The 111,475-nt window shown below is 65.8% G+C and carries 107 protein-coding genes, 2 tRNA genes and 2 pseudogenes (2 of these 111 cut by a window edge); 57 read left to right on the forward strand and 54 right to left on the reverse strand.

Going from position 1 to position 111,475, the window contains the following annotated elements; genetic code table 11:
• A protein-coding gene (gene ftsE, locus AB4Z10_RS21690; protein WP_441472471.1) for a cell division ATP-binding protein FtsE crosses the window boundary here: on the reverse strand, positions 1-230 show its 5' end (the start). 430 nt of this gene lie to the left of the window's left edge; the window shows 230 of its 660 coding nt (coding positions 1-230); the start codon lies at positions 228-230; the stop codon falls past the left edge of the window.
• Positions 231-495: 265 nt separating this feature from the next.
• Here ftsE and AB4Z10_RS21695 point away from each other — a divergent pair, with 265 nt between their 5' ends.
• From AB4Z10_RS21695 to AB4Z10_RS21705, 3 genes are all read left to right on the forward strand, one after another.
• Positions 496-1,296: a zinc-ribbon domain-containing protein gene (locus AB4Z10_RS21695; protein WP_441472472.1), complete on the forward strand. Its 801-nt coding sequence runs from the start codon at positions 496-498 to the stop codon at positions 1,294-1,296.
• A 130-nt stretch (positions 1,297-1,426) separates the two neighbouring features.
• Positions 1,427-1,984 (forward strand): hypoxanthine phosphoribosyltransferase, encoded by a 558-nt coding sequence (gene hpt / locus AB4Z10_RS21700; protein ID WP_441472473.1) that lies wholly within the window; start codon positions 1,427-1,429, stop codon positions 1,982-1,984.
• A 9-nt stretch (positions 1,985-1,993) separates the two neighbouring features.
• Positions 1,994-2,371, forward strand: coding sequence for a response regulator (locus AB4Z10_RS21705; RefSeq protein WP_441472474.1), 378 nt, complete (start codon positions 1,994-1,996; stop codon positions 2,369-2,371).
• A 3-nt stretch (positions 2,372-2,374) separates the two neighbouring features.
• On the opposite strand, the gene AB4Z10_RS21710 is transcribed toward AB4Z10_RS21705, so the two are convergent.
• Both AB4Z10_RS21710 and AB4Z10_RS21715 read right to left on the reverse strand, forming a co-directional pair.
• Entirely contained in the window at positions 2,375-2,884 is a 510-nt protein-coding gene (locus tag AB4Z10_RS21710) for a TspO/MBR family protein (RefSeq protein WP_441472475.1), read from the reverse strand.
• A 142-nt stretch (positions 2,885-3,026) separates the two neighbouring features.
• Positions 3,027-3,536: an Lrp/AsnC family transcriptional regulator gene (locus AB4Z10_RS21715; protein ID WP_441472476.1), complete on the reverse strand. Its 510-nt coding sequence runs from the start codon at positions 3,534-3,536 to the stop codon at positions 3,027-3,029.
• 135 nt (positions 3,537-3,671) lie between these two features.
• On the opposite strand from AB4Z10_RS21715, the gene AB4Z10_RS21720 reads away from it, so the two are divergent.
• Entirely contained in the window at positions 3,672-4,826 is a 1,155-nt protein-coding gene (locus AB4Z10_RS21720; RefSeq protein ID WP_441472477.1) for a trans-sulfuration enzyme family protein, read from the forward strand.
• A 7-nt stretch (positions 4,827-4,833) separates the two neighbouring features.
• Here the strand turns inward: AB4Z10_RS21720 and AB4Z10_RS21725 are convergent, their stop codons facing one another.
• Complete coding sequence (locus AB4Z10_RS21725; protein ID WP_441472478.1) at positions 4,834-5,418, reverse strand: glycoside hydrolase family 19 protein; 585 nt, start codon at positions 5,416-5,418, stop codon at positions 4,834-4,836.
• Positions 5,419-5,563: 145 nt separating this feature from the next.
• Here AB4Z10_RS21725 and AB4Z10_RS21730 point away from each other — a divergent pair, with 145 nt between their 5' ends.
• Positions 5,564-6,862, forward strand: coding sequence for an aminotransferase class V-fold PLP-dependent enzyme (locus tag AB4Z10_RS21730; RefSeq protein WP_441472479.1), 1,299 nt, complete (start codon positions 5,564-5,566; stop codon positions 6,860-6,862).
• A gap of 77 nt (positions 6,863-6,939) precedes the next feature.
• Here AB4Z10_RS21730 and AB4Z10_RS21735 read toward each other — a convergent pair whose 3' ends face one another.
• On the reverse strand, positions 6,940-7,461 hold the full coding sequence (locus AB4Z10_RS21735; RefSeq protein ID WP_441472480.1) for a cysteine dioxygenase: 522 nt from the start codon (positions 7,459-7,461) through the stop codon (positions 6,940-6,942).
• Positions 7,462-7,641: 180 nt separating this feature from the next.
• On the opposite strand from AB4Z10_RS21735, the gene AB4Z10_RS21740 reads away from it, so the two are divergent.
• On the forward strand, positions 7,642-8,115 hold the full coding sequence (locus tag AB4Z10_RS21740) for an Lrp/AsnC family transcriptional regulator (RefSeq protein ID WP_441472481.1): 474 nt from the start codon (positions 7,642-7,644) through the stop codon (positions 8,113-8,115).
• A gap of 70 nt (positions 8,116-8,185) precedes the next feature.
• Here the strand turns inward: AB4Z10_RS21740 and AB4Z10_RS21745 are convergent, their stop codons facing one another.
• The 6 genes from AB4Z10_RS21745 to AB4Z10_RS21770 all read right to left on the reverse strand — a co-directional run bounded on the left by AB4Z10_RS21745 (position 8,186) and on the right by AB4Z10_RS21770 (position 13,958).
• Positions 8,186-8,872, reverse strand: a complete 687-nt coding sequence (locus AB4Z10_RS21745; protein ID WP_441472671.1) for an OmpW/AlkL family protein — start codon at positions 8,870-8,872, stop codon at positions 8,186-8,188.
• Positions 8,873-9,027: 155 nt separating this feature from the next.
• Entirely contained in the window at positions 9,028-10,650 is a 1,623-nt protein-coding gene (locus AB4Z10_RS21750; RefSeq protein WP_441472482.1) for a peptide chain release factor 3, read from the reverse strand.
• Positions 10,651-10,813: 163 nt separating this feature from the next.
• Positions 10,814-11,590, reverse strand: a complete 777-nt coding sequence (locus tag AB4Z10_RS21755) for an ABC transporter permease (RefSeq protein ID WP_441472483.1) — start codon at positions 11,588-11,590, stop codon at positions 10,814-10,816.
• Complete coding sequence (locus AB4Z10_RS21760) at positions 11,587-12,525, reverse strand: ABC transporter ATP-binding protein (RefSeq protein ID WP_441472484.1); 939 nt, start codon at positions 12,523-12,525, stop codon at positions 11,587-11,589. Before AB4Z10_RS21760 ends, AB4Z10_RS21755 begins: the two co-directional genes overlap by 4 nt.
• A gap of 235 nt (positions 12,526-12,760) precedes the next feature.
• On the reverse strand, positions 12,761-13,459 hold the full coding sequence (locus AB4Z10_RS21765; protein WP_441472485.1) for a hypothetical protein: 699 nt from the start codon (positions 13,457-13,459) through the stop codon (positions 12,761-12,763).
• A 274-nt stretch (positions 13,460-13,733) separates the two neighbouring features.
• Positions 13,734-13,958 (reverse strand): YjiS-like domain-containing protein, encoded by a 225-nt coding sequence (locus tag AB4Z10_RS21770; RefSeq protein ID WP_441472486.1) that lies wholly within the window; start codon positions 13,956-13,958, stop codon positions 13,734-13,736.
• Positions 13,959-14,061: 103 nt separating this feature from the next.
• On the opposite strand from AB4Z10_RS21770, the gene gcvA reads away from it, so the two are divergent.
• Entirely contained in the window at positions 14,062-14,994 is a 933-nt protein-coding gene (gcvA, locus tag AB4Z10_RS21775; protein WP_441472487.1) for a transcriptional regulator GcvA, read from the forward strand.
• 110 nt (positions 14,995-15,104) lie between these two features.
• Here the strand turns inward: gcvA and AB4Z10_RS21780 are convergent, their stop codons facing one another.
• From AB4Z10_RS21780 to AB4Z10_RS21795, 4 genes are all read right to left on the reverse strand, one after another.
• Positions 15,105-15,398, reverse strand: a complete 294-nt coding sequence (locus tag AB4Z10_RS21780; protein WP_441472488.1) for a hypothetical protein — start codon at positions 15,396-15,398, stop codon at positions 15,105-15,107.
• A gap of 148 nt (positions 15,399-15,546) precedes the next feature.
• Positions 15,547-16,167: a TlpA family protein disulfide reductase gene (locus AB4Z10_RS21785; protein ID WP_441472489.1), complete on the reverse strand. Its 621-nt coding sequence runs from the start codon at positions 16,165-16,167 to the stop codon at positions 15,547-15,549.
• 137 nt (positions 16,168-16,304) lie between these two features.
• Entirely contained in the window at positions 16,305-17,189 is an 885-nt protein-coding gene (locus tag AB4Z10_RS21790) for a tellurite resistance TerB family protein (protein WP_441472490.1), read from the reverse strand.
• A gap of 101 nt (positions 17,190-17,290) precedes the next feature.
• A complete protein-coding gene (locus tag AB4Z10_RS21795; protein WP_441472491.1) occupies positions 17,291-17,761 on the reverse strand; it encodes an Lrp/AsnC family transcriptional regulator in 471 nt (156 codons plus the stop codon).
• A 125-nt stretch (positions 17,762-17,886) separates the two neighbouring features.
• Between AB4Z10_RS21795 and hppD the strand changes: the two genes are divergently transcribed.
• Complete coding sequence (hppD, locus tag AB4Z10_RS21800) at positions 17,887-19,023, forward strand: 4-hydroxyphenylpyruvate dioxygenase (protein ID WP_441472492.1); 1,137 nt, start codon at positions 17,887-17,889, stop codon at positions 19,021-19,023.
• A gap of 42 nt (positions 19,024-19,065) precedes the next feature.
• Here hppD and AB4Z10_RS21805 read toward each other — a convergent pair whose 3' ends face one another.
• From AB4Z10_RS21805 to AB4Z10_RS21815, 3 genes are all read right to left on the reverse strand, one after another.
• Positions 19,066-19,857, reverse strand: a complete 792-nt coding sequence (locus AB4Z10_RS21805) for an AprI/Inh family metalloprotease inhibitor (RefSeq protein ID WP_441472493.1) — start codon at positions 19,855-19,857, stop codon at positions 19,066-19,068.
• Positions 19,842-20,816, reverse strand: coding sequence for a 2-hydroxyacid dehydrogenase (locus AB4Z10_RS21810; protein ID WP_441472494.1), 975 nt, complete (start codon positions 20,814-20,816; stop codon positions 19,842-19,844). The genes AB4Z10_RS21805 and AB4Z10_RS21810 overlap by 16 nt, the downstream gene beginning before the upstream one ends.
• 144 nt (positions 20,817-20,960) lie before the next feature.
• Entirely contained in the window at positions 20,961-21,737 is a 777-nt protein-coding gene (locus AB4Z10_RS21815) for a FadR/GntR family transcriptional regulator (RefSeq protein WP_441472495.1), read from the reverse strand.
• 236 nt (positions 21,738-21,973) lie between these two features.
• Here AB4Z10_RS21815 and AB4Z10_RS21820 point away from each other — a divergent pair, with 236 nt between their 5' ends.
• From AB4Z10_RS21820 to AB4Z10_RS21840, 5 genes are all read left to right on the forward strand, one after another.
• Entirely contained in the window at positions 21,974-23,026 is a 1,053-nt protein-coding gene (locus tag AB4Z10_RS21820) for an ABC transporter ATP-binding protein (protein ID WP_441472496.1), read from the forward strand.
• A gap of 226 nt (positions 23,027-23,252) precedes the next feature.
• Positions 23,253-24,557, forward strand: a complete 1,305-nt coding sequence (locus AB4Z10_RS21825) for an ABC transporter substrate-binding protein (protein ID WP_441472497.1) — start codon at positions 23,253-23,255, stop codon at positions 24,555-24,557.
• Positions 24,558-24,622: 65 nt separating this feature from the next.
• On the forward strand, positions 24,623-25,579 hold the full coding sequence (locus AB4Z10_RS21830; RefSeq protein ID WP_441472498.1) for a carbohydrate ABC transporter permease: 957 nt from the start codon (positions 24,623-24,625) through the stop codon (positions 25,577-25,579).
• On the forward strand, positions 25,572-26,474 hold the full coding sequence (locus AB4Z10_RS21835) for a carbohydrate ABC transporter permease (RefSeq protein ID WP_441472499.1): 903 nt from the start codon (positions 25,572-25,574) through the stop codon (positions 26,472-26,474). The genes AB4Z10_RS21830 and AB4Z10_RS21835 overlap by 8 nt, the downstream gene beginning before the upstream one ends.
• Before the next feature lie 92 nt (positions 26,475-26,566).
• A complete protein-coding gene (locus AB4Z10_RS21840) occupies positions 26,567-27,472 on the forward strand; it encodes an NAD(P)-dependent oxidoreductase (protein WP_441472500.1) in 906 nt (301 codons plus the stop codon).
• Positions 27,473-27,633: 161 nt separating this feature from the next.
• Here the strand turns inward: AB4Z10_RS21840 and AB4Z10_RS21845 are convergent, their stop codons facing one another.
• Positions 27,634-28,710: a LacI family DNA-binding transcriptional regulator gene (locus AB4Z10_RS21845; RefSeq protein WP_441472501.1), complete on the reverse strand. Its 1,077-nt coding sequence runs from the start codon at positions 28,708-28,710 to the stop codon at positions 27,634-27,636.
• Positions 28,711-28,802: 92 nt separating this feature from the next.
• On the opposite strand from AB4Z10_RS21845, the pseudogene AB4Z10_RS21850 reads away from it, so the two are divergent.
• A pseudogene (locus AB4Z10_RS21850) lies at positions 28,803-29,723 on the forward strand (NAD(P)-dependent oxidoreductase); the annotation flags it as partial.
• Between the two features lie 49 nt (positions 29,724-29,772).
• Here AB4Z10_RS21850 and AB4Z10_RS21855 read toward each other — a convergent pair.
• Complete coding sequence (locus tag AB4Z10_RS21855; protein WP_441472503.1) at positions 29,773-30,516, reverse strand: aspartate/glutamate racemase family protein; 744 nt, start codon at positions 30,514-30,516, stop codon at positions 29,773-29,775.
• 831 nt (positions 30,517-31,347) lie between these two features.
• Positions 31,348-31,432 (reverse strand) — tRNA-Leu (locus tag AB4Z10_RS21860).
• Positions 31,433-31,637: 205 nt separating this feature from the next.
• Between AB4Z10_RS21860 and AB4Z10_RS21865 the strand changes: the two genes are divergently transcribed.
• The 4 genes from AB4Z10_RS21865 to AB4Z10_RS21880 all read left to right on the forward strand — a co-directional run bounded on the left by AB4Z10_RS21865 (position 31,638) and on the right by AB4Z10_RS21880 (position 35,213).
• Positions 31,638-32,249: a YqaA family protein gene (locus AB4Z10_RS21865; RefSeq protein ID WP_441472504.1), complete on the forward strand. Its 612-nt coding sequence runs from the start codon at positions 31,638-31,640 to the stop codon at positions 32,247-32,249.
• Positions 32,250-32,257: 8 nt separating this feature from the next.
• A complete protein-coding gene (locus AB4Z10_RS21870; RefSeq protein WP_441472505.1) occupies positions 32,258-32,806 on the forward strand; it encodes a disulfide bond formation protein B in 549 nt (182 codons plus the stop codon).
• A gap of 269 nt (positions 32,807-33,075) precedes the next feature.
• Entirely contained in the window at positions 33,076-34,461 is a 1,386-nt protein-coding gene (locus AB4Z10_RS21875; RefSeq protein ID WP_441472506.1) for an NfeD family protein, read from the forward strand.
• 8 nt (positions 34,462-34,469) lie between these two features.
• Positions 34,470-35,213: a slipin family protein gene (locus AB4Z10_RS21880; RefSeq protein ID WP_441472672.1), complete on the forward strand. Its 744-nt coding sequence runs from the start codon at positions 34,470-34,472 to the stop codon at positions 35,211-35,213.
• Positions 35,214-35,436: 223 nt separating this feature from the next.
• Here the strand turns inward: AB4Z10_RS21880 and AB4Z10_RS21885 are convergent, their stop codons facing one another.
• From AB4Z10_RS21885 to AB4Z10_RS21960, 16 genes are all read right to left on the reverse strand, one after another.
• A complete protein-coding gene (locus tag AB4Z10_RS21885; RefSeq protein ID WP_441472507.1) occupies positions 35,437-35,994 on the reverse strand; it encodes an HNH endonuclease in 558 nt (185 codons plus the stop codon).
• A gap of 222 nt (positions 35,995-36,216) precedes the next feature.
• Positions 36,217-37,101 carry a 3-hydroxybutyryl-CoA dehydrogenase gene (locus tag AB4Z10_RS21890; protein WP_441472508.1) on the reverse strand — a complete coding sequence of 295 codons (885 nt, stop codon included), beginning with the start codon at positions 37,099-37,101 and terminating at the stop codon, positions 36,217-36,219.
• A gap of 84 nt (positions 37,102-37,185) precedes the next feature.
• Positions 37,186-38,130: an electron transfer flavoprotein subunit alpha/FixB family protein gene (locus AB4Z10_RS21895; protein WP_441472509.1), complete on the reverse strand. Its 945-nt coding sequence runs from the start codon at positions 38,128-38,130 to the stop codon at positions 37,186-37,188.
• On the reverse strand, positions 38,130-38,876 hold the full coding sequence (locus AB4Z10_RS21900) for an electron transfer flavoprotein subunit beta/FixA family protein (RefSeq protein WP_441472510.1): 747 nt from the start codon (positions 38,874-38,876) through the stop codon (positions 38,130-38,132). Before AB4Z10_RS21900 ends, AB4Z10_RS21895 begins: the two co-directional genes overlap by 1 nt.
• Positions 38,877-39,041: 165 nt before the next feature.
• Entirely contained in the window at positions 39,042-39,740 is a 699-nt protein-coding gene (locus tag AB4Z10_RS21905) for a rhomboid family intramembrane serine protease (protein ID WP_441472511.1), read from the reverse strand.
• An 8-nt stretch (positions 39,741-39,748) separates the two neighbouring features.
• Positions 39,749-40,330, reverse strand: coding sequence for a cob(I)yrinic acid a,c-diamide adenosyltransferase (locus AB4Z10_RS21910; protein WP_441472512.1), 582 nt, complete (start codon positions 40,328-40,330; stop codon positions 39,749-39,751).
• 60 nt (positions 40,331-40,390) lie between these two features.
• Entirely contained in the window at positions 40,391-40,984 is a 594-nt protein-coding gene (locus tag AB4Z10_RS21915) for an acyloxyacyl hydrolase (protein ID WP_441472513.1), read from the reverse strand.
• Positions 40,985-41,140: 156 nt separating this feature from the next.
• Positions 41,141-41,329, reverse strand: a complete 189-nt coding sequence (locus tag AB4Z10_RS21920) for a twin transmembrane helix small protein (RefSeq protein ID WP_441472514.1) — start codon at positions 41,327-41,329, stop codon at positions 41,141-41,143.
• A 67-nt stretch (positions 41,330-41,396) separates the two neighbouring features.
• Positions 41,397-42,677 carry a glycosyltransferase family protein gene (locus AB4Z10_RS21925; protein ID WP_441472515.1) on the reverse strand — a complete coding sequence of 427 codons (1,281 nt, stop codon included), beginning with the start codon at positions 42,675-42,677 and terminating at the stop codon, positions 41,397-41,399.
• Between the two features lie 150 nt (positions 42,678-42,827).
• A complete protein-coding gene (locus tag AB4Z10_RS21930; protein ID WP_441472516.1) occupies positions 42,828-43,598 on the reverse strand; it encodes a polysaccharide deacetylase family protein in 771 nt (256 codons plus the stop codon).
• Entirely contained in the window at positions 43,595-44,731 is a 1,137-nt protein-coding gene (locus AB4Z10_RS21935; RefSeq protein ID WP_441472517.1) for a glycosyltransferase family 4 protein, read from the reverse strand. The genes AB4Z10_RS21930 and AB4Z10_RS21935 overlap by 4 nt, the downstream gene beginning before the upstream one ends.
• Before the next feature lie 32 nt (positions 44,732-44,763).
• Positions 44,764-45,942: an ABC transporter permease gene (locus tag AB4Z10_RS21940; RefSeq protein WP_441472518.1), complete on the reverse strand. Its 1,179-nt coding sequence runs from the start codon at positions 45,940-45,942 to the stop codon at positions 44,764-44,766.
• An 8-nt stretch (positions 45,943-45,950) separates the two neighbouring features.
• Positions 45,951-46,949 carry an ABC transporter permease gene (locus tag AB4Z10_RS21945; protein WP_441472673.1) on the reverse strand — a complete coding sequence of 333 codons (999 nt, stop codon included), beginning with the start codon at positions 46,947-46,949 and terminating at the stop codon, positions 45,951-45,953.
• Between the two features lie 6 nt (positions 46,950-46,955).
• The gene (locus tag AB4Z10_RS21950; RefSeq protein WP_441472519.1) at positions 46,956-48,911 is read right to left on the reverse strand and encodes an ABC transporter substrate-binding protein; all 1,956 of its coding nucleotides are present in this window, start codon (positions 48,909-48,911) and stop codon (positions 46,956-46,958) included.
• Positions 48,908-50,791, reverse strand: a complete 1,884-nt coding sequence (locus AB4Z10_RS21955) for an ABC transporter ATP-binding protein (RefSeq protein ID WP_441472520.1) — start codon at positions 50,789-50,791, stop codon at positions 48,908-48,910. Before AB4Z10_RS21955 ends, AB4Z10_RS21950 begins: the two co-directional genes overlap by 4 nt.
• Positions 50,792-50,887: 96 nt before the next feature.
• Positions 50,888-51,877, reverse strand: coding sequence for a polysaccharide lyase (locus AB4Z10_RS21960; RefSeq protein ID WP_441472521.1), 990 nt, complete (start codon positions 51,875-51,877; stop codon positions 50,888-50,890).
• 149 nt (positions 51,878-52,026) lie between these two features.
• Here AB4Z10_RS21960 and AB4Z10_RS21965 point away from each other — a divergent pair, with 149 nt between their 5' ends.
• The 11 genes from AB4Z10_RS21965 to AB4Z10_RS22015 all read left to right on the forward strand — a co-directional run bounded on the left by AB4Z10_RS21965 (position 52,027) and on the right by AB4Z10_RS22015 (position 65,016).
• Positions 52,027-54,762: an ABC transporter transmembrane domain-containing protein gene (locus AB4Z10_RS21965; RefSeq protein ID WP_441472522.1), complete on the forward strand. Its 2,736-nt coding sequence runs from the start codon at positions 52,027-52,029 to the stop codon at positions 54,760-54,762.
• Positions 54,759-55,208: a Crp/Fnr family transcriptional regulator gene (locus tag AB4Z10_RS21970; protein ID WP_441472523.1), complete on the forward strand. Its 450-nt coding sequence runs from the start codon at positions 54,759-54,761 to the stop codon at positions 55,206-55,208. The genes AB4Z10_RS21965 and AB4Z10_RS21970 overlap by 4 nt, the downstream gene beginning before the upstream one ends.
• Positions 55,209-55,224: 16 nt before the next feature.
• Positions 55,225-57,057: an adenylate/guanylate cyclase domain-containing protein gene (locus tag AB4Z10_RS21975; RefSeq protein ID WP_441472524.1), complete on the forward strand. Its 1,833-nt coding sequence runs from the start codon at positions 55,225-55,227 to the stop codon at positions 57,055-57,057.
• Positions 57,058-57,132: 75 nt separating this feature from the next.
• A complete protein-coding gene (locus tag AB4Z10_RS21980) occupies positions 57,133-57,795 on the forward strand; it encodes a class I SAM-dependent methyltransferase (protein ID WP_441472525.1) in 663 nt (220 codons plus the stop codon).
• The gene (locus tag AB4Z10_RS21985) at positions 57,792-59,042 is read left to right on the forward strand and encodes a glycosyltransferase (protein WP_441472526.1); all 1,251 of its coding nucleotides are present in this window, start codon (positions 57,792-57,794) and stop codon (positions 59,040-59,042) included. Before AB4Z10_RS21980 ends, AB4Z10_RS21985 begins: the two co-directional genes overlap by 4 nt.
• Positions 59,039-60,184 carry a glycosyltransferase family protein gene (locus tag AB4Z10_RS21990; protein WP_441472527.1) on the forward strand — a complete coding sequence of 382 codons (1,146 nt, stop codon included), beginning with the start codon at positions 59,039-59,041 and terminating at the stop codon, positions 60,182-60,184. Before AB4Z10_RS21985 ends, AB4Z10_RS21990 begins: the two co-directional genes overlap by 4 nt.
• A gap of 167 nt (positions 60,185-60,351) precedes the next feature.
• Complete coding sequence (gene cobS, locus AB4Z10_RS21995; protein ID WP_441472528.1) at positions 60,352-61,338, forward strand: cobaltochelatase subunit CobS; 987 nt, start codon at positions 60,352-60,354, stop codon at positions 61,336-61,338.
• Between the two features lie 15 nt (positions 61,339-61,353).
• Entirely contained in the window at positions 61,354-61,704 is a 351-nt protein-coding gene (locus AB4Z10_RS22000; RefSeq protein ID WP_441472529.1) for a GFA family protein, read from the forward strand.
• Between the two features lie 8 nt (positions 61,705-61,712).
• The gene (locus AB4Z10_RS22005; protein WP_441472530.1) at positions 61,713-62,129 is read left to right on the forward strand and encodes a GNAT family N-acetyltransferase; all 417 of its coding nucleotides are present in this window, start codon (positions 61,713-61,715) and stop codon (positions 62,127-62,129) included.
• Complete coding sequence (gene cobT / locus AB4Z10_RS22010; RefSeq protein ID WP_441472531.1) at positions 62,126-64,018, forward strand: cobaltochelatase subunit CobT; 1,893 nt, start codon at positions 62,126-62,128, stop codon at positions 64,016-64,018. Before AB4Z10_RS22005 ends, cobT begins: the two co-directional genes overlap by 4 nt.
• Entirely contained in the window at positions 64,018-65,016 is a 999-nt protein-coding gene (locus AB4Z10_RS22015) for an esterase-like activity of phytase family protein (protein ID WP_441472532.1), read from the forward strand. The genes cobT and AB4Z10_RS22015 overlap by 1 nt, the downstream gene beginning before the upstream one ends.
• A 176-nt stretch (positions 65,017-65,192) precedes the next feature.
• Here AB4Z10_RS22015 and rpmB read toward each other — a convergent pair whose 3' ends face one another.
• Positions 65,193-65,480: a 50S ribosomal protein L28 gene (gene rpmB / locus AB4Z10_RS22020; protein ID WP_441472533.1), complete on the reverse strand. Its 288-nt coding sequence runs from the start codon at positions 65,478-65,480 to the stop codon at positions 65,193-65,195.
• Between the two features lie 288 nt (positions 65,481-65,768).
• Here rpmB and AB4Z10_RS22025 point away from each other — a divergent pair, with 288 nt between their 5' ends.
• Positions 65,769-66,578, forward strand: coding sequence for a DUF3108 domain-containing protein (locus AB4Z10_RS22025; protein WP_441472534.1), 810 nt, complete (start codon positions 65,769-65,771; stop codon positions 66,576-66,578).
• A gap of 9 nt (positions 66,579-66,587) precedes the next feature.
• On the opposite strand, the gene AB4Z10_RS22030 is transcribed toward AB4Z10_RS22025, so the two are convergent.
• Positions 66,588-66,920 carry an NIPSNAP family protein gene (locus AB4Z10_RS22030; RefSeq protein WP_441472535.1) on the reverse strand — a complete coding sequence of 111 codons (333 nt, stop codon included), beginning with the start codon at positions 66,918-66,920 and terminating at the stop codon, positions 66,588-66,590.
• A 2-nt stretch (positions 66,921-66,922) separates the two neighbouring features.
• Positions 66,923-68,107, reverse strand: coding sequence for a pyridoxal phosphate-dependent aminotransferase (locus tag AB4Z10_RS22035; RefSeq protein WP_441472536.1), 1,185 nt, complete (start codon positions 68,105-68,107; stop codon positions 66,923-66,925).
• A 285-nt stretch (positions 68,108-68,392) separates the two neighbouring features.
• On the opposite strand from AB4Z10_RS22035, the gene AB4Z10_RS22040 reads away from it, so the two are divergent.
• From AB4Z10_RS22040 to denD (AB4Z10_RS22075), 8 genes are all read left to right on the forward strand, one after another.
• Positions 68,393-70,225 carry an IlvD/Edd family dehydratase gene (locus tag AB4Z10_RS22040; RefSeq protein ID WP_441472537.1) on the forward strand — a complete coding sequence of 611 codons (1,833 nt, stop codon included), beginning with the start codon at positions 68,393-68,395 and terminating at the stop codon, positions 70,223-70,225.
• 243 nt (positions 70,226-70,468) lie between these two features.
• Entirely contained in the window at positions 70,469-71,308 is an 840-nt protein-coding gene (locus AB4Z10_RS22045; RefSeq protein WP_441472538.1) for an isocitrate lyase/PEP mutase family protein, read from the forward strand.
• The gene (locus AB4Z10_RS22050) at positions 71,305-71,631 is read left to right on the forward strand and encodes a hypothetical protein (RefSeq protein WP_441472539.1); all 327 of its coding nucleotides are present in this window, start codon (positions 71,305-71,307) and stop codon (positions 71,629-71,631) included. The genes AB4Z10_RS22045 and AB4Z10_RS22050 overlap by 4 nt, the downstream gene beginning before the upstream one ends.
• A complete protein-coding gene (locus AB4Z10_RS22055) occupies positions 71,628-72,293 on the forward strand; it encodes a GNAT family N-acetyltransferase (RefSeq protein ID WP_441472540.1) in 666 nt (221 codons plus the stop codon). Before AB4Z10_RS22050 ends, AB4Z10_RS22055 begins: the two co-directional genes overlap by 4 nt.
• A 2-nt stretch (positions 72,294-72,295) precedes the next feature.
• Positions 72,296-72,751, forward strand: a complete 456-nt coding sequence (locus AB4Z10_RS22060; protein WP_441472541.1) for a GNAT family N-acetyltransferase — start codon at positions 72,296-72,298, stop codon at positions 72,749-72,751.
• Between the two features lie 15 nt (positions 72,752-72,766).
• The gene (locus AB4Z10_RS22065; RefSeq protein WP_441472542.1) at positions 72,767-73,513 is read left to right on the forward strand and encodes an SDR family oxidoreductase; all 747 of its coding nucleotides are present in this window, start codon (positions 72,767-72,769) and stop codon (positions 73,511-73,513) included.
• 94 nt (positions 73,514-73,607) lie between these two features.
• Positions 73,608-74,594, forward strand: a complete 987-nt coding sequence (gene denD / locus AB4Z10_RS22070) for a D-erythronate dehydrogenase (RefSeq protein WP_441472543.1) — start codon at positions 73,608-73,610, stop codon at positions 74,592-74,594.
• A 39-nt stretch (positions 74,595-74,633) separates the two neighbouring features.
• Positions 74,634-75,617: a D-erythronate dehydrogenase gene (gene denD / locus AB4Z10_RS22075; protein WP_441472544.1), complete on the forward strand. Its 984-nt coding sequence runs from the start codon at positions 74,634-74,636 to the stop codon at positions 75,615-75,617.
• Between the two features lie 126 nt (positions 75,618-75,743).
• On the opposite strand, the gene AB4Z10_RS22080 is transcribed toward denD (AB4Z10_RS22075), so the two are convergent.
• The 3 genes from AB4Z10_RS22080 to rplU form a co-directional block, all read right to left on the reverse strand.
• The gene (locus tag AB4Z10_RS22080; RefSeq protein WP_441472545.1) at positions 75,744-76,436 is read right to left on the reverse strand and encodes a GNAT family N-acetyltransferase; all 693 of its coding nucleotides are present in this window, start codon (positions 76,434-76,436) and stop codon (positions 75,744-75,746) included.
• A gap of 151 nt (positions 76,437-76,587) precedes the next feature.
• Positions 76,588-76,854 carry a 50S ribosomal protein L27 gene (rpmA, locus tag AB4Z10_RS22085; protein WP_038363769.1) on the reverse strand — a complete coding sequence of 89 codons (267 nt, stop codon included), beginning with the start codon at positions 76,852-76,854 and terminating at the stop codon, positions 76,588-76,590.
• Between the two features lie 168 nt (positions 76,855-77,022).
• Complete coding sequence (gene rplU / locus AB4Z10_RS22090; RefSeq protein WP_441472546.1) at positions 77,023-77,517, reverse strand: 50S ribosomal protein L21; 495 nt, start codon at positions 77,515-77,517, stop codon at positions 77,023-77,025.
• 296 nt (positions 77,518-77,813) lie between these two features.
• Between rplU and AB4Z10_RS22095 the strand changes: the two genes are divergently transcribed.
• A tRNA-Ser gene (locus tag AB4Z10_RS22095) sits at positions 77,814-77,903 on the forward strand.
• Positions 77,904-77,918: 15 nt separating this feature from the next.
• Positions 77,919-78,116 (forward strand): annotated as a pseudogene (locus tag AB4Z10_RS22100) (DUF6538 domain-containing protein); the annotation flags it as partial.
• A 192-nt stretch (positions 78,117-78,308) separates the two neighbouring features.
• Here AB4Z10_RS22100 and AB4Z10_RS22105 read toward each other — a convergent pair.
• The 3 genes from AB4Z10_RS22105 to AB4Z10_RS22115 form a co-directional block, all read right to left on the reverse strand.
• A complete protein-coding gene (locus AB4Z10_RS22105) occupies positions 78,309-78,653 on the reverse strand; it encodes a Dabb family protein (protein WP_441472547.1) in 345 nt (114 codons plus the stop codon).
• A 6-nt stretch (positions 78,654-78,659) separates the two neighbouring features.
• The gene (locus tag AB4Z10_RS22110) at positions 78,660-79,433 is read right to left on the reverse strand and encodes a ferredoxin--NADP reductase (RefSeq protein WP_441472548.1); all 774 of its coding nucleotides are present in this window, start codon (positions 79,431-79,433) and stop codon (positions 78,660-78,662) included.
• A 349-nt stretch (positions 79,434-79,782) separates the two neighbouring features.
• Positions 79,783-80,025: a hypothetical protein gene (locus tag AB4Z10_RS22115; protein WP_441472549.1), complete on the reverse strand. Its 243-nt coding sequence runs from the start codon at positions 80,023-80,025 to the stop codon at positions 79,783-79,785.
• 272 nt (positions 80,026-80,297) lie between these two features.
• Here AB4Z10_RS22115 and AB4Z10_RS22120 point away from each other — a divergent pair, with 272 nt between their 5' ends.
• The 7 genes from AB4Z10_RS22120 to AB4Z10_RS22150 all read left to right on the forward strand — a co-directional run bounded on the left by AB4Z10_RS22120 (position 80,298) and on the right by AB4Z10_RS22150 (position 89,184).
• Positions 80,298-82,649 carry a xanthine dehydrogenase family protein molybdopterin-binding subunit gene (locus AB4Z10_RS22120; RefSeq protein WP_441472550.1) on the forward strand — a complete coding sequence of 784 codons (2,352 nt, stop codon included), beginning with the start codon at positions 80,298-80,300 and terminating at the stop codon, positions 82,647-82,649.
• 57 nt (positions 82,650-82,706) lie between these two features.
• On the forward strand, positions 82,707-83,822 hold the full coding sequence (ald, locus tag AB4Z10_RS22125) for an alanine dehydrogenase (protein ID WP_441472551.1): 1,116 nt from the start codon (positions 82,707-82,709) through the stop codon (positions 83,820-83,822).
• 258 nt (positions 83,823-84,080) lie between these two features.
• Positions 84,081-84,374: a XapX domain-containing protein gene (locus AB4Z10_RS22130; RefSeq protein WP_441472552.1), complete on the forward strand. Its 294-nt coding sequence runs from the start codon at positions 84,081-84,083 to the stop codon at positions 84,372-84,374.
• The gene (locus tag AB4Z10_RS22135; protein WP_441472553.1) at positions 84,374-86,350 is read left to right on the forward strand and encodes an amidohydrolase; all 1,977 of its coding nucleotides are present in this window, start codon (positions 84,374-84,376) and stop codon (positions 86,348-86,350) included. The genes AB4Z10_RS22130 and AB4Z10_RS22135 overlap by 1 nt, the downstream gene beginning before the upstream one ends.
• Position 86,351: 1 nt before the next feature.
• Positions 86,352-86,774, forward strand: a complete 423-nt coding sequence (locus AB4Z10_RS22140; protein WP_441472554.1) for a DoxX family protein — start codon at positions 86,352-86,354, stop codon at positions 86,772-86,774.
• Positions 86,771-88,402, forward strand: coding sequence for an MFS transporter (locus tag AB4Z10_RS22145; RefSeq protein WP_441472555.1), 1,632 nt, complete (start codon positions 86,771-86,773; stop codon positions 88,400-88,402). Before AB4Z10_RS22140 ends, AB4Z10_RS22145 begins: the two co-directional genes overlap by 4 nt.
• 101 nt (positions 88,403-88,503) lie before the next feature.
• On the forward strand, positions 88,504-89,184 hold the full coding sequence (locus AB4Z10_RS22150) for a hydrolase (protein WP_441472556.1): 681 nt from the start codon (positions 88,504-88,506) through the stop codon (positions 89,182-89,184).
• Positions 89,185-89,277: 93 nt separating this feature from the next.
• On the opposite strand, the gene AB4Z10_RS22155 is transcribed toward AB4Z10_RS22150, so the two are convergent.
• A complete protein-coding gene (locus tag AB4Z10_RS22155) occupies positions 89,278-89,973 on the reverse strand; it encodes a GntR family transcriptional regulator (protein ID WP_441472557.1) in 696 nt (231 codons plus the stop codon).
• A gap of 259 nt (positions 89,974-90,232) precedes the next feature.
• Here AB4Z10_RS22155 and AB4Z10_RS22160 point away from each other — a divergent pair, with 259 nt between their 5' ends.
• Positions 90,233-91,099: a helix-turn-helix domain-containing protein gene (locus AB4Z10_RS22160; protein ID WP_441472558.1), complete on the forward strand. Its 867-nt coding sequence runs from the start codon at positions 90,233-90,235 to the stop codon at positions 91,097-91,099.
• Positions 91,100-91,303: 204 nt separating this feature from the next.
• On the opposite strand, the gene AB4Z10_RS22165 is transcribed toward AB4Z10_RS22160, so the two are convergent.
• Positions 91,304-93,532: a hypothetical protein gene (locus AB4Z10_RS22165; protein ID WP_441472559.1), complete on the reverse strand. Its 2,229-nt coding sequence runs from the start codon at positions 93,530-93,532 to the stop codon at positions 91,304-91,306.
• Positions 93,533-93,580: 48 nt separating this feature from the next.
• The gene (locus tag AB4Z10_RS22170) at positions 93,581-94,129 is read right to left on the reverse strand and encodes a hypothetical protein (RefSeq protein ID WP_441472560.1); all 549 of its coding nucleotides are present in this window, start codon (positions 94,127-94,129) and stop codon (positions 93,581-93,583) included.
• Between the two features lie 249 nt (positions 94,130-94,378).
• Here AB4Z10_RS22170 and AB4Z10_RS22175 point away from each other — a divergent pair, with 249 nt between their 5' ends.
• Positions 94,379-95,734, forward strand: a complete 1,356-nt coding sequence (locus AB4Z10_RS22175; RefSeq protein ID WP_441472561.1) for a porin — start codon at positions 94,379-94,381, stop codon at positions 95,732-95,734.
• Between the two features lie 166 nt (positions 95,735-95,900).
• On the opposite strand, the gene AB4Z10_RS22180 is transcribed toward AB4Z10_RS22175, so the two are convergent.
• Positions 95,901-97,319 carry a phosphomannomutase gene (locus AB4Z10_RS22180; protein ID WP_441472562.1) on the reverse strand — a complete coding sequence of 473 codons (1,419 nt, stop codon included), beginning with the start codon at positions 97,317-97,319 and terminating at the stop codon, positions 95,901-95,903.
• Positions 97,320-97,457: 138 nt separating this feature from the next.
• Positions 97,458-98,474: an NAD-dependent epimerase gene (locus AB4Z10_RS22185; protein ID WP_441472674.1), complete on the reverse strand. Its 1,017-nt coding sequence runs from the start codon at positions 98,472-98,474 to the stop codon at positions 97,458-97,460.
• Between AB4Z10_RS22185 and AB4Z10_RS22190 the strand changes: the two genes are divergently transcribed.
• The 3 genes from AB4Z10_RS22190 (at position 98,421) to pgm (ending at position 102,043) form a co-directional block, all read left to right on the forward strand.
• Entirely contained in the window at positions 98,421-98,816 is a 396-nt protein-coding gene (locus AB4Z10_RS22190; RefSeq protein WP_441472679.1) for a hypothetical protein, read from the forward strand. The genes AB4Z10_RS22185 and AB4Z10_RS22190 overlap by 54 nt on opposite strands.
• A gap of 85 nt (positions 98,817-98,901) precedes the next feature.
• Positions 98,902-100,248 carry a UDP-glucose dehydrogenase family protein gene (locus AB4Z10_RS22195; protein ID WP_441472675.1) on the forward strand — a complete coding sequence of 449 codons (1,347 nt, stop codon included), beginning with the start codon at positions 98,902-98,904 and terminating at the stop codon, positions 100,246-100,248.
• 142 nt (positions 100,249-100,390) lie between these two features.
• Positions 100,391-102,043, forward strand: a complete 1,653-nt coding sequence (pgm, locus tag AB4Z10_RS22200) for a phosphoglucomutase (alpha-D-glucose-1,6-bisphosphate-dependent) (RefSeq protein ID WP_441472563.1) — start codon at positions 100,391-100,393, stop codon at positions 102,041-102,043.
• A gap of 285 nt (positions 102,044-102,328) precedes the next feature.
• Here the strand turns inward: pgm and AB4Z10_RS22205 are convergent, their stop codons facing one another.
• Positions 102,329-103,612 (reverse strand): NAD(P)/FAD-dependent oxidoreductase, encoded by a 1,284-nt coding sequence (locus tag AB4Z10_RS22205; protein WP_441472564.1) that lies wholly within the window; start codon positions 103,610-103,612, stop codon positions 102,329-102,331.
• A 140-nt stretch (positions 103,613-103,752) separates the two neighbouring features.
• Here AB4Z10_RS22205 and AB4Z10_RS22210 point away from each other — a divergent pair, with 140 nt between their 5' ends.
• The 5 genes from AB4Z10_RS22210 to AB4Z10_RS22230 all read left to right on the forward strand — a co-directional run bounded on the left by AB4Z10_RS22210 (position 103,753) and on the right by AB4Z10_RS22230 (position 109,677).
• The gene (locus tag AB4Z10_RS22210; protein ID WP_441472565.1) at positions 103,753-104,631 is read left to right on the forward strand and encodes a MurR/RpiR family transcriptional regulator; all 879 of its coding nucleotides are present in this window, start codon (positions 103,753-103,755) and stop codon (positions 104,629-104,631) included.
• Between the two features lie 46 nt (positions 104,632-104,677).
• Positions 104,678-106,246 carry an ABC transporter substrate-binding protein gene (locus AB4Z10_RS22215; protein ID WP_441472566.1) on the forward strand — a complete coding sequence of 523 codons (1,569 nt, stop codon included), beginning with the start codon at positions 104,678-104,680 and terminating at the stop codon, positions 106,244-106,246.
• Positions 106,247-106,375: 129 nt separating this feature from the next.
• Positions 106,376-107,308, forward strand: a complete 933-nt coding sequence (locus AB4Z10_RS22220) for an ABC transporter permease (RefSeq protein ID WP_441472567.1) — start codon at positions 106,376-106,378, stop codon at positions 107,306-107,308.
• Positions 107,305-108,150, forward strand: a complete 846-nt coding sequence (locus AB4Z10_RS22225; protein WP_441472568.1) for an ABC transporter permease — start codon at positions 107,305-107,307, stop codon at positions 108,148-108,150. The genes AB4Z10_RS22220 and AB4Z10_RS22225 overlap by 4 nt, the downstream gene beginning before the upstream one ends.
• Before the next feature lie 45 nt (positions 108,151-108,195).
• A complete protein-coding gene (locus AB4Z10_RS22230; RefSeq protein WP_441472569.1) occupies positions 108,196-109,677 on the forward strand; it encodes a M81 family metallopeptidase in 1,482 nt (493 codons plus the stop codon).
• Between the two features lie 136 nt (positions 109,678-109,813).
• On the opposite strand, the gene AB4Z10_RS22235 is transcribed toward AB4Z10_RS22230, so the two are convergent.
• Complete coding sequence (locus AB4Z10_RS22235; RefSeq protein ID WP_441472570.1) at positions 109,814-111,193, reverse strand: patatin-like phospholipase family protein; 1,380 nt, start codon at positions 111,191-111,193, stop codon at positions 109,814-109,816.
• Between the two features lie 112 nt (positions 111,194-111,305).
• Positions 111,306-111,475 carry the 3' portion of a sensor histidine kinase gene (locus AB4Z10_RS22240; protein ID WP_441472571.1) on the reverse strand. Its footprint extends 1,195 nt past the window's final position, so 170 of the gene's 1,365 nt are visible here — the last part of the coding sequence; its start codon lies beyond the right edge, outside the window; the stop codon is at positions 111,306-111,308.

A 111,475-nucleotide genomic window follows, 5' to 3' on the forward strand; every position in this document is an offset into this window, starting at 1 on the left:
AAGGCGGTGAGCGTGTCGGCATCGAGGCGCGAGACATCCTGGCCGAACAGGTTCACCAGCCCGCGCGTCGGCTTCAACGCCATCAGGATGAGACGCATCAACGTCGTCTTGCCCGCACCGGACGGGCCGGTGAGATACTGGAACGAGCGCGGCGCGATGCTGAAGTTGATGTCCTTCAGCACCTCCGGCCCCATGCCATAACGCAGGCCGACATTTTCGAACCGAACCAAGCGGTCTTCCTCATTCAGCGAAACGCGTATCCGGGCCAATCCTACACCGCAAGCGAGCCTGCCCGGAACGGCGCGATGGGTGCAGTCTGCGTCACAGATTCTTCACGGGGCGTTAACCATAAATCGTGCCAATAGCAGCGGGCATTTCCGTTCGCCGCCATTCGTGCTTCAGCGCCTGTCGTCGTGCCAGATCCTGAAGGACGAATCCCGGGCCGAAGCGTACCGGAGACACCCGGCCATCGTTGCGAAGAGATTGCCCAAGCCCATGCTGATCGTCTGCCCATCCTGTGCCAGCCAGTATGAACTCGACGCGGCCAAACTGGGGCCGGAAGGTCGAAAGGTGCGCTGCGCGAGCTGCAAGACCGCATGGCATGTCGAGCCGGTCGCCGTCTTTCCCGATGCACCCAGCGAGGAGGAGACGAAAGCCCTGCTGGCGGAGGAGATGGAGCGCGCTGCCGCCATCGACGCCGAGATCACCGCGCTTGCCGCCGAAACCAGTGAGAAGGCGGTTGCGGAGGCGGAATCCGACATCGTCGCCAATAGCCGGCCTCTCGCCCGGCGCGGCAGGCCCGGTGCGGCAAGGGCAACCGCTTCCAGGGTGAAGGGTTTGCGGCGCGCGGCGGCGTTACCGGCGGCGGCCGCTGTGGCGGGTCTTGCCCTGCTCGGCCTTTTCGCATGGCAGCGCAACGCAGTCGTCCGCGCTGCCCCGCAGCTCGCGAGCGTGTTCGAGACGGCCGGGCTACCGGTGAATGTGAGGGGCCTGAGCCTGGGCGCGATCGAGAGCGGGCTCGTCGAGGATGGTGCGAACCGTTTCCTCGTCGTCGAGGGCGATGTCACCAATATCACCAAGAGCAAGGCGAAAGTGCCGCTGATCGAGGTCGCGGTGAAGGATGCTGCCGGCGCGACGCTCTACACCTGGACGACGGAGTCGCCGCGGGCGAGTCTGGAGCCTGCCGAACTCATCCGTTTCCGGGCCCGGCTTGCTTCTCCCCCGGAAAGCGGGCGGTCCGTGCGGGTGCGCTTCACTTCGGCCGCGACAACCGCCAATATCGCCAGCACGCCCTGACGCTGCTAGGACGGGTGCTTGTCGATCGGGCCTGTCGGGCTGGACGGCGTTCATCAACAATCGCTGCACGGGCCCCGGCGCATCGATCTTGCGCGGGCCGGTTGCGGCCGGAAATGAAGACGGAGATATCATGCCGGAACGGCGGATCAGGGTTCTTTACGACGAGGCTGCGATCGCGCGGCGCAACCAGGAGATGGCGGAGGCCATTGCCGCCAGCAATCCCAAGGATCTGCTCGTCGTTGCCGTTCTGAAGGGCAGCTTCATGTTCGCGGCCGACCTGATCAGGGCGATGCACCGCATCGGCCTCGCGCCGCAGGTCGAGTTCATTCACCTCTCGAGCTACCGGACGGGAACCGTCTCGTCGGGGCAGGTCGAAATCCTGCGCGACGTGCAGAGCGAGGTGCGCGGGCGCGACGTGCTTCTGGTCGACGACATCCTGGAATCCGGCCGCACGCTGGCTTTCGCCAAGGATCTGCTGGCCGCACGCGGTGCCGCGAAGGTGTCCACCGCGGTTCTGTTGGAAAAGCCGCATAAGCGCGCGGTCAACATCCAGGCTGATTATGTAGGCTTCGAATGCCCGGACTATTTCGTCGTCGGCTATGGCATGGATGTCGCGCATTCCTATCGCCAACTGCCTTTCGTCGGCGTGATCGAGACGGAAGATCAGGCCGGACTGCCGGGCATCTGAGGAACTGCGATGTCACGTATTCTGGTCGTCGACGACGAGGAGCCGCTGCGCGTGCTGGTGGCGCGCGGCCTCAGCCTGGACGGCCATAGCTGCCTCACTGCTGCCGATGGCGCCGAGGCGCTCGACATCCTTCTGGCGGAGGAGGGGCGCTTCGACCTGCTGCTGACGGATATCCGCATGCCGCTGATGGACGGGATCGCGCTGGCGCTCGCCGCCAAGCAGCGCTTCCCCGAGCTGACCATCATGCTGATGACCGGCTATGCCGAGCAGCGCGAGCGCGCGAAGAGCCTGGAGACGATCGTCGCCGAAGTGATGGCGAAACCCTTCACCATCGCCGAACTCCGCGCCACCGTGATGAAGGTGATCGAGCGCTCGATCGGCGGATAATCCTCAGCGGTTGAGCCACCAGATCGAGGCATTGAGCAGGGTCGCGAAGGAGACCCATGCGAGATAGGGCCAGAGCAGATTGGCGGCGAGCCGGTCGAGCGGTCTGAAGGCGGCGATGGTCGCGAGGATCAGGACGAGCAGCGGCAGGATGACGATCAGCCCCGCCAGCGGGCTGTTGGCACCGAAGAAAGCGAAGGACCAGCCGATATTGAGCAGAAGCTGCAGGTGATAGACCAGCAGCGCGCGGCGCCGGCCGGGCACCCCGACAGGGATGCGCAGGATGCGGAAGGCCGCCAGCGCCATCAGCGCATAGAGCGCGGTCCAGACCGGCGCGAAGATCCAGTTCGGCGGGTTGAAGGCCGGCTTGGCGAGCCCGGCATACCACCCCGCAATCTGAGGAACCGTGACTGCACCGCCGAGCACCGACGCTGCGACGACCGGCAGGATCGCGATGATCAGCGCCGCCCAGAGCGGGGAGCAGCGTTCGGAGTGAATTCCCGGAAGCGTGTTCATACCCGGAAGATGATGCCGGTGCGTTGGGGCGGCAAGGCTGCCTGGCGCCACCTGACATGCGTCCTGCTCTGGATGGCATGTCTTCCGGTCATGGAACTCTTCCTGAGAAGGCCGAGGCGGAGGCCGCTTGCGAGACCGGGCGCTAGGCCCGCCGTTCGGGGCGAGCCGCCGCGGTAGCGCGCTCCGGCCGACCAGCTTGCGCCGGACCGACCACTTCGCGCATGGCGACATAGGTGTAGAACGACGACACGTTGGGGTCGTCGTGGAAAACCTCGCGCGCAAAGGCCGCGTAGGCTTCCATGCTCTCGACCTGAAGGTGGAGGACGAAATCCGCGCCTCCCGTCACATAGGACGCGTACCGAACCTCCGGCCGCAAACGCAGCTTGCGTGCGAAGGCCTCGGCGAGCTGAGAGCCCCTGTCGATCGAGACCAGCACGTGAATTGTGAGGGGAACGCCGAGCACGGCGGGGTTCACGATGGAGATGTCGGCCGTGATGATCTTTTCGGCTCGCAATCGCCGGAGGCGGCGGAGCACGGCGCTCTGAGACAATCCGACTCGCTCCGCCAGGACGCGGGCCGGCGTCTGGTTGTCGCGCTGCATCTCTTCGAGCAGGGCATGGTCGAACTGATCGAGGTCGGCGATTTTCGGCATCATGAGTTTCCTGGCGACGAAAATAGTCGCCCTATGGTGAAAAGCACCAACTTTAATTTTGGCTGAGCCCTAGAGTGCGTCTGACCGATCATGCGAGATCGTGTCGACATAGGCAGCGTGACGGTTGGAGAGACGATGAGCACGAAAAGCTGGAGCCCGCGGAGCCTCGCAGCGCAGGCGATGGGCAAGGTCGATTCGGTGACCAAGGCCGTGGTGCCGCCGATCCATGTCTCGACGACCTATATCCGCGACGAGGACAACGGCTACTCGACTGGTTTCATCTATGGCCGGCCTGACAACGAGACGGTCCATGAGGCGCAGGCCGTGCTCGCCATGCTGGAAGAGGCCAAGGCCGGCGCGCTGCTGTTCGGCTCGGGCATGGCTGCGGCGACCGCCGTGTTCCAGGCGCTCTCACCCGGCGACCACGTCGTCGCCTCCAAGGTGATGTACTGGGCGCTGCGCGCCTGGCTGCTCAACGAGGCGACACGGTGGGGCCTGAATGTCGATTTCGTCGAGACCGACGATCTCGCTGCGCTCAAGGCAGCCGTGAAGCCCGGCGCGACCAAGCTCGTCTGGATCGAGACGCCGTCGAACCCGCTCTGGACCATCACCGACATCGCGGCCGCGGCCGAGATCGCGCACAAGGCCGGCGCGCGGCTCGCGGTGGATTCGACCTGCGCCTCGCCGGTGCATACGCGGCCGCTGACGCTCGGCGCCGACATCGTGATGCATGCGGCGACCAAGGTTCTCAACGGCCATTCCGACGTCGTCGCCGGCGCGCTTTGCGCCAATGCCGACGATGAGTTCTGGAACCGCATCAAGACCGTGCGCAAAGGGCAGGGCGGCATCCTCGGCCCGTTCGAGGCTTACCTCCTGATGCGCGGCATGCGCACGCTGCATCTGCGGCAGGAGCGCCAGTCGGCTTCGGCGATGGAATTGGCGCAGCGCCTCTCGGCCCATCCGCTGGTGGCGCGCGTGCTCTATCCCGGCCTGCCGCAGCACCCCGGCCACGACATCGCTGCGCGGCAGATGGAAGGCGGCTTCGGCTTCATGCTGTCGATCCAGGTCACCGGGGGCGAGGCGGCGGCGGTCAAGGCCGCGGCCCATGTCGAACTCTACAAGCGTGCGACCTCGCTTGGCGGCGTCGAGAGCCTGATCGAGCATCGCGCCTCGATCGAGGGCGCCGGCTCGCCCTGTCCGACCGATTTGCTGCGCCTCTCGACCGGTATCGAGGATGTCGGGGATCTCTACGCCGATCTCGACCAGGCGCTGAAGGCCGGGCACGTTTGAGGGGCGGCTAGATCCAGATCGCTTTGGCGAGCTTCAGATAGCGCGCCCGCGCGGCCAGGCCGTTGTGCCCGCCATTGACGAGCTTCGTCACTCGCTCGACATCGTCGGCATCGGCGGCTGCGCCGATGCCGCGCTCGCGCCAATAGGAAAAGGCGACGGAGAGCGCGATCGCAGGTTCCTTTGCCCGCTCGGGCTCGGCTTCAAGATCGATGCCGAGAAGCTGCCCGAAGCGGCGATAGTTCGCCCGGCCGGTGAGCTGGAAGATGCCGCGGCCATGATAGCGAATGCCGTCGCCGGCCTGCGTGTTGCCGAGATCGCGCCGGCCTTCATAGCGGCTGAAGTAGACGGGGCCGCCATATTCCTCGAGCGTGCGGAAGCCGTCGGTCTCGTGTGCGGCTTGCGCGAGGAAGTGGCATATGCGCAGCCGCGTCGTCACGCCGTGGCCGGGCGCCAGCCGATCGAAGCCGCCTGCAATGCCGGCGAGGATCGCCGCGCCTCCATCGGGCGCGAGCCGGCGAAGCTTCGGCTCGGTGACGGCTGAGGGCGCTGGTGCCACAATCGTCGGCGCTCCCGTCCGGCCAAAAATCGACATGCGCAGGCTCCCCTGAGGTTTGAGCCGGCCAGCATGCGGCCGCCGTCCGGACCGGGGATAGAAGTGCCCCTTTATCCCCGCATTCCGTCACAGGGCTGAAACACCGCTTCGCTACGCGGCACCGACCCCGCAGGAGGCGACGACCATGCAAGCCCTCGAGACCAATCGCCGTGCGTTGCTGCTCGGCCTCGGCGCCGCTGCGCTGACGACGCAGGCCATGACCGCTTCGGCCCGCTCTTTGCCGGCACTGCCGACCGCGAATATCGGCTCCGACACCGCCTATTGGACTGCCGTGCGCAATCTCTATGCGGTGACGCCGGACATGGTGAACCTCGAGAACGGCTATTGGGGCATCATGGCCGAGCCGGTGAAGGCAGAATACAAGCGCCTGACCGACTTCGTGAATTTCGAGAACACGGTCTATGCCCGCACCAAGATCGGCAAGGACCTCGACGATGTCCGCACGCCGCTCGCCGCCTTTCTCGGCGTCGCGCGCGAGGAGATCGCGCTGTCACGCGGCGCGACCGAGGCTCTGCAGGCGCTGATCTCCGGCTACAACAAGCTGAAGCCCGGCGACACGGTGCTCTATGCCGATCTCGACTACGACTCGATGCAGTATGCGATGAACTGGCTGAAGGGGCGCCGCGGCGTCGATGTCGTCAAGTTCGCCATCCCGGAGCCGGCGACCCGTCAGGCGGTGCTCGACGCCTATGACGCTGCGCTCAAGGCCAATCCGAAGTCACGGCTCCTGCTGCTGACCCATGTCAGCCACCGCACCGGCCTGATGATGCCGGTCAAGGAGATCGCCGTCATGGCGAAGGCGCGCGGTGCCGACGTCATCCTCGACGCCGCCCATAGCTGGGGCCAGGTCGACTTCCAGGCCAAGGACCTCGGCGTCGATTTCATCGGCTTCAATCTGCACAAATGGATCGGCGCGCCGCTCGGCGTCGGCATGCTCTACATCAACAAGGAGCGCCTGGCCGACATCGACACCTATCTGGCCGACGAGGACTTCAAGGCCGACGATGTGCGCTCGCGGCTGCATACCGGCACGGTGAACTTCGCCGCCCAGCTCGCGGTGCCGACGGCGCTGGCGCTGCATCAGGAGATCGGCCCGCAGGCCAAGGAGGCGCGCTATCGCCATCTGCGCAACTACTGGGTCGCCAAGGCGCGAGAGCTGAAGGGCGTGGAAATCCAGACACCGGACGATCCGAGCATGGTCGCCGGCATTACCTCCTTCGCGCTGACCGGCAAGCGCACGGTGGCGGAGACCAACGCGATCGTCGCGGAGCTGCGGGACAAGCACAGGGTAATGACGGTGCGTCGTGGCGGCGTCGCCCGGGGCGACACGATCCGCATCTCGCCGGCGCCCTACATCATGGAAGCCGATCTCGATCGCTTCATCGCCGCGCTGGCGGTGGTTTCGGGCAACCGGGCGGGCTGAGGCCGATCGGGAAGCCGCGGGGCGGGGGTCCATGCACCCGTCCCGCCGCAAGCAGTGCGCCGCGGTTACGGCACGTGTCAGCCGCTGATGGCGGTATATTCGGTCTCGATCGAGGAGGCGTGAACCTCGTGGTCGAAGCCGTAGATATGGATCGAAATCGCCTCGCCCGGCCCGAAATTACGCATGCGGTGGATGTTCGGGCCTGAGGGCAGCATGCAGGCAACATAGCCCGGCTGGCGCTCCTGCTCTTCGGTAGGCACGGCGCGGGCGCCGTCGATGGCCCGATACCACGTCTCGGTGACGGTGCCGGAGACGACGCCAAAGCAGCAAGAGCAATGGTGATCATGGGTCGAGGTGGCCGAGCCTTCGCCCCAGACGATGGCCCAGACGCTGACATCCTCATTGCCGGCGAGCAGGTTGCGGCTGTAGCCGCCCGCCTTGCGCTCCAGCGGCAGGCGCTGGATCAGATCGGGCATGGCGACAAGCTCGTGCAGGACTTCTCGCGCTGCTGAGAGATAGTCGCGCGACAGCGTGCCTGCATCGGTCCGCAGGCTCTGGAGTACGGCCCCACGCCGCTCCTCGTTCAGAAACCCCTGCATGTCGTCCCCCTCTCGAACCCTTGCGAAAAAGGATACGGGAGGGGGGCGGGCATTGGTTTGCGCAGTTGGAGAATTTTCTTCCCTGATTGGAACCTGTTGCCCTAAATGGGATAATACGTGGAAAATATTCTCCGCTTCATTCCTTGGGAAAGAAGCTGATGCCGAATTCGCCGAGGTTTCATGGCCAAGCTCGATGCTTTCGACCTGCGCATTTTGGCGCGGCTGCAGGAGGATGCGAGTCTGCCGCTCGCTGAACTCGCGGAGGCGGTGGGGCTATCGTCATCGCCCTGCTGGCGGCGGGTGCAGAAGCTCGAGGAGGGCGGCTACATCAAGCGCCGCGTAGCGCTGCTCGACCGGGAGATGCTCAAGGCCGGCGTCACGGTCTTCATCGCGATCAAGACGGCCCGCCATTCGATGGAGTGGCTCGAACGCTTTCATCAGGCCGTGCACGACCTGCCGGAGATCGTCGATTTCTACCGGATGAGCGGCGAGATCGATTATCTGCTCAAGGCCTATGTCGCCGACATCGCCGCCTATGACGCGCTCTACAAGAAGCTGATCTCGCGCATCGACCTCAGCGACGTGACCTCGATGTTTGCGATGGAGGAGCTGAAATCCACCTCGGCGATCCCGCTGGGTTTCGCCGAGGTGTGAACGCCGGCGGCGGAGGGAGGGGCGAACCGTTCCCTTTCCGCCAGCCGAACCGCCGAAGCCGGGCCGGATCTCAGAAGCGGTAGGTGACGCCGGCGCCGATGAGCCAGGGGTCGATCTTGACCTTGCCGGCGATGAGTCCGTTGTTCACCTTCACCTTGGGCTCCAGGAAGATTTTCTTGACGTCGAAGTTGAGGCCCCAGTGCTGGTCGATCATGTAGTCGAAGCCGGCCTGGAGCGCGAAGCCGAAGGTATCCTTCAGGTCGAAATCGGTGAAGCCGCCCTTGGCCTTCTCGTTGAAGAAGACGGTGTAGTTCACGCCGACGCCGAGATACGGCTTGAAGGCGCCGAGGTCGGTGAAGTGGTACTGCAGCATCAGGGTCGGCGGCAGCAGCCAGGCCGAGCCGATGCGCGCGCCGGCGAGACTGCCCGCACCCTTCACATTATGCGGGGTGACGCCGAGGATGAGCTCGGCGGCGATGTTCTTGGTGAAGAAGTAGGTGATGTCGAGCTCGGGCACGACCGAATTGGAGATATCGACCTTGCCGCCGACGATCGGCGCCCCGCCCAGCCTCAGGCTCGCCTCTTCCTGCGGCATGACGAAGAGCGCGCGTCCGCGGATCATCCACGGGCTCCAGCTGGTGAGCACCGGGGCCAGGGGAGCGGCCTTGGTCGAGGGCAAATCGGCCGCCTGGGCGCTGGTCAGCGCCGTGGCGCCCAGCAGCACGGCGGCAAGAGAAAGACGGATCGAGCGAGACATCATGGTAGCAGCTTCCGGAGTCGCGAGCCTGCGACGCGGGTTGCGCCTCAAAGCTCATGCCTCCATCAGCGCCGGTTTCGCGCGATGCGAATTGATGCGGATCAACCCGAAAGGAGCGCGCCGCGGCCTGTCGCTTTCAGGCCACAGCGGCCGGCTCAGCCCTTCACGCCCTTCTGATAGTCCTTGATGGCCGAGAAGGTCACATCGGGTGCGCGCTCGGCGTCGTATTTCAGCGTGAACTGTGATGAGGCCATGAAGACCGGGTCGCCGTCGAGGTCGTCGGCCATGGCCGAGGGCTTCAACCCGACGAATTTCGCCAGCGCCGCCTTGTCGTCCGAGGAGACCCAGCGGGCGATCGCGAACTGGCAGGGCTCGAAGTCGATCGGCAGCGAATACTCCGCCTCCATGCGCTCCTTGAGCACGTCGAGCTGGAGGGCGCCGACGACGCCGACGATGGCGGGCGCGCCGTCATGCGGCAGGAAGAGCTGGACGACGCCTTCCTCCGCCATCTGCTGCAGGGCTTCGCGCAGCTTCTTGGCCTTCATCGCGTCCTTCAGCTTGACGCGGCGCAGGATTTCCGGCGCGAAGCTCGGCACCCCCTTGAAGACGATGTCCTCACCCTCGGTCAGCGTGTCGCCGATGCGCAGCGTGCCGTGGTTGGGCAGGCCGACGATGTCGCCGGCGAAGGCTTCCTCCGCAATCGAGCGGTCGCGTGCGAAGAAGAACTGCGGCGCGTTGAGCGGCATCGGCTTGCCGGTGCGGACGAGCTTGGCCTTCATGCCGCGCGTCAGCTTGCCCGAGCAGACGCGCATGAAGGCGATGCGGTCGCGATGGTTGGGGTCCATGTTCGCCTGGATCTTGAAGACGAAGCCGGTCATCTTCGGCTCAGACGCTTCGATCGGGCGCTTGTCGGCGAGCTGGGCGCGCGGGCTCGGGGCGTAGGCGCCGAGCGCATCGATGAGGTCGCGCACGCCGTAGTCGCGCAGTGCCGCGCCGAAATAGAGCGGCGTCAGATGGCCCTCGCGGAAGGCCTGCAGATCGAAGGGCTTCAGGCCCTCGGCGGCGAGGAAGACCTCTTCGCGCCAGGTCTCGGCGGCGCCATGCGGCAGAAGCTCGTCGAAGAGCGGATCGTCCCAGCCGGAGACGCGCTGATCCTCGGCGCTCTCGTCGCCCTTCTGGTTGCGGCGGAAGGTGTTGGCCTTCAGGTCGTAGGTGCCGGCGAATTCGCGCCCGCGGCCGACCGGCCAGGTCATCGGCGCGACGTCGAGCGCCAGCGTCGTCTCGATCTCGTTGATCAGGTCGAAGGGGTCGCGGGTCTCGCGGTCGACCTTGTTGATGAAGGTTACGATCGGGATATCTCTGAGACGGCAGACCTCGAAGAGCTTCTTGGTGCGGTCCTCGATGCCCTTCGCCGCGTCGATCACCATGACGGCGGAGTCGACCGCGGTCAGCGTCCGGTAGGTGTCTTCCGAGAAGTCTTCGTGGCCGGGCGTGTCGAGCAGGTTGAAGACATGGCCGCCATATTCGAAGGTCATCACGGAGGTGACGACCGAGATGCCGCGCTGGCGCTCGATCTTCATCCAGTCCGACGAGGTCTGGCGGCGGCCCTGCTTGGCGCGGACTTCGCCGGCCAGCTGAATGGCGCCGCCGAAATAGAGCAGCTTCTCGGTCAGCGTCGTCTTGCCCGCGTCAGGGTGCGAGATGATGGCGAAGGTGCGCCGGCGCGCATGCGGCGCGGGGCGGGCCGCGGACGCCTCGATGGTCGAAAGATCGGTCATGGCGCGCATCAAGACGGAAGGGGGGCGGAAGTCAATTGGTTGTACGGAACGTCATTCTCGGGCGTAGCGAAGCGCAGACCCGAGAATCTCCTCCCGGAGGAGGCTCGGGCGCGTCATTGTCATGAGATGCTCGGGTCAAGCCCGAGCATGACGGCTCTCTTGCTCAATTCTTCAGCCGATATCCCGTCTTGAAGATCCAGCCGACCACTGCGATGCAGGCGGCGAGGAAGACGAGCGTCATGCCGAGGCTCACGCCGAGGCTGACATCGGCGAGCCCGAAGAAGCTCCAGCGGAAGCCGCTGATCAGATAGACGACCGGGTTGAACAGCGTCACCGTCTGCCAGAAGGGCGGGAGCATGCTGATCGAGTAGAAGGAGCCGCCGAGGAAGGCGAGCGGCGTCACGATCAGCAACGGGATGACCTGCAGCTTCTCGAAGCCGTCGGCCCAGATGCCGATGATGAACCCGAACAGGCTGAAGGTCGTCGCCGTCAGCACCAGGAAGAGCAGCATCATGAAGGGGTGCTCGATCCGGAGCGGGACGAAGAAGGCCGCCGTTGCGAGGATGATGAGGCCGAGCAGGATCGATTTCGACGCGGCCGCGCCGACATAGGCTATCACCGCCTCCCACCAAGCGACGGGAGCGGAGAGCAGCTCGTAGATCGTGCCGGTGAATTTCGGGAAATAGATCGCGAAGGAGGCGTTGGCGATGCTCTGCGTCAGCAGCGAGAGCATGATCAGGCCGGGCACGATGAAGGCGCCATAGGGCACGCCGTCGATCGACTGCATGCGTGAGCCGATCGCCCCGCCGAAGACGATGAAATAGAGCGAGGTCGACAGCACCGGCGAGACGATGCTCTGCAGCGGCGTGCGCCAGGTGCGCGCCATCTCGAAGCGGTAGATCGCCGCGATGGCATGCGGGTTGAAGCTTGCGGCGCTCATGCCCGCTCCCTCACCAGATTGACGAAGATCTCTTCCAGCGAACTCTGGCTGGTGCTGAGGTCGCGGAAGCGGATGCCCGCTTCCGACAGGCCCTGGAGCAGTGTGGTGATGCCGGTGCGCTCGGCCTGGGTGTCGTAGGTGTAGACGATCTCATCGCCACCCTCAGACAGCTTCAGGTCGAAGCCCGCGAGCGTCGCCGGGACGGCGCCGATCGGCTGCTGGAGCTGCAGGGTGAGCTGCTTCTTGCCGAGCTTGCGCATCAGCTCGGCTTTTTCCTCGACCAGGATGATTTCGCCCTTGGAGATCACGCCGACGCGGTCGGCCATTTCCTCGGCCTCTTCGATGTAGTGCGTGGTCAGGATGATGGTGACGCCATCATCCCTGAGCCGGCGCACCATTTGCCACATGTCCTGCCTGAGCTCGACATCGACGCCGGCCGTCGGCTCGTCAAGGAAGAGGATGCGCGGCTCGTGCGAGAGCGCCTTGGCGATCATCACGCGCCGCTTCATGCCGCCGGAGAGGCGGCGGATCTGCGTGTCTTTCTTGTCCCAGAGCGAGAGGTCCTTGAGGATTCGCTCGATCAGGGCCGGATCCTTCGGCTTGCCGAAAAGCCCGCGGCTGAAGCTGACCGTGCTCCAGACGGTCTCGAAGGCATCGGTCGTCAGCTCCTGCGGTACGAGGCCGATGGCGGAACGGGCCGCGCGATAGTCGCGCTGGATGTCGTGCCCATCCGCCAGAACCGTGCCGGTGCTTGGCCGCACGAGCCCGCAGATGATGCTGATCAGCGTCGTCTTGCCGGCGCCGTTGGGGCCGAGCAGAGCGAAGATCTCGCCGCGCCGGATGGCGAGGTCCACCGATTTCAGCGCGCTGAAGCCGGTGGCATAGGTTTTGGAGAGGCCGGAGACCGAGATGATCGGCGGGGTCGTGTCTGACATGGGCGGCATATAGGGGAGCCGGAGCTTGGTTGCGATGGCGGGGCCATGCCGGGAAAGCATGATCGCCTGTCAGTTCGTGGCGGGAAGCGCCGCCGCAAACGAGAAGGCCGGGCGCAGGGCCCGGCCTTCTTCACGCGACGCAACCGCACGCTACTTCATGAAAAACCACAGCAGGATGATGATCGGGATCGGAATACCCACAAGCCACAGGATGATGGAACGCATTGGCAGCCCCTCATTGAAAGGATGATGCTGCGGCAACGCTTCCGGGCGGGTAAAAGTTCCTACCGGTCCGTGCCTGGGACGGGGCCAGGGCTTCCGCGCTCGGGTGCCAGATAGGTTGGTAGCCATGCCTCAGCGCGGCAAGCGTGGCTGGCGGGGTGAGAACGGTCGCCAGCCCTTTCGGACGGGGATGAAGCGCAACATAGCCGGCTGGTGACCAGAGCAGGGCGGTGTCTGCGCGCAGTGCCAGAAATGCTCCTTCGCTCTCGGACAGGAGCATCGCGCCGTCCGGCAGTTCTTCTGCCGGCAGCCGGTGCATGCGCTTGGCCCGTCCTATCCGGCGATCGGCATCGAGGATGCGGTCGATCTCGGGAAAGAGCGGCGTTTCCGGGAGGCGCAGGCCCTGCACCAGCGCGTCGCGATAGGCGAGCGCGTCGCGGCGGCGGCATTCCATGCAGGGGCGATGGCCGGCTGCAAGCGCCGTCACCTCGTCGCAAAAGAAGAGCTCGGTGTAGCCGTGGCCCCAGACCTTCCGGCGGCGCCCCTTGAATGAGAGGACGCAGCAGAGCCAGTGCTGCGTCGCCTGAATGCGGGCCGGCACCTCGCGCCGGTCGGGATCGTGGAAGCGGCCGCCGCGATTGCCGAAGAACAGCCCGCGCGCCGGGTCGGCGGTGAGCGTGCCGTCAGGCCTGACTCGGTTGGGCAGGGGCATCGACGATCTCCGTTACGAGCGCGGGATCATGATTTAGCCCCCGCGCGTCAGATCACGTCAGCGATGTCGATCGTGGCAGCTTCCCGCTGAAGCGCTGCATCGCCTGGATCGTTACCGGCAATCTGTGCAAGGCAACGGCCGGCAAGGGGCGCGTCGGCGAGCGTGCGACGACAGGAAAAGGGGGCTGGCGGTCGTTGTCGACCTCCAGCCCCTTTTTTCGTTCGGTTCCGTTCTGGCCGGCCTCGGTCCGGTCGGGTTCTCCGCAGCGGGCTTCTCAGGCGGCTCCGGCAGGGCGGCCGGCGTCCGCGTTGACGCGCTCGACATCACTGCGCGACAGGGCGAGATCGGAGAGGGCCCGTTCGTCCATCGCGTAGAGCGCGCGTGCGCTGCTCCTGGCATCGAGCCAGGCCTCGAGCTGCAACAGCAGCCCCAGGGCACGGCCGCTCGACCGGCGGGGAGCGGAGAAGGAAAGTCCGGCTATGGCAGGGCTGGCGTACATGACGCGCCTCCTGAGTGATCTAATCGACCCGGAATCTGCGCCTTGCTCGAGGGGGAAGCAAATGCGAAGTTCTTCGCATTGCCCAAGCTGAACTTGGCCTGACATGAGCCGTCGCCATCTCCCGCCCCTGGCTTCCCTGCGCGCCTTCGAAGCCGCTGCCCGGCATCGCAATTTCGAGAAGGCGGGGGATGAGCTCGCCGTTACCGCAAGCGCCGTCGGCCAGCATGTGAGGTCGCTCGAAGCCTGGCTGCGGCGCCCGCTCTTCATCCGGCTGCCGAGCAAGGGCGTTGCCTTGACCGAGATCGGCGAACGTTATGCCGCGACGATCTCGCAGGTGCTCGACCAGCTCAACGAAGCCACGGCCCGGGCTTTGAGACCGGAGGCGCCGAACGCCCTGACGGTCAGCACCTTGCCGAGCTTCGCCCTGAACTGGTTGATCCCAAGGCTCGGCTCGCTGAAGGAGCGCGAGCCCAACCTGGAGGTGCGGGTCGAGATCTCGGTGAGCCTGACCGATTTCGCCCGCGAGAATGTCGACGTAGCGATCCGCTTGGGCCGCGGCGGCTATCCGGGGTTGCAGACGGATCTCCTGATGGAGGAGAATTTCTTTCCCGTTTGCAGCGCCGCGCTGCTCGGCGACCCGGAGCGGCCGCTACGCGAGCCGGCGGACCTCAGCCATCACACCTTGCTGCATGAGATTCCGGAGGGAATCCCTGATTTTATTACCTGGCCGCGCTGGCTCGGCGCGGTCGGCCTGCCCCAGATCGACGCGACGCGGGGCCCACGCTTCTCGCACACCTTCCTGGCCTTGCAGGCCGCCGCGTCAGGGCAGGGGGTGGCGCTCGCCACCAATGTCCTGATCGGGGATTATCTCGATGCCGGTCGTCTGGTCCGGCCGTTCCCGCATCAGGTCAAGGGGCCGCACCAGTACTATCTGGTCTGCCCGGTGGCTTCCGCGCAGCGGCCGGCCATCGCGGCTTTCCGGAAGTGGATCTGCGACGAGGCGGCAGCCCATGTGGCGCTGAGCGTCGGTCCGTGAGCATGGCTGCCGCGCTCACGGACGGCGCCTGATGCCGGTCACGCCGGAAGCAAAAAAGCCCCTCGGAGAGGGGCTTCAGTCTGGTCTCGAGAACTCAGGGTGCCGAAGCCTCAGTAGTAGCCGCAGACCCGGCGGTAGCCGATGACGTTGCCCCAGCGGTCGAAACGCTCGACCAGATCACAGGAGCGGACGGGAGCGGCATAATAGCCGTGGCCATAAGCCGGGCGAGTGGCCGAGGCGATGATAGCGCCCGCGGCGAGCGCGCCAACCACACCGGCTCCGACGCCCCAGCCACCGTAGCCATAGCCCCAGCGCGGGCGCGCCTCGGCGCCGGAGGCGATGAAAGTGGTGGCCAGGGTCGCGGCCGCGAGGGTGGCGGTCAGCGTCTTGCGGAACGTCGTCATGCTCGTCTCTCCCGACTGGTGCGAGAGCGAACTGCTCGCCCTCTATGCCGATTGGTCGCGGGACGGAGCGGGGAGGTTCAATGCAGGAGGCGATTATTTTTTCGGGGTCGATCCGCGGGAGCGCACGAACCCTGCTTTCATTGGCAAATCAGCCCGCCGCTCTTGCGTAGAAGCGCAGCAATTTCAGCCCCTCAGGGTTGTCCCAGTCCGCTTCGCCGACGAGATAGCCGACGCTACGCGCTTCATGATCGAGCACATAGGTCATTGGCATGCCGTAGAGGGCGAATGGCGTTGGCTGGGTCGATTTCGGCCCGGAAGCAACTGCGCCGGCAGCATCGATGAAGGTCGAGAGGTCGGCAAGCCCAAGGCGCTTGAGATAGGCGATCACGGTCGCCGCCGATTTGTCCAACGACACCGGAAGGACGACGAAGGGCTCATGCGCCGCTCTTGCCTGCAGGCGCCGCAGGATCGGCAGCTCGCGCCGGCAGGGCGGGCACCAGCTCGCCCAGAAATTCAGGAGAATGGCTTTGCCGCGATAAGCCGAGAGGGGCCTGCTCTTGCCGTCGAGGTCGGTGAGCGCGAGGGAGCCGGCATCCTCCGGCGGATCGAGCTGCACGAATTGCGAGGCGGAGCCGGCAAAGAGCGGCGGCCGCGCAAGAGCGGGCACGGCGGCAAGCGGCGAGAGCAGCGTCAGCGCGAGGGCTTGGCGGCGCGTCGGCGAGGGGGCGTTCAGCTCCGGTGCCGGTCCGCCGTTCTTCGAGTCAGGCATGGCCCCGCACCTAGCAGCAGGGAACACGGAAGTGGAGGCGGCGCGGCTTCCAACTCGCGAGCCTGTGATGTTCTCAGCCGGCTTCCGCGATGGGCGAAAGCCGGCGCTGGCGGTGCCTGTGGTCTGCCTTGCCCGGTTCAGACCTTTGCGGCGCTGGCAGCAGCGTCGATATTGGCGACGAGTTCCGCGTCCAATCCCAGCGAACCGGCGAGGCCGGCCAGGAAGTCCTTCTCCGGCGCAGTGTCCGGATTGATGGCGATGCGCGCCGCCGTATAGATCTGCGCGGCGAGTTCCGGGCTTTCTGAGGCTTCGACGAGTTCGTCGATCGAGGCTGGCTTGGCGAGTTCCTGTGCCAGCCAGGCATGGGCGTCCTGATCGAGATTGGCCTCCTTGAGGCCGCCGAGAATCGCATCGCGTTCTTCGGTGTCGATATGGCCATCAGCCGCCGCTGCCGCGATCATGGCGCGGACGAAGACGAGGGCGGTCGCTTCGCTCGCCGCCTGCGGCTCGAAGCCGGTTCCGGCGGGGGCGGGCAGCAACTCCTGCTGGCGGCTGTCGAGCACGGGCTTGCCGGCCTGATAGTTCTGGTAGGCCTTGTAGGCGAGGCCGCCGATCAGGGCGAGGCCGCCGAGCTTGGCTGCCGAGCCGGCGACGGAGCGGCCGGTCGAGGTGCCGAAGACGAGCGCGCCGAGACCGCCGAGCACGGCCGTTGCGAGGGCAGGGTTGCTGTTGAACAGGCCCTTCGCCTGCTCGATGAGCTGGTCGGGTGTCTTGCCGCCGGTGATCCGGCCGAGCGCATCGTTCGCGCCCTGCTGCACGCCGGTCTGGCGCGCGGCGTCGCCGACGCCCTGACTTGCCTGGGTCAGGATTTGCCCGGCGAGCCCGCCGAGGCCACCCGAACGCTGCACCTGTTCCGCCAGGCCGCCGAGCATGCCGCCGAGGCCACCCTGCTGACCCGCCTGCGTACCTGCCTGGCTGCCGGCGCTGATCAGGGCATCAAGCAGCGATTTGGCGTTGAACATCGACGTTCTCCTGTGGTGGCCGCAGTGGGAGGGCATGCGACCGGGATCGATCAGCCGCATCAAAGCGGCGTGACGAAGGCGCAGTTTGCACAAGCGCCGCGCTATGTCATCGGCAGCGGCAGGAGCCCCGGTTCCTTAAGCGTTTCGAGCGCGATCTCGGAGCGGACGCGCGCCACGCTCTCATGCGGCATCAGGATTTCGTTGACGAGCCGGGCGAGCGCCTTGAGATCGCCGACCGCCACCTTCAGCAGGTAGTCCGCCTCGCCCGTGAGCGCATGAGCCTCGAGAATCGCCGGCGTCAGCCGGACGAGGTCGCGGAAGCGCCGGGCGTTGTCGCGCGAATGGGTGTCGAGCGCGACATGGATGAAGACGATGACGCCGAGCCCGACGGCTGCCGGCTCCAGCGCCGCGCGGTAGCCGCGGATGACGCCGTCCTGCTCGAGGCGCTGGCGGCGGCGCGAAACCTGGCTGGCAGACAGGCCGATCTGCTCCGCGAGAGTTGCATTGGTCAAGGAAGCGTCGCGCTGCAGGGCATCGAGAAGCCGCCAATCGAGGGTGTCGAGCGTGGTCATGTCGTGCGCCATTCTGCTTGTGGGTGCATGGATGATGCATCTCTTGCGCGGCTGCGTACAGATTCGCACGCCCCTTGCCTCCATTCTGCGTGACCATGTGCCCTCAACAGAACAGGAGGAGTGCCATGGGTCCCTTTCCGCACGATGCGGCACCGCCGGAAATCTCGGCCGCGAATCCGATGGGCACGGACGGCTTCGAGTTCGTCGAGTACGCCCATCCCGAGCCGGAGAAGCTCGGCGCGCTGTTCGAGACCATGGGCTTCATGCCCGTTGCCCGTCACCGTTCGAAGCAGGTGACGCTCTACCGCCAGGGCGATGTCAATTTCGTCGTCAATGCCGAGCCGGATTCCTTCGCCCAGGCCTTCGCCGCCGAGCATGGCCCCTGCGCATGCGCGATGGCCTTCCGCGTGGTCGATGCGAAGCATGCCTTCGAGCGGGCCGTCTCGCTCGGCGCAGAGCCCTATGAGAGCGCGATCGGGCCGGGCGAGCTTGCGATCCCTGCCGTACGCGGCATCGGCGGATCGCTGCTCTATTTCGTCGATCGCTATGGCGAGAAGGGCTCGATCTGGGATGTCGATTTCGAGTGGATCGGTGAGCGCGATCCGCATCCCGAGCAGGCCGGCCTCTATTATCTCGATCACCTCACCCACAACGTCCACCGCGGGCGCATGGACCATTGGGCCGGCTGGTACGGCAAGCTGTTCAATTTCCGCGAGATCCGTTTCTTCAACATCGAAGGCAAGCTGACCGGCCTGATCTCGCGGGCATTGACCTCGCCCTGCGGCAAGATCCGCATTCCGATCAACGAGTCGCTCGACGACAAGAGCCAGATCGAGGAGTACCTGCGCCAGTACAAGGGCGAGGGCATCCAGCATGTCGCGATGGGCGCGCGCGACATCTATGCCAGCGTCGAGCAGTTGCGCCGTAACGGCCTGCCCTTCATGCCGTCGCCGCCAGACACCTATTACGAGAAGGTCAATGCGCGCGTGCCGAACCATGGCGAGCCGGTCGAGCGGCTGAAGGCGGACGGCATCCTGATCGACGGCGAGGGAGCCGTGGCGCTCGGGGACAAGCAGGGGCGGATGAGCAAGGTGCTGCTGCAGATCTTCTCGGGCACCGTGCTCGGCCCGATCTTCTTCGAATTCATTCAGCGCAAGGGTGATGACGGCTTCGGCGAGGGCAATTTCCGCGCTCTGTTCGAGTCGATCGAGGAGGACCAGATCCGGCGCGGCGTGCTCAAGCCCGCGGACGCGGCGGAGTGAGGTTTCTGCCCTGTCGCGCGGGTGCCTTTCGCGCGGCAGGGTCTACGGATTGAGCTTGCGCATCAGCAACGGCGCGCCGACCGCCGGGTCCTTGCGCCATTGGCCATTCTCGAAAATCAGGTCGATGCCGTGGCCACGGCGGGCGACGAGGGTGAGGCGTCCGCCGTCATAGCGCCAGCCCGCCGGGTCGAAGATGGTGAGCCCGGTATCCTGGCAGGAGCCTTCGAAGGCGGCTGTCGCTTGCCCGGCTGCCGTTGGCGGAGACAGGATGAGACGGCACGCTTCGCGGTTCTGCTGGCGCATTACCACATAGCGCCCGGGCAACGTCGTGGCCGCAGGCGCTGTGGCCGGGTCGACCGGAGTCTGTCGTTGTGCGGCGGTCGCCGGATTCGCGGATGAAGCCGGCGCGACGCGGGGGTGGTCCTTCGAGAGCAGCCGATAGGCCTTGCCGTCGCTGCCTTTGCCGTCCAGTCCGGTTGCAGGCGTGCCCTTCTGGAAACCGACCACTTCCTTGCCGCTGGCGTCCAGCAGCTGCGGCTGGCCGTTGGCTGCCAGTGTCCAGCCCGTCGCATCGTCGAGGATCGGCAGAGCGCGGCGGCATGTGGCGGGGAAGCGCAGCTGGCGGGCCGTGCCGGATGTCTCCGCACCGAGGGTGACGGTGCAACTGCGCGTGGCGCCTGCCAGTTCGAGCTCCCAGGCTCCAAGCCAGCGACGGATCGTCTCCGGGGCCTTGTCGGCGCCGCGCGGAAGCGGCGCCGTCTGGGCGGCGGCCGGCAGGCTGCCGGCGCCGAGCACGAGAAGCGGCAGCAGCCGGCGAATCAGGCCTTTTTCCATGGGGTCTCCGGCACGGGCGTCAGCGGGCCCTTGCCATCGAACCATGAAACGAGATTGTCGACCAGAAGCTGGCCCATCGCCTCGCGGGTATGGACCGAGGCCGAGCCGACATGAGGCAGGAGCACCGCATGCTCGATGGCGATCAGCTCGGCCGGCACGCGCGGCTCATCCTCGAAGACGTCGAGGCCGGCGGAGAGGATGGTCTTGTCCTGCAGCGCCTTGATCAGGGCCTGCTCGTCGATGACGGTGCCGCGGCCGACATTGACGACGATGCCGTTCGGCCCGAGCGCCTTCAGCACCTCGGCATTGATGATGTGATGCGTCGAGGCTCCGCCCGGCGCGACCGAGATCAGGGTGTCGACGTCAGCCGCCATGTCGACGAGCGAAGGATAGTAGCGATAGGGCACGTCGTCCTGGCGCGAGCGGCCGTGATAGGCGATCGATACGCCGAAAGCCTCGAGCCGGTGCGCCACGGCCTTGCCGATGCGGCCGAGACCGACGATGCCGACCGAACGCTTGCGCAGCGAAGTCGTGAGCGGATAGGCGCCCTTCAGCCACTTGCCCTCGCGCAGGTAGCGGTCGACCTGAGGAAGCTGGCGTACGGTCGAGAGCAAGAGGCCGATCGCGAGATCGGCGACCTCGTCGGTGAGGACGTCGGGCGTGTTCGTGACGACAAGGCCGCGCCGGCCGGCCTCGGCCGCATCGACATGATCGTAGCCGACGCCGAAGCTCGAGACGATTTCGAGCTTGGGAAGCGCATCGAACAGTGCACCGTCGACGCGATTATGGCCGCCGCCGGCTGCGACGCCGCGGACGCGTCCGGAGACCTCGCGCAGCAAGGCGGCGCGATCGGGCGCATTCCAGAGCTCGTGGACCGTGAAGCGCGCCTTAAGCTGATCGGCGGCATAGGCCATCAGCGGTCCGGTCATGATGATTTCGGGCTTGGTCGAGGCTGTCATCGTCGCGCTGTCCGTGGGGCTGGAAGGAGTGTTGATTCGCGGCTTCTGAATCGATTAAAATGAAACTAGCCTGCTTGGCGCGGCATTCTAGCCATGCCTTTGCATGAGCGGTACCCGATGACGCCCCGCACCGCGGTGGGGCGCTTATTTAGTATGCTTTATTCGCATGATTTTTCCCGTCTCGGTAGCGTAGTGCGTGCCGAGCGAGGCGAGAGTCGTGTTCAGGCTGTCGATCACGAGCCCGGCCATCCGGGCGGAGGCGAGGTCGCCGTCGCGGTCGATGATGGCGAGCAGGACGTGCTCGTGGTCCGGGAGCGATTCGATATAGGCGGCCTCGTCCCCCGTCTTGAGCAGCAGCGACCATTGCAGCGTGGCGATGACGGCGCTGGCGAGGCACTGCAGCGCGGCATTCTGTGCGGCAGCAAAGATTGCTTCGTGGAAGGCGAGATCGGCGCGGATAGTCGCCTCGGCATAGGGAGGGCCGTCGGCCATGCCGCGATAGGCCGCCTCGATCCGGGCGATGTCAGCGGAGGTCCGGCGCTGGGCGGCGAGGCGGGCGGCGCTGGGCTCGACGAAGCGGCGTAACTCGAAGAGATCGCGAATGAAACGCTCGTTCGGGTCCGCTTCGAAATGCCAGGAGAGAACATCGGGGTCGAGCAGGTTCCAGCGCTCGCGCGGCGCGGCGCGGGTGCCGCTCTTCGGGCGTGCCTCCACCAGCCCCTTGGCGGTCAGGATCTTGACCGCTTCGCGATAGGCGGTGCGTGAAACCGAGATGTCCGAGCGCAGATCGTCCTCGTTGGGCAGAACCTCGCCGGCCTTGATGCGACCGGTGATGACCGCGACCGCGAGCTTCTGCGCGACCTGGCCGAAGAGCCTGTCCGGATTAAGCGTCGTCGGACGCGAGAAGTCGCGCACGCGCATGATGGGCTCTCCCTCTGCGGCCTTGCCGGAGCCCCTCATTTGAGGCGCGGCACAGACCATGGCGGCGCTTGACACGCTCGCTTCTATCGTATGACTTTATCGCAGACTGGAGCGGACACAATCGCCCGAAGCAGGCGAGGTCCGCTTTCATCATTCGGTCATCAGAAGCCGATTGTGGTCGCGACGCCTGATCGACGGGCGCTGCGACAAGGGAACGGAAAGCAGGGAAGGACGGCATGGCTTCAGTCCAGATCGCCGACGTACGCAAGGCCTACGGGTCGACGCAGGTCATCCATGGCGTCGACATCGACATYAACGACGGCGAATTCGTCATCCTTGTCGGCCCCTCGGGCTGCGGAAAGTCGACGCTGCTGCGCATGATCGCGGGGCTCGAGAACATCTCGGGCGGCGAGATTCGGATCGGACCGCGCGTGGTGAACGACGTGCCCCCGAAGGAGCGCGACATCGCCATGGTGTTCCAGAACTATGCGCTCTATCCGCATATGACGGTCGCCGACAACATGGCCTTCTCGATGAAGCTGCGGAAGGCGCCGAAGAGCGAGATCGACGAGCGCGTCAACAAGGCCGCGCAGATCCTCGGCCTGAACAAGCTGCTCGACCGCTATCCGCGCCAGCTTTCGGGCGGTCAGCGCCAGCGCGTCGCCATGGGCCGCGCCATCGTCCGCGATCCGCAGGTCTTCCTGTTCGACGAGCCGCTCTCGAACCTCGACGCCAAGCTGCGCGTCCAGATGCGCACCGAGATCAAGGAGCTGCACCAGCGCCTCAAGACTACGACGGTCTATGTCACGCACGACCAGATCGAGGCCATGACCATGGCCGACAAGATCGTGGTGATGCATGACGGCATCGTCGAGCAGATGGGCGCGCCGCTCGATCTCTACGACAATCCGGCGAACCTGTTCGTCGCGGCTTTCATCGGCTCGCCGTCGATGAACCTGCTCAAGGGCAAGATCACGGGCAATGGCTTCGAGACCGAAGGCGGAGTCGTCTGGCCGATCGGCCAGCATCCGGCGAATTCCGACGGGCGCGCAGCCGTGCTGGGCATCCGCCCGGAGCACTTCCAGCTCGACCCGAACGGCCTGAAGGCCGAGGTCGCGGTCGTCGAGCCGATGGGGTCGGAGACACAGGTCGTCGTCCGCTGCGGCGGGCAGGATCTGACCTGCATCTTCCGAGAGCGCATCACAGCCAAACCGGGCGAGACCATCGGGATCACGCCCGATACCAGCGTGACGCACCTCTTCGACGCTGGGACCGGCAAGCGCCTCTAGAGTGCGCGCCATCCGGGCCGCGCAACGGCCCGGGCGGACCACGCGTCCTCTGGCACGAGTTCAGAGCCGGCGCCGGGCAGGCTGACGCGATCAGGCCGGTGCCGCCTCTCAGAAATTCGCCGCCCATTGCATCGGGCGGCGGATAATGGCTGTTCAGTGCCCATAATCCATGCAGGACGGAGGTCCCATGTAGGCCTCCGCCGCACCCCACGGAGGAGACGGTTTCATGAGCATTTCCAGAAGAGACGTATTGATCGGCGGCGCCGGGCTTGCCGCCGGCGCAACGCTGCCGCTCGCGCCGGCCATCGCGCAGGCCAATATCGAGAAGGGCGCGACGCTGCGCGTGCTGCGCCCGACCAAGTTCGTCGATCCCGACCAGGCCATCTTCAACGAGAACACCGAGGCCTTTACCAAGGCGACGGGCGTGCCTGTCCGCGTCGACTATGCCGGCTGGGAGGACCTGCGCCCGCAGACGGCGGTGACCGCCAATACCGGCGCCGGCCCCGACATCGTCGTCGGCTGGGCCGACGACCCGCACATCTTCTCGGACAAATTGATCGATCTCACGCAGATCGCCGAGGATCTCGGCAAGAAATATGGCGGCTGGTATCCGATCGCCGAGAAATACGGCAAAAAAGACAAGACCAATCAGTGGGTCTCGATCCCGATGGGCGCCTCCGGCGCGCCGGCTGTCTATCGCGAATCCTGGGTCAAGGAAGCGGGCTTCGATACCTTCCCGAAGGATCTCGACGGTTTCCTCAACCTCTGCCGCAAGCTCAAGGCGAACGGCCACCCCGCCGGCTTCGCGCTCGGCAACGCGGTCGGCGATGGCAACGCCTTCTGCAACTGGCTCGTGTGGACCCATGGCGGCTACATGGTCGACGAGAACAACAAGGTCGCGATCAACTCGAAGGAGACGATCGCGGCGCTGAAATACGCCAAGGCGCTCTACGAGACCTTCATCCCCGGCACGCTCTCCTGGCTCGACATCAGCAACAACAAGGCGCTGACGGCCGGCGAAATCGGCGTCACCCAGAACGGCGTCTCGCTCTACTTCTCGATCAAGAATTCGAAGGACGAGAAGACCGCGGCGATCGGCAAGGACCTGAACCACGCGACCATGCCGGTCGGCCCGCTCGGCCGCCCGTCGGAGCCGGCGCTGATCATCAACGCCATGGCGTTCAAGCACACCAAATTCCCGAATGCCGCCAAGGAATACCTCCGCTTCATGATGGAGAAGGAGCAGTACGACAAGTGGCTGACTGGCTGCTACGGCTACTGGACCCAGCCGCTGAAGGCCTATGCCGAGAGCAAGGTGTGGTCCAGCGATCCCAAGATCCTGGTCTATCGCGATACCTGGGAGCGGGCTCTCTGGAGCGGCTACAAGGGCTCGATCAACGAGGCCGCCGGCACGGTCAACGCCGAATATGTCGTCGTCCAGATGGTCGCCTCCGTCTGCGCCGGCCAGGCCACGCCTGAGGAAGCCGCGGCGGAAGCCGAGCGCCGCGCCAAGCGCTACTATCGGACCTGACCCGCTTCTCCCGGCCGCCGTCCATGGTCGGCGGCCGGGAATGCCGGTCCAACTGCGAGCGCGCCATGGCGATTGCTGCTGCCGAATCGCGAACGGTCTACAAGCTGGAACAGAACTGGCTGGTACGGCTGTTCGACAACAAGACCTTCCTGATCTGCATCTGCCTGTTTCCGGCGGCGGCGCTGCTGCTCGTCTTCCTCAGCTATCCGCTGGGCCTGGGCATCTGGCTCGCCTTCACCGACACCCGCATCGGGCGGACCGGCCATTTCATCGGCTTCGAGAACTTCCAGTCACTGCTTCAGGACCGGGTCTTCATCACGGCGGTCTGGAACACGCTGCTCTATACCAGCGTGGCGACGGTGGGTAAGTTCGCGCTGGGCCTGTGGCTCGCGCTGCTGCTCAACAACCATCTGCCGTTCAAGTCGCTGCTGCGAGCGCTGATCCTGGTGCCCTGGATCGTGCCGACGGTGCTGTCCGCGATCGCCTTCTGGTGGATCTACGATCCGCAGTTCTCGATCATCTCCTATGTGCTCGTCGACGTGCTCGGCTGGCGCGACACCTATATCGATTTCCTCGGCCAGCCCTGGCCCGCGCGCTGGTCGCTGATCGCCGCCAATATCTGGCGCGGCATCCCCTTCGTCGCGATCAGCCTGCTGGCCGGCCTGCAGACGATCTCGCCCTCACTCTACGAGGCGGCGATGCTCGACGGAGCCAATGGATGGCAGCGCTTCCGGCATGTCACGCTGCCGATGCTGATGCCGATCCTGGCGGTGGTGCTGACCTTCTCGGTGCTGTTCACCTTCACCGACTTCCAGCTCGTCTACGCCATCACCCGCGGCGGACCGGTCAATGCGACGCATCTGATGGCGACCCTCGCCTTCCAGCGCGGCATCCCGGGCGGCCAGCTCGGCGAGGGCGCGGCGATCGCGGTGGCGATGATCCCGTTCCTCGTGATGGCGACGCTGTTCAGCTATTTCGGGCTCGCCCGGCGCAAATGGCAGCAGGGGGAAGACAATGACTGATCAGACCCTGAGCACGCGCCCGCCGCTGACGGACAAGGAGAGCACCGGCGTCATCGACTGGTCCTCCGGACCGCGGCGCTTCATCACGCTCTACCTGCCGCTGTCGATCTTCGTGCTGGTGTTGCTGTTCCCGTTCTACTGGATGGCGATCACGGCGATCAAACCGAACGCGGAACTGCTCGACTACAAGAACAACAACCCGTTCTGGGTGAAGTCGCCGACACTGGAGAACATCAACAAGCTCCTGTTCCACACCGACTATCCGCAGTGGCTCTGGACCACGATGATGGTCGCGGTGGTGGCGACCGCTCTCTCGCTGTTCGCCAGCGTGCTCGCGGCCTATGCGATCCAGCGGCTGAAGTTCAAGGGCTCGCAATATGTGGGTCTGGCGATCTATCTCGCCTATCTGGTGCCGCCCTCGATCCTGTTCATTCCGCTGGCGACGCTGATCTTCCAGTTCGGGCTGTTCGACTCGCCGCTGGCGCTGATCCTGACCTACCCGACCTTCCTGATCCCGTTCTGCACCTGGCTTCTGATCGGCTATTTCAAGTCGATCCCCTATGAGCTCGAGGAATGCGCGATGATCGATGGGGCGACCCGGCTGCAGACGCTGCGGCAGATCACCCTGCCGCTCGCCATGCCCGGGCTGATCTCGGCCGGCATCTTCGCCTTCACCCTGTCCTGGAACGAGTTCATCTATGCGCTCGCCTTCATCCAGTCGGCGGAGAAGAAGACGGTGCCTGTCGCGGTGCTGACCCAGCTCGTCGAGGGCGACGTCTATCATTGGGGCTCGCTGATGGCCGGTGCGCTGCTGGGCTCGATTCCCGTCGCGATCCTCTATTCCTTCTTCGTCGACTACTACGTCGCCTCGCTGACCGGCGCGGTGAAGGAGTAGCCAGTTTTGGCGCCGGCTTCCGCGAGGCCGGCGACTTCCTTGCGGGCATGGCGCGAGCCGTGCCCGCTTTCGTTCAAAGAGTGACTACGCCCATGTCCGCTCAACCGATCTCCAGCATCGCCTTCGTCGGCCTCGGCGCCATGGGTGCGCCAATGGCCGAGAACCTCGTCAAGAAGCAGTTCCGCGTCACCGGGTTCGATATGCGCGAGGCGGCGCGTGACGCGCTCGTGGCCGCTGGCGGTCATGGCGCGGCCAGCGCCAAGGAAGCCGCCAGCGGGGCCGAAGCACTCGTGCTGATGGTCGTCAATGCTGCCCAGGCCCGGGCTGTGCTGTTCGAGGCCGGGGCGCTCGCAGCGCTGGCGCCCGGCGCGACCGTCATCCTGATGGCGACCTGCCCACCGGGAGAGGCAGAGGCGATCGCGACCGAAGTCACCAAGACGGGGCGGCACTTCATCGACGCGCCGGTTTCCGGTGGCGTGAACGGCGCGCGGAACGCGACGCTGACGATCATGGTGGGCGCGCCGGCCGACAGCTTCGCACGGGCGAAGCCCGTGCTCGACGCGCTCGGCGACAAGGTTTTCCATGTCGGCGAGAAGGCGGGGCAGGGCGCGACGGTCAAGACCGTCAATCAACTGCTCTGCGGCGTGCATATCGCGGTTGCGGCCGAGGCCCTGTCGCTGGCCGAGAAGGCCGGCATCGACGGGCGATTGCTGTTCGAGATCATGGGCGGCTCGGCCGCCTCGTCCTGGATGCTCAGGGATCGCGGGCCGCGCATGCACGAGCCGGATCCGGTGGTGGCGAGCGCGGTCGACATCTTCGTCAAGGATCTCGGCATCGTGCTCGATGCCGGGCGCGCGGCAAAGACGGCGCTGCCGCTCGCTGCGGCGGCGCACCAGATGTTCCTCGCCGCTTCCGGCCTCGGCCATGGCGGGCGCGACGATTCGCAGGTCGTGCGTGCCTATCGCGCGCTCAATGCGAAACCCGCCAACGATGCCTGAACGGTGTTGATCCGGTGGCCCGCGATCTCAGCCMTCATCCCGAGGAGCCGCGCAGCGGCGTCTCGAAGGATGTTTCGGGAAGCTCGGGAGACATCTGGACCATTCTTCGAGAGGCGTCTCTGCGAAGCGCTCCTCGGGATGGGGGCTCGAGGGATGAAGAGCTAACGCGGCGGGCAGGTCGTTCCCCGGACGATCAGCGCAGGCGTCAGCAGCAGACGCTGCGTCGGCGCAGTGGGATCTGCGATGCGGTTCAGCAGGAACTCCGCCGACTTGGCGCCCATGTCGTTCTGGAAGTTGTAGATGGTGGTGAGCGCGGGGAACCATTGCGCGGCCTCCTTCACGTCGTCGCAGCCGACGATCGAGAAGTCGTGGCCCGCTTCCAGTCCGCGATGACGCAGGCCGAGCATGGCGCCGAAGGCGGCGAGGTCGTTCATGCAGACCGCCGCGGTCGGCGGGTCGGTCGCGTCGAGTACCTTGAGGATGCCCTTGTGGCCGGTTTCACGCGTGCCGAAGTCGAAATGCACCAATGCTGGATCGAGCGGCAGGCCGGCGCGGGCCAGTGCCTCGCGATAGCCGGCATAGCGGTTGCGCCCGGTCGAGATGCTTTCGTTCGCGCAGAGGAAGGCGATGCGGCGATGGCCGAGGTCGATCAGGTGCTCCATCGCAAGGGTGGTGCCATGGCGGTCGTCGGAACCGACGAAATCGAGGTCGACCCCGGCGATCTCGCGCGAGAGCTGTACGATCGGGACGCCGGAATCGGTCAGCGGAGTCAGGCTCTCCGCCGTGCTGCCGCCGGCCGAGCAGAGGATCATGCCGTCGGGACGGTATTCGGCGAGGCTGCCGAGCACCCGCGCCTGTTTCTCGATATCTTCCGCATAGGTGCCGAGCAGGATCGAGCGGCCATGGCGGCCCGCCGTTTCCTCGATCGCGGCCAGAAGCTCGGCGAAATAGGGATTGGTGATGTCGTGAAAGACGACGCCGATGATGTTGGTCCGGTCGGTGCGCAGCGAGGCGGCGCTGCGGTTGTAGCTGTAGCCCATAGCGCGGGCGATCTCGCGGACGCGTTCGCGCGTCGCTTCGGCGACGAGCGGCGAGCCCCGGAGCGCCAGCGACACCGTCGCGGTCGAGACCGAGAGGTGATCGGCGATGCTCTGCAGGGTGACGCGGCTGCGGCCGGCCGTGCCTGCCGTGGTGGGGCTTCTGGTCCGGCTGGTCTCGGGCGGGCCGTCGGCAGTCATGAATCGTCCACTGTGAGCGCTGACCTCGCGATGACCGGCGAGTCGGGTCGTTTTCTCCACGTTCCGTTTCATCTCAACCATATCAGCGGGAGAATTTGAAGATGACTGCAACCAAAGAGTCGGTGGGCTTCATCGGCGTCGGCCTGATGGGGCAGGGCATGGCCCGCAATCTGGTCGACAAGGGCTTTCCGCTCACCGTGATGGGGCACCGCAACCGCAAGCCGGTCGAGGAGCTGGTCGCGGCCGGCGCAGTGGAGGCGAAGACGCCGAAGGAACTCGCTGCCCGTTCGACCATCATCTTTCTCTGCGTTACCGGCTCGGCCCAGGTCGAGGCGGTGGTGAGGGGCGAGAACGGGATCATCGCGGGGGCCAAGCCCGGCACCGTGATCGTCGATTGCTCGACGTCCGACCCGACGGTGACGGTGCGGCTCGCTGCGGAGCTGGAGGCGAAGGGCCTGCATCTCGCCGATGCGCCGCTCGGTGGCACCCCGGCTCAGGCGGCGCTCGGGCAGCTCTCGGCGATGATCGGCGCTTCGCCCGAGGTCTTCGCCCGGATAAAGCCGGCCTGTGAGGCCTGGGCACAGAAGATCGTGCATCTCGGGCCGGTCGGCGACGGGCACAAGATGAAGCTGATCAATAACTTCCTGTCGCTGGGCTATGCCGCGATCTATGCGGAGGCGCTGACGCTCGGCCAGAAGATCGGCATCACGCCGGAGACCTTCGACAGCGTGTTGCGCGGCAGCCGCATGGATTGCGGCTTCTACCAGACCTTCATGAAATACGTGCTGGAGCGCGACCGCGACGCGCACAAGTTCACGCTCAGCAACGCGCTGAAGGATGTGCGCTATCTCGAGAGCGTCGCCAATGATGCCGGTGTCGCCAACCCGATCGGCAACGCCGTCAAGAACAGCTATGCGGCGGCGGTCGCGAGCGGGCACGGCGAGGACTATGTGCCGATGCTCTCCGACTGGATTGCCGGGCTCAACGGCGTTTCCCTTGCCGGCAAGGGCTGAACGATGACAACGAGGCGCCCGAGGATCGTGCGGGCGCCGCGACCGGATGTCAGGGCTGCGCCAGCAGGCGGGCCAGGCCGTCCGACAGGCCGGTGCTGGCGACGGGGGCGGGCAAGGCGAAGTCGCCGCTCTCGGGCTTGCGCAAGGGCTGGCTCAGTGCATCGAGCAGCATCCGGATGCCGGCCTCGGCCGAGCAGATCACCGGAATGTCGACATGGGGCTGCACCCGTGCGGCAAGTCCGGCGAGGCCGGCGCCGCCGAGGATGACCGCGCCGGCGCCGTCGCGGTGCGCCACGAGGCGGCAGGCCTCGGCGAGCATGGCGATGGAGCCGTCCGGGTCGCGGGCGATGTCGGCCCCGGTGGGCGCGACTGTCTCGACCGCTGCGAGGCGCCCGCCGAGGCCGAGCGAGCCGAGGAACTCCCGCAGCATCGGCCCCCAGCGCTCGCCGCCGGTGACGATGGCGAAGCGCTGGGCCTTCTGTGCTGCGAGACGGCTGCTCGCCTCGGCCATGCCGATGACGGGAACGCGCGCCATCTCCTTGAGCGCGAGAAGGCCGGGATCGCCGAAGCAGGCGAGATAGACACCGTCACAGCCATGGCCGTGCTCGGCGAAGGCCTCCAGCGCGGCATGTGCAGCCACGACGCTGGCGCTGCGGCTGGCGATGTAATGCGCGCCGAAGCGCCCGGTCACTGGCACAATGGTCGTGTTCGGCGGCAGATAGGGCTCGATCACCCGCGCGACCAGGGCCGTCATTTCCGGCATGGTGTTGGGATTGATGACGAGAATGCGCAAAGCGATCGGTTCCCGATTTGCGAAGCGATAGAGCGCTCCGGCGAGAGGGCAAGTCTCTCCGGCGGCACATCATCCATGCCATGAAGGAGCGCGGTTTCCGGCGCAAGAGTCTTGTGCCGTGACGCGACGCGGGAGGCCGCGCAAGAGGGCTCCCGCCGGCGATGTCGATGGCGCCTTTGATCGGACGGACAGAAGGCAGGAGTTCGGACGGGATCTGAGCATGCCAAGCAGAAGGGCAAGATTTGGCGGGCGCCGCGCCGGATTTGCCACCTGCTTGCCCCGGGCGAAATCTTCTCGCTTCTGCCGGCGTCGGCCATTGCTTCGGCCGAATAAGTGTCCGGGTCACTCTAATCTCGATTGGAAGCAAGCGGAGGACCGTCTATTGTCGATAGTTGCCCGGACCGAGTGTATTGGCCCGATAGGCACGACCCCATCCGGTCGACGCTTGACAGGACATGCGAAATGAAAACACCTCAATATGTGTGTCTGCTGCTTATCGCTGGGTCTGCTCTTGCAGGGTGCCAGACATCGCAGTCAAGACAATCGCAGCTCGCGGCCATCTGTGCCGATCCGGCCAATCGGCGGCCTCAGACCGCTTATTTTTCCGAATGCCAGACGCTCTATCCTTCGACGGATCGGGCCTTGCAGAGGAACTATCAGCTCGGCGCCCCCACCGGTAATTGACCAACAGCGGCACTGCCGTAAAGAGACAGCGTGCGTGGCGATGTCTCGCGCGAGATCGCTGCCGCCGCGTCGTTGTGACGAGGCGACGGTGACTCGTAGAATGCTCAGGCTTGCTCAGCATGCCGCCAAGATCGGCGGATCGTGTTTTGGTGCCCCTGGCCGGGATCGAACCAGCACTCCTTGCGGAACTCGATTTTGAGTCGAGCGCGTCTACCAATTCCGCCACAGGGGCCCATACAGGCGGGCGGACTATAGCGATCGGTCGATGCCGGTCAATCGGTGGAACGGCCGCCGCGGCTGGTTTCGGTGCGTTGTGCTCTGACGGCCGTGGGTTTTTCACGCATGGGCTCTTGCAAGGATGGCACACCGGGGTGGCGACAGCGCTCCGAAGGCTCGCGCACCGTTGCGTCAGCCGTCGCCCCATGGTCTAGAGCGCCATGCTCAAGCGCCTCTACGAATGGACAATGTCGCTCGCGGCCCGGCCGCGCGCCGAGCTCTGGCTGGCAGTCGTCGCCTTCGTCGAAAGCTCGTTCTTCCTGATCCCGGCCGATGTGCTGTTCGTGCCGATGGCTTTGGCGCGGCCGCAGCGGGCGTATCGGTTGGCCTTCATCGCCACGCTGTTCTCCGTGCTCGGCGGTATCGCCGGCTATGCGCTCGGCTACTACGCCTTCGAGGCGCTGGCGAAGCCGGTGCTCGCCTTCTACGGCAAGCTCGGCGCCTTCGAGACGCTGCGCGCCTGCGCAGGCCCGGACACGACGCTCATCCTGCTGACCACCTCCGGCCTGGCTCACCTGCCGCCGATCAAGGTGGTGACGATCCTGGCCGGTGCGGTCCATATCGGCCTCGCGTTTTTCGTCATTTCCTGCGTGCTGGCGCGCGGGGCGCGCTTCTTCGCCTTGGCCTTCCTGCTGCGCCGCTATGGCAACGCGATCCGGCATTTCATCGAACGTCGCCTGAAAGTGATCGCGGTAGTCGGCGCCGCCGTGCTGATCCTGCTTTATTTCGGCCTCAAGCTCGTCGCAGGGTCAGGCCAGCTTCTTTCCTGCTGAGCCTTGCCATGACCGCCTCTTCAGCCATTGCGTCCCACGGTCCCAACCGGTTGCTCACGCCGCTGCGGTTGATCGCGCTGATCGGACTTGCGAGCCTGGCTCTGATCGGAGGCGCCTGGTTCTTCGAACTGGTCATTCATCTGCGGCCCTGCAAGCTCTGTCTCGAACAACGCGTGCCGCACTATGCCGCCATCGGCCTGGCTCTCGCGGCGCTGGTGCTGGCACGTTCGCCGCGGCTGCAATGGCTCGTCCTGCTCGGGTTGGCCGGCCTGATGGCCTGGAGCACAGGGCTCGGCTTCTACCACGCGGGTGTCGAATGGGGCTGGTTCGTCGGGCCGAATGATTGCGGGGGCGCGGCCTCGGCAGCAGCCGGCATGCAGGATTTCATGAAGCAGCTGCAGACGACCCGGATCGTCGCCTGCTCGGAAGCGGCGTGGCGTTTCCTCGGTCTGTCGCTTGCAGGCTGGAACGCGCTGGTATCGGCCGGGCTGTTCCTGCTCGCCATCTTCGGGCTGCTGCGCGGGGTTGTCGGGCGCCGGCTAAACCAGCCTGTTTGATCAGCGAGATTCCTGAAGGTCGGGCGTCGTCTTCGCCCTGGCTGTCGGCACGAGAGGCACGCTTCGGCGGCGCCTGGGGCGGTCGCCGCAGGCCTATGCTTCACCTTCGCGGTGGCACCTGAGGCTGCGATTGCGGCTCCCGGAAGCAGGCGAAAGCGCCCGAGCGCGTACTCTTCCCCAAACGTGAGATATCAGCCGCTCCGCCGCCATCGCCGACCTCATGGACTTTGCCGGAATCGAACCCATATTGATTCCACGGAGTTTTGAGCGTGAGACTCGCGCGGGTGGCCCTTTTCGCAGCGGCCGTCATAGCCGCAGCGGTCCTTTCTTCCTTCTCACCGGCCCGAACGGCGGGGGGGCGGGTCGCCTTGAGCATCGCGATCGACGGCGCGATCGGTCCGGCGAGCACGCGCCAGCTCAAGGAGGCGCTGAGCGTCGCCGCCAAGCGCGATGCCGAGGTTCTCATCCTGCAACTGGATACGCCCGGCGGCCTGGTCACGTCGATGCGCGAGATGATCGCCGACATCCTGGCCTCTCCCGTGCCCGTCATCGGCTATGTCGCGCCGCCGGGCGGCCACGCGGCGAGTGCCGGAACCTACATCCTCTACGCCACCCATGTCGCGGCGATGGCGCCCGGCACCAATCTCGGAGCTGCGACCCCGGTGGCGATCGGCGGGCTGCCCTCGCTCCCCGGCGGCGAGAAGGATAGCGGCCCGGGCGGCAACGGGAAGGACGCCGGCGGCCGGCCACCCGGCGACGCGATGATGGCCAAGGTGACCAATGACGCGGTCGCGTTGATCCGCTCGCTTGCCGAATTGCGCGGGCGCAACGGCGACTGGGGCGAGAAGGCCGTGCGCGAGGCGGCGAGCCTGTCGGCCAGCGCGGCGCTTGATCAGCATGTCATAGACTTCGTCGCCCGCGACACGACCGAGCTCCTGCAACTGGCCGATGGCCGCACCGTCGACGTGGCCGGCAAGAAGGAAGTGCTGGCCACGAAGGGCCTGGCCGTCGAGACTCTGGAGCCCGGCTGGTTCATCCAGCTTCTCGCCGTCATCACCAACCCCAACATCGCCGTCGTGCTGATGCTGGTTGGCGTCTATGGCCTCGTCTTCGAGTTCATCAGCCCCGGCGCGGTGGCGCCGGGCGTGCTCGGCGCCACCTGCCTGCTGCTCGGCCTCTACGCGCTCGATCTGCTGCCGATCAACTATGCCGGGCTCGCGCTGATGCTGCTCGGCGTCGCCTTCCTCATCATGGAGGCCTTCAATCCGACGGCCGTGCTCGGGCTCGGCGGTGTGGCGGCCTTCTTGCTCGGCGCCACCATGTTGCTCCAGGTCGAGGGGCCGGGCTTCGCCATATCCTGGGCGGTCATCGGCCCCGCGGCCGCGCTGACGCTCGGGCTCGCGCTGCTCGCCGGCACCTATGTCTGGGCGGCGCGGCGCAATCCTCCGCGCGTCGGTGGCGAGGCGATGCGGGGCCTTGCCGTCGACATCCTCGACTGGGACGGCCGGGAAGGCCACGTGCTGGCGCTCGGTGAACGCTGGCGGGCGAAGGCCGACGAGCCGATCATGCCGGGGGACAGCGCCGAGGTGACCGCCATCAGCGATCTCGTCCTGACGGTACGGCGGCGGGCCGCGGCGAACGATGGAGCAAGATGATGACGACGATGGTCGGTTATGTGGCCTATCTGATCATTGCGCTGCTGGTGGCCTTGTTCCTGTCAGCGGCGATCCGCATCCTGAGGGAATATGAGCGCGGCGTGGTCTTCACGCTCGGTCGCTTCACCGGTGTCATGGGGCCGGGCCTCATCATCCTCGTGCCGTTCGTCCAGCAGATGGTGCGCGTGGATCTGCGCGTCGTGGTGCAGGATGTGCCTCCGCAGGATGTCATTTCGCGCGACAACGTCTCGGTGAAGGTCAACGCAGTGCTCTATTTCCGCATCGTCGATGCCGAGCGCGCGATCCTCCAGGTCGAGGATTTCATGACCGCCACCAACCAGCTCGCGCAGACCACGCTGCGCTCGGTGCTCGGCAAGCACGAACTCGACGAGATGCTGGCCGAGCGTGACAAGCTCAACAGCGACATCCAGGAGATCCTCGACCAGCGCACCGATGCCTGGGGCATCAAGGTCTCCAATGTCGAGATCAAGGATATCGACCTCAACGACAGCATGGTCCGCGCTATCGCCAAGCAGGCTGAGGCGGAGCGGCTGCGGCGCGCCAAGGTCATCAACGCCGACGGCGAGCAGCAGGCAGCGGCCAAGCTGGTCGAGGCCGGCCGCATGCTGGCGGCCGAGCCCCAAGCCATGCAGTTGCGCTATTTCGAGGCCCTGCACGACATCGCCGGCGAGCGCTCCTCGACGGTGGTGTTCCCTCTGCCGGTGGATCTGTTGAGTCAGTTCCTGAAGTAGCCGGGCGGCGATGGCGGGGGCACGCGACAAACGCGCCTGGGAAAATTAGAGCCTTGATCCTGAGGAGCGCCGTAAGACGCGTCTCGAAGGATGATCCAGATATCTCCTGAGCTTCCGGGAACACCCTTCGAGGAGCCATTCCTGACGAAATGGCTCCTCAGGACGAGGCTCGGGGAATTCCCAAACGGCTCTTATTGGGTGCAATGCAGCTGCTGCCTGAGCCTTACGGCTCCAGCTCGGAGTCCCAGTAGAGATAGTCGAGCCAGCTCTCGTGGAGATAGTTCGGCGGGAACAGCTTGCCGTTGCGGTGGAGGTCGTTGACCGTCGGCGCATAGGGCTTCTGGGCCGGGAACATCTCGACCGCGGCCGGCATCTTGTCGCCCTTGCGCAGGTTGCAGGGCGAGCAGGCGGCGACGACGTTGTCCCAGGTGGTCAGGCCGCCCTTGGAGCGGGGGATGACGTGGTCGAAGGTCAGTTCCTCGCGCGTGTTGCAATATTGGCAGGCGAAGCGGTCGCGCAGGAAAACGTTGAAGCGGGTGAAGGCCGGCGTCCGGGATGGCTTGATGTAACTCTTCAGCGAGACGACCGAGGGCAGCCGCATGTCGAAGCTGGGGCTGCGGACGACGGTGTCGTATTCGGAGACGATGTTGACGCGGTCCATGAAGACCGCCTTGATCGCGTCCTGCCAGCTCCAAAGGGACAAGGGATAGTAGCTGAGCGGCCGGAAATCGGCGTTCAGGACCAAGGCCGGACAGCCGTCCGGCGACGCCATCGGATGCATCACATGCGCCGTCAAACCCGTCGCACCTCCGCTTCGCCAAGCGGGACGAATCCCGCCCTCAGATCAATGTAAGCGCGAGACGACAGGAATGTGAAGGAACTTATTGCGGGTGCGACAAAGCCCCTCGCACGGGCGAGGTGCTTCCTCGCTCGTGGCAGCCGCTCAGCAGATCATGGTGCTTTTCGTTCAATTCGCGGGTTCTGGCCCGCCGGCCGTGATTCGTCAGCGGGTTGGGACGGGCTTCTCGCCGCGGTAATCGTAGAAACCGCGCTTGGTCTTGCGGCCCAGCCAGCCGGCCTCGACGTATTTCACCAGCAGCGGGCAGGGCCGATATTTCGAATCGGCGAGGCCGTCATGGAGCACCTGCATCACGGACAAGCAGGTGTCGAGGCCGATGAAATCGGCGAGCTGGAGCGGGCCCATCGGGTGGTTGGCGCCGAGCCGCATGGCGGTGTCGATCGCGTCGACCGAGCCGACGCCCTCATAGAGCGTGTAGACGGCCTCGTTGATCATCGGCAGCAGGATGCGGTTGACGATGAAGGCCGGGAAGTCCTCGGAGACCGAAACGGTCTTGTGCAACTGGCCGACGAGCGCCTTGGCGCGCTCGAAGGTGCCGTCGTCGGTGGCGATGCCGCGAATCAGCTCGACGAGCTGCATCAGCGGCACCGGGTTCATGAAGTGGATGCCGATGAAGTGCTCGGGGCGGTCGGTCGCGGCCGCAAGCCGGGTGATCGAGATTGAGGAGGTGTTGGAAGCGAGGATCGCCTGGGGCTTCAGATGCGGACAGACGGCCGTGAAGATCTTGCGCTTGACCTCCTCGTTCTCGGTCGCAGCCTCGATGACGAGGTCACAATCGCCGAGATCGGCGAGGCCGACCGCGGGCTCGATCCGTTGCACGGCGGCGCGGCGATCCTCGTCGGCGAGGGCGCCCTTCTGGACCTGGCGGGCCATGTTGCCGTCGATGGTGGCGAGCGCCGCCTTGATCCGGTCCTCGGCGACGTCGTGCAGCCTGACATCGAACCCGGCCACCGCCGCGACATGGGCGATGCCGTTGCCCATCTGGCCTGCCCCGATGATGCCGATCGTCTTGATCGCGTGGTCCGACATGGTCTGATCCCGGATAGTCTTCTTATGCTCCCGCAGGAGCGGAACGGGCCGCCCTAAGGCGGCCCGGGAACGATGGTCTATGCCTTACTTGCCGGCTTTGGCGAGTTCGGCGTCGAGCTCCGGCAGGACGGTGAAGAGGTCGCCGACGAGGCCGTAATCGGCGATCTGGAAGATCGGCGCCTCTTCGTCCTTGTTGATGGCGACGATGACCTTCGAGTCCTTCATGCCGGCGAGATGCTGGATCGCGCCGGAAATGCCGACCGCGATATAAAGTTCAGGCGCGACCACCTTGCCGGTCTGCCCGACCTGCCAGTCGTTCGGGGCGTAGCCGGCATCGACCGCAGCGCGCGAAGCGCCCATGGCGGCGCCGAGCTTGTCGGCGACGGGCTCGATCACCTTGGTGAAGTTCTCGGAGGAGCCGAGCGCGCGGCCGCCCGAGATGATGATCTTGGCCGAGGCGAGTTCCGGACGGTCGGACTTGGCGACCTCCTCGCCCTTGAAGGACGAGTTGCCGGGGTTCTCAGCCGCCGAGACGGTCTCGACCGCGGCCGAACCGCCTTCGCCCGCCGCCTGGAACGAGGCGGTGCGGATGGTCAGCAGCTTCTTGGCGTCGGTCGACTGCACCGTCTGGATGGCGTTGCCGGCATAGACCGGGCGCTCGAAAGTGTCGGGCGAGACGATCTTGCTGACGTCCGAGACCTGCATCACGTCGAGCAGGGCGGCGACGCGCGGCAGCACGTTCTTGCCGGTGGTGGTCGAGGGCGCGACGACGGCGTCATAGCCGTCCGCGAGCTTCACGATCAGCGCCGCCAGCGGCTCGGCCAGCGCGTGGCTGTAGGCCGCGTCATCGGCGAGCAGCACCTTCTCGACGCCGGCGAGCCTGGCGGCGGCATCGGCTGCGGCCTTGGCGCCCTGGCCGGCAACGAGGATGTGAACCGGAGTGCCCAGTTCCTTGGCAGCGGTCAGCGCCTTGGCGGTGGCGTCCTTGACGGAGACGTTGTCGTGTTCGGCGATCAGCAGCGTGGTCATCAGATCACCCCGGCGGTCTTGAGCTTGGAGACGAGTTCGGCGGCGTTGGCCACCTTGACGCCGGCGGAGCGGCCGGCGGGCTCGACCGTCTTCAGAACTTTCAGGCGCGGCGCGACATCGACGCCGAGCGTCTCGGCCGAGGTCTCGTCGAGCGGCTTCTTCTTCGCCTTCATGATGTTGGGCAGCGAAGCGTAGCGCGGCTCGTTGAGGCGCAGATCGGTGGTGACGATCGCCGGCAGCTTCAGCTGGACCGTCTGCAGGCCGCCATCGACCTCGCGGGTGACGTCGACGCTATCCGCGCCGAGCTCGACCTTGGAGGCGAACGTGCCCTGCGCCCAGCCCAGCAGCGCGGCGAGCATCTGGCCGGTCTGGTTGCAATCGTCGTCGATCGCCTGCTTGCCGAGGATGACGAGACCGGGATTCTCCTGCTCGACCACCTTCTTCAGAAGCTTGGCGACCGCAAGCGGCTCGACCACGCCGTCGACCTTCACGAGGATGCCGCGGTCGGCGCCCATGGCCAGCCCGGTGCGGATCGTCTCGGCGGCCTGCGCCGGGCCGATCGAGACCACGATCACTTCGCTCGCCTTGCCGGCTTCCTTGAGGCGGAGCGCCTCTTCGACGGCGATCTCATCGAAGGGGTTCATCGACATCTTCACATTGGCCAGCTCGACGCCGGACCCGTCCGCTTTCACGCGGATCTTCACGTTGTAATCAACCACCCGCTTGACGGGCACCAAGATCTTCATCGTCAGATCACCGTTCAGAAGAGATGCGCCTCGCGCCGCGCCGTCCAAGACGGCAGAGTGGCGGCATCGCGGCCCTCGGCTGGAATGCGCAGGGACCGTAGCGACGCCGGTTTGGGCTTGTCAACGTCGTCCAAGGTCTGGTCGGAGGGGCAAAAGCGCACGGGCTCACCCGCCGACCGGCCGGCGGCCGAACAAGGGCACGCTGCGATGGATGAAGAGCGGCGTGAGCGCAGCCCCGGTCGCAAGCCCGCCAAGATGGGCCCACCAGCCGACATTGCCGTCGGTCTGGAACAAGGCCGAGCCGGCCTGCAGAAGAATCCAGCCGCCGAGCGCGTACATCGCCGGGATATGGATCGGAATCCAGTTGAAGGCGACGCCCCAGATGCGCACCTGCGGATAGAGCATCAGATAGGAGGCGATGACACCGGAGATCGCGCCGGAGGCGCCGATCAAGGGCTGCTCGGAATCGGGATACATTCCGGCGTGGATGAGCGAACCGCCCAGACCGCAGAGGAAGAAGAACATGAGGAAGCGGGCATGGCCCATCGCGTCCTCGACATTGTCGCCGAAGACCCAGAGGAACAGCATGTTGCCGGCCAGATGCGCCAGATTGGCATGGAGCAGCACATTGCTGAACAGCGTCAGCCAGGGCGGCAGATGGGCGAGCCCTTCCGGCAGCTGCGCCGTGCCGAACAGCACCGAGGGGATCATGCCGAAACCGGCCATGATCGCGATCTCGGCGTTCTCTCCCGGCCAGAACCAGAGCGCGACCTGGGCGGCAAGACAGGCGCAGATCAGCGCGTAGGTGACATAGGGAGTTCGCATGAAGCGCAGCGGCACGCCGTCATGCAGGGGAACGAACATGGCTGATCTCAGCGATTCTGGCCGGGCACCCAGAGGACGTCCCCGCCGGCCTTCGCATTGAGGAAGCGGGAGGCGACGAACAGGAAGTCCGACAGGCGATTGATGTATTTGAGCGCGGCCGGTCCGACGGTCTCGCCCTCCGTGGCGGCGAGTTCCGTCATCAGCCGTTCGGCGCGGCGGCTGACGGTGCGGGCGAGATGGAGGTGCGTCGCGGCGGGCGTCCCGCCGGGCAGGACGAAGGAGCGCAGGGGCGCAAGGCTCTCGTTCATCCGGTCGATCTCGGCCTCCAGGCGATCGACCTGCGCCTGGACGATGCGCAGCGGCTCGAAGGCAAGGGGCTTGTCCGTCTCCGGCGTGGAGAGATCGGCGCCGAGATCGAAGAGGTCGTTGCTGATGCGGCCGAGCATGGCATCGACCTCGGCGTCTTCGCCCTCGGCATGGAGGCGCGCCAGGCCGACACAGGCATTGGTCTCATCGACCGTGCCGTAGGCCGCGACCCGCAGGTCGAATTTCGGGCGGCGCGGCCCGGCCGTCAGCCCGGTGGTGCCGTCATCGCCGGTGCGGGTGTAGATGCGATTCAGCTTGACCATGCGACGCTTATAGCGCGGCACGGTCGGGACGGAAGCGAGGTTTTCTGCTGAGGCTGGTTGCTAGAACGTATAGCCGAGCCGCGCGCCGATATTGGCCGGGCCTCGTGGCGAAGACCCTGCACGATCGCCGCAGCTGGCCGTGCTGAAATGCTCGAGCGTGGTGACCAGGCTCCAGCGATCGGAGAGCCGCACACCGAGCGCCGCGGCCTCGCGGGTACCTGTGTTGCAGCCGACGTTGAGGCGATTCTCGGGGACGAAGCCGGTCTTGCCGTCGTTCAACGCTGCGCCGAAGCTCGCTTCGACGAAGACGTCCCGCGTGACGTCGAAACTCCAGGTCGCTCCGGCATAGGCGTAACGGGTGCCGTTGAGGTTCAGGCTGGTGCCGAGATTGAAGCGCGGGATGAAGGCGGCTGCGATTCGGTCCTGCAGGGGGATCAGGCGAGGCGAGAGCACCTCCGCTCCCACGTTGAGAAGGCTGCCTTCGCCCCCGCCGGGGTTGGCGAGCCCGGCGCCGATGCGGGTTTCCCAGGCCGGGGCCGGCGGCTCGGTCGCGGGAGCGTAGCTGGAGACATTGCCGGAGAGAGAGCGGGTCTGTGCCTGAGCCGAAGAGGCGGCCAGACAACCGGCGAGGAGCAGCAACGCGACGCGAACCATGGGCCTTCGGCAGGGTGTGAGAGAGCAGGCGTTAGTGAAGCACACACACTCGTGTTCGGAATGTGGCAGAGCCCGCGAAGCCAGGGCTCTGTTCACAGCTAATCGTTCCAAAAAACGTCAATGACGTCAATCAATTGGGCAGGATGTCGCGGCGGGTCAGCCGTTGCGCCACCAGAGCACGGTGACGATCAGGATGATGGCGACGAACTGCAGCACGACGCGCAGACGCATGAGCTTCTGCGAGGTGTCGGCACTGCCACCGCGCAGCATGTTCACAAGACCGAGCAGCAGCACGACAGCGACGGCGCCGACCGCGACGGAGACAAGAGTGTTCGAAAGCGTCATCGTGAAAGCCTGTAGAACGGAGCCCGGTCCGTGACCAGCGGCGGGATGCCGCGCCGGAAGATCGGGGTCAGCTTGTCGCGGCGTTCTGCGCGAGGGCCCGGCCGCGCACGGTCTGCGACAGATCGTCCGCAAGGGCCCGGCTGATCGCCGGCAGCCCTTCGAGCAGGTCGGGCATGAAGGCCTGCGACGGCGGCGGCCGCTTCGCCAGGGCATGGATCGCCCTGGCCATGACGAGCGGATCGCGCTCGCCCTCGCCGGACTGCGAGGGGTCGCAGAGCATTTCGACCAGGCTCAGTTCGTCCGCCCGCTGCGCACGGATTGCCTGCTCCAGGCGAGGCTTCACGCGCGGCACGATCAGCGCCGGCTTGTCGAAGGAGAGGATCTCGCAAAAGGTGTTGTAGCCGCCCATCGCCACGACGCAGTGCGCGCGATTCATCAGCAGTTCGAGGCGAGGCTCGAAGCCGAGACCCTCCAGCTTCGGATTGCGCGCGATCCGCTCGGCGAAGTCCTTGCGCTTCTCGCGCGACATGAAGGGCCCGAACACGATCAGCGCCGGCAGCGCGATGGTCGGGTCGGCTTCATAAGCCGAGATCACCCAGTCGATCACGCCGGCACCATCGCCGCCGCCGCCGGGGGTGACGAGGACGAAGGGCTGTTTGGTGATCCGCGGATAGCGATTCGGCGGCATCGGGCTCGGGACCGCACGCTTGAGATAGCCGACATAGCGAATCTTGTCGGCGAAACGCTGCTGGTCGGGCAGGCCGCTCAGGGGTTGGTAGATGCCCTCCAGCCCATAGACGAAGATGTCGTCGTAGATGGTGTCGAGCGCGTCGAGCGCGCCGCTATGGCGCCACTCCTCCAGCAGCGTGGCCGGATCGTCGAGCACGTCGCGCACGCCCAGCACGATGCGGGCGCCGCGGCGGCGCAGGATGTCGAGCGACGGCTTCAGCTCTCCGCGCAGGCCGACGGGCTCCTTGTCGACGATGACGACATCGGGATCGAAGGAGAGGACGGTCTGCTTGATCAGGTCGGTGCGCAGCCGCAGCGTGTCGCCGAGATCGAGGTTGAGGTGGTGCGGCTCATAGCGGCCGTCGCTCTGCTTCTCGATGCCGGGGATGCGGACATAGTCGATCCCGTCGCCGAACTGGAAGCTCGAGATCACCGAAGAACCGGAGACGATGATGACCGAGATGTGCGGAAAGCTGGCGATCAGCGCATTGGCGATGGCGCGGCAGCGGCGGATATGGCCGAGACCGAAAGTGTCATGGCTGTAGATCAGCACACGCGGCGCATGAGGGCTGCGCGGCGCCCTTTCGGCTCCGATCAAATCGATGACGTTGGAAGACATCGGATGCCGCCCTCCGCAAAGGCCAGACGACCTCTTGGCGAGGACGAACGCAGCTCGGAACCAGTTTAGAGCGCTTATAGCGCGGCGAGGTCCGTCAACCAAGCCCGTGCGGGTGGTGACATGCAGGATTCATCTTAGCCGGTGCGACGCCTATACTCTGGCAGGAAGAAGCTCGGCCGGATCAGCGAGATGCACGGCCGGATGGGCGGCTGCAAGGCTCAAGATGTCGTGGAGAACGGACCAAGCGCCTTCGTCATGGTCGCGGTGATGCAGGAGCAGACCGAGCGCGGCCGCCTGATCGGGGCCCTCGCCGCGCATCGCGATGATTTGTGCCACGATCTCGGGCAGAAGGTCATCCGCGCGCCGGCCCATGCGGCCGCCATGCCAGTCCATGACATCGATTCGGGTGTTGAGTAGGCGGGGGCCGCCGGCGGGACCGTGGCGATAGTTGCGGAAGCATGACAGACCGGAGAAGCCGAGGCTGCCGAGCCGGGCGGCGTGGCCGGGGTCGATGCGATTCCATGGCGGCACGAAGACCGGCATGATGTCGCCGCCGATCAGGTCGCGAAGGCGATCGCGGCCCTCGGCGATCTCGCCATCGACGGCTGTCCTGTCGCGATCGGGGCCGAATTCCGACTTCTTTCCGCCTGCCGGAGCATGGTTGCGATGCCAGACGCCGTGCTGGCAGGGACGCAAGCACGGCATGCCCTTCAGGGCCGATGCCAGGGCGGGTTCCGCCAGCATCGGGATTACCGCCAGCAGGACAGTTGCACCATGGCGTTCCGCCAGAACCGAAAGCCGCGCCAACGCCGGGCTCGGCGCGACCGCGTCGTCGTCGCGGAGCCATAGCCGCAGCTGCCGGCCGGCGGCCTGCCAGTTGTCGAGTTCCCGCGACAGAGCCTGCCAGTGCGTCTCGTTCATGACGCGACGCTGCCTGCGGCCCTGAGCTTGTCGCGGCGGTGGCGGCAGGCGAGGTCGAGCCCTTCGGCCAGCCTTGCGGCGGCGCGGGCGTTCGTACGCTCGTCCAATACGAAGCGGCGAGCATCGTCTCCCATCCGTTCACGGCGCGCCCTGTCCCGCAGCATGGCGACGAGATGACCGGCGAAAGCCGCTTCGTCGCCTTCCGGCGCCAAGAGCGCTGTCTCTCCTGACATCACCGTCGCGGAGACGCCGCCGCTGTCGAAGGCGACCACGGGCAGCCCGACCGCCTGGGCTTCGAGATAGACCAAGCCATAGGCCTCGCGTACGCCCGGCCAGACGAAGATGTCGTGCCGCGCCAGCTCGTCGAGCGCCCGCTCGCGCGGGATCAGGCCAAGCCAATCGATTCGTTCTTGCGGCAGGCAGGCGAAGGCCTGCTCGATCTCGCCGCGCTGGCGGCCGTCGCCGACGATGCTCAGGCGCCAGTCCGCATCGGGAATGCGCGCCAGGATGCGGGCGAGCGTCAGATAGCTGTTCTGCTTCGTGCCCTGGCGCATCATCGCGATGGTGATCAGGTGGGGAGGTCCGGGATGGTTCCGGCGCTGCGGCGGCTCCTTCTCGAAGGTGATGAAGGGCGGGAGCTCCAGAAGGGCGGTGCCGGGCTGGCGCCAGGGTTCGAGCCCCTGGCGGTCGCGATCGGTGAAATAGAAGTGGACGTCGCCCGCCGTGAGGCTGTGCCGGACGATTTCGGTCTGGGCGCTCCATTGATCGAAGGCGCGGCGCTCGGAGTCGCTGGCTTCGGCCGTGACATAGGGGATGCTGAGGGCATCGGCGATCGCAGGGCCGAGCAGGTCCGGGGCGCGGTAGTAGTTGTGATAGGTGAACCAGAGGTCGGGGCGAGGGCTATCGGAGCGATAGCCCGCCAGCAGCCGGTCACTGAGCCGTGCAGCGTCGGCGCGATGCTGGTCGAGGCAAGCCGGATCGGCGCTGGGCAAATAGCCGCGGGTGGCCCGGACAGGCTCGACGACATGGCCCAATGTCTCCAGTGCCGCGACGAGCTGGCGCGCCATGCGGCGGTCGCCGGAGACGCCGCCGTCGTCGAACAGGTTCAGCGGAGTGTGGAATGCGATGCGCAAGGGGATACTGGAAAGGGGCGGAGCGTAGCTGGTCAGCGATAAGGATCGGCTGCATCGCGCAGGCCGTCGCCGAGGAAGTTGAAGGCGAGGATGATCACGATCACGGGCACCACCGGATAGAGCAGCCAGGGATAGAGCGCCACCACATTGATGTTCTGTGCCTCGTTCAGCATCACGCCCCAGCTGGTGATCGGGGGCCTCAAGCCCAGGCCAAGGAAAGAGAGCGCGGTCTCGCCGAGGATGGTCTTGGGTATGGTGATGGTGGCCGAGGCGATGAGGTGGCTCATGAAGCCCGGCACCAGATGCAGGCCGATGATGCGGGCGGGCTTCGCGCCCATCAGCTGGGCGGCGACGACATAGTCCTCCTCGCGCAGCGACAGCAGCTTCGAGCGGACCGAGCGGGCAAGCCCCGTCCAGTCCATCAGGCCGAGGATGATGGTGATGCCGAAATAGACCACCACCGGGCTCCATGACGGCGGCATGATCGAAGCCAGCGCCAGCCAGAGCGGGATATGCGGCAGCGACTGCACGATCTCGATGATGCGCTGGATGACGAGATCGACGCGGCCGCCGTAATAGCCCGCGATGCCGCCGATGATGACGCCGAGCACGAAGGAAACGGAGACGCCGAGCAGGCCGATCGAGAGCGAGATGCGTCCGCCATAGAGGATGCGCGAGAACATGTCCCGGCCGAGCCGATCCGAGCCGAGCCAGAAGAAGGTGCCGTCCTTGGGCGGGCAGACCAGGCGCCTGTTGCCTGGGATCAGACCCCAGAACTCGTAGCTGTCGTCGCCGCGGCAGAAGAAGCGCAGTTTCTGCGGCCGCGTGCTGTCGACCTCGTATTCGCGCTTCAGGTTCTCCATGTTGAGCCGCATCTTGTACGGGTAGACGAAGGGGCCGATGAAGCTGCCTTCATGGAAGAGGTGGACGCTCTGGCCCGGCGCGCGGATGAAGTCGGTATTGCGCGTTGTGTAGTGGTAGGGCGCGAGGAATTCGGCGAAGGCCGCCATCGCGTAGATCGCCACGATGACGAAGGCGGAGATGACCGCGAGCTTGTGGCGGCGGAACTTCCACCACATCAGCTGCCATTGCGAGGCGAGATAGATCCGCTCCTGCTCCGGCGTCATCGCCTCGGTGGCATAGGGCTCGAAAGGCGCGGTCGAGGCCGCATGCGGCAGCGGCGCGCCATCGGGCGGAAGTGTGTTGAGCAAGTTCGCCTTCACTTGGTCGCCGTCCCCTGCAGACGGATGCGCGGATCCAGGATGGCGAGCGCGATATCCGAGATCAGCACGCCGATCACGGTCAGGAAGGACAGGAACATCAGGAAGGAGCCGGCGAGATACATGTCCTGGGCCTGCAGCGCCCGGATCAGCAGCGGGCCGGTGGTCTGCAGCGAGAGCACGATGGCGACGACCTCGGCACCCGAGACGATCGAAGGCAGGATGTCGCCGATATCCGAGATGAAGAAGTTGAGCGACATGCGCAGCGGATATTTGCGCAGCGCCTTGCCGGGCGGCAGGCCCTTGGCGCGGGCGGTGACGTAGTACTGCTTCTGGAGCTCGTCGAGCAGATTGGCGCGCAGCGCCCGGATCATGCCGGCGGTGCCGCCGGCGCCGATGATGATGACGGGGATCCAGAGATGCTCCAAAACGGATCGGAGCTTGGCCCAGCTCATCGGCTGGTTGAGATATTGCGGGTCGACGAGACCGCCGATCGAGGTGCCGAACCAGACATTGGCAAAATACATGAAGACGAGCGCCAGCAGGAAATGCGGCACTGCGAGACCGATCAGGCCGATGAAGGTCAGCCCGTAGTCGCCCCAGCTGTACTGGTGCGTGGCCGAGTAGATGCCGATCGGGAAGGCGACGACCCAGGTGAAGACGATCGTGGCGAAGGAGACCAGCATGGTCAGGAGCAGTCGGTCGCCGACGATCTCCCTGACCGGCCGCTGATATTCGAAGGAATAGCCCATATCGCCCTGAAGCAGGCCCGCGACCCACCAGAAATAGCGCTCGACCGGGGGCTTGTCGAAGCCGTACTCCTGTTTCAGGAACTCGATGCGGCTCATATCGGCCTTCTCGCCCTGCGCCTGCATTTCGGCTGCGAGAGTCTCGAAATAGTCCCCTTCCGGGAGATTGATCACGGTGAAGATCAGCGCGCTGGTGACCAGCAGCGTCGGGATCATGATCAGGATGCGCTTGAGGATGTAGCGGAACAGCACGGATCAGCCTTTGGTCTCTTGCCGATCGAACCAGAAGGTGTCGGGCATATAGCGGCCGATGAAGGCGCCGGGTTCGAAGCTGTAGAGGCCGACCTCGGGCACGTTGCGCAGGTCGCGGGAGACGACGATCGGCTGCAGCGTGCTGTTGATCACGCCGATGGTGAAAACCTGCTCGGCATTGATGGCCAGCATCTTGTGCCAGATGGTGCGGCGCTGGTCGCGCGTCGAGCTCATCCGCCATTCCTCGTAGAGCCGCACCAGCTCGTTGACCTCGTGCGAGGCCGGTCTTTCGCCCTCGCGGCCGCTGGTCTCGATGAACTGGCCCCAGCGCGGCCACTGGAACTGCGCCGACGAGGTCGGCGACAGCGCATCCGGTTCCATGTCGGAGGTGATGAGCGCGTTGTCCATGCCGGCCCAGGCCGACATGATGGTCTGCCCCGCGACGATGCGGCGGCGGAAGACGTCGCGCTGCGTGGAGCGCGGGTAGATCTTGATGCCGACGTTCAGGAAATCCTGCTTGAGCAGATCGAGGATGTCCGTCTCCTCGGTGTTCTCGCCGGCTGTCTCGATGGTGAATTCGAGCCTGCGGCCGTCCGGGAGCAGACGCACGCCGTCATCGTCGCGCTTGGTCAGGCCGATCTCGTCGAGAAGCCGGTTAGCCAGATCCGGGTCGTGCTGGATCCAGAGCGAAGCGAGCGTGGGATCGTAGAGCGGGCTTTCCGGCAACGCCGTATTGGCGCTTTCGCGCGCCAACCCGAAGAAGATCACCTTGTTGATGTCGGCGCGGTTGATCGCGACCGAGATGGCGCGGCGATAGCGTACGTCGCGATTGAGGTCGCGCCAGACCGGATCGATGGCGTTCAGATTCGGCAGAAGGGCGAAATAGGCGCCCTCGGCCCGCTTCCAGAGCCTGACCTCGAAGTTCATCCGCTTCGAGGCTTCCTTGAGGAAGGTGTAGTTGTCGAAGCGGATGTAGCGGGCCTGAAGATCGGCCTCTCCGGCGGCTGCCTTGGCCGGGATCAGTGAGCTTGTGCCGATAGTCAGCGTGACCTGATCGGCATAGGGCAACTGCCGGCCCTTCTCGTCGACGCGATGGAAGAAGGGGTTGCGCTCGAACACGAATTGCTCGGCTGGCAGCGGCGTGGTGTTGCGCCAGGGCTCGAGTGTCGGAAGGTTTGGGTTTTCCGGCCGGTACATGCGTGAGAGGCGTTCATGCAGCGCACCCCAGTCGCGCACACGGTTCTCCTTCACGCGCTTGACCAGCTCGTATTTGGGCGCGTGCTTCTCGTGGAACTGCTTGAGGTAGCCCGAGGGCATGAAGATGTAGGTCGGCTGCGCGCCCGCCAGCGCCGGCAGGAAGATCGGGTTCGGCATTTCCCAGCTGTAGCGAACCTCGGTCTCGCTCAACACTTCAAAGAAGGGGAGATTGCCGCCGGCGAGCATCGCCTGGGGCGGTCCGCCGGGCGACAGGCGCTTGTTGTTGGCGACATCCTCCCACCAATAGCGAAAATCTTCGGTGGTGAATGGCGAGCCGTCTGACCAGCGATGGCCGGCGCGCAGCCGCAACGTGAAAACGCGGCCATCCTCGACGTTGCAGCTTTCGAGCACGTCCGGCACGAGCTCGAGGTTCTCGTCATAGACCATCAGGCGCGTGTAGCCGTAGAGCGTCATCATCCGGACATCGCGCTGGTCGCCCATCAGCATGCGGATATTGCCGCCATGGCGTCCCGGCGTGCGGCCGAGCTTGCCGAGATCGATGAGGCGGGGCACGGCCGGCAGGCGCTGCGCCACCGGCGGCAGCGTTCCCGCGTTGACCTTCTCGGCGAAGAAGGGGCTGTCGATCGGGGCAGGCTGAGCCGGCTGGGCCAGCGCGCGGCGGGGCAGGGCGGCTCCGGCGAGCGCCGCCGTTCCCAGCAGCAGGGCGGCGCGGCGCGTCGTATGCGGGGAGCGGGAGGTCATGGGACCATCTCCCGGACATCGGCATTGGGCCGCGCAAGGACGTAGTGGCCCTCTCCGAGCGACAGATGCGCCAGGGCGGAGGCGTCGGAACCGACCTTGAAGGCGTCACCCCAATGGCTGTCATCGGAAGCACCGCCCGGCGCCGCGAGCTTGAAGTCGAGCTTGCGATCGAGATCGGCGAAGGGCACGGAGCGCAGCAGCGCCTTGGTGTAGGGGTGGACCGGCTTGGTGAAGAGGCTATGGCGCGGCGCCAGTTCGACGATGCGGCCATTGGCCATCACCGCGATGCGGTCCGCCATGTAATTCACCACGGCGAGGTTGTGCGAGATGAACAGGAAGGTGAGGCCCCGCTCGGCCTGGATGTCCTTCAGCAGGTTGAGGATCTGCGCCTGCACGGAGACATCGAGCGCCGAGACCGGCTCGTCGCAGATGATCAGTTCGGGATCGAGCGCCAGGGCGCGGGCGATGCCGATGCGCTGACGCTGCCCGCCCGAGAAGGAATGCGGATAGCGATTCAGGAAGCGGACATCGAGGCCGACATCCTGCATCAGGGAGCGAACCCGCTCATCCTGGGCTGCAGAGTGGCCCCTGTCATGGACCGCAAGCGGCTCGCGCAGGATGTTCATCACCGTCATGCGGGGCGAGAGCGACGAGACGGGATCCTGGAAAATCATCTGGATGCGCGGGCGGAAGGCGCGCAACGCGTCGCCCTTCAGCCCGAGTACGTCGACCCGTTCATGGCCGTCGTCGAAGATGACCTCACCGGAATCGGCGGTGATGGCCCGCATCACGATCTTGCTGACGGTCGTCTTGCCGCAGCCGCTCTCGCCGACGAGGCCGAGGCATTCGCCACGGCGGATGTCGAAGCTGACATTGTCGACGGCCTTCACGGCGCTTTGCGTGCCCTTGCCGAAGAAGCTGCGAGAGCCGGTGACATAGGTCTTGTGCAGGTTGCGGACCCGAAGCAGCGGCGTGTTCTCGCGATCCGCGGGCGGCGGAGCGGGGCGTGGCGCCGCCGGGGGGCGGGGCCTGGCTTCCCGGAGCGCGACGAGGCGCTCGCCCTCCTGCATGTCGAAATGCGGCGAAGCGTTGAGCAGCGCCTTGAGATAGGGGTGGCGCGGCTGCCGGAAGATGTCCTCGACCGGGCCGCGCTCCAGAATCTCACCGTGGAAGATCACCACCACCTCGTCGGCCATGTTGGCGACGACGCCGAGATCGTGGGTGATCAGCAGGATCGCCATGCCCATCTCGGCCTGGAGATCGCGCATCAGGTCGAGCACCTGCGCCTGGATGGTGACGTCGAGCGCCGTGGTCGGTTCGTCGGCGATCAGCAGGGCCGGCTTGCAGATCAGGGCCATCGCAAGCATGGCGCGCTGGCGCAGGCCGCCCGATAGCTCGAAGGGATACAGCCCATAGGCGCGATGGGCGTTCTTGAAGCCGACGCGCTTCAGCATGGCCTCGATCAGGCCGCGCGCCTCCGCCTTCGGCATCGGCCGGTGCAGGAGCAGAGCCTCTTCGATCTGGTTGCCGATGGTGTGGACCGGAGAGAGCGACGACATCGGCTCCTGGAAGATCATGCCGATGCGGCCGCCACGCAGCGCACGAATCTCCGGACCTTCGGCGGGCAGGGCCGCGATGTCGATCACGGTCTGTGGCGCCAAGGGGTCGCGGAACAGGATCTCGCCCCCGGTCACGGCGCCCGCGCGGGGCAACAGGCCCATGATGGCCTGCGAGATCACCGATTTGCCGGAGCCGGATTCGCCCACGAGCGCGACCGTCTTGCCGGCCGGCACGCGCAGGCTCGCGCCCTTCACCACCTCGCGAGACAAGCCGTGAACGGTGAAGCCGATACGCAGGTCGCTGATGCGCAGGATATCCATGACCCGATCTGACGCCACTCCGGAACCGTCCGCAATTCACCTGACGTCACTAGACGTCTAAAGTTCGGTCTTGCCAATGATTTTCGACACATCGACTCATTCGGCCGGACATTGGCCGAGCCGGATGACATCGCTGCAACGCGGCCCGCGGCGGAAATCGTCGTAGCTGACGCTCCAGGGGAGGCGGCCGGGAGCACGATAGGGGCCGAATTTGAAGTACTGGTTGGTGTCGAGGCCCGGGCCGCCTTGGCCGATATGCCCGCGGATGGTCACGATCGGGACGCCGTTGGCCATGATCTCGATGCGTCCGTCGCCGTGGGGGCCTGGTTGCGATCGGATGACGAAATCGATCCAGCCCATCCGGGCTGCCGGCAGATCGGCATGGCGCGTGACCTGGATGTCCGGGGCGCAGGCGTTGAAATAGCCGGGGTAGCTCCCGCGCGGTGCGCCGGCCTCAACGGCGACCAGAGCCCGCGTCTGATGAACGTTCGGGTGGTCAAGCACCAGCGCCTCGCCGGGGCGGCAGCCATCCGGGCGCTCCGGGCTCCCGATCGGATAGGAGACGACGCGATCCGTCTCGATGGTGATGCCGAGATGCCCCCGATAGAGTCGCAGCGCCAGGAAGGGTGAGTCGTCTCCCTCGGCGGCGGGCCGGGCCTCGCGCTTCCATTGGGCGATCACATATCTGCGATCGTCCTGCGGCAGCGGATCGTCGAGACGCACGGCCAGCCCGTACCAGACCGTGCTGCGGTAGGGAGCGAGCACCTCCGGGCGCTCCCAGACCTCGGCGCGTTCGCTGCAGTTGACGCGGTGGGGCGAGCAGGACGCCATGACCGTCAGGGTCAGCGCCCCGGTGCCGCGCAAGGGCGCTGCAGGGCCGAAAGCCACCCGGCCGCCGCGTTGCTCGAAGCTCTTCTTATAGAATAGCCCGCCTTCGGCGGCGAAACCGCCTTGGTCGAAGCCATCGTGCAGCAGGAGAGAAGCGTTGCCCGCTGCGACTTTGGCGCAGGCGGATGCCAGGGGAGCGGCGACGACAATCACGAGAGCAGCGCAGCCAAGGGCCGCGCGTAGCAACAGACGCTTCACATCTCTCCCCGACGCGGCGCGATCCGGGTGTGCCGCCGCCTCAAAGTGGCTCGCATTGCACTCCGCCGCAACCTCACCACATATGGTCGCTTTCAGGGGCCTTGCCCCGGCATGACAGCGCCGTCGGCGTTTCGCGACAGGATTGCCCTTTGGAGCCCAACCTCTTCCGTTACATCTGGCAGAAGAGTCGCGGCGAGCAGATCATCGTCCTGCTGATCATCCTTGTCTCGATACCCTTCAACTGGGCCTCGTTCGACGTCCCGAAGCGGATCGTCAACGACGCCATCCAGGGCGGAGCCTTCCGGGGCGGCAAGACGACCACCACCTTCATGGAGACGACCCTCCATCTCCCGTCCTGGCTGGGCGGAGCGACCCTGAGGCTGTTCGAAGGCTTTCAGGTCAATCAGGTCGGGCTCCTCATGGGGCTTTCCAGCTATTTCCTGGTGCTCGTCCTGATCAACGGTGCCTTCAAATACATCGTCAACGTGCGCAAGGGCATCCTCGGCGAGCGCATGCTGCGGCGCATGCGCTACGATCTCTTCAGCCAGCTGATGCGGTTTCGCCCGGAGGAGATCCGGGCGGTCAAGCCGGCCGAGATCGCCAGCATGATCAAGGACGAGGTCGAGCCGATCGGCGGCTTCGTCGGAGACGCCTTCATCCAGCCGGTCTTCCTGCTGAGCCAGGCCCTGACGGCACTCGTCTTCATCATGGTGCAGAGCTTCTGGCTCGGCTCGATCGCCCTGCTGATCGTGCTGGCGCAGGCCATCATCATCCCGATCCTGCGCCGCGAGCAGCTGAGGCTCGGCCGCGAGCGCCAGATCGCTTCCCGGCAACTCGCGGGAAGGATCGGCGAAATCGTCGATGCCGGGCCGATGATCCAGGGGCATGGCGCCACGGGCTACGTCCAGGCGGATATCGCCGGGCGGCTCGGGCACCTCTTCGACATCCGCTACGAGCTCTACAAGCGCAAGTTCGCCGTCAAGTTCCTCAATAACCTGCTGGCGCAGGTCACGCCGTTCTTCTTCTATGCGATCGGCGGCTATTTCGCGCTGCAGGGACGCCTCGACATCGGCCAGCTCGTGGCGGTGATCGCGGCCTATCGTGACCTGCCTTCGCCGATCAAGGAACTGATCGACTGGGATCAGCAGCGCAACGACGTCACGATCAAATACGAACAGGTCATTTCCCAGTTCAACAGCGACGACACGCTCGTCCTCGACGAGGCGAACGGCTGCTCGCCGCTGCCGGTCAAGGGAGACATCCGGCTCGAGGCCGTGCAGATGCTGGACAATCGCGGACAGCCGCTGCTGACGCCGCTCTCGTTCGTCCTGCAGCGACCGGGCTGGGTCGCGGTGATCGGGCCCCATGGCTGTGGCGGGGATGTGCTCGGCCGCATCCTCGGGCGGCAGGCGACCAACTACACGGGGCGGGTCCTCATCGACGGCGAACTGCTCGCGGATATGTCGGTCGAGCGGGCGAGCCATCTGATCGGCTATTCCGGAGACCAGGCGGAGGTCATTGCCGGGACGATGCGGGACAATATCCTGTTGCCGCTGCGGCGGCGCCGGCCGGAGATCAAATCCGACGGTCCGGTTTCCCCGGAGGAGCATCGCCGTTTCGTCGAGGCGGTCCGTTCGGGCAACTCGCCATTTCCGTTCGAGGCGGACTGGACGGACTACGAAGGTGTCGGGGTCGCCGACGCGGCCGAGCTCGCGGCGCGGGTGCGCGAGCTGCTCGACGTGTTCGGCTGCACTCAGGACGTGTTCGAGCTCGGCCTGGGCGGCAAGGTGATGCCGCCGGTGAGCGCGGAAGCAACCGAACGCATCATCACCGCCCGTCATGTCGTGGCCGCCGAGCTCGAGCGCATCAATCTTGGCGGGCTGATCGAGCCCTTCGCCCTCGACCGCTACAACCGGAACGCCTCGGTCGCCGAAAACCTGATCTTCGGAACGCGGACCAGCGCCCGCTTCGGCAACGCGACCCTGCTCTTCGAGCCTTATGCCCATTCGATCCTGAAGGCGGAGGCACTGGTGGAGCCTTTGACCGAGATGGGGGCGCGGATCGTTGCCACGGTCGTCGAGATCTTTGCCGGCCTGCCGGTGGGGCATGCGCTGTTCGAGCGCTATTCCTTCGGCGAGAATTTCGACTTCGAACGCCTCAACGAGCTGGCGGACATCCTGGCCAAGCACGATATGCGAAGCCCGCTCGATCAGGAGACGGAGCGTGACCTGGTGGCCCTGGCACTCGGCTATATCGAGCCCAAGCACAGGTTGAACCTGATCGACGACCGGCTCGAGCGCCGTATCCTCAGGGCGCGCGCGAGCTTCCGCAAGCACCTGCCGGCCGATGCCGCGGGCGATGTGGATTTCTATGCTCCCGACAAGGTTATGCTCGGCGCGAGCGTGCGGGACAACCTGATGTTCGGCCGCATCGGCTACGGCATCCCCGACGCGGGCCGGAAGGTGGCGGAGATCGTGCTGCAGGCGCTCGAGCGCTCGGGGCTGGGAGAGGCGCTCTATCGTCTCGGGCTCGACACCGAGAGCGGCATTCGCGGGCGCTATCTGCCGGCGCGGCTGCTGCAGGCCATTCCTCTGGTTCAGGCGCTGGTCAAGGCGCCCCAGATCGCTGTTCTCGACATCGCGGCCCTGCTCGCGATCTCCGACGAGCCGGAGAAGATCGTTGCCCGGTTGAGGGGCTATTGTGCCGGCATGACGCTGTTTCTTCTGCTGGGAGATGCTAGACTTGTCGAGGACATCCCGATGCGGATCGTTTTCCATGGTGCGACGGGGACGGTCGAGGCCGGTGGGGCGCTCGAGGCAGCGAACGATGCCGGCGATCAGGCGTTGCGCTTTGCGGATGCCCAGCGAATGGAGGCACGGTCATGAGTCTGGAAGCCGATATCGGCTGCTTGCGCAGCCTGCCGCTGTTTCGCGACATGCCTCCCTCGCGGCTCAAGCTCGTCGCACTGATGGGCGAGAGGTTGCGCTTCGAGCCGGGCGCTGTCCTGATCGACCAGAAGGGCCGGCTGGATGGCGTCTACGTCATCCTCGAGGGGGACGTCGAATTCTCGCAGTCGCGCCCCGATGGCGAGGGGCGCCGATTCCAGAAGGACGCCGGCAGCATTACCGGCGACGTGTCGCTGCTCAGCGGCCGGCCGTTCCTCGGCACGGTCAGCGCGAAGACGCCGGTCCTGGCCCTTAGAATTCCGAAGGACCTGTTCTTCGAACTGCTTCAGACCGTGCCGGAATTCAGCCTCGCGGTCTGCCGCGACCTGGCTGACCGCGTTCATCGTCTTGCCAGCGTTTTGCTCCGCGAGCACGAAACCGTTTGATGAGGTCGAGCGTCGTATGAATCGGCCACAAGCCGCCGGCACGCAGCGCACACAAACGGCGCGCAGCAGTATGGGCGCGAGCATCTATCAGGTCTCGTCCTGGAGCCGCGACATTCGTCTCGTCTCGGGCCTGATCCTGCTGACCTTCGCGACGACGCATTTCCTCAACCACGCCGTCGGCATCCTCGGGGTCGATGCCATGGAGCGCGTCCAGGACTGGCGCTACAACGTCTGGCACTCCCGCATCGGGACGATTGTGCTCTACGGCGCGCTCGTCATCCATCCGGTGTTCGCGCTGCTGCGCGTGGTCCAGCGGCGCACCTTCAAGATGCCGCTGCGCGAGATGCTGCAGATCGCGCTGGGCCTCGCGATTCCGCTTTTGCTCGTCGATCACATCGTCAGCACGCGCGTGTTGGGGTACTATTTCGGCGTCGACGAGACCTATCATGCCGTGCTGCGGCGGCTGTGGCCGGGCCGTGCGCTGCTGCAGTCGCTGCTGCTGCTGCTGGTCTGGACGCATGGCATCATCGGCATCCATTTCATGCTGCGCTCGCGCGATGCCTATCGCCATTGGCGTGATCCGTTCCTGCTCGTCTCGATCCTGATCCCGCTGCTCGCATTGATCGGCTTCATGGTGGCGGCGCGCGAGGCCGAACGGATGGCGCTCCCGCCGGAGTTCGTCACCGACGCGCAGCGGGCGATGTTCGACCGCGACGTGATGTGGGCGAAGAGTGCCTTCTATGGACTGGTCGGCGCCTTCGTGCTGTTCGTCGGCATCCGCGAGATCCGGGTCAGGACCCGTCATCAGATCACGGTGCGCTTCGTCGGCCACGGCACGCGCCGCGTAGCGCCGGGGCCGACGGTGCTCGAGATGTTCCGGCGCTTCGGCATTCCGCACGCGGCGCTCTGCGGCGGGCGGGCGCGCTGCGCCACCTGCCGTGTGCTGGTGATGGACGGCATGGACAAGCTGCCATCGCCGGGGCCGAACGAGGCCAGGTTGCTGCGGCGCATTTCGGCACCGGAAGGTGTCCGGCTCGCTTGCCAGATCAGGCCGCATGACGACCTGCAGGTGCAGATCCTGCTCGCCTCGCGCCTGAACGCCACCGGTGCGCGGGCGCTCGAGCCCGATGATGCCATCAACAAGCGCGGCCTGACGGTGGTCGTCGCCGATCTGCGCGCCTTCTCGGCGCTCTCGGAGCGGCAGCTGCCGCGCGAACTGATCGGCCTGCTCAACCGCTTCTTCGACGAGATGGGCCAGGCGATCACGGCCCATGACGGGCGCATCGACGCCTTCTACGGGGATGGTTTCATGGCCGTGTTCGGCCTCGATGGCTCGCAGGCGCGCGGAGCGCAGGCGGCGATCAGCGCTGCGGCCGACATCGTCCGGGCGGTCGAGGCGCTCAACCGCGAGTTCGGAGCGGCGCTGCCTCTGCCGCTCAGGATCGGGATCGGGATCCATACCGGCGATGCCATTACCGGCGCGGTCGAGAACGACAATCTCGGGCGGCGCGAGATCACGGTGGGCGAAACGGTGATGATCGCGAGCCAGCTCGAAGCGGCGACACGCCGGGTGCTGGCCGATGTCGTGGTGTCGGAGGACACGATTCGCACCACGGGCCGCAGCTATGCCGGGACGGTGGCGCTCAAGATCGCGATCAAGGGGCGCGAGAAGCCGCTCACGGCCTATGGCTTTGCAAGTGCGCCGGAAATTGCCCGCCGCAAGCGCGAGGATGCGGCAAAGGCGGCCATGCCGGCGTCGCCCACTGTTCCGGGAAAGGCGCTGGATGGGGCGGCTGAGCCCGTGGCCGAAGCGTCTGCCGAGCCGGGCGAAGCAAACCGGCGCGATTGAACAGGCTGGCGAGGCTGGTTTTTGCCGAAGCGGGTGCCTATGGTCCCGCCAGCCTTTGCCGACAACGACGGAACCATGACGCCTGAACCGCCCTGCGAGGCCTTCCACGACCTGCTGCGCGGAATGGCCGCCTTATCCGGCAACCGCATCGTCGCCGATGTCGCGCGCCTCTACGGCAAGGGGGCGCCGCCCGATCTGTCGATCGCCTGCAACCACAAGCAGATCGCCTCCAAACAGTGGCTGGTCGACGCGCTGGCCGATGCCTGCCCGAAGCCGGCCGGCCCGGTCTGGGTGCTCGGCGCCTGGTACGGGGTGCTCGGGGCCATGCTGCTCGACGATGTGCGGCTTGCTATCGACGACGTGGTGAGCCTCGATATCGATCCGACCTGCGCGCCGACCGCCGAGATACTGAACCACCGACATGTCGCCTCCGGGCGCTTCCGGGCGCTGACGGCGGACATGATGGCGCTCGATTTCGCAGCTCAGTCGCCCAAGCCCGGGCTCGTCATCAACACGAGTTGCGAGCATCTCGCCGATGTGCCGGGCTGGATCGCGGGCTTACCGGCCGGCTTGCCGCTCGTGCTGCAATCCAACGATTACTTCCGCGAGCCCGATCATTGCAGTTGCGTGCCATCGCTCGAGGCGTTTAGCGAGCAGGCTGGGCTCGCCGAGGTCTGGTTCGCCGGAGCGCGGCCGACGAAGAATTATACGCGCTTCATGCTGATCGGCCGGCGATGACGACTGGCGCTGCACCGCGCATCGCGGTGGCGATGAAGGGCTATCCAAGGCTGTCGGAGACCTTCATCGCGCAGGAACTGCTGGGGCTGCAGCAGCGCGGCCTTGCCTTCGAGATCTGGTCGCTCCGGCATCCGACTGATGGTGCCAAGCATCTGATGCACAATCAGATCGCGGCGCCGGTGCGCTACCTGCCCGAATATCTGCACGACGAGCCCGGTCGCGTCGCGCGCGGCGTGTTCGGCGCCTTCGCGCAGCCCGGCTTGCGCAAGCTCATTTCGGCCTTCCTGCGCGACCTCGCCCGGGACAGGACGCGCAACCGGCTGCGCCGCTTCGGCCAGGCCTGCGTGATGGCGTGCGAGCTGCCGGCGGATATCCGGCATCTGCATGTGCACTACCTGCACACCCCGGCCTCTGTCATCCGCTATGCGGCCCTGCTGCGCGGCCTGAGCTGGTCCTTCTCGGCCCATGCCAAGGATATCTGGACGACGCCCGACTGGGAGAAGCGCGAAAAGATCGCCGATGCCGCCTGGGGCGTGACCTGTACCCAGGATGGCTTCCGCGAACTCGAACGCCTCTCCGATCGGCCGGACAAGGTCGAGTTGGTCTATCACGGGCTCGATCTCGCACGCTTTCCGCCGCCGGCCCCACGCTCCGGCCGGGACGGTTCCGATTCCGCCGATCCGGTGCGCTTCGTCACAATCGGGCGAGCAGTGCCGAAGAAGGGCTTCGACGATCTGCTGGAATCCCTGGCGAAACTGCCCTGCACGCTACACTGGCAGCTGACCCATATCGGCGGCGGCGAGATGCTGAAGGCGTTGCAGGAGAAGGCGCGCGCGCTCGGTCTCGGCGACAATATCGTCTGGGCCGGGCCGAAGGCGCAGGACGACGTCATCGCCGCCTTGCGCGCCGCCGACCTCTTCGTCCTGCCCTCGAAGCAGGCGGGAGACGGTGATCGTGATGGCCTGCCCAATGTCGTGATGGAGGCGGCGAGCCAGGCCCTGCCGATCATCGCCACGGATTTTGCCGGGATCCCGGAATTCGTTCGACATGGCGTCGAGGGGCTTCTGGTGCAGCCCGGCGATATCGAAGGACTTGCCGGCGCCCTGGTGGAACTCGCCCGTTCCCCGCAGCAGCGGGGCCAACTCGGCTATCGCGCGCTGGCGCGGCTGACCGGCTCCTTCTCGGCCGCGGCCGGGCTCGACGGCATCGCTGCGCGGCTATACGCCTCTGCCGAAGAAAAGGCATGAGCGCCACCGTCCTCATCGCCGTTACGCATCTGCTCGGCTCGGGCCATCTGGTGCGCGCTGCCAATCTCGCGCGGGCCCTGGCGCAGAACGGTTTCGCCGTCACGCTGGCGAGCGGCGGCATGCCGCTGCGGTCGATGGAGCAGGAGCCCTTCACCTTCGTGCAGTTGCCGCCGGTCAGGACGGAGGGCGTCGATTTCCGCATGTTGCTCGACGAGGTCGGTCAGCCCATCGGCCTGGAACGCGAGGCCCTGCGCGTTGCGGCCTTGGAAGGGCTGGCGGCGAGCTTGCAGCCTGATGCGGTGATCGTCGAGCATTTCCCGTTCGGACGCCGGCAGCTCGCCGCCGAGTTTCTCGCTCTGATCGCCGCAGCACGCGCCGCCAATCCGAAGTCATTGCTAGTCTCCTCGGTCCGGGACGTGCTGGTGAGGCCGCGTCCCGAGCGCATCGCGGAGGCCGAGGACCGGCTCGCGACGCTGTTCGACGCGGTGCTGGTCCATGGCGATGCGGATTTCCTGCCGCTCGACCGCTCCTGGCCGGTCGACGCGCGGCTCGCAGCCAAGCTGCGCTATACGGGCTACATGGCGGATACGCCGATGGCTGGTGCGCCAATCGAGAATGGCGAGGTGCTCGTCTCCGGCGGCGGCTCGGCCGCGGCCATTCCGCTGTTCGAGCTCGCGATTGCTGCGGCGAAGCTCGGTCCGCAGGACAGGCGCTGGCGTATCCTGGTCGGGCGCGCAGTCAGCGAGGACGTCTTCGGGCGGCTGCTGGCAGGGGCGCCGGCGCATGTCACGGTCGAGCGGGTGCGGCCCGATTTCCCGGCGCTGCTCGCCGGCTGTGCGATCTCGGTCAGCCAGGCCGGCTACAATACGGTGCTCGATCTCGTCGCTGCCCGCCGGCCCGCCATCGTCGTCCCGTTCGATGCCGGTGGCGAGACGGAGCAGGCGGTCAGGGCCGAGGCGATGGAGCGGGCCGGGCTGGCGCGTTGCCTGCGGATTTCGGGGGAGGGGGCTTTGACACCCGATGCGCTGGCGGCCGCCGTCGCGGCCGGAATCGGCCGAAGCCCGCCGGGCATCGCTCTCGCGCTCGACGGCGCGCGCAATGCGGTCGAAATCGTGAAAAAGCTTCTGCACGAGCGCGTGTGAGCTATCACGAGCGGTAAGCCGGCATGCCCCTTGCGAGGGCCAGGGTGCAGCTTTGCGAATTGCCGCTTCCGGTCTTTCGCTCTAATGAGGGATGATCCGCCTCCCTCCTCGGTCGGCTCTGGGCAAACCGGCATGTAGCCGGCCACGGCCCTGCGCCTGGAGACAAGATGATGACGACGACGACCGCGCCCGGATTGCCCGACATGAAGCTGTCGGTGCGCCAAACCTTCGGGATCGACACGGATCTCGAGGTGCCGGCCTATTCGGCAGCCGATCCGCATGTGCCCGATTTCGACCCGGATTACCGTTTCGACCGCGACACCACCATCGCGATCCTCGCCGGTTTCGCGCATAACCGACGCGTCATGATTTCGGGCTATCACGGCACCGGAAAGTCGACCCATATCGAGCAGGTCGCGGCCCGCCTCAACTGGCCCTGCGTTCGCGTCAACCTCGACAGCCACGTCTCCCGCCTCGATCTCGTCGGCAAGGACGCGATCGTGCTGAAGGAAGGCAAGCAGGTCACCGAGTTCCAGGACGGCATCCTGCCCTGGGCCCTGCAGAACAACATCGCGCTCGTCTTCGACGAATACGACGCCGGCCGCCCGGACGTGATGTTCGTGATCCAGCGCGTGCTGGAGCAGTCTGGCAAGCTGACGCTGCTCGACCAGAAGCGCGTCATCCGGCCTCATCCCGCCTTCCGGCTGTTCGCCACCGCCAACACGGTCGGCCTCGGCGACACTTCGGGCCTCTATCACGGCACGCAGCAGATCAACCAGGGTCAGATGGACCGCTGGTCGATCGTCACGACGCTCAACTACCTGCCGCATGACAACGAGGTCGCGATCGTTCTCGCGAAGTCGAAGCATTACCAGAAGAGCCCGGAGGGCAAGGACATCGTCAACAAGATGGTCCGTGTCGCCGATCTCACCCGCAACGCCTTCATGAACGGCGACCTCTCGACCGTGATGAGCCCGCGTACGGTCATCACCTGGGCGGAGAACGCGGCGATCTTCGGCGATATCGGCTTCGCCTTCCGCGTCACCTTCCTGAACAAGTGCGACGAGATGGAGCGCACGCTGGTGGCCGAGTTCTTCCAGCGTTCCTTCGGCAAGGAGCTGCCGGAGAGCGCGGCGAACGTGGTCCTGAGCTAACGGAGGAAGCGAGCCATGGCGCGGTATCAAGGCAGCTGCCATTGCGGACGGGTTGCCTATGAGGTCGAGGCCGACCTCGGGCAGACGATCACCTGCAACTGCTCCTACTGCCAGCGCCGCGGCTCGATTCTCGCCTTCTCGCCGGCCACCGCCTTCACGCTCACCCAGGGCGAGGAGGCGCTGACCGAGTACCGCTTCCACACGCAGAAGATCCAGCATCTGTTCTGCGAAACCTGCGGCATCGAGTCCTTCGCCAGGGCGAACGGACCCGACGGCACGCCGATGGTCGCGGTCAATGTGCGCTGCCTTGCCGGCGTAGAGCCGGGCGATCTCTCGCCGACGCAATATGACGGGCGGTCGCGCTAGGGGGGGCCATGGTCGCGGTTACGGTTGAGCGTGAACAGGACGAGACGCGCGCGGCCGTTCTGCGTGGGTTGAGCGCGCATAACCAGGCGAAAATCGGCCCCCGGAACACCAAGCCGCTGGCCATCAGCCTGCGCGACGAGAGCGGCGAGATCGTCGGCGGCCTCGTCGGCGAGCTGAAATGGGAATGGCTCTATGTCGATCTGCTCTGGATCGACGAGGCCCATCGCGGCGCGGGATTGGGCGAAACGCTGGTCGCGCGAGCCGAAGACGAGGCTCGCCGGCACGGCGTCAAGGGTGTCTTTCTCGGGACGATGAGCATCCAGGCCCCGGGATTTTATCCGCGGCTCGGCTATCGCGAATGCGGCCGGATGGAGAACTATCCGGTGGCGGGTCAAACGCTGCATCACTTCACGAAGGCGCTATGAGCATCTCGAACCGCAAGCCCGGAACGCCGAAGGAAGCCCCGGCCGAGCCGCTGAAGCGCGCCATCTCCGGCGCGATGAAGGCGATCGCGCGCAAGCCGGAGATGGAAATCGTCTTCGCCGCCGACAAGCCGTCGCTGGTCGGCGAGCGGGCGCGCCTGCCCGAGCCGCCGCGCAAGCTGACGCCCGGCGATGTCTCGATCCTGCGTGGCCATGCCGATTCGATGGCGCTCAGGCTTGCCTGCCATGATGCCGCGATCCACCGCCGGGCAGCGCCCGAGGGCGATGCGGCGCGCGCAGTCTTCGACGCCGTCGAGCAGGCGCGGGTCGAATCGCTCGGCGCGCGGCGGATGTCCGGCATGGCCGGCAACATCACCGCGATGCTGGAGGACCGCTATCACCGTGGCGGGCGCTACGAGGAGATCACCGATCGCGCTGACGCGCCGCTCGAGGATGCGCTGGCGCTGATGGTGCGCGAGCGCCTGACGGGCCTGAAGCCGCCGAAGGCGGCCGAGAAGATCGTCGAGCTCTGGCGCGAGCAGATCGAGGCCAAGGCCGGCGGCGATCTCGACCGGTTGTCCAAGACGATTGAGGACCAACGCGGTTTTGCCCGCACGGTGCGCGACATGCTGGCGGCGCTGGACATGGCCGACCAGAGTGCGCAGGGCGACGAGTCCGAGGAGGACGAGGACAATCAGGACCAGTCCTCCGAGGATCAGCAGCAGCAGGAAGGCGAGTCGGAACAGGAGAGCGGCGCCGACCGCTCCGAAGTCGAGGTCAGCGAGGACGCGACCGAGGAACTGCAGGAAGGCGCCTCCGAGGCGACAGACGCGCCGGCCGGCGATTGGGACGAGGAGGATGACAGCTCCGAATCCGAGGAGGCCGGCGAAGCGCCGCGTCCGCGCGAGAGCCGCGGTAATGAGCGCCCGCAGACCGACTACAAGGCGTATACGACCAAATTCGACGAGATCGTCACGGCCGAGGAGCTCTGCGACGCCGAGGAGCTGACGCGCCTGCGCGCCTATCTCGACAAGCAGCTCGCGCATCTGCAGGGCGTCGTCGCGCGCCTCGCCAACCGCCTGCAGCGGCGGCTGATGGCGCAGCAGAACCGCTCCTGGCAGTTCGATCTCGAGGAGGGCGCGCTCGACCCCGCCCGCCTGCCGCGCATCATCCTCGATCCGTTCCAGCCGCTTTCCTTCCGGCAGGAGTCGGACGTCAATTTCCGCGACACGGTGGTGACGCTGCTGATCGACAATTCCGGCTCGATGCGGGGGCGGCCGATCACGGTTGCAGCCACCTGCGCCGATATCCTCGCCCGCACGCTGGAGCGCTGCGGCGTCAAGGTGGAACTGCTTGGCTTCACGACGCGCGCCTGGAAGGGCGGGCTGTCGCGCGAGGCCTGGCTGCAGTCCGGCAAGCCGGCCAATCCCGGCCGCCTCAACGATCTCAGGCACATCATCTACAAGGCGGCCGATGCGCCCTGGCGGCGCGCGCGCAAGAATCTCGGCTTGATGATGCGCGAGGGGCTGCTCAAGGAGAACATCGACGGCGAGGCGCTGGACTGGGCGCATAAGCGCCTGCTCGGCCGGCCTGAGCAGCGCAAGATCCTGATGGTGATCTCGGACGGCGCGCCGGTCGACGATTCCACCCTCTCGGTCAATGCCGGCAATTATCTGGAGCGGCACCTGCGCCACATCATCGCCGAGATCGAGACGCGCTCACCCGTGGAGCTCATCGCCATCGGCATCGGCCACGACGTCACGCGCTACTACCGTCGTGCCGTCACCATCGTCGATGCCGAGGAGCTGGGCGGGGTGATGACCGAGAAGCTTGCCGAGCTGTTCGAGGAGGATGGCCCGGCTGCGGGGTCCGCATCGCGCCGCCTGCACTGATGCGCCTCACGCGTCGCGCCGCTCTCGCCGGCCTCGCCGCCGCCGCCCTGCCGGGCGCGGCGCAGTCCGTCGAGCAGACCCGCTTTCCGGTCTCCGTTTCCGCAAGGCCTTTCACGGCCTTCGAGCCGCGCAACGCGGATCGGCGCCGATTCGGCGCCTTGCAGTTCCGCGGCGGGCTCGTCCTGAGTTCCGGCCATCCGCGCTTCGGAGGTTTCTCGGGCCTGGCGCGGCTGAACGGGGGGCGTGATCTCGTATCAGTGACCGATCGCGGTTACTGGTTGACGGCGAAGGTCGTGTCGCAGAGTGGCAGACCTGCCGGGCTCGATGATGTCGAGATGGCTGCCATTCTGGGCGCCTCCGGGCGGCCGCTCGCGCGCTCGGGGCTCTTCGACACCGAGAGCCTCTGCATCGCCGATGGCCTCGCCTATGTCGGGATCGAGCGCCGGCACGAGATCGTCCGCTTCGACTGGGCTGGGGAGGGCGTCGAGGCGCGGGCGCGGTCGGTGCCCGTACCGCCCGAAATCAAGCGCCTGCCGCGTAATCGCGGGCTTGAGGCGCTAGGCGTAGTGCCCGTAGGGCCGCTGAAGGGAGCGCTTGTCGCGATCGCCGAGCGATCGGGCAAGGAGGACGAGCCGACGCTCGGTGCGATTCTCGGCGGTCCCCAGCCCGGGCTGTTCAGGGTCGCCCGCCATGATGGCTACGACATCACCGATCTCGCCTTCCTGCCGTCGGGCGACATGCTGCTGCTTGAGCGCTGGTACCAGCCGCTGCGGGGCGTCGGCATGCGGATGAGGCGAATCGCCGGGCGCGATATCCGGCCGGGGGCGCTGGCAGACGGGCCGCGCCTGATCGAGGCCGACCTCGGTTACGAGATCGATAATATGGAAGGGCTGTCGGTCCATCAGGAGAACGGCCGCACTGTGCTGACCCTGATCTCGGACGACAATTTCTCCTTCCTGCAGCGGACGGTGCTGCTGGAATTCGAGCTGGTTGCATAGAGAGCGTCATGCTCGGGCTTGACCCGAGCATCTCCGGCCGAATGGGTGCCGGAGCCTCTCCGGGCCCGAGCTTCTCGAGTCGAGGCTTCGCTCCGGCCGAGAATGACGGCCCTTGATGCCCAAACGAAAAAAGCGGCCTTGCGGCCGCTTCCTTCAGACCCGAGAGGTCAAGCCGCTCAGTTGGCGGCGAGCTTCTTCTCGAGGTCGCGCTTCAGGGAGAGCGCGCCGACCGAGAGGTCGCCGGCCGCAGCCTTGAGCAGAAAGGCGTCGAGGCCGCCGCGATGCTCGACCGAACGCAGGGCGTTGGCCGAAACGCGCAGGCGCACCGAACGGCCGAGCGCGTCCGACTGCAGCGTGACGTTCACGAGGTTCGGGCGGAAGACGGTCTTCGTCTTGCGGTTCGAGTGGCTGACGAGGTGGCCGGTCTGGGTGGCTTTCCCGGTCAGTTCGCAACGGCGGGCCATGGCAATCGTTCCTTACATCCCCAGGTCGCTCAAACAAAAAAACCGACACGCGACGTGCCGGCGAGCACCGGAAGTCAAATTGAAGTCGGGGTTCCATAGCCAAGCTGGCGGGCCCCGTCAAGGAAAACTCCCGCGGCCTGTTCACATCGCCTTCAGCGTTAACGAGGTGTAAAGATCGGCATCGGATGCTTCGTTCGGCCATCGCTTCGCCGCGATGGAAAACCGGTCACGATTCGGACCGATTCAGAGTGCATGTCGCGCAGGATCGCGCCGTTCCGGAGGCTATGGATGAAATCCGCCGTCGCATCGTCCCTCACAGCGCTGGTTCTCGCAACCTGTCTGGCCGAGGTTGCCGAGGCGGCCTCGCTCGACGCGCGCTACGACGTCTCCCTTCTCGGCATCACGCTCGGTACTGCGAGCCTCTCCGGCGGCATCGACGGATCGAGCTACAAGCTCGACATGGCAGCCAAGCTGACGGGAATCGTCGGGGGCGTGACCGGCGGCCGCGGCTCGGGCGCTGCGACCGGGGCGCTGGTGGGCGGCAAGCTCGCGCCCAAGACCTTCGCGGTGAGCTCCGCAAATTCCAGCGAGAGCCGCACCGTGCGCATGGCGCTTGCGGACAACAGCGTCGCCGGCATCGATATCGAGCCGCCGATCGACGAGAAGCCCGATCGCGTGCCGCTCACCGAGAGCCACAAGCGCAATATCGTCGACCCGCTCAGCGCCTTCCTGATGCCGGTCAGCGGCAAGGGCAAGGACGCCGCCTGCAACCGCACCCTGCCGATCTTCGACGGCGCGGCGCGCTACGACATTAAGCTGTCGAGCGCCGGCACCCGCAATGTGAAGCTCGAAGGCTATAGCGGCCCGGTCTCGATTTGCCAGGCGCGCTATGTGCCGATCGCCGGCCACCGGGCGCTCCGGCCCAGCACGAAGTTCATGGCGGAGAACCGGGACATCACGGCCTGGCTCGCGCCCGTCGCCGGCACCGATGTGATGGTGCCGGTGCGCATCTCCGTGAAGACGATGATCGGCACGGCCGTGATCGAGGCCTCGAGCTTCAAGGTCGATCCCGGCGTGACCGCGAGCGCGCGGAACTGAGACTGGTTTTCAGGGCGCGCGCTTGACGCCCTGATCGTCTTCGAAAACAGGCCGGAAGAACGATCGCTCGTAGCTGATGATGAAGCGATCCTTCTCGTTCATCGCGAAGGCCGCCTGGCACTCGGGGTCGTCGAAGGAGCGCTTGCGGTAGTCCTCGTACGCCGCGAGCGACGGAAAGCTGAACATGGCGAGCGCCACGTTGGACACGCCTTCCGAGGGCATGAAATAGCCGTGGTGCTTGCCGCCGAACTTCTCGACCAGCCTGATCCAGAGCTTGCCATAGGCCTCGAAGGCATCGAGCTTATGGGGGTCGACAACATAGCGCAGATAGCAGGTGACCATGGTCAGGCGGCCTTCGCGTTGGTGAGGAACGTCTTCATCCGCTCCAGCGCCTTCTCGATGTTCCCAAGCGAGTTGGCGTAGGAGAGACGGATGTAGCCTTCGCCATGGACGCCGAAATCGGGCCCGCCGATGGTGGCGACGCCGGCTTCCTCCAACAGGGCGGAGGCGAGCTTCTTCGCCTTCCAGCCGGTCTGCGAGACGTTCGGGAAGGCGTAGAAGGCGCCCCTGGGCTCGATGCAGGAGACGCCCGGCAGGCCGTTCAGGCCCTTCACCACCGCCTTCCGGCGCCGGTCGAATTCCGCCAGCATCATATGGACCGCGTCCTGCGGGCCGGCGAGCGCCGCGAGCCCTGCCCATTGCGCCGGGGCGTTGACGCAGGAATGCGAGTTCACCGCGAGCTTGCGGGCATTGTCGAGCAGCGGCTTCGGCCAGACCGAATAGCCGAGCCGCCAGCCCGTCATCGCGTAGGTCTTGGACCAGCCGTTGAGGAGGATGAGCCGGTCGCGAATCTCGGGATAGCTGAGAAGGCAGACGTGCTTCTCGCCGTCATAGACCATCTGGTCGTAGATCTCGTCCGACATCACCGCGACGTCAGGGAAATCAGCCAGCCCGGCAACGAGCTTGTCGATCTCGCTCTTCGGAGTCACGCCGCCGGTCGGATTCGCCGGCGAGTTGATGATGAGCAGCCGGGTCTTGGGCGTGATCAGCGCCAGCGTCTCCTCGGCCGAGAAGGCGAAGCCGTTCTCCTCGCGGATCGGCACCGGGATCGGCGTTGCGCCGGTATACTCGATCATCGACCGATAGATCGGGAAGCCCGGGTCCGGATAGAGGATCTCGGCGCCGGGCTCACCGAACATCAGGATCGCCATGAACATGGTGACCTTGCCGCCGGGCACGATCATCACGCTCTCGGGCGAGACCTCGACCGCGAAGCGCTTGTGCAGGTCGGCCGCGACGGCCTCGCGCAGCGGCAGGATGCCGTTCGCGGGGGTGTAGCCGTGATGGCCGTCGCGCAGCGCCTTCACCGCCGCCTCGACGATGTGCTCGGGCGTGGCGAAATCCGGCTGGCCGATGCCGAGATTGATGATGTCCTTGCCCTGGCGCTGCAGCTCGGTCGCGCGCGCCAGCACGGCGAAGGCATTCTCCTCGCCGATGCGGGCGAAGGATGGGACGACGTGAAGGGACATGGCGCGTTTCCTCGGCGGCGCTTTTCGGACGGGCAGATTGGCCGGTTCTGTCAGGGCGTGCCTTCTGACCCGCCTTTTCTTGGCGCCAAACGGGCAGGGCTGGCAAGCGGAGGCCGCGCATCGCGCCCTATTGCATGCTGCATACAGCATGAATAAATAGTATGACTATCAGCCAGAATGGGCCTTGCCGAGCCTTTGGCGATGGGCATGATGGCTTGTCTCAAATCGTTTGAATGAGAGATCGGCAAACGGCCGTCAGCGCCGTGCCGCGCGAGAGGAAACGAGATGGCCAAGGCACCCGGCAAGACCCCCGGCAAGAAGCCGGTTCGGCGTATCAAACCCGAGCAACTGCGCTCCAAGGCGTGGTTCGACAATCCCGCCAATGCCGACATGACCGCGCTCTATATCGAGCGCACCATGAATTTCGGCCTGTCGCGCGAGGAACTGCAGTCCGGCCGGCCGATCATCGGCATCGCCCAGACCGGCTCCGACATCGCCCCTTGCAATCGCCACCATATCGAGCTGGCCCACCGTGTCCGCGACGGCATTCGCGAGATGGGCGGCGTGCCCTTCGAATTCCCGATCCACCCGATCCAGGAAACCTGCAAGCGGCCGACCGCCTCGCTCGACCGCAACCTGCAATATCTCTCGCTGGTCGAGATCCTCTACGGCTACCCGCTCGACGGCGTGGTGCTGACGACCGGCTGCGACAAGACCACGCCGGCCCAGATCATGGCGGCCGCGACGGTCGACATCCCCGCCATCGCACTGCCGGGCGGCCCGATGCTGAACGGCTCCTTCCGCGGCGAGCGCACCGGCTCCGGCACCATCGTCTGGAAGGCGCGCCAGATGATGGCCGCAGGCGAGATCGACTATAAGGGCTTCGTCGAGCTCGTCGCCTCCTCGGCGCCGTCCGCAGGCCACTGCAACACCATGGGCACGGCGTCGACGATGAACTCGCTGGCCGAAGCCATGGGGATGACGCTGCCCGGCGCCGCCGCGATCCCCGCGCCTTATCGCGACCGCTACGAGATGGCCTATCTGACGGGCAAGCGCATCGTCGAGATGGTCTGGGAGAACCTGATTCCGTCGAAGATCCTGACGCGCGAGGCGTTCGAGAACACTATCGTCATCAATTCGGCGATCGGCGGCTCGACCAATGCGCCTGTTCACGTCAACGCCATCGCCAAGCATATCGGCGTCAAGCTCGACAACGAGGACTGGACGAAGATCGGCTACGACATCCCGCTGCTGGTCAACCTGCAGCCGGCCGGCGAATATCTCGGCGAGGACTACTACCGCGCCGGCGGCCTGCCCGCCGTGATCGCGGAACTGATCGAGAAGGGCAAGCTCAAGCCGGCCATCACTGCGAACGGCCATACGCTGGAAGAGAACTGCAAGGGAGCGTTCTCGATCGCCCGCGAGGTGATCAAGAGCTACGATCAGCCGATGAAGGCCCAGTCCGGCTTCCTCAACCTCTCCGGCAACCTGTTCGATTCCGCGATCATGAAGACCAGCGTGATCACGCCGGAATTCCGCAAGCGCTATCTGGAGAATCCTGGGGATCCGATGGCCTTCGAAGGCCGCGCCATCGTCTTCGACGGGCCGGAGGATTATCACCACCGCATCGACGATCCGGCGCTGGCCATCGACGAGCACTGCATCCTGTTCATCCGCGGCGTCGGCCCGATCGGGTATCCGGGTGCGGCCGAGGTGGTGAACATGCGGCCGCCGGATTACCTGATCAAGAAGGGCGTCACGGCGCTGGCCTGCGTCGGCGACGGGCGCCAATCCGGTACCTCGGGCTCGCCCTCGATCCTCAACGCCTCGCCGGAAGCGGCGACCGGCGGCGGGCTTGCGTTGCTGAAGACGGGCGACAAGGTGCGCATCGACCTGAAGAAGCGCACGGCCAACATCCTGATCTCGGATGACGAACTGGCGCAGCGCAAGGCGGCGTTCAAGGCGTCGGGAGGCTACAAGTATCCGAAGAGCCAGACGCCCTGGCAGGAGATCCAGCGCAAGATCGTCGACGAGCTCTCCGAGGGCATGGTCCTCAAGCCGGCGGTCAAGTACCAGAAGATCCACAAGAAGTTCGGTATCCCGCGGGACAACCACTGAGCACGGGGCTTGCTGGCGCGTCATGCTCGGGCCTGTCCCGGGCATCTCGTGCCGACGCATGCGCCTCTTCCGGCGAGAGATTCTCGGGTCGGCCCGTCGTGCCGCCCGAGAATGACGGCTGCGGCGGCATTCGCCATGCGCAACGGCGCCCGTCCGCCGATGCGCGACGCCGGGGCTGACAAACGAAGCTGTCCTCGACACTATGCCAGCCTCGTATCCGCCTCTATTTGAAACGATTTAAAGATGGCCCACAGCCCGCAGGTCGAAGCCTTCCGCAAGCTGCACGAGGCCGGCTGCTTCGTGATGCCCAATCCCTGGGATCTCGGTTCGGCGCGCTGGCTGCGCGGGCAGGGGTTCAAGGCGTTGGCGACGACGAGCGCCGGCTTCGCCTTCACGCAGGCACGCGCCGACCAGGACGTGCCGCGCGACATGATGCTTGCCCATATCGCCGAGATGGTGAAGGCCGTGCCGGATCTGCCGGTGAATGCCGATTTCGAGAACGGCTATGCCGACACGCCTGATGGCGTCGCCGCCAATGCCAAGCTCTGCGTCGCGACCGGCATCGCCGGCCTCTCGATCGAGGATGCCACGGGCCGAGAGGATGATCCGCTCTATCCCTTCGAGCTTGCCGTCGAGCGGATCAAGGCCGCGCGCAAGGCGATCGACGAGACCGGCTCCGGCGTGGTGCTGACGGCCCGCGCCGAATGCTTCCTGACCGGCCATTCCGATCCGCTGAAGGAGGCGGCGCGCCGGATCGAGGCCTATGCGGCTGCTGGAGCCGATGTGCTCTATGCGCCCGGGCCGAAGACCGCAGCCGATATCGGCACCATCGTTTCGGCCGCCGGCGGCAAGCCGGTGAATGCCCTGATCTACGGCGATTTCGGGCTCTCCGTCGCGGATATCGCGGCGGCTGGCGCACGGCGTATTTCGATCGGCGGCGCCTTGGCACGGGCGGCCTGGGCGGCCTTCATGGAGGCGACGCGGCTGATCGCAGAGGAGGGCAGCTTCAAGGGCTTCGCCGGCAACGGCCCCTCGGCGCCGCTCAACCCCTTCTTCCGCAAGGATCTCGAGGAGCGCTCATGAGCGGCACGCTCCTGATCGCGCCGGAATGGCTTGGGCGCAGCGGCCTCTGGCAGATCGATGCCAAGGGCAAGCGCAAGGCGGTCGACGCCGAAGATGTCGGCCTCTCCGAGGAACTGGGCGACCGGCTCGAAGCCTGGATGGATGTCTTCGACGCGATCTATGACGACGACGATCCGGTGGCGTCCGATTTCGCCGATCAGGTCGAGCGCATGGCCTGGGAGGCCGAGGGGCATGCGCTCGCCCATGCCATTGCGGATGAGCTCGGTTCGAGCTGGAACGTTCAGCAGGATTTCACAAGCTGGCGGGGCAAGGGACTGTCATGACACTCGACTGGAAGGCGCCGCCATTTCCGCCGGCCAAGGTACTGGATGGGCAGTATTGCCGGCTCGAACCGCTCGACGTTGGCAGACATCTCGACGACATCTGGGCCGCCAATGCCGGGCATGACAGCGTCTGGGATTGGCTGCCCACCACCCCTCCGAAGAGCAAGGAAGAGTACCGCGCCCTGCTGGATTCGATGGTGGCCAAGGCGGGCATCGTCCCGCTCGCCGTGATCGACAAGGCCGACGGCAAGGCCAAGGGGCATCTCTGGATCATGGAGATCCGGCCCGAGCATGGCGTGTTCGAGGTCGGCTGGATCACCTATTCGCCGGCGTTGCAGCGCACACGGACGGCGACCGAGGCGATCTATCTCGTCGGCGACTACGGATTCTCGCTCGGTTATCGCCGCTACGAGTGGAAGTGCAACAACCTCAACGAGCCGTCGAAGCGCGCGGCGCTGCGCTTCGGCTTCCAGTATGAGGGGCTGTTCCGGCAGCACATGGTGGTGAAGGGCGCGAACCGGGATACGGCCTGGTTCTCCATCATTGATTCCGAGTGGCCGGCGCGTGCGCGCGCTTTCCAGGCTTGGCTCGCCCCCGACAACTTCGATGCGCAGGGCCAGCAGAAGGCCTCCTTGACCGATTTCGCGAAGGCGCAGGCCTGACAATGACGCCGCGCCGCGCCACGCCTGCCGATATTCCGGCCATCGTCGCGCTGACGGAGGCCGCCTATCTGCCGAACGAGGCGATCATCGGCGTGCCTTCGCTGCCACGCATCGCGGATTATGACGAGGTGCTGGCCAGCCGCGAGGTGTGGCTGGTCGATGACGAGCCGGGGCTTGCCGCCGCGCTGGTCCTGGAGATCGAGCCCGAGGATTTCACGATCTGGAGCATTGCGGTTTCGCCGGAGGCGGGCGGGCGCAAGCTCGGGGCCACGCTGATGGCCTTCGCGGATGAGCGGGCGCGGGCGCTCGGCTACGGCTCCGTCCATCTCTACACCCACGCCAAGCTGACCCAGCGCATCGGCTGGTACGAGCGCCTCGGCTTCGCCATCACGCATCATGAGGACATGGCCGACCGGCGGCTGACCCATATGCGCAAGATTTTTGCAAAAGCCGGCTAATAAAAGGAAGCGAGCATGGCAGGACGTTTGAAGGGCAAGGTCGCGGTCGTCACCGCCGCGGGGCAGGGGATCGGCCGGGCCATTGCCGAGGCTTTCGTGGCTGAGGGAGCCACCGTCTGGGCGACCGACAAGGATGTCGGCCTGCTCGAAGGCATTCCGAAGGCGAAGAAGCGCAAGCTCGACGTGCTGTCGACCAAGGCGGTCAACGCCTTCGCGGAGAAGGTCGGGCCGATCGACGTTCTCGTGAACGCCGCCGGCTTCGTCCATCACGGCACGGTGCTGAACACGGACGACAAGGCCTGGGACTTCTCCTTCGACCTCAACGTCAAGGCGATGCATCGCACGATCCAGGCCTTCCTTCCGGGCATGCTGGAGAAGGGCAACGGCTCGATCATCAACATCGCCTCGGGCGCCGGCTCGGTGCGCGGAATCCCGAACCGCTACGCCTATGGCGCGACCAAGGCGGCGGTGATCGGCCTGACCAAGGCCGTCGCGGCCGATTACATCAAGAAGGGCGTCCGCGCGAACGCGATCTGCCCGGGTACCATCCAGTCGCCCTCGCTCGACCAGCGCATCAAGGACCTCGCTGCCTCCACGGGAACGACCGAGGCCGCCGCCCGGCAGGCCTTCATCGATCGCCAGCCGATGGCCCGACTCGGCACTGCCGAGGAGATCGCGTGGCTCGCGGTCTATCTGGCCGCGGACGAGTCGAGCTACACCACCGGCCAGATCCATCTGGCGGATGGCGGCTTCGCGCTCTGAGCGCAAGCATCGGTAGCGGGCGGTCCTCCGCCCGCCACCGTTCCAGAGGTTGCGGCAAACAGCGACCCGGCACGAGAACGGATAGGGAGAGCCCATGCATGTCCTGATCACGGGCGCGGCCGGCATGGTCGGCCGCAAGCTCGCGGAACGCCTGGCGCGCGAGGGAAGCTGTGCCGGCAAAGCGATCAGCAAGCTCACTCTTTCAGATGTCATGCCAGCTTCCTTGCCGGCAGAACTCGCGGACCGGTTGACGATCCGCGTCGAGGATTCCGGCGATGCGGGCGTGGCGAAGCAACTCGCCGCGCTGCGTCCGGATCTGATCTTCCATCTCGCCGCGATCATCTCCGGCGAAGCCGAGCGCGATTTCGACAAGGGCTACCGCGTCAATCTCGACGGCATGCACAACCTGCTGGAGGCGATCCGGCACGAGGGCGGCGCGGCTTACGTGCCGAAACTCGTCTTCACCAGCTCGAGCGGCATTTTCGGTGCGCCGTTCCCGCCCGCGATCTCGGACGAATTCCACGTCACGCCGCTGACCAGCTACGGCACGCAAAAGGCGATCGGCGAATTGCTGCTGGCCGATTACACGCGGCGCGGCTTCGTCGACGGCGTCGGCATCCGCTTTCCCTCGATCGCGGTCCGGCCCGGCAAGCCGAACGCCTCGGCCGGCGGCTTCTTCTCCGGCATCATTCGCGAGCCGCTGCAGGGGCTGGAGGCGATGCTGCCGGTCGGCGACGAGGTGCTCTTCACCCATGCCAGCCCGCGCTCGGCCGTCGGTTTCCTGATCCATGCCGCGGGGCTCACGCGCGAGGCGCTGGGGCCGCGCGTCAACCTGACCATGCCGGGCGTCTGCGTCACCGTCGGCGAGCAGATCGAGGCGCTCGGGCGCATCGCCGGCGACAAGGCGGTGAAGCTGATCCGGCGCGCGCCGGACGAGGCCTCTTCCGCCATCGTCGCGGGCTGGCCGACACGGTTCGACGCAAAGCGCGCGCTGGCGCTGGGCTTCACGGCCGAACGCGATTTCGACGAGATCATCCGCGTCCATATCGAGGACGATCTCGGCGGCTATCTTCCGAACTGACGACGCGAAACTTCAGACCAAACCTTCAGGACAGAACCGATGCATATTCTCGTTCTCGGCGGCGCCGGCATGGTCGGGCGCAAATTCATCGAGCGGCTGGCGCGCGACGGGGCGCTCGGCGGCAAGCCGGTGACGCGCGTGACCGCGCAGGATGTGGTCGTTGCCTCGGCTCCGCCGGCCGCGCCCTTCGATTTCGAGGCAGTGATCTCCGATCTCTCGATCGAGGGCGAGGCCGAGAACCTGATCGCGACGCGGCCTGAACTGATCGTCCATCTCGCCGCGATCGTCTCCGGCGAGGCCGAGGCCGATTTCGACAAGGGCTATCGCATCAATCTCGATGGCACGCGCTATCTTTTCGAGGCCATCCGCAAGGTCGGCGGCGGCTACAAGCCGCGCGTGGTCTTCACCTCTTCGATCGCGGTGTTCGGAGCGCCGTTCCATGACAAGATCGAGGACGAGTTCTTCACCACGCCGCTGACCAGCTACGGCACGCAGAAGGCGATCGGCGAACTGCTGCTGTGCGACTATTCGCGGCGCGGTTTCTTCGACGGCGTCGGCATTCGCCTGCCGACGATCTGCGTGCGCCCCGGCAAGCCCAACAAGGCGGCCTCGGGCTTCTTCTCCAACATCATCCGCGAGCCGCTGAACGGCGAGGAGGCGGTGCTGCCGGTCTCCGATCAGGTGCGCCACTGGCACGCCTCGCCGCGTTCGGCGGTCGGCTTCCTGATCCATGCGGCGACGATGGACACCGCCGCGATCGGTCCGCGCCGGGTGCTGACCATGCCGGGCTATTCCTGCACGGTCGCGGAACAGATCGAGGCGCTGCGCAAGGTCGCCGGCGAGAACGTGGTGAAGCGGATCAAGCGGGTGCCGGATCCGGTGATCGACGGGATCGTCGCCGGCTGGCCGCGCAACTTCAACCCGCAGCGGGCGCTGGCGCTCGGCTTCACGGCGGAGTCGAGCTTCGAGGAGATCATCCGCGTCCATATCGACGACGAACTTCACGGCACCTTCGTGAAGTGAGGCGCGGCTGACGTTCCCGTCATTGCGGGCGTAACGAAGCAATCCAAGGAGACTGGGCTGAACCGCCCAGCTTTGAGGCCCCTGGATTGCTTCGTTGCTTCGCTCGCAAAGACGCGTCGTCGTCCTTCAAGCCGGGCAGGGCTCGGCCTGCTCCTGCTGACGGCGCGGGAGCATCCCGAGCGCCGGCGAGCGCGCCGGCTCCTCCCCTGGCTCCTGCTCGGGCGCATGGGCCCAGCCGCTGGCGCTCCAGCTCTTCAGCGCCGCCCAGGTCGAGCGGTCGAGCCGGAACTGTTCGCAAGGGAACAGCCCGCCACGCGCCGGCAGCGACTTCAGGAAAGAGCCCTCGGCCCGGAAGCCGGACTTCTCCAGAACACGCCGCGAGGCCGGGTTGATGACGCGGGTATCGGCTTCGATCGCCGGCAGGTCGACCAGCGAGAACAGGGTGTCGATCAGCCCCTGCACCGCCTCGGTCGTGTAGCCCTTGCCCCAGTGCGGCGTGCCCAGCCAGTAGCCGATGAAGGGTGTGCCCGAAGCCTGCTTATGGGCTCCGATCATGCCGATCAGCTCGTTCGGCTTGGAACGTGGGGTGATCGCCAGAACGAGGTGATCGCCCAGCGCATTGCCCTTGCGCATCGCGAAGATGAAGGGCTCGACCGCCTCGGGCGGGTAGGGGTGTGGAATCGATGCCGTCATCTCGGCCACGGCCTTCTCGCCGGCCTGGCGAAGGATAGCCGCAGCATCGGCCATGCGGGGCCAACGCAGCCAGAGACGCCGGGTCTCGAGCCGGAAGACATCGTCGCGGGTCAGTTCGGGGAACATCGGTCTCTCCGTCGGCGCAAACGAAAAAAGGGAGCTGGGACTTTGGTCCCATCTCCCCTTCGCTGACCTTCGGGAAACCCTATTCGGGCCCTGCCCTTGATCCGTTCGGTTCGATGGAACCGGCGGATCGAGGAAATTCCCTATCCGCCTTTTACTCTGCGGCCTCTTGGGCCGGCACTACGTTCACGAAAGCTCGGCCGAGTTTCGTCGTGAATCGGACGCGGCCATTCGTCGTCGCAAAGAGGGTATGGTCTTTGCCCATGCCAACGTTCGCGCCGGCATGCCACTTCGTGCCGCGCTGACGAATAATGATGTTGCCGGCAACGACGGCCTGATCGCCGAAGCGCTTCACGCCTAGTCGCTTGCTTTCGGAATCGCGGCCGTTACGCGACGAGCCGCCTGCCTTTTTGTGAGCCATAACGCCCTACCTCAAAACTTGTGCTGTCTCTCTAACCCGAATCGAGGGCAAAGGCCACCCGTCTCGGATACGAAATGCCGGAGCACCATTCTGTCAGGAGCGACAGGTCGAGGCCGAAGCCTCGGCGATGGTGATCCGGCGCGGATATCGACGCCGGGAAACCCGACTTCAGGCCTCGGACGAAGCCTCGTCCTTCGCCTTCTTGGCAGGGGCCTTCTTAGCCGCGGCCTTCTTCGGCTGCTCGGCTTCCTCGCCGGCCTCGGCCTTGGCGGCCTTCGGAGCGGCCTTGGCCTTGGCGGCAGCCGGCGCAGCGGCGGAAACATCGCCCTTCTTCATCTCCGGCTGCTTGCCGCCGGTGAGGATGTCGGTGATGCGGATGACGGTCAGCTCGGCGCGGAAGCCGCGCTTGCGCTTCGAATTCTGGCGGCGACGCTTCTTGAAGGCGATGACCTTCTCGCCACGGGCCTGCTCGACGATCTCACCGGCGACGGTGATCTCGGAAAGGGCCTTGGTGTCGAGCGTGGTCTTCTCACCTTCGGTGAGCATCAGCACGGAGCCGAAGGCGACGGTGTCGCCCGGGTTGCCCTCGATCTTGGCAACGGTGATCTTGTCGTTGGCGGCGACGCGGAACTGCTTCCCGCCGGTCTTGATGACTGCGAACATTTTGTCCTCCATGTTCGGCCCCGCCCTGTCATGGCCTCCGGAATGGACGCGCATGCGGGACGGCTTTTTGGCAGTCGATTGCGTGGTCAGGTTTGCTCTTGCCGGCTTGCGACGCATCACGCAGGCCAAAAGAGATCAGGCGCGGGTTTCCCCACGCCGGACGGTGCTCGATAGTCGCATGGCCGGGAGAGGTCAAGCGAAAGCGGCTGTGAAGAGTGGAATTCTCCTGTTCGGGAGGCTTGCCCCTCGGGCACGGCTTGTGTAACAAGCGCCTCGCTTCGACCGAAGGCGACCGCGGACAGGTGGCAGAGTGGTTGAATGCACCGCACTCGAAATGCGGCATACCTGCAAGGGTATCGGGGGTTCAAATCCCTCCCTGTCCGCCATCATCTCGCCAAGGAATTGATTTTCCAGAGAGACAAGGCAAATCAAGAACTTGCGGCCGCCCGGCTGGTGCGCAGAGGCGCAATGGCCCTGATAATGACGCGCTTCGGAAGCATCGGAGCAGCGGCATCTACTGGCTCCACAGGCACGTCCCGGACGATCTCCGATGCCTCATCGGCAAGCGCGAGGCGAAGCAGAGCCTGGGGATGCGCGATCCGGCGGAGGCGCCGAGTTGGCTGCTGGCGCGGGAGGCGCGCAATCCGCCTTTCGCGCTATCTGTCTTTTCAAAAGGATCTGCGCACGCGCCGCTTTCCGGGGGCAGAGCGCGTTTTTGGCGATGTTTCCAAAAACGAGTTCGCCGGCGGAGGCGGAGCGGTCCGCTCCCAGGGGCAATCGGCCTGCGCCGATCAACGCGAAGGGCTGTCGGTCGACGGTTTGGCGGCGATCACGGGTTCAGTCGTCGCCTCCGAGATCACGTAATCCGCGGCAAGCCTCAACTCTCGCAGGGGCCGAACCCGCCTTATGGCTTCGGCATAGAGCTCATGGGCCTTGTACGCTGCCAGAGCAGCGTGATTCTCGAATTCTCCGTAGACGACGATATCGACTTCGGAGCTGAGCGGGTCCGACTTCCGATTTTCGGCAATCTCAAGCCTTAGAGCATGGGGTATGCCTGTCAGGATCGACAGGCCCCTGCGTATCGTTTCGATATTGTCCGCTGTCTTGGCGCTGAAAAACACGATGTGTCGGATCATACGGGGCTACTTTTCGACAAAAGCCTTTTCAATCACGTAGTCGCCGGGTTCCCCGTGGTTGCCCTCTCGCAGCCCGCGCGCGGCGAAAATTGATTTGAGGTCGGCCAGCAACTGCGGTGAACCGCATAGCATGAATCGATCACTGCGTGGGTCGAGGCCGGGCTGGCCGATATCAGAGAAGAGCTGGCCGGAGGTCAGCAAATCGGTAATGCGGCCGCGATTGCGAAACGGTTCGCGAGTCACCGTCGGATAATAGACGAGCTGCTTGCGGATCATTTCGCCGAGGAACTCGTCCTGTGGCAGCTGGCTCTGTATCCGCTCGCCATAGGCCAGTTCCGCGACCTGCCGGCAACCATGCACGAGGACGACGCTCTGAAAGCGCTCATAAGTCTCGGGGTCGCGGATCAGCGAGAGGAAAGGCGCCAGTCCGGTGCCGGTGCCAAGCAGGAAAAGGCGTTTCCCGTCGCTGAGATTGTCGAGGACGAGCGTGCCGGTCGCCTTTTTGCCGACGACGATCGGATCGCCAACTTTGAGGTTCTGGAGTTGCGATGTCAGAGGCCCGTCCGGCACCTTGATCGAGAAGAATTCCAGGCACTCGTCATAGTTGGTGCTCGCGACACTATACGCCCGCAGCAACGGCTTCTCGTTGATCTTAAGTCCGATCATCGTGAATTGGCCGTTCTTGAAGCGGAATGACGCATCGCGCGTCGTCGTGAAGCTAAACAGCGTATCGGTCCAATGATGAACGCTGAGAACCTGCTCCTCGTAGAAATTGCTCATCGGACCGGTTTTTCCTTGGCAAAATTCTTATCTTGTTCGGCTTATCGGCGCGGTTGATAAGCAGGTTTTGCCATCAGAATCAACGGGGGCAATTTCATTCTATTAAACTCCTATTTGACGCGGGTCATTATTTCCAAAATCGCTTGAGTATAGAATTTTGCTTGCGCATCATGGCTGCCGAAACCACGCTTGATGCGTAGGCGATCGCTTCGGTTGCCCAGCGAAAAGGTGCCGCTCCGCCAACTGAGCTTTCGAGACGTGGGCGCGATCACGGCCGGCATGGCGCGCCGCGCGGTCGATCGCGGAGAGGACCGGGCAGGAATCCGGCCCGAGCTCAGAGCGCGCAGCATTATCCGCGCTTGGATGCATCTCGTCGCGTGATCTCGCGGGCAACCTCAAGCCAGAGTTCTGTAGCCTGCTTGTCGCCGCGCTGCCGGGCCAGCAGGGCAATTTGCTGCGCAGCCTCAAATGCAGACGAACCCGCCCGTTTGATGAGTGCGGCGGCTTCACGCCTGGCCAGCCTTCGCCGTGCAAGTCGCCCTTCAACCAGTGCTTCCGCCCAATCAAGGCAGCCATCCAAGAAGTTGAACATCGCAGACCGGCGTTGGGAGTTCGCACCGCATTTGGTTCCGTCGCCGCCGTTCCCGCAAGGGCAAAGCTCGGTGCGGCTTTCGGCCGAGCTATCCGACACGGTCAATGGAGCTATGTCGCAGCCTCAGGCGCCAATTCGCTCTGGCACGCCTATGGTTGTCGGCAGCGGGGTACGCCGCTCGCAACGAGGCGGCGCCCGCGCGAGGTCGAAGGCAATGGCAGCTGTCTGCCGGAGTCATCGCCTCGATTTCTTTTCGACTGTGGTGCCTCGCGATGAACATGCATGTTTCTCAGGCCGATTGCTCGACCGATCGCGTTGGAATTGGCCAGCCGGTCCCGCGCAACGAGGATGCGATCCTCGTACGCGGCGAAGGGCGCTACACCGACGATCTTTCGCTGGAAGGACAGCTTTACGCGGCCTTCGTCCGCAGCCCGCATGCCCACGGCGTCATTCGGGGCATCGACACCATCGCTGCGAAAGCGATGAAGGGCGTCGTCGCGATCTACACGGCGGGTGACCTCGAGGGGCAGAACTACGGTTCGCTGAAATGTCAGGTCGACCTGCCGAACCGTGACGGGACCGCGATGAGGAAGCCGGTCCGAAAGGCGCTCGCGGCGGACAAGGTGCGCTTCGTCGGCGACCCCGTCGCGATGGTTGTCGCCCGCACGGCGCTGCAGGCGCGCGACGCCGCCGAGGCCGTGTCGCTCGATATCGACATCTTGCCCGCGGTCACCTCGGTGGAGGCGGCGCTTGCTCCCGACGCGCCGCAGCTGTTCGACGACGTACCCGGCAACCTCATCCTCGACTATCATTTCGGCGACGCCGAGAAGGTCGCCGCGGCCTTTGCCGGGGCCGCGCAGGTCACCAAGGTGCGGATCGTCAACAACCGCATCATCGTGAACCCGATCGAGCCGCGCGCCGCGATCGGGATCTATGATGGCAAAGCGAAGCGCTACACGCTCCATGCCCCGAGCCAGGGCGCTTTCGGCATGCGCAACAATCTCGCGGCGGCGATGGGCGTGCCGCAGGAGCGGATGAGGCTTGTCACCGGCCATGTCGGCGGCTCATTCGGCATGAAGTCGGCCGTGTTTCCGGAATACGTCGTGCTGCTGCATGCGGCGCGGCTGCTGAAGAAGCCGGTGAAATGGGCCGACCAGCGGTCCGAAAGCTTCGTTTCCGACCATCACGGCCGCGACATGGTCTTCGAGGCCGAGCTCGCCCTCGATGCGCGCGGGCGGTTCCTGGCGACGCGCTTCACCGGTACCGGCAACATGGGCGGTTATCTCTCGCCCCCCGGCCCGATGATGGCCACGCTGAACATCGGCAAGAACAGCGTCGGCATGTACCGCACGCCGCTGGTGGAGGTGCAGACGCGGTGTGCCGTCACCAATACCGTGCCGATCGCGGCCTATCGCGGCGCCGGACGCCCCGAGGGCAACTACTTCATGGAGCGGCTGATCGACACCGCCGCCGGGGAGATGGGGATCGACAGGGCGGTTCTCAGGCAGCGCAATCTGATCGGGCCCCGGCAATTGCCCTGGAAGACCCCGATCGGGACTGTCTACGACAGTGGCGACTTCCCGGCTCTCTTCGCCCGGGCGCTGGAGGCGGCCGACTGGAAGGGCTACCGGGCGCGCGAGCGTGCCAGCCGCAAGGCCGGCAAGCTGCGCGGCCGCGGGATCGGCTGCTACCTCGAGGTCACTGCCCCTCCTAGCAACGAGATGGGTGGCATCCATTTCGAGCCGGACGGAACGGTCACCATCGTCACCGGGACGCTCGACTATGGGCAGGGACACTGGACGCCCTTCGCCCAGGTCCTGACGAGCCAGCTCGGCGTGCCGTTCGATAAGATCCGCCTCATGCAAGGAGACAGCGATCGCCTGATCGCGGGCGGCGGTACCGGCGGCTCGAAATCGATCATGGCGAGCGGCTCGGCGATCATCGAGGCGAGCGTGCGCGTGATCGAGAAGGGCAAGCTCCTGACCGCGCACTTCCTGGAAGCGGGTGTCGCCGACATCGAATTCGCCAATGGCCGCTTCAGCATCGCCGGGACCGACCGCTCGATGGGCATCATGGAGCTCGCCGAGAAATTGCAGGCGGGCGCGCCCTTGCCCGAGGACCTGCCGCGGAAGCTGGATGTGGATCACGTCTTCAAGGCGGCGCCCTCGGCCTATCCCAACGGCTGCCACATCGCCGAGGTCGAGATCGATCCGGACACCGGGCATGTCGAGATCGCTAGCTATGTTATGGTCAACGACTTCGGGGTTCTGGTGAATCCGATGATCGTCGAGGGGCAGCTCCATGGCGGGGTCGTGCAGGGCATCGGCCAGGCGATCTGCGAGATGACGTCCTATGACGAAACCGGCCAGCTGATGACCGGCTCCTACATGGATTATGCGATGCCGCGCGCGGCGGACGTACCGTTCTTCTCCTTCATCAGTCAGGGCGTGCCGACCCGAACCAACCCGGTCGGCGCGAAGGGCTGCGGGGAAGCCGGATGCGCCGGCTCCCTGCCTTCGGTGATGAACGCGATCGTCGATGCCCTCTCGCCCCATGGGGTGCGCCATATCGACATGCCGGCGACGCCGCAGACCATCTGGAGAGCCATTCATTCGCGGGCTTAGTCCCGTGCCGGCACCGGCGCGGGATCGCCAAGCTCCAACCATAACGAGGAGGAAGCAATGCGCGTCGGTGTGCCCAAGGAGATCAAGGTTCACGAGTACCGGGTCGGGCTGACCCCGGAGGCCGTACGCGAATACACCGCGGCGGGCCACGAAGTCCTTGTCGAGACGACCGCCGGAGCCGGCATTTCCGCGCCCGACACCGCCTATGAGGCCGTGGGCGCCACGATCGTTGCGAGCGCAGCAGAGGTCTTCGCCAAGGCCGAGCTGATCGTGAAGGTGAAGGAGCCGCAGCCATCAGAGTGGGTGCAGCTCCGCGAGGGGCAAATCCTGTTCACCTACCTGCACCTCGCCCCCGATCCGGAACAGACGGCCGGGCTCCTGAAATCCGGAGTCACGGCGGTCGCCTATGAAACCGTGACCGACAAGGCCGGCGGCCTGCCATTGCTGGCCCCCATGAGCGAAGTGGCAGGTCGGCTATCGATCGAGGCCGCAGGCGCTTGCCTGCAGCGGCATGCCGGTGGCCGCGGCGTACTGATCGGCGGTGTGCCGGGGGTGCTTCCTGCGCGCATTGCCATCATCGGGGGTGGTGTCGTTGGTACTCACGCGGCGCGCATGGCTGCTGGTCTGGGAGCCGATCTGGTGATTCTGGACCGGTCCCTGCCGCGGCTCAGGCAGCTCGACGAGCACTTTGGCGGCAGGGCAAGGACGCGCTTTTCCACGCTCCACGCGATCGAGGAGGAAGTCCTCGCCGCGGATGTCGTCATCGGCGCCGTGCTCATCCCCGGGGCCGCCGCTCCGCGCCTCGTATCGCGCTCGCAGCTCTCCAGGATGAAGCGCGGTGCGGTCCTCGTCGATGTCGCAATCGACCAGGGCGGCTGCTTCGAAACCTCCCATCCGACGACACATGCGGACCCGACCTTCGAAATTGACGGCGTGATCCATTATTGCGTTGCCAACATGCCGGGTGCTGTGCCGCTTACATCGAGCTACGCACTGAACAACGCAACGCTGCCCTTCGGCCTGGCGTTGGCCGCTGGCGGCCTGGATGCGATCCGCAACGATCCGCATCTCGCTGCGGGGCTGAATATCCATCGCGGCCAGATCACCAACGCTCAGGTCGCGGAGAGCCTGCGCCAACCGTACAAACCGGCGCAAGCCGCTCTCGCGATGTGACGATTCCGTTCGAAGCCGCCGTTCACTGACATCGGCAAATCCGGATATGGCGCCTGCGTGAAACCGAGGCCGGTCGCGCTTATCGTGCGCGCTTCCGCGCGCGTTGGCGTAAGCTGAGCCGCCGCCGCGATCGGCAGATCAGACAAGGGATCGTTCAAACCGACAAGACTTGAACGCGCCAGCGTTCCAGCCTGTCCAGACAGAGCGGTTCTCCGAGCGTTGGACGGGCGGCCTCAATTTCCAGGCACGGGTGCGCGCATGAAGATTTATCTGATGTCGCTTGGTGCGGGTCTTCTGGTCGGGGTGATCTACAGCCTGATCAATGTGCGTTCTCCGGCACCGCCGGTGGTGGCGCTGGTCGGGCTGCTCGGCATCCTGATCGGCGAGCAATTGCCACCGCTGCTGCGCGGGTTGTGGACGAAGGCGCCGGCGGCGCAGTCCTGGGAGCATCAGATCAAGCCGCATGTCTTCGGCCATCTGCCCGGCGGCGCCAAGTCCGCGCAGGCGACCACGCCCTCGCAAGCGGTCGCGCCGGAGAAGGAGCGCAGCTGATGCCGACGCGACGCACGGTGCTGGGTGGGCTCGCCCTTCCCGGATTAGCTTCCTCGGCTCTCGCCCAGGGTCAGCCCCAGCCATCCGGAGACAAGCCGATGACCGCCGATCTCATCCTCAGCAATGGCCGCTTCACCACGCTCGATCGCGGCAACCCGACGGCGAGCGCGGTCGCAGTCAAGGACGGCGTCTTCCTGGCGGTTGGCGGGCAGGCCGAGGTGATGGCCCATGCCGGGCCGAACACGAAGGTGATCGACCTGAAGGGCCGCAGCGCGCTGCCGGGCCTGATCGACAACCACCTGCACATCATCCGCGGCGGGCTGAACTTCAACATGGAGCTGCGCTGGGACGGAGTGCGCTCGCTCGCCGATGCGATGAGCATGCTCAAGCGCCAGGTCGCGGTGACGCCGCCGCCGCAATGGGTGCGCGTCGTCGGCGGCTTCACCGAGCACCAGTTCGCCGAGAAGCGCCTGCCGACGATCGAGGAGCTCAACGCCGTCGCGCCGGACACCCCGGTCTTCATCCTGCATCTCTACGACCGGGCGCTGCTCAACGGCGCGGCGCTGCGGGCCGTCGGCTACACCAAGGACACGCCACAGCCGCCGGGCGGCGAGATCACGCGTGACGCCAACGGCAATCCGACCGGGCTGCTGCTCGCACGGCCGAACGCCGCCATCCTCTATGCGACGCTGGCCAAGGGGCCGAAGCTGCCCTTCGACTATCAGGTCAACTCGACCCGCCACTTCATGCGCGAGCTCAACCGGCTCGGCGTCACCGGCGCGATCGATGCCGGCGGCGGCTTCCAGAACTACCCGGACGACTACGCCGTCATCCAGAAGCTCTCGGACGAGAACCAGCTCACCATCCGCCTCGCCTACAACCTGTTCACGCAGAAGCCGAAGCAGGAGAAGGACGACTTCCTCAACTGGACGAAGACCTCGACGTACAAGCAGGGAAACGATTATTTCCGGCACAACGGCGCCGGCGAGATGCTCGTCTTCTCCGCCGCCGATTTCGAGGATTTCCGCGAGCCGCGGCCCGACATGCCGCCGGAGATGGAGGGTGATCTCGAAGGTGTCGTGCGCATCCTCGCCGAGAACCGCTGGCCCTGGCGCCTGCACGCCACCTATGACGAGACGATCTCGCGCGCGTTGGATGTTTTCGAGAAGGTCGACAAAGATATCCCTCTGAAGGGGCTGAACTGGTTCTTCGACCATGCCGAGACGATCTCGGAGCGCTCGATCGACCGCATCGCCGCGCTTGGCGGCGGCGTCGCCGTGCAGCACCGCATGGCCTATCAGGGCGAGTATTTCGTCGAGCGCTACGGCGCGGCTGCGGCCGAGGCGACACCGCCGGTGGCGCGCATGCTGGAGAAGGGCATCAAGACCTCGGCCGGCACCGATGCCACACGCGTCGCCTCCTACAACCCCTGGGTCTCGCTCTCCTGGCTCGTCACCGGCAAGACCGTCGGTGGCCTGCGGATCACGCCGCAGCGCAACTGCCTCGACCGCGAGACCGCGCTGAGGATGTGGACCGAGAACGTCACCTGGTTCTCGAACGAGGAGGGCAAGAAGGGCCGGATCGCAGTCGGCCAGTTCGCCGATCTGATCGTACCCGACCGCGACTTCTTTGCCTGCCCGGAGGACGAGATCTCGCATATCTCGGCCGACCTCACCGTCGTCGGCGGCAAGGTCGTCTATGGCGCCCGCGATTTCGTGAGGCTCGACGAGAGCGCCCCGCCGCCGGCGATGCCGGACTGGTCGCCGGTACGCACCTTCAAGGGCTATGCCGCCTGGGGCGAGCCTGACGGCGCCGGCAAGAACTCGCTGCGCCGGGCGGCCATGACCAACTGCGGCTGCGCCAGTTCCTGCAACGTCCATGGCCACGACCATGCCGGCGCCTGGTCGAGCAAGCTGCCGGTCGGCGACCTCCGCAGCTTCTGGGGCGCGCTCGGCTGTGCCTGCTGGGCGGTATGATATGGCCGGGAGCGACCAATCGGCGGCGGTGCCGCGAACAGGCGTGCTGCGCTGGACAGCGCTGCTGCTGCTCTGCGCCGCCTATATCCAGGGGCCGGTGACCAAGATCCTCGATTTTCCGGGCGCCATCGCCGAGATGGATCATTTCGGCCTGTCCCCGGCGCCGCTCTTCGCCGTCGGCGTGATCGTCTTCGAACTGGCGATGAGCGCGCTCATCCTGGTGGGTCGCTGGCGCGGGCTCGCGGCGCTGGCGCTCGCCGGTTTCACGCTCGCTGCCACCTTCCTCGCCCTGCGCTTCTGGGAGATGCCGGCAGGGCAGGGGCGGATGATGGCGATGAACGGCTTCTTCGAGCATCTCGGGCTGATCGGCGGCTTCATCCTGGTCGCGATCGACGATCGCGCCCGCAAGGGAGTCACGCGATGAGCGTCGCCCCACCCCCGGCTGCGGCTTCCGGCTTCGCGCCGCTGCGCCAGAAAGTCTTCGCCGTGCTCTGGGCGGCGACGATCATCGGCAATATCGGCTCGTTCATGCGCGACGTCGCCAGCGCCTGGCTGGTCACCGACCTCTCCGGCGCGCCGGCGGCGGTGGCGCTGGTGCAGGCGGCGGCGACGCTGCCGATCTTCCTGCTCGCGATCCCGGCGGGCGTGCTCTCCGACATCCTCGACCGCCGCAAGTTCCTGATCGCCATCCAGATCCTGCTCGGCTGCGTCAGCCTCTCGCTCATGCTCCTGGCCGGAACCGGGCAGCTCAGCGTGCCCGCCCTGGTCGGCCTGACCTTCCTCGGCGGCGTCGGCGCGGCGCTAATGGCGCCGACCTGGCAGGCGATCGTGCCCGAGCTCGTCGGCAAGGCCGACCTCAAGAGCGCGGTGGCGCTGAACTCGCTAGGCATCAACATCTCCCGCGCCATCGGCCCGGCGCTGGGCGGGTTGATCCTCGCCGCCTTCGGCGCGGGCTTCACCTATGGCGCGGACGTGCTGAGCTACGTCATCGTCATCGGCGCCCTGATCTGGTGGCGCCGCGCGCCGGGCGCGGACGATGCGCTGAGCGAACGTTTCGCCGGGGCCTTCCGGGCCGGGCTGCGCTATGCCAAGGCGAGCCGGGAACTGCATGTCGTGCTGTTGCGCGCGGCGATCTTCTTCGCCTGCGCCAGCGCGGTCTGGGCGCTGCTGCCGCTGGTCGCGCGCAACCTCCTCGGCGGCGGCGCCGGCTTCTACGGCATCCTGCTCGGCGCGGTCGGCGCCGGGGCGATCGGCGGCGCCATCCTTCTGCCGCGCCTGCGCGCCCGGCTCGATGCCGACGGGCTGCTGCTGTTCTCGGCCGTCCTGACCGCGCTGGTCATGGCGGTGCTGACGCTCTCGCCGCCGCAATGGCTCGCCGTCATGATCCTGCTGCTGCTCGGCGCGGCCTGGATCGTGGCGCTGACGACGCTCAACGGCGTGGCTCAGGCGATCCTGCCGAACTGGGTGCGCGGCCGGGCGCTCGCAGTCTATCTGACCGTGTTCAATGGCGCGATGACCGCCGGCAGCCTGGGCTGGGGCGCGGTGGCGGAAGCGGCCGGCATCCGCGGCACGCTGCTGATCGGCGCGGCCGCGCTGCTGGTCGCCGGCATGGTCATGCACCGGATCAAGCTGCCGGCCGGGGAGGCCGATCTCGCGCCGTCCAACCATTGGCCGGAGCCGCTCACCGCCGCCACGGTCGAAAACGATCGCGGCCCCGTGCTGATCCTGATCGAGTACCGCGTGCCGGCGGCCGACCGTGAAGCCTTCCTGCGCGCGATCAACGCGCTGTCGGCCGAGCGGCGGCGTGACGGCGCCTATGGCTGGGGCATCACCGAGGACACCGCCGATCCCGACAAGCTGGTCGAGTGGTTCATGGTCTCGTCCTGGGCCGAGCATCTGCGCCAGCATCGCCGCGTCTCGAAGGCCGATGCCGATCTGCAGAAGGAGGTCGCGCGCTTCCATGCGGGTGAGGGCGGCCCAGTCGTGCGACACTTCCTGCACGTCGACCCGCCGCCGAGGCCGGTGAAGCATCGAGGGGAAACAGAGCCATGAGAGATTGCGTCTGACGCGGACTGCACGGGCGACGCCTGCGCAAAATCATCGCCCCGCCACGCGTTGCCAAGCATTCACCCGGTCGCCCAAAGGAGAGCAACATGTCCAAGTATCTGGAAGTCCTGACCCCGAAGAACTGCCAGCTCATTTTCATCGACCAGCAGCCGCAGATGGCGTTCGGCGTGCAGTCGATCGACCGGCAGGTACTGAAGAACAACGTCGTCGGCCTTGCCAAGGCTGCGAAGGCCTTCAACATCCCCACGACGATCACCACGGTCGAGACGAACAGCTTCTCCGGTCATACCTATCCGGAGCTGCTGGCGGTCTTCCCTCAGAACAAGATCCTGGAGCGGACGTCCATGAATTCCTGGGACGACCAGAACGTCCGGGATGCGCTCGCCGCCAACGGCCGCAAGAAGGTGGTTGTCTCCGGCCTCTGGACCGAGGTCTGCAACACCACCTTCGCGCTCTGCGCCATGCTCGAGGGCGGCTACGAGATCTACATGGTGGCGGACGCCTCCGGCGGCACCTCCAGCGACGCACATAAATACGCCATGGACCGCATGGTTCAGGCTGGCGCGGTGCCGGTGACCTGGCAGCAGGTTCTGCTCGAATGGCAGCGCGACTGGGCGCATCGCGAAACCTATGATGCCGTCATGGCGATCGTGAAGGAGCATTCCGGCGCCTACGGCATGGGCGTCGACTATGCCTACACCATGGTCCACAAGGCGCCGGAGCGCGTGACCCATGGCGAGACGATCGGGCCGAATGCCGCCAAGTGAGCTGAGCGAGCGATGATGCCGCTGCGGGTGCTCGCGGGGGCATCATCACGATGGCGCCGACCTCGCTTGCGCCCGCGACATGATCGAGCCGGGCTAGGTGTCCTTCTGCGAGGGCTGCCGCGCCGCGTCATCGCAGTAGCGTTGCCAGGAGACGTTCAGGTGGTGTGCGACGGCCGCTTCGGCACCATCTTCGTCGCCCCGGACGATCGCATCCAGAATGGCCCGGTGCTCGTCGAGCACGGGCTTGATGTCGTGCGGCCGGCTGTTGACCAGACGGGCGTGGTGCAGATGCGGATGCAGATTGCGCACGGCCTGGGCGAGGATCGCGTTGCCGGAGGCTGAGAGAATGGCCTCGTGGAATGTCTCGTCGAGCCGGCTGGCGCTGACATAGTCGTGGTCGTCGGCGCCTTCTTCGGACAGCTTCCTCTCCATGGCTTCGATGCTGGCGCGCATCGCGATGATCGATTCTGCCTGCCGGGTGCGTGCAAGATGTCGGGCGGCAAAGCCCTCGTTGAGGATGCGGAAATCCTTGAGCTGCTCGAACCATGCGCGCGGAGGTTCGGGCGCAACCGAAAAGCCGGTGAAGGAGACCGATGCCACCAGACCGAGCCCGCAGAGCCGCGTCAGCGCTTCACGAATCGGTGAGGAGCTCACCTCCAGCTCGCGTGCGAGCGCATCGATGTTGAGCTTCGCACCCGGGGCGTAGACACGGTCAAGGATGCGCTGCGTGAGCAAAGCAGCCACCTGATCGACGAGCGCTACACGGGTAAGAAGCGGCTTGCCGGCCATGACGCCTCCCTTTTCAGCCTATCGCTTTTCTTGCTATTGACGACCGTCAATCATCGATCATGCACGATTCTTATATGTGAACGATCGAGGCACGACCGCCAGTTTGGCTGGGAGAGGGATCAGGATCCGAGGGCGACTAACGTGAAGATCGCCGCGGCTTTGACAGCCCCAGGCGTTGCCAGGAGCGGCGTTCATGCAAGTGTCGACAGGACGGGACGCGAGGGGCTTTTTCGGCGAGCGCGTCGCCGATCATTTCGGGATGCGGGGCGAGGTCGTATCGGAGTTTCATCTCGACGGCCAGTTGGGGTTGGCTGCCACGCGGTTGTCCTGCGGGCGCCGCTTCAGGGAGCGCACAAGCCAGACCCATAGCGAGGGTGCGTTCTCCATTCTCTGCCAAATCGACGATCTCGAATGCCATTCCGGCTGGCTCGGGGGGCAGAGATATCGCTCAGGCCGCTTCCGCGCGAAATCCGTGAACGTCGTGGATTTGCGTGAAGATCCGCAGTGGCAGTTCAGAGGCCGCTTCGACGCTCTCCAGTTCTATGTTCCTGCCGACGGGCTCGCGTTGATTGGTGCACAGCATGGAGGCCGCACCGCTTCGACATTGCGCTCGGAAGGCGAGGCCCCGGACGAGATTCTGTGGGGGCTGTCGCAGGCGCTGGTCCACGCCTCGGCTTCGCCCGGCGCGAACCAGCTTCTGACCGATCAGATCGCGATGGCTCTCCTGATCCATTTTGCGCGCGCCTATGGCGGCCTCGAAGCCGAAGCCGCCGCTGGGTACGGAGGGCTTGCCGCCTGGCAGCAGCGCCGGGCCAGGGAGATCATGACCGCACGATTGGCGTCGAACCTGACGATCGCGCAGGTGGCGAGCGAGTGCCGGTTGACGCCCAGCCATTTTGCCCGCGCGTTTCGGCAAAGCCTCGGTGTGGCGCCCCAGCGCTATCTGCTGCAATTGCGGGTGTCGGAGGCGAAGAAGCATCTCGTCCAGCAGCATCTGCCGCTCTCCGATATCGCGTTGATGTGCGGCTTCGGGGACCAGAGCCACTTCACGCGCGTCTTTCGCCAGCTTGCGGGCAGGACGCCGGGCGCATGGCGCCGGAACTTCCAGGGCAGCGACGCCGAATAGCTGTCGGGGATCAGGCAAAGCCTGCCGTTGCCCCCTCGCTATGCCGAACCGACGATACTTGGAGGCAAATCCGAGATCGCCGCTGCAGATTCCTGATCAATCCCGGCGAAGCGCGATCCAATCGGCGCGTGCTCTAGCATAGGGGTTGCGCGGGGTTCGCGCCGACACCTGAGCCCATCAGCCGGGCGCCCTCACGCACATCAATTATCGACGGAAGCCGCCGCCGTGGAAGCCACCGCCTCCGTGGAAGCCCCCGCCGCCGAACCCGCCCCCGCCGCGGAAGCCTTCCAGATGTTCGCCCCTGAAGCGGGCAGCCTGTTCACGATCGAAGTTGCGAAAATCGCCACCTCCGGCATTGGACCAACGCCCGTTCTGATGCTGCTGCCAGCCTTGCGCGCCGCGCCGCATCACCTCGCCATCGCGTCCGGCATAGAGGTCGTTGGCACGCGGGTGGTTCTGCCTGAGGTCGCTGACGCTGTTCCGGGGGCCTGGGCCGCCCGGGCGACTCTCCAGCCGCTCGCCTGCGCGGCTTTCGAGCCGATTGCCCAGATTGTTGCCGACCTGGTTTCCGAACCGGTTGCCGATGTTGGCATTGACCCGGTCGCCGACGCGGTTGTCGATGCGCGTGCGCACCGTGTTGTTGCCCCAGCGATTGTAGATGTTGGCGTTGTTGAAGTTGAAATTGTTGATCACGACGTTGCCGCCGCCGTGCCAACCCCATCCTCCCCAGCCCCGTCCCCAGGCGCCGCCGCTCCAGGCAGCGCCGGCGATGGCGCCGATCGCAAAGCCCGTCGTGGCGCCCCAGGCGAAGGCTGCGCCATAGCCATAGGTCAGTGGCGCCGGGTACCAGAAGTCCCCGACCCAGGCCGGGTAATAGTAGCCGGTGCCGTAGACCACGACCCCGCCCGGCGCGACCACGGTGCCGTAATAGCCCGGCGTATAGCCGACATAGACGGTGTCGGCGGTCGAGCGGTAGACCTTGGCATAGGTGACGTAATGCAGCGGGGATTCCGGCGGAATGGTGTAGATCGCCGGCGGGACTTCGGTGGCCACCTGCCAGGGACCGTTGGGGCCGGCGGCGGTGAACCAGACGCCGTTCTCGATGGCATAATAGGTGCTGCCGACCCTGATCACCGGAACCGAGGCGTTGACGACATATTCGAGGCTGGTGCCGGGGACCGGCTTCATCTCCGGCTTGCCGTCGACCTGGACATTCGGCTTGGCCTTGCGGCGGTCGACCGTGGCCGTCTGCGGGATCTGGTTGTCGATCAGCGATTCCTGAGCCTGCACCGTGCCGCTGACGGAAGCCAGCACGTCGCCCTTGGGGTGGCTCTCGGGAATCTTGGCGAAATCGGCAGGCAGTTTGTCGCTCGCGACGAAGCTCCAGGGCCCCTGCGCCAGCGACGGAGAGCGGAACCACCGGCCTGAAATCAGGACGTAGTGATCCTGGGTGCTGACATCGACGATGATCTGGCTGCTGGTGTTCTTGACGTAAAGCAGCTGGGTTGCCGGGATCGGTGCATATTCCGGCTGGCCGGCTGTCTGCACGAGTTCAGTAGGCTGCAGGCTGACGTCTATTCTCGGCGTGTTGCCGCGTTCGACGGTTTCCTCGATCTCGGGCGGCGCCTCATCCATCAGATTGGCGCGGGAACCCGCCGATTTCAGGGTCGCGGCCAGGGATGCGGGCGGGCTCGCGACGACGGACCAGCTGCCATCGGGCTCCTTGGCCGACCACCACTTCTTGAGCGCGCGCAGATAATAGGTGGCGCCGCTCTCGTCGAACAGCATCAGTGCCGGCGTGTTGATGACGCGCAGGAGCTTGCTGCCGGTGATCTGGCGCAGCTGCGGCTTGCCATCGACCAGCACCAGCATTGCGGGTGTTTCGCTGAAGATGATCTTCGGCGGATCGTTCCTGACGGGCAGGGCCTTGGTCGTCGTCTCCGCCTCGGCGACCGCGAGGCTCGCCTGCAACCGGGCCAGCGAGATCGTACGCAGACCGGTGCCGGCATGCTGACGGAGCGCCGCGGCGTAGGCATCGGCATTGGCGGGATCGGACGGGAAGCTCGCCTTTACGACCTGGATATTGTCGAGCGTCACGCTGTCGCTCTCCCGGTCGACCGCGGTGTGGGCCTTGAACCAGACGACGCCCAGCGTCTGCGCGTTGGTGCCGGGTTTGTCGACCGCAACGGCGGCACGCGCGTCCAGGGTGTCGTCCTGCCAGCGTTCGATCTGCGGCTGGTAGACGGTGATGCTGCGCTCGGCATCCTCGACCAGGCGAGGCCAGGCCGCGTCAGCATGCGCCACATCGGCGGGCCGCGACGCCGCGGCCCGCCCTGCCTGGGCCAGAGCCGGCGCCGCCGGCGGGACGAGTATGCAGGTTATCGACAGAAGAGCGACCGTGTTCCGGAGGTGCGACTTAAGGGTCTGGCGCATCCGGCTTCTCCTTGTCCATCCAGCCCGGCGCCCGAGTGCCGGGCGCGATCAGCGGTCGCAGCGATGATAGCTCGTCTCCACCTCGGGAAATTCGGGGTCGAAGCGGACGAAGGTGCCGTCGTCCTTGAAGCGGATCGAGACTGTCATGGTGTCGAACATGATCTTGTCCGCGCAACTGAGAAGGAGCGTCGTCACGTCGCCCTTCTGCTTGGAGGATTTCACGTTGCAAGTGGCGTTCGCGCCATTGATCCGGTTGCCGTTGACGATGAAGGCGCTCCAGCCATCGAGCGTGCGCTTGAGCGCGAGCTTGCCCTTGCTCTTGACGAAGACCTGATCGCAGGTCGAAGCGGTCGTCGTCCAGGCCCCGTCCATGCGGTCCACGGCGTGCGCCGCACCACTCAGCAAGGGAAGGGCGAGGACAAGGATCCCAAGGCCGGCCAGTCGCTTTCCACTTTGCATCTGCACTCTCCCATGCGTTGAAAAAACAAGAAAATCTGCGGCAGGCCGGGCAGAGGGGCAGGTCATGCACTTCGCCGATTGGGAACGGTGCCGCGTCGAGACCACTATCAGGTCATTCTTGCCGATATCTTCCGCCACGGAAACGTGCCCCCGACGTCTCGGGCGTTGCGCCCAGCCTGAAAATGCTATCCGTTCTGATGAGTGCTTGGTGGGAAGGCTATGATGATTGTCGTCTGCGGTGGGTCTTGATATCAAGATGTACCAAGACATTCCCGTCAATCACGAGGCGAGGATCGTGGTTGCTCTGCGGTTGAGGATGGCTCGCGGCGACGTCGCGGCATCTGGCGGCGGCAGCGCGACAAGCCGGGCTGCGGAAGCGATCAGACTTTGAAACAGGGTGCCGCCAGCAAGCCGGCTCGGCGCGCAAGCCTTGCACGCGAGATTGCCAGGGCGGCTGGCCGTGAAGGGGTTGTCCTTGCGGTCGGGGCGGCGGCATCGATCGGCCTGCTGGACCTTGTCGGAGAGGCAAGGGCAGCCGGCAGGCCGCCGACCCTTCTGCGAAGCTGTACCATAGCGACACCGGACCTCGAGCCCCTCCTGCCCGAACCGCCCTCCATCTCCCCCGGCAAGGCTGGCGCCGACGATACGGGAGATGACGATGAGGAAGACGAGGCGGACGACGACGACGAGGAGGATCCTCCGCCCTCCGGCTTCGTCTCGCCCGGCTTGGGCGGCTGCATCGTCGTCTCCGGAACGGTGAATGCCGGGCTCCAAGGCGACAACTATCGAGCGAATGCCCTGGCGCGCGCGACAGGGCTCGTGCCGCAGAATACGACTAGCTTTCCGCTCAGCACGACCTTTCGGATCGAAAGCGGTCAGTCGCTTGCCAATGGCCATTATCTTGCAACGGCCTTCGAGTTCTCGATGGACACGAACAGCGGCGGTGGCACCGACGTCACGATCGGCGAGGCGAGCATTACACTGGGAGCCTTCAGCGCCGGGCTGGCCAGCTCGCGCTTCGATTTCTGGACCGGTGACGAGTTCGCCCTGGTCGGGCGCATTCCCAGCCGCACCGTTGCCCTGATCGGCTACGAGCGACCGCTTACCGAAGAGCTCAGCCTCTCGCTGTCGGCCGAAGATGTCTCCGCCGACCAGCGCATTCCGCTGCCGACCGCGGGGCGCCGCCTGCCGGACGGCGTGGCCCGCCTTGTCTATGAAGGGGAAGCGTTGACCCTGCATGGTGCGGTGGCGTTGCGGGAGGTTTCGCGTATCGGTGCGCCGAGCCTGTCGGGGCGGGCGGCCATCATCGGCGCGACCTGGGAAGGCAGCGTGCTCGACCGGTCGTTCACCCTGTCCGGCCAGATCGCCGGCGCTGTCGATGCCCCCGCCTATGTCGGCTCGCTGCTCGACCGGCGCACGGCATTGCCGTTCTTGACCGGCGACCAGACGACGCGCGGGTGGTCCGGCCTCGTCTCGATCGGTTGGGATTGGTCGGACGAATGGTCCAGCAACGCCTATCTCAGCCGCTACAGCCTGACGCTGCCGCGCGCAGGCGACATTGGGGGGCAGGTTCGGATCGATCGAATGTCTGCGAATCTGATTTGGAGGCCGGTCACAGGCCTGCGCCTCGGACTGGAGGGATCACTGGCCTGGCAACGCCTCGACATCGTCGGTTCGGCGCGTGCCGCAGCTCTTTCCGGCACGCAAAGCACCGCCCAGATCTTCATCGAGCGGGTATTCTAGCTCTTGGAGACGTTTTGGAAACCCGAGCCCGCATCTGAGCAGCCGCGTTAGCGACGGAATGGCTCCTCAGGATGAGGGCTCGGGGAATTCTCAAAAAGGCTCTTATTCCAGCTCTCCTGCAGACGGCACGTTCACCGTCGACGCGCGGTATCCGGTTCTCGGTCCGTCAACGGGCCTGAGCCGCCGCGAAGGCGAGGTTCTCGGCGAGCAGCGCTTCGGCGAGGGCCGGCGTGGCAGCCTCCACATAGACGCGCAGCTCGGGGGCATTGCCCGAAGCCCGGAAATGGACCGTGCTGCCATCAGCCAGCGTCAGGCGAAGACCGTCGCGGCGGTCGCGTGCGACCACCCCGCCGTGGCCGGAGAAGCTGTCATCGCGAAACGCTGCATCGTCGGTATCGAGCCTGGCGATCAATGCAGCGGTGCGATCCTGGGGGATCTCCTGGAGCCGGTTCGACAAGGCAATGGCGAAAGCGGCCTCTGACGCGATCTCGCTCAGCTGCTTGCCCTGCCGCGCCTTGAGAGCGAGCGTCGACAGGATCGGGAGCATCGCATCGCGCGTCGGCAGGGCCGCCAGCACGCGTCCATCGCGGGTGACATTCGAGCCGAGCAGCACACCGCCATTGGCTTCGAAGCCGACGACGACCGCTGCGCCCTCGTTTGAGGCCTGTTCCATGCCTGCGATGACATAGGGTGAGCCGACGCGGGTGCGAACCACGCGGGCGAACAACCCCGGCCGGTCGAGGGCGGAATTCGAGGTGACGGGGGTTACGATCGCATCGGCCCCGAGAAACTGCGCGGTCAAGGCGCCGACGAGATCGCCGCGCAGGAAGGTTCCGCGTTCATCGGCGACGAGCGGACGATCCGCATCGCCATCCGTCGAGACGATGGCATCGAGCCGCTGCTCGGCGGCCCATTGCCGCGCCAGGGCCTCGTCTTCAGGACGCAAGGCTTCGGTATCGACGGGGATGAAGCTGTCGCTGCGTCCCAGCGGCAGAGCTTTCGCGCCGAGCGCGGCGAGAACCTCGCAGATCGCGTCCCGGCCGACGGAGGAATGCTGGTAGACCCCGACGGTCAGCCCCGCGAGGGCCGAGCTGCCGAAGAAATCCGCATAACGGGCTTGGTAAGCCGTCAGCGCATCATAGGGTGCAGTCTTGGCCTGCAGGGTGGGCATCGCGCTCAGGCCCAGCCGGCCATGCCAGGCCAGGATCTGTGCCTCGTCGGCCTTGTCGATCTCGCCCTGCGCCCGGTAGAATTTCAGCCCGTTGCGGTCATCGGGAATATGGCTGCCCGTCACCATGATGGCCGCGCAGCCGCGTGTCATCGCGGCCAGAGCCAGTGCGGGTGTCGGGACGGTCCCGCAGTCGATGGGAACGAGACCCGCATCGACGATCGCCTGAGCAGCCTGACTGGCGATCAGCGGGCTCGATGAACGCAAGTCCCGCCCGATCAGCACGTCTGCCTGCGCTTGCGTATCATTGTCGCGGAGCATCGCGCAGAAGGCGCGAACATGGCTGTAGGTCGGCAGGCCGACGAGTTCGCCGACAAGGCCGCGCAGGCCGGAGGTTCCGAATTTCAGGCTGGTCATGAGAGGCCGATCGTCCCGAGGTCGAATGCTGTTCAAAGGATGGAAGGTGAATATCAGAATTCATTGCTTGGCTTCTGGTGCCGCATCGACGGCTTGTTTCCTGGTCCGGCTTGACGGCCTCCTTCGCTCGCTTCGCCCTCAAATGTTGTAGAAGGAGCGATACCATTCGACGAAGCGCGTGATGCCCTGCTCGATCGGCGTCGCAGGGCTGAAGCCGGTGCGAGCCGCCAGATCGCCGACATCGGCATAAGTCGCGGGCACATCGCCGGGCTGAGATGGCAGCTGCCTCTTGATGGCCTTGCGTCCACAGGCTTCCTCGATCACCGCAATAAAGCGGTCAAGCCGGACCGGCGTGTGATTGCCGATATTGTAGATGCGGAACGGCGCAGATGCCGTCGCGGGATCGGGGTCGGAAGCATCGAATTTCGGGTTGGCCACAGGCGGCAGGCCGGCGAGCTTCACGATCGCCTCGCGGATGTCGTCGACATAGGTGAAGTCGCGGCTCATCTCGGCTTCGGCATAGACGTCGATGGGCTGGCCCTCGAGAATCGCTTTGGTGAACTTGAAGTAAGCCATGTCCGGACGACCCCAGGGGCCGTAGACCGTGAAGAAGCGCAAGCCAGTCGTCGGAATGGCGTAGAGGTGCGAATAGGCATGGGCCATCAGCTCGTTCGCCCGCTTGGTCGCGGCATAGAGCGATACGGGATGGTCGGCGCGGTCATGCTCACTGAACGGCACCTTGGCGTTCGCGCCGTAGACCGAACTCGATGAAGCGTAGACGAGATGGTCGACCGGATGCCGGCGGCAGGCTTCGAGGACGGAGAGGAAGCCGTCGAGATTGGCGCTCGCATAGGCACGGGGATTGTCGAGCGAGTAGCGCACGCCGGCCTGGGCGCCGAGATGGATGACGACCTGCGGCCGGAACGCGGCAAAAGCCGTCTCCAAGCCGTCATAGTCGGCAATGTCGCACTTTTCGAACGAGAAGCCGTTGCGCGCCTGAAGGCGGTCGAGCCGCGCCTGCTTCAGCGCCGGATCGTAGTAGGGGGTGAGGCTGTCGATGCCGAACACCTCCACGCCCGCATCAAGGAGAGCCTCCGCGACGTGAAAGCCGACGAAACCGGCGGCGCCTGTCAAAAGCACACGTTCAAACGGCAGATTGGCTTTCATGCGATCATCTTCGTTCGTGCGGTTCTGGCGTCTTATTCGCGATGCGCCGCAACGTCGCAAGCGCCGCGCGACGATTTTGACACGCAAGGGGGATGCGATGCTCGGGCCGCGATCTTGATGGGCGCGCGGAACCATGCCGATCGCCGAAAGCATGGGCAGGCGGCGGTCGTCGTCATGCGTGCCAGCATCCCCAGAGGGATGCGCGTTCGCGACCGCCGCCTCGGCCGCGATGCGGCTGGATCGATTGCATCTCGGCTGATTTCGTTTCAGGACAGCGCAGCTTTGAGCTTAAGTCCACCCGTTGATATCCGCGCCGCAATCGGCGGATAGGCGAGATGAGAACAGACGACGCGGGTGTGCTTCCGGAAGCGGCGTCTTCCGCATCCCGGATGTCGACGCTGTCGAGGAGTGAATGATGAAGATCGTTATGATCGGTTCCGGCTATGTCGGCCTGGTGTCGGGCGCATGCTTTGCGGATTTCGGCCATGATGTCGTCTGCGTCGACAAGCAGGAAAGCAAGATCGTCGCATTGAAACGGGGCGAGATCCCGATCTTCGAACCGGGTCTGACCGATCTCGTGCGCACCAATGCCGCGGCTGGCCGGCTGTCCTTCACGACCGATCTTGCAGGTCCGGTCGCGCAGGCCGATGCGGTCTTCATCGCGGTGGGCACCCCGTCCCGGCGCGGCGACGGCTTCGCGGACCTCTCCTATGTCTATGCGGCGACGCGCGAGATCGCGCAGGCATTGAGCGGCTACACCGTCATCGTCACGAAATCGACGGTCCCGGTCGGAACGGGCGACGAGGTCGAGCGCATTATCCGCGAACTGCGTCCCGATGCCGAGTTCTCCGTCGTTTCCAATCCCGAGTTCCTGCGCGAGGGCGCGGCGATCGAGGACTTCAAGCGGCCGGACCGCATCGTGATCGGCGCCGAGGAGGAGCGGGCGCGCACGATTATGGCGGACGTCTATCGCCCTCTCTACCTCAATAGCGCGCCGATCCTGAATACGAGCCGTCGCACTGCCGAGCTGACCAAATATGCGGCGAACGCGTTCCTGGCGACCAAGATCACCTTCATCAACGAGATGGCGGATCTGTGCGAGCAGGTCGGCGCCAATGTGCAGGACGTGGCCCGTGGCATGGGGCTCGACAATCGGATCGGCAGCAAGTTCCTTCACGCCGGCCCCGGCTACGGCGGGTCCTGTTTCCCGAAGGATACGCTGGCGCTGATCAAGACGGCTCAGGATTATGGCACGCCGGCGCGTATCGTGGAGGCCGTCGCGGCGGTGAACGATCAGCGCAAGCGCGCCATGGGCCGGAAAGTGGTGGCGGCCTGCGGCGGGTCTGTTCGGGGCAAGACGGTCGCCGTGCTCGGGCTGACCTTCAAGCCCAACACCGACGATATGCGCGATGCCCCGTCGTTGGCGATCGTTCAGGCGCTGCAGGATGGCGGCGCCACGATCCGCGCCTATGACCCCGAAGGCATGGAGCAAGCCAAGGCGATGCTGCCTGCCGAGGTGATCTACTGCGCCAATGCCTATGATTGCGTGGCCCAGGCGGATGCTGCCGTCATCGTGACCGAGTGGAACATCTTCCGCGCACTCGACCTCGACCGGGTGAAAAGCTTGATGGCCGCTCCGGTTCTGCTCGATCTGCGCAACATCTACCGGCCGGAACAACTGCGTGCCAAAGGCTTCACCTATGTCGATGTGGGGAGAGGCCTGCCGCCGGAGGCGCCCGCCAAGGCGACCGACGCGGCCTAGGCGGCGGCTGGACGATCATGACTCCGAGACAGTAGGTTGCGGTGCACCCTTGGGAGCATCTCCTGGCGCGAGCCTGCCGGCCAGCGCGTGACGATGCTTTCGCTGTGCTCAATGTCCCTCGAGCAGATTTCAGAGATGCAGCATGTCCAATGATGTCAGCCCTCTTGCGGGAAAACGGCTCGAACCTGCCATGCTCGTCGATGTGGGAGCGCTGACGAAGGCCTATTTCGAGCGGCCGGACCCGTCGCAGCGCTCGCAGCAGGTGGCCTTCGGCACCTCGGGCCATCGCGGCTCCGCATTCTCGCTGTCCTTCAATGAGGCCCATATTCTCGCCATCGCTCAGGCGGTCTGCCTCTATCGCCGTGAGCAGGGCATCGACGGGCCACTCTTCCTCGGCATCGACAGCCACGCGCTCTCGCGCAACGCCTTCGAAACCGTGCTGGAGGTCTTCGCCGCCAATGGCGTGACCACGATGATCGACGAGGCGCTCCGCTTCACGCCGACGCCGGTGATTTCGCACGCGATTCTGACCTACAACCGCGGCCGCAGCTCCGGCAAAGCGGATGGCGTTGTCATTTCGCCCTCGCACAACCCCCCGGCGGATGGCGGCCTGAAGTACAACCCGCCGCATGGCGGCCCGGCCGACACCGACGCCACCGGCTGGATCGAGAAGAAGGCCAACGCCTTCATTGCAGACAAGCTCGCCGGGATCAGCCGTGTCCCCTATGAGCGGGCGTTGAAGAGCGAGCATGTCCGCAGGCACGACTACATCAGCGGCTACGTCGCCGATCTTGCCGATGTCGTCGACATGGAGGCGATCGCCAGGGCCGGGGTCTCGATCGGCATCGATCCGCTCGGCGGGGCCGGGCTCGACTACTACCAGCCGATCATCGACCGCTACGGTTTGAAGGCGACCATCGTCAGCAAGGAGGTCGATCCGACCTTCGGCTTCATGACCGCGGACTGGGACGGCAAGATTCGGATGGACTGCTCCTCGCCCTACGCCATGGCGAGCCTGATCGGCATGCGCGACAAGTTCGATGTCGCTTTCGCCAATGATACGGATGCAGACCGGCATGGCATCGTCACCCGCAGCGGCGGGCTGATGAATCCCAACCACTATCTCGCGACGGCGAGCGCCTATCTCTTCGCCAACCGGCCCGGCTGGCGCAGCGATGCCGCGATCGGCAAGACCGTCGTGTCGAGCGCCATCATCGACCGCGTCGCGGCCAAGCTCGGGCGCAGGCTGGTCGAGGTGCCCGTCGGCTTCAAATGGTTCGTCGACGGCCTCCTCTCGGGCGCGTTCGGCTTTGCCGGCGAGGAGAGCGCCGGCGCCTCCTTCCTGCGCCGCGACGGCACGGTCTGGACGACGGACAAGGACGGAATCATCCTGGGCCTGCTCGCGGCCGAGATCACCGCGAAGACGGGCGCCGATCCCAGCGTCTTCTATGGAAAACTGACGGCCGAACTGGGCAATCCCCGCTATGCGAGGGTCGATGCCCCCGCGACGTCGGCGCAGAAGGCGATCCTCAAGAACCTGTCTGCCGAGCAGATCACGATCACGGAACTTGCGGGCCAACCCATCACTGCCATTCTCAGCGAGGCGCCGGGCAACGGTGCCGCGATCGGCGGCGTGAAAGTGACGGCTGCCGATGGCTGGTTCGCCGCTCGCCCGTCCGGCACCGAAGAGGTCTACAAGATCTACGCCGAGAGCTTCCGCGACGAGGCGCATCTGGCGGCAATCCAGCAGGATGCACGGCGCATCGTCGGCGCGGCGATCGGCGGAGCAGCCTGAGGAGGCTTCGGCGCAATTCGTTACAGCCTGGTCTCCTGCCGGCCTCGTCGGCCGGCAGGAGACTCATGATGCGACGCATCATCGATCGCTGGGGATAGGGCCGCGAATTTTATTCGATTTTTGCCCCGATATGGCAGTCTGGCCGGACCGATTCAGGTTCTGCCAACGATAATGGCTCGGAGGGGCATCCGTGATCTATGTCGGGATTTTCTACCTCGCCTGCGCAGCGGTGTTCCTGCAGCTCGTCGAAGGAGCGCCCGTCATAGAGTAGATCGGCCGGGCAGGTCATTCGCCTGAGCCGAAAGCCTTCGTCCGGAAGCGCTCGGCCGCAAAGGGCGCGATGTCGCAGAAGGTCGGGGCGCCTGTCATGGCCTCCGCCAGCAGCCGTCCGGTCGCGGGTCCAAGCGTGAAGCCGTGATGGGCATGGCCGAATGCGAACCATAGGCCGGTATGCCGGGGGGCACGGCCGATCACGGGAAGCATGTCGGGCAGGCAGGGGCGCGAACCGCGCCACGGCTCGGCATCCAGACGCCGCCCCAACGGCATCATGCCTCGTGCGATCTGTTCGGCTCGGTCGAGTTGCCAGGTATCGGACGGCTGGTCGCGCCCGGCCAGCTCGATCCCCGTCGTGAGCCTGACGCCGCGCTGCATCTGCGTCAGCACGAAGCCGGCCCGAGCGTCGCAAAGCGGGTGCCGCGGAGCCAGCTGGGACGCAATCTCGTAGTGCATGTGATAGCCGCGCTTGAAGCCCAGCGGGAAGCGATAGCCGAAGCGCTCGTAAAGCTCCTTTGACCAAGGCCCCAAAGCGGCGACGACCTCTGATGCCTGCCATTTGCCCGCTTCGGTCGGCAGGCGCCACGCCGACTGCTCGTGCCTCAAGCCGTGCGCGTCGGCCTTTGCCACGATGCCGCCGCGGGCTGCGAAGAGCGCCGCATAAGCGCGCGTGACTGCCCCGGGGTCGGTCACCGTCGCGGGGTCGCGCCAGTGAATGGCACCGGCTATCGCGTCCGGCAGCAGTCCGGGCTCGCGGTGGTGCAGGCTGTGGTCATCGAGCACGTCATAGGCGAGGCCGTAGGATTGCAGATCCGAAGCCGCCCTCGTCGCTTGCTCGAACCCGCGCCGGTCGCGATAGAGCTCGATCCAGCCGCCGCTTCGCATCAGCGCTTCGGTTCCGGCTGCCTTCGTCCAATGGCTGTGTTCATCGATGCAGCGCTCGATCAGCGGCAGGATCGCCCGGCCCAGCTTGTCCAGGCGCGTGGGGGCCGAATTCCACCAATAGCGAGCGAGCCAGGGCGCCATCTGCAGCAGCGTGGCCGGGCGGTAGCGCACGGCGATCGAGCGGTTCGACGCGAAGGCGGCAAGCGTCGCGAAATCACGGGGAAAGGCATAGGGGACGACCGAAGATCGCTCGATCAGTCCCGCATTGCCGTGGCTGGTCTCGCCGCCGGGCTCGCCGCGGTCGACCAGCAGAACCTTGCGGCCGCGCTCCTGCAGATGCAGCGCCGCGCTGACGCCGACGATTCCGGCTCCGAGCACGATCACATCGGCGTCTCGTATTGCAGTGGTCATTGCGCGGGAAAGCCCGTCTCCATCCACCCGAAGCGGGCACCGGGAAGACGAGCCTCAAACGGAAAGGTTTTGCAAGAAAATAAAAATCATTTGACGTCGTGAAAGAAAAATTTCTTGATGGGGCGTCGTCCGGAGCTCAGATGTCTCAAACCCTTCGCCAGAGATTGCAGGCTTGCCTCGCCCACGGCTCCAAGGCCGACAAGGCGTTGGCGAGCTACATGCTGGCGCAGATGCCGAGCCTGCCTTTCGAGACGGCGGCCAGCCTGGCCGAGAAGGTTTCGGTCAGCGAACCGACCGTCGGGCGCTTCTGCCGGACGCTTGGCTACAAGAGCCTCAAGGACCTCAAGGGCAGCCTCGCCGAGGAGATCGGCGACAGACCCTGGCTGATCAGCGACCGGCTGCGCGATTTCCAGCAGCGCAGCCTCGCGGGCGACGACCAGCTCGCGCGCAGCCTTCAACTCGAGATCGCCGGTCTCGTCAGGCTCTATGAACTCGCCCAGGGTGAGGAGTGGAAGCGGGTTGCCCGGCGCCTGGCGACGGCGCCCTCCGTCTATGTCACCGGCTTTCAGACCGAGCGGGGCCTGGCGCAGTACCTCGCCAACCAGCTGCAGTATCTGCGCGACGGCGTGCATCTCGTCGATCTTGCCGCCGGCAATTTCTCGGAGCTGCTGCTCTCGGGCGATGCCGGGCGTCATCTCGTGATCTTCGAAGCGCGGCGCTATTCGCGCATGGCCAAGGTGCTGGCAGAGCAAGCGAAGGCGGCCGGCATCCCGACCACGCTCGTGACCGATTCCTTCTGCGACTGGGGCCGCGGCCTCGTCGACGAAATGCTGGTCGTCTCGACCGAGTTCAACCTGTTCTGGGACTCGACCGCCCAGATGGCGAGCCTGAGCAATCTGCTGATCAACGCGGTCTTCGTCGAGCTCGGCCCGCAGGTCGAGCAGCGGCTGAACCGGATGGCTGAACTCTATGGCCGCTTCACCGGCCATGTCGGCGACAACTCAGGCCCTCTGGGCTGAACCACACAAGCCTTTCGCAACATCTCGAAACAAAAGGGGAAGCGGGATGAAGACGATGATCAAGGGGAGCCTTCTGGCGTTGGGGCTAGCCGCGCTTGGCGCGACCGCCGCGCCGGCGCAGGAAGCGACGTTCGTGATGACCGCGCGCCTCGTCGGCGCGCCGGCCTACAATCCGATCAAGGCGACCAAGCTCAATACCGCCACCACGCTGATCTTCGACCGGCTGGTGGTGCAGGATGCCGATCAGAGCTTCCATGGGCAGCTCGCGGCGTCGTGGGAAGCGAGCCCCGACGGCATGCAGTGGACCTTCAAGCTGAAGCCCGGCGTGAAGTTCCACAATGGCGAGCCGTTCAACGCCAAAACCATCGAATGGTGGGTTCCGCAGTTCAAGGGTACCGAGAACGCCTTCACCGTCGAGGCGATCGACCGTGTCGAGGTGGTCGACGACCTGACGGTGCGCTTCCACATGAAGCATCCCGACCCGAACCTGCTGTTCAATCTCGCCAGCTCCTTCATGTGCATTCCCGAGCCCAAGGCCTTTCAGGCGCTCGGCGACAAGTTCGGCGTAACGGAAGCTGTCGGCACCGGCCCCTACAAGATGCAGCAGTTCACCGTCGGCCAGCAGACCGTGCTGGTCCGCAACGACGACTATGCCTGGGCGTCGGATTTGTCGGCCAACAAAGGGCCGGCCAAGTTCAAGAAGCTGACCTTCCGCGAGATCGCGGAGGAATCGACCGCCTATCTCGAGCTTAAGACCGGCGGCGCCGACCTCTTGGTCAACGTTCCGACCGACTTCCTGCCGCGCATCCAGGCCGACAAGGCCGTTAAGCTCGTTACCATTCCCGGCAACGAGCTGGTCTACATGCCGATCAACACCAGCGTCGAGCCGTTCACCGACATCAAGGTGCGTGAGGCAACCGCCTTCGCGGTCAACCAGAAGGAGATCCTGACCAGCCTTTATGGCGGCAACGGTGCGGCTGCGGACACCTTCCTGATCTCCTCGCTCAAGGAATCGCAGGTCGAGCCGAAATACAGGATCTCCTACGATCCGGAGCGCGCGAAGAAGCTGTTCGACGAGGCCGGCTGGAAGGCGGGACCCGACGGCATCCGCGTCAAGGACGGCAAGCGCCTCGAGGTGAAGCTCTGGACCCAGAACGGCACCGAGTTCAAGCGCCTCGTCGAGATCGTCCAGGCCCAGCTCAAGGCCGTCGGCATGCAGGCCGACATCAGCATCATCGATGCGGGCTCGATCAATGCGCAATATCGCAAGAAGACCGAGCACCAGCTCGCGATCCGCTCCTATCAGTGGACCAATGCCGACATCGTCGACTGGTTCTTCGCCGCGAAGCGGGCAGGCTATCCCAACGTCTCGATGTTCAACGATCCGGAAGCCGAGCGGCTGAACGACATCGCCATGAACAAGTCGAAGACCTGGGACGAGCGCGTCGCGAACTTCACCAAGTACCATGAGTACGTGCTGTCGCAGTACGCGTTCGCGCCGATCTACCAGCCCGCACAGAGCCTCGCCTACGGCAAGCGCATCGCGATGCCCGAGAAGATCCGCGGGACCGGGCTCTACGGACCGACGATGCTCGACATCGCGCCGGCGAACTGAGCCTGGATCGCCGCGCGTCCGACAGGACGCGATAACGGCGATCTATCTTTTGTTGCCGCATCGGACCGAAAAGTGGATCCCACTTTTCGGTCCGATGCTCTAGGCCACGGCCGCACACGGGAGAGACCCTTGCTGCGCTTCGCGATCCGGCGGCTCGCCATGCTGGTGCCGGTGTTCCTCGCCGTCTCGCTGGTGATCTTCATGATCATCCATCTCGTGCCGGGCGACCCGCTGGAGCATCTGATCCAGGTCGGCTCGTCGCCCGAGCAGCGGGCTCAGATGATCGCCCGCTACGGCCTCGACCAGCCGCTGCTCGTCCAGTACGGGCGCTGGCTCGCCAAGGTCGTGACAGGCGATCTCGGCGACGCCATCGTGATGCGCCAGCCGGTTTCGCAGCTGATCGCGGAGAACATGCCGCACAGCCTCGCGCTCGGCGGCACGGCGCTCCTCTTCTCGACGACCGTCGGGATCGTGGCCGGCGTGCTCGCCGCCTCCTTCCGCGACAGCCTGTTCGACCGGGCGGTTATGGGCTTCATCCTGCTGGGCTCGACGCTGCCGAGCTTCTGGCTGGCGCTGCTGATGATCCTGATGTTCGCCGTGCAGTTCGAATGGTTCCCGGTTTCGGGCGCCCGGAGCTGGGATGCGCTGGTGCTGCCGGCGCTGACCATCGGTATCGGGGGCACGGCGCTGATCGCCCGCGTCACCCGCGCCGCCATGGTCGAGATCTCCGGCCGGGACTTCGTGCGCGTGCTCCAGGCAAAGGGGCTGCCGTTCTGGCGCATCCAGCTCCGGCATGTGCTCCAGCAGGCGATGCTGCCGGTGATGACCATTCTCGGCCTGCGCATCGGCTGGATCCTCGGCGGTGCCGTCACGGTTGAATACGTCTTCGCCCGGCCGGGTCTCGGCTCGCTGCTGATCACGGCGCTCGGGCAGCGCGATTATCCGCTGGTGCAGGGCTGCCTGCTGATGCTCGCCATTGCGGTGATGCTCGGCACGCTGCTCGGCGATCTCGCCCAGGCGGCGCTCGATCCGCGTCTGCGCGAAGCGATGGGTGCAAGATGAGCCGTTCGTCCCTCGTGTCCCGGCTTGCGCGCTCGCCGCGCGGCGCCCTCTGCGCCCTGTTCCTGATCGCGCTCGTGCTCTGCGCCATCTTCGCACCCTGGATCGCGCCCTACGACTATGCGGCGCAGAAGCTCTCCATGGCGAACACGCCGCCCTCGGCCGCGCATTGGCTCGGCACCGACGAGTTCGGGCGCGACCTGCTCTCGCGCATCATCCAGGGCGCGCGCACCTCGCTCAGCGTCAGCGTGCTGTCCATCGCGCTTTCGGTGATCGCGGGGGCGACGCTCGGCGCTGCCGCCGGCTATTTCGGCGGCATGTTCGACCGGGCCGTCACCGTCGTCGTCGACCTGACCTGGTCATTCCCGGAGATCCTGCTGGCGCTGATCCTGATCGCCATCTTGGGCCCCGGCCTGCATTCAACTGCGATCGCGATCGCCATCGCCTATCTCGCGCAGTTCACCCGGCTGACACGGGCGCAGGTCATGGCGCTGAGGGGGGAGCTCTTCGTCGATGCCGCGGTGACGGCCGGCGCGAGCCCCGCCCGCGTTCTCTTCCTGCACCTGCTGCCCAACGCGATGACGCCGGTCATCGTCGCCGGGATGCTGGCGACGGGCGATGCGATCGTGCTCGAAGCGACGCTCGGGTTCTTCGGGCTGGGGGCCCAGCCGCCGATCCCGAGCTGGGGTGCGATGATGAGCTCCGGCACCGCCCAGATCTTCATCGCGCCCTGGATCATCATCTTTCCCGGCCTCGTCATCGCCACGACCGTGATCGCCATCAACCTGTTCGGCGACGCGCTGATCGAGGCGCTCGATATCCGCCGGCCGCTGCGCGACGGCTGACGCTCCGCCATTCAAGCGAAACATAAAGAGACCGCGAGGAACGCCATGACCTTCACCGTGCTGACCGCCGAGTTCTCGCATGAGAGCAATACCTTCAGCCGCTGCCCGGCCGACCGTGCCGCCTTTCAGGACCGCGGTATCCGCAATGGAGAGGCGGCCATCGCCGAACGTGGCGAGGCCAACACGCCTATCGCGGGCTTCCTCGATATCGGCCGGCCGGCCGGATGGCGTGTCATCCACGCGATCAGCGCCGCCGCCCAGCCATCGGGGCCGGTGACGCGAGACGCCTACGATCACATCGCCGGTGTCATCGTCGATACGGCCAAGGCCCATGGCGGGGCGATCGATGGCGTACTGCTCGGCCTGCACGGGGCGATGGTGACGGAGTTCTGCGAGGACGGCGAAGGCGAGCTGCTGGAGAGCCTGCGCGCCGTGCTGGGCCCGAAGGTGCCGATCGGCATCACGCTCGATCCTCACGCCAACGTCACCCGCAAGATGACCGAGCTGGCTGACATCGTCGTTTCCTACAAGACCTACCCGCATGTCGATGTCCGCGAGACCGGGCGGCTGGCGGCCGGCATCATGCAGCGCACGATGGCCGGGGAGATCAGGCCGGTGACGCTGCGCGCCGAGCGGCCGATGCTGGAAGAGGTCAATGGCGGACGCACCGATATCGGCCCGATGGTCGAGCGCATCGCCAAGGCCAAGGCCTATGAGCAGGAGGCCGATGTCTTCGCGGTCAGCGTCAACGGCGGCTTCGGAAATGCCGATATCCAGGAGGTAGGCCCGACCGTCCTCGTCACCTGCCAGGGCGATCACGAGTGCCACCGTGCCTTCGCCGAAGCGCTCGTCGACGACATGTGGCAGCGCCGCTTCGACAAGGTCACGCCGTTCCTCTCGGTGGAGGAAGCGGTGGCGGAGGCGGCCGGCTATGTCGCGACCTCCGGCCCCCTCATCATCGCGGACTATGCCGACAATCCCGGGGGCGGAGGCTATGGCGATGCGACCGAGCTGCTGAAGGGCATGATCGCCGCCGATCTGAAGGATGCCTGCTTTGGACCGATCGTCGACCCTGAGGCTGCGGCCGAGCTGCACCGGTCCAAGCCGGGCTCGACGGTCTCCGTCCGGCTCGGCGGCAAGGTCGACCCTGAGATCGGCGGGGGGCCGCTTGCGCTCACCGGCACGCTCGTCAGCGTCAGCGACGGTGCCTATGTCGGAGACGGCCCGATGATGGGCGGCTTGCATGCGAGCTGGGGGCCGTGCGCCGTGCTGCGTGTCGGTAATATCGAGATCCTCGTCACCACGATCCGCGCCCAGATGAACGACCTCCAGCAGTTCCGTGCCTTCGGCATCGATCCCGCCGCCAAGCGGGTGGTGGCGCTGAAGTCGATGCAGCATTTCCGTGCCGCCTTCGAGCCGATTGCAGGCAAGGTCATCGTCTGCGACAGCGGCGCGCTCTGCACACCCGATCTCACCAAGCTGCCCTATCGCCGCGTGCGGCGCCCGATCTTCCCGCTCGACGCATAGTCGGCGCCTGCGTCGGGAGCCGTCGTTCCGCTGTCGATCCGAGTGGGCCATGCGTTCTGCGCGAGCAGCGGCCCGTCTCAAGCTGTAGGGACACCGGCAGCTTGGCACTCGATTTGGATGAGTTCCGCGATCTGGATCACCGCGCGGCGATGATCCGACCGTTCCGGAGGCCGGCGACGAGAAGGCGGTGGCCGAGGCCGGAGAGGAAATCGACCTCGTCGGCCTTGAGCGAGAGCTTGTAGCGGAGCTCGAGAATGCGGGCTCTCGTCTCGGGCGCGCGTATGTCTGCCAAGGACAGCCTCACGAACTTGATCTCGAGCTTGTCGCAATCCCGCGTTTGCATGACATCGCAGCGCCAGCGGACCAGGCGTTTCCGCCAGCGCCTGGTCTCCTCCTCCAGCCCGTCGAGACTGGCCCGGCTTGAATTGTCGATCATCGCATCGATCGAGGCCGTGATGGTGTCCAGCGCTCCCGGGCCGTCCGTCGATGTCGACATGTCGCCGCCGACGCGCAGCGAGGCGTCGGCTACGATCACGACGATGCGCCTCACCTCCCGCGCTGTCGCCTCCGGGAGTGGCGCCGGCGCCGGTCCGCGCATCGACCTCATGAGGTTTTGGGTGGCCAGATTGTCGACGAGTCCACCATCGAGCAGCTTCAGGTAGCGCAGGTCGGTAGCCGTCGCGTAACGAGCCTGCGTTTCCCGAAGATGGGACACGACCGTGGAGCTCGCAGCCGGCGCCACAGGGACGCCTGGAACGAGCGGACAGGCTGCGTTGAAGTTTTCCAGGACAACCGGCGCAAACAAGACCGGCACGGCTGCCGAGGCTGCGACGGCATGGGATAGGGGAAAGGTGGCGTAGTCGCTGCAGATCGTGCGGAAACTCTCGCGATCGAAGGAGAAGGGCGCACGATTATAGAGGTCCGTCGCGTGCAGCAGGAGGCGCGGCCCTCCCATGCGCTCGAGGTCGCCGAAGGTTGCGCCATGATAGAGATGAGCATCGAGCCAGGCGCCGAGGCCGGTGAGGTCATTGACGCCGCCGCGATAGCCGCGCAGCAGATTGTCCGGCGTGAAGGCGGTCCGCAGCGACGCTTCGGGATCCTGATCGAGGTAATCGCGCCTGAAGGCCGRTATACCCGACGGGCCATGTAAGGCGACATAGGCCGCCAGCATGCCACCGCCTGAAACGCCGGCGACCACCGCAATATCGTCCGCGAGCGTCCGGCCCGTTTCCTCGGGGGCCCGTTGATCGGCAAGCGCCGACAGAACGCCGTATCCGAAGGCGGCAGAACGAGCCCCTCCGCCTGACAGAGCCAGCAGGACTGCAGTGGTCCCTGAACGCGCGGGCGATGAGCGTGGGCCCGCCGACGCCGCGATCTCCGTCAAGGGCAGGTTCGAGGGAGGATTTGAGGGGCTGGCGCAAGCTGCCATGCCGACGGACAGTGCCGCCATTCCCAGAACCTTCAGTGCCTTCTTCCAGCAGCCGGCAGTCGGCTGGCTTGTCGGCTTGAGAACCATGCGGGCGCTATCTCCACCGCCCGCCGTCTTCTCTTGTTGGGACGCGCAGGCCGCGGGAGATGTCGCTTCGGTCGATTATCTCAGCATTATGCCCGCCATGAACCCGAGGCGTTCAGCTCGGCATCGGCAAGCTCAGGCGAAAGCAGGCTCCGTGCGCTCGATCCAGAATTGCGATTGCGCCGCCGTGCAGCCGGACAATTTCCCGCACGAGATGAAGCCCCAGGCCGGCCCCCCGATCCTGGTGGACGATGCGGGAGAAGGGCTCGAACACCCGCTCGCGCT

The sequence above is a fragment of the Allobosea sp. RAF48 genome (assembly GCF_052114025.1).
Classification (GTDB): Bacteria; Pseudomonadota; Alphaproteobacteria; order Rhizobiales; family Beijerinckiaceae; genus Allobosea.

Excerpts from the sequence above, each read along its gene's own strand:
- AB4Z10_RS21695 (WP_441472472.1), top strand. The coding sequence starts at position 496 with ATGCTGATCGTCTGCCCATCCTGTGCCAGCCAGTATGAACTCGACGCG.
- hpt (WP_441472473.1), top strand. The coding sequence starts at position 1,427 with ATGCCGGAACGGCGGATCAGGGTTCTTTACGACGAGGCTGCGATCGCG.
- AB4Z10_RS21705 (WP_441472474.1), top strand. The coding sequence starts at position 1,994 with ATGTCACGTATTCTGGTCGTCGACGACGAGGAGCCGCTGCGCGTGCTG.
- AB4Z10_RS21710 (WP_441472475.1), bottom strand. The coding sequence starts at position 2,884 with ATGAACACGCTTCCGGGAATTCACTCCGAACGCTGCTCCCCGCTCTGG.
- AB4Z10_RS21715 (WP_441472476.1), bottom strand. The coding sequence starts at position 3,536 with ATGCCGAAAATCGCCGACCTCGATCAGTTCGACCATGCCCTGCTCGAA.
- AB4Z10_RS21720 (WP_441472477.1), top strand. The coding sequence starts at position 3,672 with ATGAGCACGAAAAGCTGGAGCCCGCGGAGCCTCGCAGCGCAGGCGATG.
- AB4Z10_RS21725 (WP_441472478.1), bottom strand. The coding sequence starts at position 5,418 with ATGTCGATTTTTGGCCGGACGGGAGCGCCGACGATTGTGGCACCAGCG.
- AB4Z10_RS21730 (WP_441472479.1), top strand. The coding sequence starts at position 5,564 with ATGCAAGCCCTCGAGACCAATCGCCGTGCGTTGCTGCTCGGCCTCGGC.
- AB4Z10_RS21735 (WP_441472480.1), bottom strand. The coding sequence starts at position 7,461 with ATGCAGGGGTTTCTGAACGAGGAGCGGCGTGGGGCCGTACTCCAGAGC.
- AB4Z10_RS21740 (WP_441472481.1), top strand. The coding sequence starts at position 7,642 with ATGGCCAAGCTCGATGCTTTCGACCTGCGCATTTTGGCGCGGCTGCAG.
- AB4Z10_RS21745 (WP_441472671.1), bottom strand. The coding sequence starts at position 8,872 with ATGTCTCGCTCGATCCGTCTTTCTCTTGCCGCCGTGCTGCTGGGCGCC.
- AB4Z10_RS21750 (WP_441472482.1), bottom strand. The coding sequence starts at position 10,650 with ATGACCGATCTTTCGACCATCGAGGCGTCCGCGGCCCGCCCCGCGCCG.
- AB4Z10_RS21755 (WP_441472483.1), bottom strand. The coding sequence starts at position 11,590 with ATGAGCGCCGCAAGCTTCAACCCGCATGCCATCGCGGCGATCTACCGC.
- AB4Z10_RS21760 (WP_441472484.1), bottom strand. The coding sequence starts at position 12,525 with ATGTCAGACACGACCCCGCCGATCATCTCGGTCTCCGGCCTCTCCAAA.
- AB4Z10_RS21765 (WP_441472485.1), bottom strand. The coding sequence starts at position 13,459 with ATGCCCCTGCCCAACCGAGTCAGGCCTGACGGCACGCTCACCGCCGAC.
- AB4Z10_RS21770 (WP_441472486.1), bottom strand. The coding sequence starts at position 13,958 with ATGTACGCCAGCCCTGCCATAGCCGGACTTTCCTTCTCCGCTCCCCGC.
- gcvA (WP_441472487.1), top strand. The coding sequence starts at position 14,062 with ATGAGCCGTCGCCATCTCCCGCCCCTGGCTTCCCTGCGCGCCTTCGAA.
- AB4Z10_RS21780 (WP_441472488.1), bottom strand. The coding sequence starts at position 15,398 with ATGACGACGTTCCGCAAGACGCTGACCGCCACCCTCGCGGCCGCGACC.
- AB4Z10_RS21785 (WP_441472489.1), bottom strand. The coding sequence starts at position 16,167 with ATGCCTGACTCGAAGAACGGCGGACCGGCACCGGAGCTGAACGCCCCC.
- AB4Z10_RS21790 (WP_441472490.1), bottom strand. The coding sequence starts at position 17,189 with ATGTTCAACGCCAAATCGCTGCTTGATGCCCTGATCAGCGCCGGCAGC.
- AB4Z10_RS21795 (WP_441472491.1), bottom strand. The coding sequence starts at position 17,761 with ATGACCACGCTCGACACCCTCGATTGGCGGCTTCTCGATGCCCTGCAG.
- hppD (WP_441472492.1), top strand. The coding sequence starts at position 17,887 with ATGGGTCCCTTTCCGCACGATGCGGCACCGCCGGAAATCTCGGCCGCG.
- AB4Z10_RS21805 (WP_441472493.1), bottom strand. The coding sequence starts at position 19,857 with ATGGAAAAAGGCCTGATTCGCCGGCTGCTGCCGCTTCTCGTGCTCGGC.
- AB4Z10_RS21810 (WP_441472494.1), bottom strand. The coding sequence starts at position 20,816 with ATGACAGCCTCGACCAAGCCCGAAATCATCATGACCGGACCGCTGATG.
- AB4Z10_RS21815 (WP_441472495.1), bottom strand. The coding sequence starts at position 21,737 with ATGCGCGTGCGCGACTTCTCGCGTCCGACGACGCTTAATCCGGACAGG.
- AB4Z10_RS21825 (WP_441472497.1), top strand. The coding sequence starts at position 23,253 with ATGAGCATTTCCAGAAGAGACGTATTGATCGGCGGCGCCGGGCTTGCC.
- AB4Z10_RS21830 (WP_441472498.1), top strand. The coding sequence starts at position 24,623 with ATGGCGATTGCTGCTGCCGAATCGCGAACGGTCTACAAGCTGGAACAG.
- AB4Z10_RS21835 (WP_441472499.1), top strand. The coding sequence starts at position 25,572 with ATGACTGATCAGACCCTGAGCACGCGCCCGCCGCTGACGGACAAGGAG.
- AB4Z10_RS21840 (WP_441472500.1), top strand. The coding sequence starts at position 26,567 with ATGTCCGCTCAACCGATCTCCAGCATCGCCTTCGTCGGCCTCGGCGCC.
- AB4Z10_RS21845 (WP_441472501.1), bottom strand. The coding sequence starts at position 28,710 with ATGACTGCCGACGGCCCGCCCGAGACCAGCCGGACCAGAAGCCCCACC.
- AB4Z10_RS21865 (WP_441472504.1), top strand. The coding sequence starts at position 31,638 with ATGCTCAAGCGCCTCTACGAATGGACAATGTCGCTCGCGGCCCGGCCG.
- AB4Z10_RS21870 (WP_441472505.1), top strand. The coding sequence starts at position 32,258 with ATGACCGCCTCTTCAGCCATTGCGTCCCACGGTCCCAACCGGTTGCTC.
- AB4Z10_RS21880 (WP_441472672.1), top strand. The coding sequence starts at position 34,470 with ATGGTCGGTTATGTGGCCTATCTGATCATTGCGCTGCTGGTGGCCTTG.
- AB4Z10_RS21885 (WP_441472507.1), bottom strand. The coding sequence starts at position 35,994 with ATGCATCCGATGGCGTCGCCGGACGGCTGTCCGGCCTTGGTCCTGAAC.
- AB4Z10_RS21890 (WP_441472508.1), bottom strand. The coding sequence starts at position 37,101 with ATGTCGGACCACGCGATCAAGACGATCGGCATCATCGGGGCAGGCCAG.
- AB4Z10_RS21895 (WP_441472509.1), bottom strand. The coding sequence starts at position 38,130 with ATGACCACGCTGCTGATCGCCGAACACGACAACGTCTCCGTCAAGGAC.
- AB4Z10_RS21900 (WP_441472510.1), bottom strand. The coding sequence starts at position 38,876 with ATGAAGATCTTGGTGCCCGTCAAGCGGGTGGTTGATTACAACGTGAAG.
- AB4Z10_RS21905 (WP_441472511.1), bottom strand. The coding sequence starts at position 39,740 with ATGTTCGTTCCCCTGCATGACGGCGTGCCGCTGCGCTTCATGCGAACT.
- AB4Z10_RS21910 (WP_441472512.1), bottom strand. The coding sequence starts at position 40,330 with ATGGTCAAGCTGAATCGCATCTACACCCGCACCGGCGATGACGGCACC.
- AB4Z10_RS21915 (WP_441472513.1), bottom strand. The coding sequence starts at position 40,984 with ATGGTTCGCGTCGCGTTGCTGCTCCTCGCCGGTTGTCTGGCCGCCTCT.
- AB4Z10_RS21920 (WP_441472514.1), bottom strand. The coding sequence starts at position 41,329 with ATGACGCTTTCGAACACTCTTGTCTCCGTCGCGGTCGGCGCCGTCGCT.
- AB4Z10_RS21925 (WP_441472515.1), bottom strand. The coding sequence starts at position 42,677 with ATGTCTTCCAACGTCATCGATTTGATCGGAGCCGAAAGGGCGCCGCGC.
- AB4Z10_RS21930 (WP_441472516.1), bottom strand. The coding sequence starts at position 43,598 with ATGAACGAGACGCACTGGCAGGCTCTGTCGCGGGAACTCGACAACTGG.
- AB4Z10_RS21950 (WP_441472519.1), bottom strand. The coding sequence starts at position 48,911 with ATGACCTCCCGCTCCCCGCATACGACGCGCCGCGCCGCCCTGCTGCTG.
- AB4Z10_RS21955 (WP_441472520.1), bottom strand. The coding sequence starts at position 50,791 with ATGGATATCCTGCGCATCAGCGACCTGCGTATCGGCTTCACCGTTCAC.
- AB4Z10_RS21970 (WP_441472523.1), top strand. The coding sequence starts at position 54,759 with ATGAGTCTGGAAGCCGATATCGGCTGCTTGCGCAGCCTGCCGCTGTTT.
- AB4Z10_RS21975 (WP_441472524.1), top strand. The coding sequence starts at position 55,225 with ATGAATCGGCCACAAGCCGCCGGCACGCAGCGCACACAAACGGCGCGC.
- AB4Z10_RS21980 (WP_441472525.1), top strand. The coding sequence starts at position 57,133 with ATGACGCCTGAACCGCCCTGCGAGGCCTTCCACGACCTGCTGCGCGGA.
- AB4Z10_RS21985 (WP_441472526.1), top strand. The coding sequence starts at position 57,792 with ATGACGACTGGCGCTGCACCGCGCATCGCGGTGGCGATGAAGGGCTAT.
- AB4Z10_RS21990 (WP_441472527.1), top strand. The coding sequence starts at position 59,039 with ATGAGCGCCACCGTCCTCATCGCCGTTACGCATCTGCTCGGCTCGGGC.
- cobS (WP_441472528.1), top strand. The coding sequence starts at position 60,352 with ATGATGACGACGACGACCGCGCCCGGATTGCCCGACATGAAGCTGTCG.
- AB4Z10_RS22000 (WP_441472529.1), top strand. The coding sequence starts at position 61,354 with ATGGCGCGGTATCAAGGCAGCTGCCATTGCGGACGGGTTGCCTATGAG.
- AB4Z10_RS22005 (WP_441472530.1), top strand. The coding sequence starts at position 61,713 with ATGGTCGCGGTTACGGTTGAGCGTGAACAGGACGAGACGCGCGCGGCC.
- cobT (WP_441472531.1), top strand. The coding sequence starts at position 62,126 with ATGAGCATCTCGAACCGCAAGCCCGGAACGCCGAAGGAAGCCCCGGCC.
- AB4Z10_RS22015 (WP_441472532.1), top strand. The coding sequence starts at position 64,018 with ATGCGCCTCACGCGTCGCGCCGCTCTCGCCGGCCTCGCCGCCGCCGCC.
- rpmB (WP_441472533.1), bottom strand. The coding sequence starts at position 65,480 with ATGGCCCGCCGTTGCGAACTGACCGGGAAAGCCACCCAGACCGGCCAC.
- AB4Z10_RS22025 (WP_441472534.1), top strand. The coding sequence starts at position 65,769 with ATGAAATCCGCCGTCGCATCGTCCCTCACAGCGCTGGTTCTCGCAACC.
- AB4Z10_RS22030 (WP_441472535.1), bottom strand. The coding sequence starts at position 66,920 with ATGGTCACCTGCTATCTGCGCTATGTTGTCGACCCCCATAAGCTCGAT.
- AB4Z10_RS22035 (WP_441472536.1), bottom strand. The coding sequence starts at position 68,107 with ATGTCCCTTCACGTCGTCCCATCCTTCGCCCGCATCGGCGAGGAGAAT.
- AB4Z10_RS22040 (WP_441472537.1), top strand. The coding sequence starts at position 68,393 with ATGGCCAAGGCACCCGGCAAGACCCCCGGCAAGAAGCCGGTTCGGCGT.
- AB4Z10_RS22045 (WP_441472538.1), top strand. The coding sequence starts at position 70,469 with ATGGCCCACAGCCCGCAGGTCGAAGCCTTCCGCAAGCTGCACGAGGCC.
- AB4Z10_RS22050 (WP_441472539.1), top strand. The coding sequence starts at position 71,305 with ATGAGCGGCACGCTCCTGATCGCGCCGGAATGGCTTGGGCGCAGCGGC.
- AB4Z10_RS22055 (WP_441472540.1), top strand. The coding sequence starts at position 71,628 with ATGACACTCGACTGGAAGGCGCCGCCATTTCCGCCGGCCAAGGTACTG.
- AB4Z10_RS22060 (WP_441472541.1), top strand. The coding sequence starts at position 72,296 with ATGACGCCGCGCCGCGCCACGCCTGCCGATATTCCGGCCATCGTCGCG.
- AB4Z10_RS22065 (WP_441472542.1), top strand. The coding sequence starts at position 72,767 with ATGGCAGGACGTTTGAAGGGCAAGGTCGCGGTCGTCACCGCCGCGGGG.
- denD (WP_441472543.1), top strand. The coding sequence starts at position 73,608 with ATGCATGTCCTGATCACGGGCGCGGCCGGCATGGTCGGCCGCAAGCTC.
- denD (WP_441472544.1), top strand. The coding sequence starts at position 74,634 with ATGCATATTCTCGTTCTCGGCGGCGCCGGCATGGTCGGGCGCAAATTC.
- AB4Z10_RS22080 (WP_441472545.1), bottom strand. The coding sequence starts at position 76,436 with ATGTTCCCCGAACTGACCCGCGACGATGTCTTCCGGCTCGAGACCCGG.
- rpmA (WP_038363769.1), bottom strand. The coding sequence starts at position 76,854 with ATGGCTCACAAAAAGGCAGGCGGCTCGTCGCGTAACGGCCGCGATTCC.
- rplU (WP_441472546.1), bottom strand. The coding sequence starts at position 77,517 with ATGTTCGCAGTCATCAAGACCGGCGGGAAGCAGTTCCGCGTCGCCGCC.
- AB4Z10_RS22105 (WP_441472547.1), bottom strand. The coding sequence starts at position 78,653 with ATGATCCGACACATCGTGTTTTTCAGCGCCAAGACAGCGGACAATATC.
- AB4Z10_RS22110 (WP_441472548.1), bottom strand. The coding sequence starts at position 79,433 with ATGAGCAATTTCTACGAGGAGCAGGTTCTCAGCGTTCATCATTGGACC.
- AB4Z10_RS22115 (WP_441472549.1), bottom strand. The coding sequence starts at position 80,025 with ATGTTCAACTTCTTGGATGGCTGCCTTGATTGGGCGGAAGCACTGGTT.
- AB4Z10_RS22120 (WP_441472550.1), top strand. The coding sequence starts at position 80,298 with ATGAACATGCATGTTTCTCAGGCCGATTGCTCGACCGATCGCGTTGGA.
- ald (WP_441472551.1), top strand. The coding sequence starts at position 82,707 with ATGCGCGTCGGTGTGCCCAAGGAGATCAAGGTTCACGAGTACCGGGTC.
- AB4Z10_RS22130 (WP_441472552.1), top strand. The coding sequence starts at position 84,081 with ATGAAGATTTATCTGATGTCGCTTGGTGCGGGTCTTCTGGTCGGGGTG.
- AB4Z10_RS22135 (WP_441472553.1), top strand. The coding sequence starts at position 84,374 with ATGCCGACGCGACGCACGGTGCTGGGTGGGCTCGCCCTTCCCGGATTA.
- AB4Z10_RS22140 (WP_441472554.1), top strand. The coding sequence starts at position 86,352 with ATGGCCGGGAGCGACCAATCGGCGGCGGTGCCGCGAACAGGCGTGCTG.
- AB4Z10_RS22145 (WP_441472555.1), top strand. The coding sequence starts at position 86,771 with ATGAGCGTCGCCCCACCCCCGGCTGCGGCTTCCGGCTTCGCGCCGCTG.
- AB4Z10_RS22150 (WP_441472556.1), top strand. The coding sequence starts at position 88,504 with ATGTCCAAGTATCTGGAAGTCCTGACCCCGAAGAACTGCCAGCTCATT.
- AB4Z10_RS22155 (WP_441472557.1), bottom strand. The coding sequence starts at position 89,973 with ATGGCCGGCAAGCCGCTTCTTACCCGTGTAGCGCTCGTCGATCAGGTG.
- AB4Z10_RS22160 (WP_441472558.1), top strand. The coding sequence starts at position 90,233 with ATGCGGGGCGAGGTCGTATCGGAGTTTCATCTCGACGGCCAGTTGGGG.
- AB4Z10_RS22165 (WP_441472559.1), bottom strand. The coding sequence starts at position 93,532 with ATGCGCCAGACCCTTAAGTCGCACCTCCGGAACACGGTCGCTCTTCTG.
- AB4Z10_RS22180 (WP_441472562.1), bottom strand. The coding sequence starts at position 97,319 with ATGACCAGCCTGAAATTCGGAACCTCCGGCCTGCGCGGCCTTGTCGGC.
- AB4Z10_RS22195 (WP_441472675.1), top strand. The coding sequence starts at position 98,902 with ATGAAGATCGTTATGATCGGTTCCGGCTATGTCGGCCTGGTGTCGGGC.
- pgm (WP_441472563.1), top strand. The coding sequence starts at position 100,391 with ATGTCCAATGATGTCAGCCCTCTTGCGGGAAAACGGCTCGAACCTGCC.
- AB4Z10_RS22205 (WP_441472564.1), bottom strand. The coding sequence starts at position 103,612 with ATGACCACTGCAATACGAGACGCCGATGTGATCGTGCTCGGAGCCGGA.
- AB4Z10_RS22210 (WP_441472565.1), top strand. The coding sequence starts at position 103,753 with ATGTCTCAAACCCTTCGCCAGAGATTGCAGGCTTGCCTCGCCCACGGC.
- AB4Z10_RS22215 (WP_441472566.1), top strand. The coding sequence starts at position 104,678 with ATGAAGACGATGATCAAGGGGAGCCTTCTGGCGTTGGGGCTAGCCGCG.
- AB4Z10_RS22225 (WP_441472568.1), top strand. The coding sequence starts at position 107,305 with ATGAGCCGTTCGTCCCTCGTGTCCCGGCTTGCGCGCTCGCCGCGCGGC.
- AB4Z10_RS22230 (WP_441472569.1), top strand. The coding sequence starts at position 108,196 with ATGACCTTCACCGTGCTGACCGCCGAGTTCTCGCATGAGAGCAATACC.